At 70.2% G+C, this 111,684-nt stretch carries 108 protein-coding genes, 2 tRNA genes, 1 other RNA gene and 2 pseudogenes (1 of these 113 only partly in view); 68 read left to right on the plus strand and 45 right to left on the minus strand.

Features of this window, described 5'->3' with window-relative positions; all coding sequences use genetic code 11:
* Positions 1 to 227: 227 nt before the first annotated feature.
* A complete protein-coding gene (locus ACFQPD_RS00005; RefSeq protein WP_385897156.1) occupies positions 228 to 752 on the plus strand; it encodes a DUF3145 domain-containing protein in 525 nt (174 codons plus the stop codon).
* 15 nt (positions 753 to 767) lie between these two features.
* On the opposite strand, the gene ACFQPD_RS00010 is transcribed toward ACFQPD_RS00005, so the two are convergent.
* The 5 genes from ACFQPD_RS00010 to ACFQPD_RS00030 all read right to left on the minus strand — a co-directional run bounded on the left by ACFQPD_RS00010 (position 768) and on the right by ACFQPD_RS00030 (position 5,571).
* Complete coding sequence (locus tag ACFQPD_RS00010; RefSeq protein WP_068752096.1) at positions 768 to 2,024, minus strand: beta-ketoacyl synthase; 1,257 nt, start codon at positions 2,022 to 2,024, stop codon at positions 768 to 770.
* A 66-nt stretch (positions 2,025 to 2,090) separates the two neighbouring features.
* Positions 2,091 to 2,336 carry an acyl carrier protein gene (locus ACFQPD_RS00015; protein ID WP_068752095.1) on the minus strand — a complete coding sequence of 82 codons (246 nt, stop codon included), beginning with the start codon at positions 2,334 to 2,336 and terminating at the stop codon, positions 2,091 to 2,093.
* Positions 2,337 to 2,365: 29 nt separating this feature from the next.
* Positions 2,366 to 3,355 carry a beta-ketoacyl-ACP synthase III gene (locus ACFQPD_RS00020; protein ID WP_385897161.1) on the minus strand — a complete coding sequence of 330 codons (990 nt, stop codon included), beginning with the start codon at positions 3,353 to 3,355 and terminating at the stop codon, positions 2,366 to 2,368.
* Between the two features lie 17 nt (positions 3,356 to 3,372).
* On the minus strand, positions 3,373 to 4,287 hold the full coding sequence (locus ACFQPD_RS00025; RefSeq protein ID WP_385897164.1) for an ACP S-malonyltransferase: 915 nt from the start codon (positions 4,285 to 4,287) through the stop codon (positions 3,373 to 3,375).
* Between the two features lie 102 nt (positions 4,288 to 4,389).
* Positions 4,390 to 5,571, minus strand: a complete 1,182-nt coding sequence (locus tag ACFQPD_RS00030) for a PucR family transcriptional regulator (protein WP_385897165.1) — start codon at positions 5,569 to 5,571, stop codon at positions 4,390 to 4,392.
* 52 nt (positions 5,572 to 5,623) lie between these two features.
* Here ACFQPD_RS00030 and cobF point away from each other — a divergent pair, with 52 nt between their 5' ends.
* The 6 genes from cobF to ACFQPD_RS00060 all read left to right on the plus strand — a co-directional run bounded on the left by cobF (position 5,624) and on the right by ACFQPD_RS00060 (position 14,540).
* Positions 5,624 to 6,352 (plus strand): precorrin-6A synthase (deacetylating), encoded by a 729-nt coding sequence (cobF, locus tag ACFQPD_RS00035; protein ID WP_068752091.1) that lies wholly within the window; start codon positions 5,624 to 5,626, stop codon positions 6,350 to 6,352.
* Between the two features lie 100 nt (positions 6,353 to 6,452).
* The gene (locus ACFQPD_RS00040; protein WP_385897168.1) at positions 6,453 to 7,859 is read left to right on the plus strand and encodes an alanine/glycine:cation symporter family protein; all 1,407 of its coding nucleotides are present in this window, start codon (positions 6,453 to 6,455) and stop codon (positions 7,857 to 7,859) included.
* Complete coding sequence (locus tag ACFQPD_RS00045) at positions 7,856 to 8,872, plus strand: PHP domain-containing protein (protein ID WP_385897171.1); 1,017 nt, start codon at positions 7,856 to 7,858, stop codon at positions 8,870 to 8,872. The genes ACFQPD_RS00040 and ACFQPD_RS00045 overlap by 4 nt, the downstream gene beginning before the upstream one ends.
* Before the next feature lie 146 nt (positions 8,873 to 9,018).
* The gene (gene aceE, locus ACFQPD_RS00050) at positions 9,019 to 11,778 is read left to right on the plus strand and encodes a pyruvate dehydrogenase (acetyl-transferring), homodimeric type (protein ID WP_385897174.1); all 2,760 of its coding nucleotides are present in this window, start codon (positions 9,019 to 9,021) and stop codon (positions 11,776 to 11,778) included.
* Between the two features lie 78 nt (positions 11,779 to 11,856).
* Entirely contained in the window at positions 11,857 to 12,333 is a 477-nt protein-coding gene (locus ACFQPD_RS00055) for a DUF3052 domain-containing protein (RefSeq protein WP_385897177.1), read from the plus strand.
* Positions 12,330 to 14,540, plus strand: coding sequence for a 6-phosphofructokinase (locus tag ACFQPD_RS00060; RefSeq protein WP_385897179.1), 2,211 nt, complete (start codon positions 12,330 to 12,332; stop codon positions 14,538 to 14,540). Before ACFQPD_RS00055 ends, ACFQPD_RS00060 begins: the two co-directional genes overlap by 4 nt.
* 4 nt (positions 14,541 to 14,544) lie before the next feature.
* Here the strand turns inward: ACFQPD_RS00060 and ACFQPD_RS00065 are convergent, their stop codons facing one another.
* The 3 genes from ACFQPD_RS00065 to ACFQPD_RS00075 form a co-directional block, all read right to left on the minus strand.
* Positions 14,545 to 15,369: a hypothetical protein gene (locus ACFQPD_RS00065; RefSeq protein WP_385897182.1), complete on the minus strand. Its 825-nt coding sequence runs from the start codon at positions 15,367 to 15,369 to the stop codon at positions 14,545 to 14,547.
* Positions 15,370 to 15,390: 21 nt separating this feature from the next.
* Positions 15,391 to 15,464 (minus strand) — tRNA-Val (locus tag ACFQPD_RS00070).
* Positions 15,465 to 15,523: 59 nt separating this feature from the next.
* Positions 15,524 to 15,979: a GatB/YqeY domain-containing protein gene (locus ACFQPD_RS00075; protein ID WP_068752086.1), complete on the minus strand. Its 456-nt coding sequence runs from the start codon at positions 15,977 to 15,979 to the stop codon at positions 15,524 to 15,526.
* A gap of 81 nt (positions 15,980 to 16,060) precedes the next feature.
* Here ACFQPD_RS00075 and prfB point away from each other — a divergent pair, with 81 nt between their 5' ends.
* The 15 genes from prfB (at position 16,061) to secA (ending at position 32,436) form a co-directional block, all read left to right on the plus strand.
* Entirely contained in the window at positions 16,061 to 17,173 is a 1,113-nt protein-coding gene (gene prfB, locus ACFQPD_RS00080) for a peptide chain release factor 2 (protein WP_068752085.1), read from the plus strand.
* 97 nt (positions 17,174 to 17,270) lie between these two features.
* A complete protein-coding gene (gene ftsE / locus ACFQPD_RS00085) occupies positions 17,271 to 17,957 on the plus strand; it encodes a cell division ATP-binding protein FtsE (RefSeq protein WP_068752084.1) in 687 nt (228 codons plus the stop codon).
* Positions 17,958 to 17,974: 17 nt separating this feature from the next.
* On the plus strand, positions 17,975 to 18,877 hold the full coding sequence (ftsX, locus tag ACFQPD_RS00090; RefSeq protein ID WP_218058954.1) for a permease-like cell division protein FtsX: 903 nt from the start codon (positions 17,975 to 17,977) through the stop codon (positions 18,875 to 18,877).
* Between the two features lie 23 nt (positions 18,878 to 18,900).
* Positions 18,901 to 20,322, plus strand: coding sequence for a M23 family metallopeptidase (locus tag ACFQPD_RS00095; RefSeq protein WP_385897187.1), 1,422 nt, complete (start codon positions 18,901 to 18,903; stop codon positions 20,320 to 20,322).
* Positions 20,323 to 20,341: 19 nt separating this feature from the next.
* Positions 20,342 to 20,824, plus strand: coding sequence for an SsrA-binding protein SmpB (smpB, locus tag ACFQPD_RS00100; protein ID WP_353080630.1), 483 nt, complete (start codon positions 20,342 to 20,344; stop codon positions 20,822 to 20,824).
* A 65-nt stretch (positions 20,825 to 20,889) separates the two neighbouring features.
* Positions 20,890 to 21,483: a DUF1707 and DUF4870 domain-containing protein gene (locus tag ACFQPD_RS00105; protein WP_385897191.1), complete on the plus strand. Its 594-nt coding sequence runs from the start codon at positions 20,890 to 20,892 to the stop codon at positions 21,481 to 21,483.
* A gap of 14 nt (positions 21,484 to 21,497) precedes the next feature.
* Positions 21,498 to 21,865: a transfer-messenger RNA gene (ssrA, locus tag ACFQPD_RS00110) on the plus strand.
* Between the two features lie 212 nt (positions 21,866 to 22,077).
* Positions 22,078 to 23,262 carry a Fic family protein gene (locus ACFQPD_RS00115; RefSeq protein WP_385897193.1) on the plus strand — a complete coding sequence of 395 codons (1,185 nt, stop codon included), beginning with the start codon at positions 22,078 to 22,080 and terminating at the stop codon, positions 23,260 to 23,262.
* A gap of 292 nt (positions 23,263 to 23,554) precedes the next feature.
* Positions 23,555 to 24,115: a YqgE/AlgH family protein gene (locus ACFQPD_RS00120; protein ID WP_068752230.1), complete on the plus strand. Its 561-nt coding sequence runs from the start codon at positions 23,555 to 23,557 to the stop codon at positions 24,113 to 24,115.
* A 62-nt stretch (positions 24,116 to 24,177) separates the two neighbouring features.
* The gene (gene mtrA / locus ACFQPD_RS00125) at positions 24,178 to 24,879 is read left to right on the plus strand and encodes an MtrAB system response regulator MtrA (RefSeq protein ID WP_078919542.1); all 702 of its coding nucleotides are present in this window, start codon (positions 24,178 to 24,180) and stop codon (positions 24,877 to 24,879) included.
* Between the two features lie 64 nt (positions 24,880 to 24,943).
* Positions 24,944 to 26,422 carry an MtrAB system histidine kinase MtrB gene (gene mtrB / locus ACFQPD_RS00130; protein WP_141680110.1) on the plus strand — a complete coding sequence of 493 codons (1,479 nt, stop codon included), beginning with the start codon at positions 24,944 to 24,946 and terminating at the stop codon, positions 26,420 to 26,422.
* The gene (locus tag ACFQPD_RS00135) at positions 26,419 to 28,110 is read left to right on the plus strand and encodes a GerMN domain-containing protein (protein WP_385897198.1); all 1,692 of its coding nucleotides are present in this window, start codon (positions 26,419 to 26,421) and stop codon (positions 28,108 to 28,110) included. Before mtrB ends, ACFQPD_RS00135 begins: the two co-directional genes overlap by 4 nt.
* A 48-nt stretch (positions 28,111 to 28,158) precedes the next feature.
* Positions 28,159 to 28,785: a ComF family protein gene (locus ACFQPD_RS00140; protein ID WP_068752070.1), complete on the plus strand. Its 627-nt coding sequence runs from the start codon at positions 28,159 to 28,161 to the stop codon at positions 28,783 to 28,785.
* 167 nt (positions 28,786 to 28,952) lie between these two features.
* Positions 28,953 to 29,558, plus strand: a complete 606-nt coding sequence (gene hpf, locus ACFQPD_RS00145) for a ribosome hibernation-promoting factor, HPF/YfiA family (RefSeq protein WP_385897200.1) — start codon at positions 28,953 to 28,955, stop codon at positions 29,556 to 29,558.
* Between the two features lie 148 nt (positions 29,559 to 29,706).
* Positions 29,707 to 32,436 carry a preprotein translocase subunit SecA gene (secA, locus tag ACFQPD_RS00150; protein WP_385897203.1) on the plus strand — a complete coding sequence of 910 codons (2,730 nt, stop codon included), beginning with the start codon at positions 29,707 to 29,709 and terminating at the stop codon, positions 32,434 to 32,436.
* Here the strand turns inward: secA and ACFQPD_RS00155 are convergent.
* From ACFQPD_RS00155 to ACFQPD_RS00165, 3 genes are all read right to left on the minus strand, one after another.
* On the minus strand, positions 32,433 to 32,813 hold the full coding sequence (locus ACFQPD_RS00155; RefSeq protein ID WP_385897205.1) for an Rv3235 family protein: 381 nt from the start codon (positions 32,811 to 32,813) through the stop codon (positions 32,433 to 32,435). The two genes, secA and ACFQPD_RS00155, sit on opposite strands and share 4 nt — an antisense overlap.
* Positions 32,814 to 32,946: 133 nt before the next feature.
* Entirely contained in the window at positions 32,947 to 34,212 is a 1,266-nt protein-coding gene (locus ACFQPD_RS00160) for a hypothetical protein (protein WP_385897208.1), read from the minus strand.
* Positions 34,209 to 34,538: a hypothetical protein gene (locus tag ACFQPD_RS00165; protein WP_353083188.1), complete on the minus strand. Its 330-nt coding sequence runs from the start codon at positions 34,536 to 34,538 to the stop codon at positions 34,209 to 34,211. Before ACFQPD_RS00165 ends, ACFQPD_RS00160 begins: the two co-directional genes overlap by 4 nt.
* Before the next feature lie 52 nt (positions 34,539 to 34,590).
* Between ACFQPD_RS00165 and ACFQPD_RS00170 the strand changes: the two genes are divergently transcribed.
* Positions 34,591 to 35,073 carry a DUF6912 family protein gene (locus ACFQPD_RS00170; RefSeq protein ID WP_385897210.1) on the plus strand — a complete coding sequence of 161 codons (483 nt, stop codon included), beginning with the start codon at positions 34,591 to 34,593 and terminating at the stop codon, positions 35,071 to 35,073.
* A 1-nt stretch (position 35,074) separates the two neighbouring features.
* Positions 35,075 to 35,884 carry a Ku protein gene (locus tag ACFQPD_RS00175; protein ID WP_385897212.1) on the plus strand — a complete coding sequence of 270 codons (810 nt, stop codon included), beginning with the start codon at positions 35,075 to 35,077 and terminating at the stop codon, positions 35,882 to 35,884.
* Here ACFQPD_RS00175 and ACFQPD_RS00180 read toward each other — a convergent pair.
* Complete coding sequence (locus ACFQPD_RS00180; protein WP_385897214.1) at positions 35,881 to 36,351, minus strand: DUF2505 domain-containing protein; 471 nt, start codon at positions 36,349 to 36,351, stop codon at positions 35,881 to 35,883. The two genes, ACFQPD_RS00175 and ACFQPD_RS00180, sit on opposite strands and share 4 nt — an antisense overlap.
* 44 nt (positions 36,352 to 36,395) lie before the next feature.
* Here ACFQPD_RS00180 and ACFQPD_RS00185 point away from each other — a divergent pair, with 44 nt between their 5' ends.
* Both ACFQPD_RS00185 and trpS read left to right on the plus strand, forming a co-directional pair.
* Positions 36,396 to 37,247 (plus strand): PHP domain-containing protein, encoded by an 852-nt coding sequence (locus ACFQPD_RS00185; RefSeq protein WP_068752063.1) that lies wholly within the window; start codon positions 36,396 to 36,398, stop codon positions 37,245 to 37,247.
* A 52-nt stretch (positions 37,248 to 37,299) separates the two neighbouring features.
* Complete coding sequence (gene trpS / locus ACFQPD_RS00190) at positions 37,300 to 38,388, plus strand: tryptophan--tRNA ligase (RefSeq protein WP_068752062.1); 1,089 nt, start codon at positions 37,300 to 37,302, stop codon at positions 38,386 to 38,388.
* Here trpS and ACFQPD_RS00195 read toward each other — a convergent pair.
* The 4 genes from ACFQPD_RS00195 to ligD all read right to left on the minus strand — a co-directional run bounded on the left by ACFQPD_RS00195 (position 38,382) and on the right by ligD (position 41,934).
* The gene (locus ACFQPD_RS00195; RefSeq protein WP_385897215.1) at positions 38,382 to 39,833 is read right to left on the minus strand and encodes a DEAD/DEAH box helicase; all 1,452 of its coding nucleotides are present in this window, start codon (positions 39,831 to 39,833) and stop codon (positions 38,382 to 38,384) included. The two genes, trpS and ACFQPD_RS00195, sit on opposite strands and share 7 nt — an antisense overlap.
* Before the next feature lie 82 nt (positions 39,834 to 39,915).
* Positions 39,916 to 40,140 carry a DUF3107 domain-containing protein gene (locus ACFQPD_RS00200; RefSeq protein WP_068752060.1) on the minus strand — a complete coding sequence of 75 codons (225 nt, stop codon included), beginning with the start codon at positions 40,138 to 40,140 and terminating at the stop codon, positions 39,916 to 39,918.
* A gap of 31 nt (positions 40,141 to 40,171) precedes the next feature.
* Positions 40,172 to 40,960, minus strand: coding sequence for a PP2C family protein-serine/threonine phosphatase (locus tag ACFQPD_RS00205; RefSeq protein ID WP_385897217.1), 789 nt, complete (start codon positions 40,958 to 40,960; stop codon positions 40,172 to 40,174).
* Positions 40,961 to 40,992: 32 nt separating this feature from the next.
* Positions 40,993 to 41,934 (minus strand): non-homologous end-joining DNA ligase, encoded by a 942-nt coding sequence (gene ligD, locus ACFQPD_RS00210; protein WP_353082905.1) that lies wholly within the window; start codon positions 41,932 to 41,934, stop codon positions 40,993 to 40,995.
* A 70-nt stretch (positions 41,935 to 42,004) separates the two neighbouring features.
* Between ligD and ACFQPD_RS00215 the strand changes: the two genes are divergently transcribed.
* The 3 genes from ACFQPD_RS00215 to nudC are packed head-to-tail and all read left to right on the plus strand — an operon-like array spanning position 42,005 to position 49,097.
* Positions 42,005 to 45,094 carry a PD-(D/E)XK nuclease family protein gene (locus tag ACFQPD_RS00215; RefSeq protein ID WP_385897218.1) on the plus strand — a complete coding sequence of 1,030 codons (3,090 nt, stop codon included), beginning with the start codon at positions 42,005 to 42,007 and terminating at the stop codon, positions 45,092 to 45,094.
* Positions 45,091 to 48,270, plus strand: a complete 3,180-nt coding sequence (locus tag ACFQPD_RS00220; protein ID WP_385897219.1) for an ATP-dependent DNA helicase — start codon at positions 45,091 to 45,093, stop codon at positions 48,268 to 48,270. Before ACFQPD_RS00215 ends, ACFQPD_RS00220 begins: the two co-directional genes overlap by 4 nt.
* Positions 48,267 to 49,097, plus strand: coding sequence for an NAD(+) diphosphatase (gene nudC / locus ACFQPD_RS00225; protein WP_385897221.1), 831 nt, complete (start codon positions 48,267 to 48,269; stop codon positions 49,095 to 49,097). Before ACFQPD_RS00220 ends, nudC begins: the two co-directional genes overlap by 4 nt.
* Here nudC and ACFQPD_RS00230 read toward each other — a convergent pair.
* Positions 49,084 to 49,284, minus strand: a complete 201-nt coding sequence (locus ACFQPD_RS00230; protein ID WP_385897224.1) for a hypothetical protein — start codon at positions 49,282 to 49,284, stop codon at positions 49,084 to 49,086. The genes nudC and ACFQPD_RS00230 overlap by 14 nt on opposite strands.
* 133 nt (positions 49,285 to 49,417) lie before the next feature.
* On the opposite strand from ACFQPD_RS00230, the gene ACFQPD_RS00235 reads away from it, so the two are divergent.
* Entirely contained in the window at positions 49,418 to 51,496 is a 2,079-nt protein-coding gene (locus tag ACFQPD_RS00235; protein ID WP_385897225.1) for a type IIA DNA topoisomerase subunit B, read from the plus strand.
* Here the strand turns inward: ACFQPD_RS00235 and ACFQPD_RS00240 are convergent.
* From ACFQPD_RS00240 to ACFQPD_RS00255, 4 genes are all read right to left on the minus strand, one after another.
* The gene (locus ACFQPD_RS00240) at positions 51,493 to 52,146 is read right to left on the minus strand and encodes a lactate utilization protein C (RefSeq protein ID WP_385897228.1); all 654 of its coding nucleotides are present in this window, start codon (positions 52,144 to 52,146) and stop codon (positions 51,493 to 51,495) included. The two genes, ACFQPD_RS00235 and ACFQPD_RS00240, sit on opposite strands and share 4 nt — an antisense overlap.
* Entirely contained in the window at positions 52,143 to 53,615 is a 1,473-nt protein-coding gene (locus tag ACFQPD_RS00245) for a LutB/LldF family L-lactate oxidation iron-sulfur protein (protein ID WP_385897230.1), read from the minus strand. Before ACFQPD_RS00245 ends, ACFQPD_RS00240 begins: the two co-directional genes overlap by 4 nt.
* Positions 53,612 to 54,403, minus strand: coding sequence for a (Fe-S)-binding protein (locus ACFQPD_RS00250; RefSeq protein ID WP_385897233.1), 792 nt, complete (start codon positions 54,401 to 54,403; stop codon positions 53,612 to 53,614). Before ACFQPD_RS00250 ends, ACFQPD_RS00245 begins: the two co-directional genes overlap by 4 nt.
* Before the next feature lie 73 nt (positions 54,404 to 54,476).
* On the minus strand, positions 54,477 to 56,156 hold the full coding sequence (locus ACFQPD_RS00255; RefSeq protein ID WP_068752050.1) for an L-lactate permease: 1,680 nt from the start codon (positions 56,154 to 56,156) through the stop codon (positions 54,477 to 54,479).
* Between the two features lie 176 nt (positions 56,157 to 56,332).
* Here ACFQPD_RS00255 and ACFQPD_RS00260 point away from each other — a divergent pair, with 176 nt between their 5' ends.
* The gene (locus ACFQPD_RS00260; protein ID WP_385897236.1) at positions 56,333 to 57,055 is read left to right on the plus strand and encodes a FadR/GntR family transcriptional regulator; all 723 of its coding nucleotides are present in this window, start codon (positions 56,333 to 56,335) and stop codon (positions 57,053 to 57,055) included.
* Here the strand turns inward: ACFQPD_RS00260 and ACFQPD_RS00265 are convergent.
* The 3 genes from ACFQPD_RS00265 to ACFQPD_RS00275 are packed head-to-tail and all read right to left on the minus strand — an operon-like array spanning position 57,048 to position 61,068.
* The gene (locus ACFQPD_RS00265; RefSeq protein ID WP_068752049.1) at positions 57,048 to 57,539 is read right to left on the minus strand and encodes a carbonic anhydrase; all 492 of its coding nucleotides are present in this window, start codon (positions 57,537 to 57,539) and stop codon (positions 57,048 to 57,050) included. The two genes, ACFQPD_RS00260 and ACFQPD_RS00265, sit on opposite strands and share 8 nt — an antisense overlap.
* Positions 57,529 to 60,015 carry a DNA topoisomerase (ATP-hydrolyzing) subunit A gene (locus tag ACFQPD_RS00270; RefSeq protein ID WP_385897239.1) on the minus strand — a complete coding sequence of 829 codons (2,487 nt, stop codon included), beginning with the start codon at positions 60,013 to 60,015 and terminating at the stop codon, positions 57,529 to 57,531. Before ACFQPD_RS00270 ends, ACFQPD_RS00265 begins: the two co-directional genes overlap by 11 nt.
* Before the next feature lie 24 nt (positions 60,016 to 60,039).
* On the minus strand, positions 60,040 to 61,068 hold the full coding sequence (locus tag ACFQPD_RS00275) for an App1 family protein (protein WP_385897242.1): 1,029 nt from the start codon (positions 61,066 to 61,068) through the stop codon (positions 60,040 to 60,042).
* A gap of 36 nt (positions 61,069 to 61,104) precedes the next feature.
* Between ACFQPD_RS00275 and ACFQPD_RS00280 the strand changes: the two genes are divergently transcribed.
* The 4 genes from ACFQPD_RS00280 to ACFQPD_RS00295 are packed head-to-tail and all read left to right on the plus strand — an operon-like array spanning position 61,105 to position 64,672.
* Positions 61,105 to 61,668 carry a DUF5998 family protein gene (locus ACFQPD_RS00280; protein ID WP_228383405.1) on the plus strand — a complete coding sequence of 188 codons (564 nt, stop codon included), beginning with the start codon at positions 61,105 to 61,107 and terminating at the stop codon, positions 61,666 to 61,668.
* 4 nt (positions 61,669 to 61,672) lie between these two features.
* Positions 61,673 to 62,788, plus strand: coding sequence for an alkaline phosphatase family protein (locus ACFQPD_RS00285; RefSeq protein ID WP_385897245.1), 1,116 nt, complete (start codon positions 61,673 to 61,675; stop codon positions 62,786 to 62,788).
* Entirely contained in the window at positions 62,785 to 64,029 is a 1,245-nt protein-coding gene (locus tag ACFQPD_RS00290) for a glycosyltransferase (RefSeq protein WP_385897247.1), read from the plus strand. The genes ACFQPD_RS00285 and ACFQPD_RS00290 overlap by 4 nt, the downstream gene beginning before the upstream one ends.
* Positions 64,022 to 64,672, plus strand: a complete 651-nt coding sequence (locus ACFQPD_RS00295) for a thymidine kinase (RefSeq protein WP_385897250.1) — start codon at positions 64,022 to 64,024, stop codon at positions 64,670 to 64,672. Before ACFQPD_RS00290 ends, ACFQPD_RS00295 begins: the two co-directional genes overlap by 8 nt.
* A 10-nt stretch (positions 64,673 to 64,682) precedes the next feature.
* Here ACFQPD_RS00295 and sepH read toward each other — a convergent pair whose 3' ends face one another.
* Positions 64,683 to 65,600, minus strand: a complete 918-nt coding sequence (sepH, locus tag ACFQPD_RS00300; RefSeq protein ID WP_385897252.1) for a septation protein SepH — start codon at positions 65,598 to 65,600, stop codon at positions 64,683 to 64,685.
* Positions 65,601 to 65,747: 147 nt separating this feature from the next.
* Between sepH and ACFQPD_RS00305 the strand changes: the two genes are divergently transcribed.
* The gene (locus ACFQPD_RS00305; RefSeq protein ID WP_385897254.1) at positions 65,748 to 66,044 is read left to right on the plus strand and encodes a DUF4193 domain-containing protein; all 297 of its coding nucleotides are present in this window, start codon (positions 65,748 to 65,750) and stop codon (positions 66,042 to 66,044) included.
* 8 nt (positions 66,045 to 66,052) lie between these two features.
* Here the strand turns inward: ACFQPD_RS00305 and ACFQPD_RS00310 are convergent, their stop codons facing one another.
* Positions 66,053 to 66,346, minus strand: coding sequence for a DUF4235 domain-containing protein (locus ACFQPD_RS00310; RefSeq protein ID WP_385897257.1), 294 nt, complete (start codon positions 66,344 to 66,346; stop codon positions 66,053 to 66,055).
* 60 nt (positions 66,347 to 66,406) lie between these two features.
* Here ACFQPD_RS00310 and ACFQPD_RS00315 point away from each other — a divergent pair, with 60 nt between their 5' ends.
* From ACFQPD_RS00315 to ACFQPD_RS00330, 4 genes are read left to right on the plus strand one after another with little or no spacing between them, the layout of a single operon-like run.
* On the plus strand, positions 66,407 to 66,856 hold the full coding sequence (locus tag ACFQPD_RS00315; protein ID WP_385897259.1) for a DUF3093 domain-containing protein: 450 nt from the start codon (positions 66,407 to 66,409) through the stop codon (positions 66,854 to 66,856).
* Complete coding sequence (gene dut, locus ACFQPD_RS00320; protein WP_385897262.1) at positions 66,853 to 67,314, plus strand: dUTP diphosphatase; 462 nt, start codon at positions 66,853 to 66,855, stop codon at positions 67,312 to 67,314. Before ACFQPD_RS00315 ends, dut begins: the two co-directional genes overlap by 4 nt.
* Positions 67,311 to 68,009: a DUF3710 domain-containing protein gene (locus tag ACFQPD_RS00325; protein WP_141680103.1), complete on the plus strand. Its 699-nt coding sequence runs from the start codon at positions 67,311 to 67,313 to the stop codon at positions 68,007 to 68,009. The genes dut and ACFQPD_RS00325 overlap by 4 nt, the downstream gene beginning before the upstream one ends.
* A 3-nt stretch (positions 68,010 to 68,012) precedes the next feature.
* Positions 68,013 to 68,378: an OB-fold nucleic acid binding domain-containing protein gene (locus ACFQPD_RS00330; protein WP_068752039.1), complete on the plus strand. Its 366-nt coding sequence runs from the start codon at positions 68,013 to 68,015 to the stop codon at positions 68,376 to 68,378.
* Here the strand turns inward: ACFQPD_RS00330 and ACFQPD_RS00335 are convergent.
* Both ACFQPD_RS00335 and ACFQPD_RS00340 read right to left on the minus strand, forming a co-directional pair.
* Positions 68,366 to 69,037 carry a TrkA family potassium uptake protein gene (locus tag ACFQPD_RS00335; protein WP_068752038.1) on the minus strand — a complete coding sequence of 224 codons (672 nt, stop codon included), beginning with the start codon at positions 69,035 to 69,037 and terminating at the stop codon, positions 68,366 to 68,368. The two genes, ACFQPD_RS00330 and ACFQPD_RS00335, sit on opposite strands and share 13 nt — an antisense overlap.
* Before the next feature lie 8 nt (positions 69,038 to 69,045).
* Positions 69,046 to 69,693 carry a potassium channel family protein gene (locus ACFQPD_RS00340; RefSeq protein ID WP_385897609.1) on the minus strand — a complete coding sequence of 216 codons (648 nt, stop codon included), beginning with the start codon at positions 69,691 to 69,693 and terminating at the stop codon, positions 69,046 to 69,048.
* A 113-nt stretch (positions 69,694 to 69,806) separates the two neighbouring features.
* Here ACFQPD_RS00340 and ACFQPD_RS00345 point away from each other — a divergent pair, with 113 nt between their 5' ends.
* The 5 genes from ACFQPD_RS00345 (at position 69,807) to dxs (ending at position 78,251) form a co-directional block, all read left to right on the plus strand.
* Positions 69,807 to 71,798 (plus strand): APC family permease, encoded by a 1,992-nt coding sequence (locus tag ACFQPD_RS00345; RefSeq protein ID WP_385897266.1) that lies wholly within the window; start codon positions 69,807 to 69,809, stop codon positions 71,796 to 71,798.
* Positions 71,795 to 72,922 carry a class I SAM-dependent RNA methyltransferase gene (locus ACFQPD_RS00350; protein ID WP_385897269.1) on the plus strand — a complete coding sequence of 376 codons (1,128 nt, stop codon included), beginning with the start codon at positions 71,795 to 71,797 and terminating at the stop codon, positions 72,920 to 72,922. Before ACFQPD_RS00345 ends, ACFQPD_RS00350 begins: the two co-directional genes overlap by 4 nt.
* Before the next feature lie 84 nt (positions 72,923 to 73,006).
* Entirely contained in the window at positions 73,007 to 75,826 is a 2,820-nt protein-coding gene (locus tag ACFQPD_RS00355; RefSeq protein ID WP_385897271.1) for an aconitate hydratase, read from the plus strand.
* Between the two features lie 99 nt (positions 75,827 to 75,925).
* Positions 75,926 to 76,315: a hypothetical protein gene (locus ACFQPD_RS00360; RefSeq protein ID WP_068752034.1), complete on the plus strand. Its 390-nt coding sequence runs from the start codon at positions 75,926 to 75,928 to the stop codon at positions 76,313 to 76,315.
* Positions 76,316 to 76,337: 22 nt separating this feature from the next.
* Positions 76,338 to 78,251 (plus strand): 1-deoxy-D-xylulose-5-phosphate synthase, encoded by a 1,914-nt coding sequence (gene dxs, locus ACFQPD_RS00365; RefSeq protein WP_385897273.1) that lies wholly within the window; start codon positions 76,338 to 76,340, stop codon positions 78,249 to 78,251.
* Here the strand turns inward: dxs and ACFQPD_RS00370 are convergent.
* From ACFQPD_RS00370 to ACFQPD_RS00395, 6 genes are all read right to left on the minus strand, one after another.
* Complete coding sequence (locus ACFQPD_RS00370; RefSeq protein WP_385897276.1) at positions 78,248 to 79,453, minus strand: HRDC domain-containing protein; 1,206 nt, start codon at positions 79,451 to 79,453, stop codon at positions 78,248 to 78,250. The genes dxs and ACFQPD_RS00370 overlap by 4 nt on opposite strands.
* Positions 79,450 to 80,034: a DUF3000 domain-containing protein gene (locus tag ACFQPD_RS00375; protein ID WP_385897279.1), complete on the minus strand. Its 585-nt coding sequence runs from the start codon at positions 80,032 to 80,034 to the stop codon at positions 79,450 to 79,452. Before ACFQPD_RS00375 ends, ACFQPD_RS00370 begins: the two co-directional genes overlap by 4 nt.
* 55 nt (positions 80,035 to 80,089) lie before the next feature.
* A complete protein-coding gene (msrB, locus tag ACFQPD_RS00380; protein ID WP_068752031.1) occupies positions 80,090 to 80,506 on the minus strand; it encodes a peptide-methionine (R)-S-oxide reductase MsrB in 417 nt (138 codons plus the stop codon).
* 29 nt (positions 80,507 to 80,535) lie between these two features.
* Positions 80,536 to 81,306, minus strand: a complete 771-nt coding sequence (locus tag ACFQPD_RS00385; protein ID WP_385897280.1) for a sirohydrochlorin chelatase — start codon at positions 81,304 to 81,306, stop codon at positions 80,536 to 80,538.
* A 51-nt stretch (positions 81,307 to 81,357) separates the two neighbouring features.
* Positions 81,358 to 81,429, minus strand: a tRNA-Val gene (locus tag ACFQPD_RS00390).
* Between the two features lie 151 nt (positions 81,430 to 81,580).
* Positions 81,581 to 82,861, minus strand: coding sequence for a transposase family protein (locus ACFQPD_RS00395; protein WP_385897282.1), 1,281 nt, complete (start codon positions 82,859 to 82,861; stop codon positions 81,581 to 81,583).
* A 203-nt stretch (positions 82,862 to 83,064) separates the two neighbouring features.
* On the opposite strand from ACFQPD_RS00395, the gene tuf reads away from it, so the two are divergent.
* On the plus strand, positions 83,065 to 84,264 hold the full coding sequence (gene tuf / locus ACFQPD_RS00400; protein ID WP_385897285.1) for an elongation factor Tu: 1,200 nt from the start codon (positions 83,065 to 83,067) through the stop codon (positions 84,262 to 84,264).
* A 115-nt stretch (positions 84,265 to 84,379) separates the two neighbouring features.
* Here the strand turns inward: tuf and ACFQPD_RS00405 are convergent, their stop codons facing one another.
* Positions 84,380 to 86,062, minus strand: a complete 1,683-nt coding sequence (locus tag ACFQPD_RS00405; protein WP_385897286.1) for a glutamine--tRNA ligase/YqeY domain fusion protein — start codon at positions 86,060 to 86,062, stop codon at positions 84,380 to 84,382.
* Between the two features lie 37 nt (positions 86,063 to 86,099).
* A complete protein-coding gene (locus ACFQPD_RS00410) occupies positions 86,100 to 86,669 on the minus strand; it encodes a DUF4112 domain-containing protein (protein ID WP_385897287.1) in 570 nt (189 codons plus the stop codon).
* A gap of 111 nt (positions 86,670 to 86,780) precedes the next feature.
* Here ACFQPD_RS00410 and gltX point away from each other — a divergent pair, with 111 nt between their 5' ends.
* Together gltX and ACFQPD_RS00420 are read left to right on the plus strand one after the other, a co-directional pair.
* Complete coding sequence (gltX, locus tag ACFQPD_RS00415) at positions 86,781 to 88,160, plus strand: glutamate--tRNA ligase (RefSeq protein ID WP_385897611.1); 1,380 nt, start codon at positions 86,781 to 86,783, stop codon at positions 88,158 to 88,160.
* A gap of 186 nt (positions 88,161 to 88,346) precedes the next feature.
* Positions 88,347 to 88,790, plus strand: a complete 444-nt coding sequence (locus ACFQPD_RS00420; protein ID WP_068749494.1) for an Hsp20/alpha crystallin family protein — start codon at positions 88,347 to 88,349, stop codon at positions 88,788 to 88,790.
* Between the two features lie 72 nt (positions 88,791 to 88,862).
* Here ACFQPD_RS00420 and ACFQPD_RS00425 read toward each other — a convergent pair whose 3' ends face one another.
* From ACFQPD_RS00425 to ACFQPD_RS00450, 6 genes and pseudogenes are all read right to left on the minus strand, one after another.
* On the minus strand, positions 88,863 to 89,819 hold the full coding sequence (locus ACFQPD_RS00425) for a glutathione S-transferase family protein (protein ID WP_068749493.1): 957 nt from the start codon (positions 89,817 to 89,819) through the stop codon (positions 88,863 to 88,865).
* 32 nt (positions 89,820 to 89,851) lie between these two features.
* Positions 89,852 to 91,603: a DEAD/DEAH box helicase gene (locus ACFQPD_RS00430; RefSeq protein WP_385897290.1), complete on the minus strand. Its 1,752-nt coding sequence runs from the start codon at positions 91,601 to 91,603 to the stop codon at positions 89,852 to 89,854.
* Between the two features lie 59 nt (positions 91,604 to 91,662).
* Entirely contained in the window at positions 91,663 to 92,295 is a 633-nt protein-coding gene (locus tag ACFQPD_RS00435; RefSeq protein ID WP_385897292.1) for an FAD-binding domain-containing protein, read from the minus strand.
* Between the two features lie 32 nt (positions 92,296 to 92,327).
* Positions 92,328 to 92,792: pseudogene (locus ACFQPD_RS00440) on the minus strand (deoxyribodipyrimidine photo-lyase); the annotation flags it as partial.
* A gap of 70 nt (positions 92,793 to 92,862) precedes the next feature.
* Positions 92,863 to 93,528, minus strand: coding sequence for an exonuclease domain-containing protein (locus ACFQPD_RS00445; protein ID WP_385897295.1), 666 nt, complete (start codon positions 93,526 to 93,528; stop codon positions 92,863 to 92,865).
* Positions 93,525 to 95,348, minus strand: a complete 1,824-nt coding sequence (locus tag ACFQPD_RS00450) for a DUF294 nucleotidyltransferase-like domain-containing protein (RefSeq protein WP_385897298.1) — start codon at positions 95,346 to 95,348, stop codon at positions 93,525 to 93,527. Before ACFQPD_RS00450 ends, ACFQPD_RS00445 begins: the two co-directional genes overlap by 4 nt.
* 226 nt (positions 95,349 to 95,574) lie before the next feature.
* On the opposite strand from ACFQPD_RS00450, the gene pflB reads away from it, so the two are divergent.
* From pflB to rpsQ, 13 genes are all read left to right on the plus strand, one after another.
* On the plus strand, positions 95,575 to 97,845 hold the full coding sequence (gene pflB / locus ACFQPD_RS00455) for a formate C-acetyltransferase (protein ID WP_385897300.1): 2,271 nt from the start codon (positions 95,575 to 95,577) through the stop codon (positions 97,843 to 97,845).
* Positions 97,846 to 97,856: 11 nt separating this feature from the next.
* Positions 97,857 to 98,708 (plus strand): pyruvate formate-lyase-activating protein, encoded by an 852-nt coding sequence (gene pflA / locus ACFQPD_RS00460; protein ID WP_385897303.1) that lies wholly within the window; start codon positions 97,857 to 97,859, stop codon positions 98,706 to 98,708.
* A 427-nt stretch (positions 98,709 to 99,135) separates the two neighbouring features.
* Positions 99,136 to 99,447, plus strand: a complete 312-nt coding sequence (gene rpsJ / locus ACFQPD_RS00465) for a 30S ribosomal protein S10 (RefSeq protein WP_040284687.1) — start codon at positions 99,136 to 99,138, stop codon at positions 99,445 to 99,447.
* Between the two features lie 11 nt (positions 99,448 to 99,458).
* Positions 99,459 to 100,115, plus strand: a complete 657-nt coding sequence (gene rplC / locus ACFQPD_RS00470) for a 50S ribosomal protein L3 (RefSeq protein WP_068749488.1) — start codon at positions 99,459 to 99,461, stop codon at positions 100,113 to 100,115.
* Entirely contained in the window at positions 100,112 to 100,888 is a 777-nt protein-coding gene (gene rplD / locus ACFQPD_RS00475) for a 50S ribosomal protein L4 (RefSeq protein ID WP_068749487.1), read from the plus strand. The genes rplC and rplD overlap by 4 nt, the downstream gene beginning before the upstream one ends.
* Positions 100,885 to 101,196, plus strand: coding sequence for a 50S ribosomal protein L23 (gene rplW / locus ACFQPD_RS00480; RefSeq protein ID WP_197971753.1), 312 nt, complete (start codon positions 100,885 to 100,887; stop codon positions 101,194 to 101,196). Before rplD ends, rplW begins: the two co-directional genes overlap by 4 nt.
* Positions 101,197 to 101,229: 33 nt before the next feature.
* Positions 101,230 to 102,066 (plus strand): 50S ribosomal protein L2, encoded by an 837-nt coding sequence (gene rplB / locus ACFQPD_RS00485; protein WP_068749486.1) that lies wholly within the window; start codon positions 101,230 to 101,232, stop codon positions 102,064 to 102,066.
* 18 nt (positions 102,067 to 102,084) lie between these two features.
* On the plus strand, positions 102,085 to 102,366 hold the full coding sequence (gene rpsS, locus ACFQPD_RS00490; protein ID WP_068749485.1) for a 30S ribosomal protein S19: 282 nt from the start codon (positions 102,085 to 102,087) through the stop codon (positions 102,364 to 102,366).
* A gap of 27 nt (positions 102,367 to 102,393) precedes the next feature.
* Positions 102,394 to 102,795, plus strand: a complete 402-nt coding sequence (rplV, locus tag ACFQPD_RS00495; RefSeq protein WP_068749484.1) for a 50S ribosomal protein L22 — start codon at positions 102,394 to 102,396, stop codon at positions 102,793 to 102,795.
* Position 102,796: 1 nt separating this feature from the next.
* Complete coding sequence (gene rpsC, locus ACFQPD_RS00500) at positions 102,797 to 103,609, plus strand: 30S ribosomal protein S3 (protein ID WP_068749483.1); 813 nt, start codon at positions 102,797 to 102,799, stop codon at positions 103,607 to 103,609.
* Positions 103,610 to 103,611: 2 nt separating this feature from the next.
* Complete coding sequence (gene rplP / locus ACFQPD_RS00505; protein ID WP_068749482.1) at positions 103,612 to 104,031, plus strand: 50S ribosomal protein L16; 420 nt, start codon at positions 103,612 to 103,614, stop codon at positions 104,029 to 104,031.
* Entirely contained in the window at positions 104,031 to 104,264 is a 234-nt protein-coding gene (rpmC, locus tag ACFQPD_RS00510; protein ID WP_068749481.1) for a 50S ribosomal protein L29, read from the plus strand. The genes rplP and rpmC overlap by 1 nt, the downstream gene beginning before the upstream one ends.
* Before the next feature lie 2 nt (positions 104,265 to 104,266).
* Complete coding sequence (gene rpsQ / locus ACFQPD_RS00515) at positions 104,267 to 104,539, plus strand: 30S ribosomal protein S17 (protein ID WP_068749480.1); 273 nt, start codon at positions 104,267 to 104,269, stop codon at positions 104,537 to 104,539.
* 77 nt (positions 104,540 to 104,616) lie between these two features.
* Here rpsQ and ACFQPD_RS00520 read toward each other — a convergent pair whose 3' ends face one another.
* The 3 genes and pseudogenes from ACFQPD_RS00520 to ACFQPD_RS00530 form a co-directional block, all read right to left on the minus strand.
* Positions 104,617 to 106,608 (minus strand): hypothetical protein, encoded by a 1,992-nt coding sequence (locus ACFQPD_RS00520; protein ID WP_385897308.1) that lies wholly within the window; start codon positions 106,606 to 106,608, stop codon positions 104,617 to 104,619.
* A 118-nt stretch (positions 106,609 to 106,726) separates the two neighbouring features.
* On the minus strand, positions 106,727 to 107,113 hold the full coding sequence (locus ACFQPD_RS00525; RefSeq protein WP_385897630.1) for a hypothetical protein: 387 nt from the start codon (positions 107,111 to 107,113) through the stop codon (positions 106,727 to 106,729).
* Positions 107,114 to 107,130: 17 nt separating this feature from the next.
* Positions 107,131 to 107,706, minus strand: a pseudogene (locus ACFQPD_RS00530) (NAD-dependent epimerase/dehydratase family protein); the annotation flags it as partial.
* Here ACFQPD_RS00530 and ACFQPD_RS00535 point away from each other — a divergent pair.
* The 7 genes from ACFQPD_RS00535 to rplF all read left to right on the plus strand — a co-directional run.
* Positions 107,694 to 109,133, plus strand: coding sequence for a DEAD/DEAH box helicase (locus ACFQPD_RS00535; protein WP_385897310.1), 1,440 nt, complete (start codon positions 107,694 to 107,696; stop codon positions 109,131 to 109,133). The pseudogene ACFQPD_RS00530 and the gene ACFQPD_RS00535 overlap by 13 nt on opposite strands.
* A 195-nt stretch (positions 109,134 to 109,328) precedes the next feature.
* Positions 109,329 to 109,697: a 50S ribosomal protein L14 gene (gene rplN / locus ACFQPD_RS00540; protein ID WP_068749476.1), complete on the plus strand. Its 369-nt coding sequence runs from the start codon at positions 109,329 to 109,331 to the stop codon at positions 109,695 to 109,697.
* A 1-nt stretch (position 109,698) separates the two neighbouring features.
* The gene (rplX, locus tag ACFQPD_RS00545; RefSeq protein ID WP_068749475.1) at positions 109,699 to 110,070 is read left to right on the plus strand and encodes a 50S ribosomal protein L24; all 372 of its coding nucleotides are present in this window, start codon (positions 109,699 to 109,701) and stop codon (positions 110,068 to 110,070) included.
* Positions 110,070 to 110,699 (plus strand): 50S ribosomal protein L5, encoded by a 630-nt coding sequence (rplE, locus tag ACFQPD_RS00550; RefSeq protein WP_385897313.1) that lies wholly within the window; start codon positions 110,070 to 110,072, stop codon positions 110,697 to 110,699. Before rplX ends, rplE begins: the two co-directional genes overlap by 1 nt.
* Positions 110,700 to 110,707: 8 nt before the next feature.
* Positions 110,708 to 110,893 (plus strand): type Z 30S ribosomal protein S14, encoded by a 186-nt coding sequence (locus ACFQPD_RS00555; RefSeq protein ID WP_068749473.1) that lies wholly within the window; start codon positions 110,708 to 110,710, stop codon positions 110,891 to 110,893.
* An 82-nt stretch (positions 110,894 to 110,975) separates the two neighbouring features.
* Positions 110,976 to 111,380, plus strand: a complete 405-nt coding sequence (gene rpsH / locus ACFQPD_RS00560; protein ID WP_068749472.1) for a 30S ribosomal protein S8 — start codon at positions 110,976 to 110,978, stop codon at positions 111,378 to 111,380.
* Positions 111,381 to 111,407: 27 nt separating this feature from the next.
* Positions 111,408 to 111,684 carry the 5' portion of a 50S ribosomal protein L6 gene (rplF, locus tag ACFQPD_RS00565; RefSeq protein ID WP_385897316.1) on the plus strand. The gene runs 266 nt beyond the window's last position, so 277 of the gene's 543 nt are visible here — the first part of the coding sequence; the start codon lies at positions 111,408 to 111,410; the stop codon falls past the right edge of the window.

Raw genomic sequence — 111,684 nt, forward strand, 5'->3', positions numbered from 1 at the left:
ATCGTCAGCTCCATCCGTGATGGTGCTCACGCGGAGGTCCTCACCCGAGGCAACGACACACCTAACCGGAGGTTTCTACCCGAGGCAACGACCCCGCACAAGCGGAGGTTTCTGATGAGTCAACTCGGGGCATTGCGTGTCGCGCCCGCGTGTGGGCACAATGGGCGCACACCTGGGCGGGCCTGATCGCAGGGGAAGGCAATCCGGCCCAACCAGGAGGTACCCAGATGACTGTTCGTGTCGACACGACCAGCCGCCCCACGGCGCGGGGGATGATCTTCGTCCACTCCGCGTCGGCCGCGCTGTGCCCGCACATCGAATGGGCCGTGGGTGGAGTCCTGGGCGGCCGCACCCACCTACCCTGGACCCCGCAGCCTGCTGAACCCGGGACGCGCCGGGCAGAGGTGTCGTGGACGGGTCCCGTCGGGACCGGGGCGGCCCTCGCCAGCGCACTCTCGGCGGTGTCCCGGCTCCGGTTCGAGGTGACGGAGGAACCCACCGCGGCCAGCGACGGCCAGCGCTTCTGCTACACGCCGGGCCTCGGGGCGTTCAGCGCCGTGACCGGCGTCCACGGCGACATCCTGGTTCCGGAGGACCGGCTCAAGCATGCGGTGGCCACCGACGCGCTCGGCGGAGAGCCGGTGCTCAAGGCGCTGGAACGACTCCTGGGGGTGCCGTGGGACGAGGAGCTGGAGGTGTTCCGCCACGCCGGCGAGGACGCCCCGGTCCGCTGGTTGCACCAGGTGGTGTGACCGGGGCGCCGCCCGTCAGGCGGTGATGTTCTCGTTGGTGACGACGATCGCGACGTTGTGGCCGCCGAACCCGAACGAGTTGTTGACCGCGGCCAGGTCGCCCTGGGGGAGCGGCCGGTTGCTGGTCGCCACGTCGATGCCGAGGTCCGGCTCGATGCGGTCGACGTTGATGGTCCCCGGGACCATGCGCTCGCGCAGGGCCAGCACGGTGGCGACCGTCTCCAGCGCTCCGGCGCCACCGAGCAGGTGCCCGGTCATCGACTTGGTCGACGTGACGACGACGTGCTCGACATCGGTGCCCAGCGCCGTGCGGATCGACCCGGCCTCCGTCACGTCCCCCTGCGGCGTCGAGGTGCCGTGGGCGTTGATGTGGACGATGTCGCGGGCGGTGAGACCGGCTTCGCGCAGGCCCTTGATCATGGCTTGCGACTGGCCGTAGCCGTCGGGATCCGGCTGCACGAGGTCGTGGCTGTCGGCCGTGATGCCGGCGCCGGCCAGCGTCCCGTAGATCTTGGCCCCGCGGGCCTTGGCCGACTCGAGGGTCTCGATCACCATCAGCGCGGCACCTTCGCCGAGGACGAAGCCGTCGCGGTCGACGTCCCACGGCCGCGACGCGCGCTCGGGCTCGTCGTTGCGGCGCGACAGCGCCTGCATCTGGCCGAAGGCGCCGATGGGCAGCGGGTGGATGACCGCCTCGCCGCCGCCGACGAGCACGACGTCGGCGCGACCGAGACGGATCATGTCGAGGCCGAGCGAGATGGCCTCGTTCGAGGAGGCGCAGGCGGACACGGGGGTGTGGACGCCGGCGCGGGCATGCACCTTGAGGCCGAGGTTCGCGGCGGGAGCGTTCGCCATGAGCATGGGGATCGTGAACGGCGACACCCGCCGCACGCCCTTCTCCTTCATGACGTCCCAGTTGCTGAGCAGCGAGTGGAGGCCGCCGATGCCGGTGGCGCACACGACACCGAGGCGGTCGGGGTCGACCGGGTTGTCGGCGCCCAGGCCGAAGCCGGCGTCGGCCCACGCCGCGAGGCCGGCGACCTGCATGAGCTGCGTGGAGCGGTCGAGCTTGCGCGCCTCGACCCGGTCGATGACCTCGGTGGGCTCGACGGCGGCCTTGGCCGCGATGCGGGTGGGCAGCTCCTGGGCCCACTCCTCGGTGAGGGCCACGACGCCCGAGCGGCCGGCGAGCAGGCCGGCCCAGGTGCTCTCGACGTCGCCGCCGAGGGGGGTGGTGGCGCCGAGGCCGGTGATCACGACGGTCTGGGACATGGGTCTCCTCGTCAGCAGGCAGGAAGGTGGAAGGTGGGGACGGCCCGGCGGGCCGTCCCCGACGCGTCAGTTGGCGGCGCGCTCGATGTAGGCGACCGCGTCGCCCACGGTCTTGAGGTTCTTGGCGTCCTCGTCGGGGATGGACACGCCGAACTTGTCCTCGCAGGCGTAGATGATCTCGACCATCGACAGCGAGTCGACGCCGAGGTCGTCCACGAAGGACTTGTCGAGCTGGACGTCCTCTACGGCGACGCCGGCGATGTCGTTGACGATCTCGGCGAGGTCGGTGCGGATCTCTTCAGTGCTGGCCATGCTGGCTCCTTCTTTCTGGTGTGGTGCGATCAGGGCAGGATCAGGGTCTGGCCCGCGAACACGAGTCCCGCGCCGAAACCGATGATCAGTGCACTGTCACCGCTCTTGGCCTGCCCGGATTCGAGCAGGGCCTCCATCGCCAGCGGGATCGACGCCGCGGACGAATTGCCCATGTTGACGATGTCGCGGGCGACCACGACGTCCTCGGGCAGCTTGAGGTGGCGCAACATCGAATCCGTGATCCGGTTGTTCGCCTGGTGGGGGATGAAGCAGTCGAGCTCCTCGGGCGTCAGACCCGAGGCCGTGAGCGTCTCGACGGCCTTCTCGACGATGGCGGTGGTGGCCCACTTGAAGACCTCGCGGCCCTCCATGTGGATGAACGGCCCCGCGGCGCCGGGCTCGACATCGCGCCAGTCGTCGACCTCGATGACAGAGTGATCCTCCGGCTTGGAGCCCCACACAGTCGGGCCGATCGCCGGGGTGTCGCTGGGTCCAACGACCACGGCGCCGGCGCCGTCGGAGAACAGGAACGCCGTCGAGCGGTCCGACATGTCGGTGTACTTCGACAGGACCTCGACGCCGATCACCAGGACGTGCGTAGCCGATCCGGCGCGCACCATGGACTCGGCGAGGCCGACGCCGTAGGAGAATCCCGCGCAGGCCGCCGACAGGTCGAACGCGGCGGGTGAGTCCATGCCGAGATCCTCGGCGAGGATGGCGGCCAGCGACGGGGTCTGGCGGTAGTGGGAGATCGTGGACACGATCACGGCGTCGATGTCGGCGGGCTGCAACCCGGCCCGCTCGATGGCCTTCCGGCCGGCCTCGGCGCCGAGGGTCTCCGCGTCCTCACCCTCGGCGACCCAGCGCCGCTCCTTGATGCCGGTGCGCTGCGTGATCCACTCGTCGGAGGAGTCGATCATCGTGCACATCTCGGCATTGGTGACGACGCGGCTGCCGCGGGCGCCGCCGACCGACATGACGCGGGCGTACTGCGCGCCCGTGGAGGACTGGAGGGGCATGTGTGACCTACTCGGATCTAGGCGGACTGGCGGTGGGTGCGGCAGAACTCGGCCGCGTCCGCCAACTGGTCGGGGGTGTTGAGGCTGAACAGCTCGACGCCCTTGAGATTGCGCTTCGCGATGCCGGTGAGGGTACCCGACGGGGGCAGCTCGAGGAGGCCGGTGACGCCGAGCTCCGCCATGGTCGCCATGCAGAGGTCCCACCGGACAGGGTTGGCCACCTGGGCGATCACGCGATCCAGAGCGTCGCGCCCTGACGCGACGACCGCGCCGTCCGCGTTGCTGAGCAGCCGCGTGCCGGGGTCGCTCACCTGCACCTGGGCCGCCGCGGCCGCGAGCCGGTCGACGGCGGGCGCCATGTGCACGGTGTGGAAGGCCCCTGCCACGCTGAGCGGGATCAGCCGGGCGCGTCGCGGCGGCTCGGCGGCGAGCGCCTCGAGTTCCTCGACGGTGCCCGCGGCGACGATCTGGCCCGAGCCGTTGTTGTTCGCGGCGGTGAGACCGGCGGCGGCGATGGCCGCCAGCACCTCGTCCCGGTCGCCGCCGATGACCGCGGTCATGGAGGTGCGGCGCAGCGCCGAGGCGTCGGCCATCGCGAGGCCGCGCTCACGCACGAGCGTCAGGGCGTCGGTAGCGGTCACCACGCCCGCGAGGGCGAGGGCTGCCAGCTCTCCGACGGAGTGGCCGGCGACGACGTCGGCCTCGGCGCCGAGCCGCGCCGCGACGGCGAGACCCGCGCCGACGAGCAGGGGCTGCGCGATGGCGGTGTCGCGGATGGTCTCGGCGTCGGCCTGCGTGCCGAAGTGCGCCAGGTCCAGCCCGCAGGCCTCGGAGTAGTCCGCGATGAGCGACGCGAACTCAGGGTCGTCGAGCCATGATGAGAGGAATCCGGGGGTCTGGGCGCCCTGACCCGGCGCGACGATAGCTAGCACGTCTCCCACTGTGCCGTGGCGGGCCCCCGCGATGCGGGCGCGAGACGCACGAAATGCCCGTGGGCCGTTTGTGGGGTTCCCACAAGCCGCGACCGGTGGCGGTCAGCTGTGGAGCCGTCCGAGCGTGATCGCCATGCGCAGGACGTACGCCTCCCGCGCGTCGGTCGGGTTGTAGCCGGTGACCTCCTGGATGCGCTTGAGGCGGTACCGCACAGTGTTGGGGTGCACGAACAGCGCGCGCGCCGTCGCCTCCATCGACGATCCGCAGTCGAGGAACCCGACGCACGTCTCGAGGAGTTCCTTGTTGGCGGCCAACGCCGGGTAGATCTCCGAGGCCAACGTCCGCCGGGCGTGCCCGTCGCCGGCCAGCGCCCGCTCCGGGAGAAGGTCGACCGACAGCATGGTGCTGGGGCCCTCGGGCCACGCCTTCGCCGCCCGGTATCCGGACGCCGCGGCGCGGGCGGACCGGTGCGCCCCGGCCAGCCCGTCCACCGTGGGGCCGACGACGACGGGCCCCTCAGCGAAGAAGTCGTGGAGGCGCCCGATCCGCTCACACGTCTCGACGGGGTCGGCGACGCCGCCGCCGGCGATCACGACGAGCCGGTCGCCCTGGGGAGCGGCCAGGACGTCGAGCGTGAGCTTGGCGGCCGCCCGGCGGAGCCCGTCCAGCACCGCGGCGTCCTGCGGTGCCCCGCCGATAGCGACCACCACCTTCGAGTCCGTGCTCCAGCCCAGCGTGGAGGCCCGCGACAGCACGGACTCGTCGGTCTCCGCACGGACGACGGCGTCGACGATCGTCGCCTCGATCCGCGAGTCCCACGCGCCCCGGGCCTCGGCGGCGCGGGCGTAGATCGCGGCCGCGGCGAACGCCACCTCGCGCGAGTAGTGCACGATGCCGAGTTGGAGCGCCTGCCGGTCCCCGCGCGGCATGAGGTGCTGGATCTGTTCCTCCACGACGTCGGTGGTCGTGCGGACCAGGTCGACGGTCTGCTGCAGCGTGATCCGCCGGGCCATGGCGCGGGGAGCGGCGTCGAAGATGGACTCCGGGGCGAAGGGCTCCCCGGCGAACCACGACACGAACCCGTCGATGCCGGCGCGCGCCAGGATCCCGATCCAGGAGCGCGACTCGGCGTCCAACAGCGTGAACCACTCGTGGCGGGCGACCAGCGCGGTCAGCGTCGCGGTGTTCATCTCGGCGGTCGCCGACTGCAGGCGCTTGATCATGCCTGAGCGGACCCTGGCCGAGGAGATGAGCGCGGGAGCGGTCCCGGGGCGTACGTCCATCCCGTCAGCGTAGTGCGCCGCGACGCCCCGCCGCCGACTAGGCTGAGCGCCCATGGGACGCAAGGTGTTCGTCATCGGGATCGGCCCCGGCGGCTTCGGGCAGCTGACACTGGACGCCGTGGCGGCGATGAACGAGGTCGACGTCTTCCTCGTCGGCGACCATGCCGAGGACCAACCCGACCTCGTCTGGCGCCGCAGCGAGCTGCTCCGGCGACACGTGCAGCGCCCGCACCGCGTCATCACGGTCCTCGACCCGCAGCGAGAGCACCCGGGCGACGTGGACGCGGGCCGCCTGTCGACCTACAGCCACATCCTCGCCGGTCTCCCGCAGGACGCCACCGTCGGGTTCCTGGCGTGGGGCGATCCCGGCCTCTACGACTCGATCCTGCGCGTCGTCGACGCGCTCCGCGACACGCTGGCCGTGGACGTGACCGTCATCCCGGGCGTCAGCGCGCTGCAGGTGCTGGCGGCGGCCCACCAGATCGCCCTGAACGCCGGGGCGTCGGTGCACATCACCACGGGCGCGCGCCTGCTCAGCGAATACCGGCCGGACCTCGGCGACGTCGTCGTCATGAACGATCCCGACCTCGCCTGCCGCGGACTGGTGGCCGAGTTCCCCGATACCGAGGTCTTCTGGGGCGCCTACCTCGGCACGCCGGACCAGGTCCTGGCGAACGGGCCGCTGCGGACGGTGACCGACGACCTGGCTGCGCTACGCAGCAGGCTGGTGGACCACCACGGGTGGATCCAGGACACCTACCTGCTGCGTCCGGTGCCGTGAGCGGCGTGTTAACTCCCGGTAACACGTTCGCGGCGCCTCCGACGCCGGGCGGCCACCCCGCGCTACGTTGACCCTCGTTCACTGAGTGAAGGGGGTCGACGTGGAAGCGTTGACGACGTTGTTGGAAGAGATCGCGGGATTCGTGTGGGGACCGTTTCTCCTCATCCCGCTGTTGCTGCTGACCGGTCTGTGGCTGACCATCAAGCTGCGCGGCATCCAGTTCCGGACGTTGGGGTCCGCGCTGCGCCTCGCGCTGTGGGAGCGCAAGGACGCCGACGCCGAGGGAGGTGACATCTCCCAGTTCCAGGCGCTGACCACGGCATTGGCCGCCACGGTCGGTGTCGGCAACATCGTCGGTGTCGCCACCGCCATCTCCATGGGCGGGCCGGGAGCGCTGTTCTGGATGTGGGTCACCGGCCTGGTGGGCATGGCGTCCAAGTACTCCGAGGCCTTCCTGGCGGTCCGGTTCCGCACCGTGGACGCGAAGGGCGACGCCTCCGGTGGCCCGCAGTACTACCTGAAGAAGGCGCTGCCCGGCGGCTGGGGCGTGGCTCTCAGCATCATCTTCGCGGTCTTCGCGGTGCTGGCGAGCTTCGGCATCGGGAACATGACCCAGGCCAACTCGGTCGCGGCCAACGCCCAGAACGCCTTCGGCATCGATCCCCAGATCAGCGCCATCGTCATGGCGGTGTTCACGGGTCTGGTCATCCTCGGCGGGATCCGCGCGATCGGCACCGTCACGGCGGCCCTCGTGCCCTTCATGATCGTGTTCTACATCCTTGGTGCGCTCTACATCCTCATCGTCAACATCGTCGACGTGCCGGGCGCGCTCGCGCTGATCTTCGGCCAGGCGTTCACCGGGCCGGGCATGGCCGGCGGCGCCTTCGGCAGCTTCATGCTGGCCGTGCAGTACGGCGTCGCCCGCGGCATCTTCTCCAACGAGTCCGGCATGGGCTCGGCGGCCATCGCCGCGGCGGCCGCGCAGACCACGCACCCCGTCCGCCAGGGTCTGGTGTCCATGACCCAGACGTTCATCGACACCATCGTGGTCGTCTCCTTCACCGGTCTGGTGCTCGTCACGACGGGGGTGTGGGACGACGGGGAGAGCCCCGCGCTGCTCACGTCCATGGCCTTCAGTCACGGGCTGCCCGGGAACTGGGGCGGATACATCGTGGCGATCGGGGTCATCCTGTTCGCGTTCTCCACCATCCTCGGCTGGTCCTACTATGGCGACCGCTGCGTCGAGCGCCTGTTCGGCGCCCGCGCCACGCTGGCCTACCGCATCCTGTTCACGATCGTGGTCTACATCGGCGCCACCGTGCCGCTCGGCGTGGTCTGGGCGTTCGCCGACATCATGAACGGGCTCATGGCGCTGCCCAACCTCGTCGGTCTGCTGCTGCTGTCGGGCCTGATCGCGCGCGAGACGTCGCACTACCTCAAGAACGATCCGAAGCTACGCGCCAACCGCGCCCAGGTGGACGCGTTCATGGCCGACCAGGTGCGATGACCCTGGACCCGGTCGCGGTCCTGCGTGAGTACGCGTTCTGGCTGGAGCGCGGCCGCGCCGACACCTACCGGGTGCGCGCCTACCGGGAGGCGGCCGACGTGGCCGCCACCCTGCCCGCGGACCAGCGGCCCACCACCGTCGAGGGGTGGCGGGCCCTGCCGCGGTTCGGACCCAAGACGGCGGCGCTGGTCACCGAGGCCATGGCCGGGCGCGTCCCCGAGGCGCTCGCTCGCCGCCGGGAGGAGGGCGCCGCGTCGCTGGATCCCGCCGGCGACAAGCTGAGGGCGCTGCTGCGCGGGGACCTCCACACGCACACCACATGGTCCGACGGCGGGTCGCCCCTGCCCGAGATGGCCGAGGTCGCCGAAGCCCTCGGGCACGAGTACATCGCCATCACCGACCATTCGCCCCGGCTCACGGTGGCGCGCGGCCTGAGCCGGGAGCGCCTGCTGGAGCAGTGGGACGAGATCGACCGCGTCCAGCAGGGGCGCTCGATCCGCGTGCTGCGGGGATGCGAGGTCGACATCCTCGCCGACGGATCCCTCGACCGCGCCGAGGACCTGCTCGCCGGGCTCGACGTCGTGGTGGCCTCGGTGCACTCGGACCTCAAGGCGGACTCGGCGACGATGACCGCGCGCATGGTCCGTGCCGTGGCCCATCCCGCGACGACGGTCCTCGGCCACTGCACCGGCCGCAAGCTGCGCGGGGACGGGACGTGGCGCGGCCAGTCCACCTTCGATCCGGAGCTGGTCTTCGCGGCCTGCGCAATGTTCGGCGTCGCGGTCGAGATCAACGCGCGCCCCGAGCGCCAGGACCCCCCGCTGGACCTCATGCGCGCGGCCGCCGACGCGGGCTGCCTGTTCAGCATCGACTCGGACGCGCACGCGCCGGGCCAACTCGACTTCCTCACCTACGGCGCCGCCCGCGCTGCCGCCGCCGGCATCGACCCGGACCGCATCATCACGACGTGGCCCGTCGACCGCCTGCTCGAGCACTGCCGCCGCCACCGCTGACGCACCCGACCTGGGTCCGTTCCCACGAGCGCCGCGAGCCACTCAGTCAACCCGGGCACACCACCGCCGCGCGCGCTAGGGTAAGACATCCGGGCACCGCAGCGCGATGCCCACGCTGGACGTTTTTTTCATCGAGAGGAACTTTCGTGAGCCAGAACGAGGCCGGACCGATCCTCAACGGTCTGCCCACCAATCTGCCCGACATCGACACGGCGGAGACCGCGGAGTGGCTGGAGTCCCTCGACGGGGTCATCGACGCCGGCGGCCGCAACCGCGCCCGCTACGTCATGCTCAAACTGCTCGAGCGGGCCAGGGAACGTCACATCGGGGTGCCCTCGCTCACCGGAACGGACTACGTCAACACCATCCCCGCCTCCAGCGAGCCGGCCTTCCCCGGCGACGAGACGCTGGAGCGCGGCATCCGTCGCCTGCTGCGCTGGAACGCGGCCATCATGGTGCACCGTGCGCAGCGCCCCGGGGTGGGCGTCGGCGGGCACATCGCGTCCTATGCCTCGTCGGCCACGCTCTACGAAGTGGGCTTCAACCACTTCTTCCGCGGCAAGGACCATCCCGGCGGCGGCGACCAGATCTTCTTCCAGGGACACGCCTCGCCCGGCATGTATGCGCGCGCCTTCCTCGAGGGCCGCCTCGACGAGAACGACCTCGACGGCTTCCGCCAGGAGCACTCGCACTACGTCGACGGCGAGCTGCGGGCGCTGCCCAGCTATCCGCACCCGCGCCAGTTCGAGTCGTTCTGGGAGTTCCCGACCGTCTCGATGGGCCTCGGGCCCCTCAACGCGATCTACCAGGCGCAGTTCAACCGGTACCTGCACAATCGCGGCATCAAGGACACGTCCCAGCAGCGCGTGTGGGCGTTCCTGGGAGACGGCGAGATGGACGAGCCGGAGTCGCGCGGGGTGCTGCAGCTCGCCGCCAACGACGAGCTCGACAACCTCACGTTCGTGGTCAACTGCAACCTGCAGCGCCTCGACGGCCCGGTGCGCGGCAACGGCAAGATCATGCAGGAGCTCGAGGCGTTCTTCCGCGGCGCCGGCTGGAACGTCATCAAGGTCGTGTGGGGTCGCGGCTGGGATCCGCTGCTGGCCAACGACCACGAGGGCGCGCTCGTCAACCTCATGAACGCCACCACCGACGGCGACTTCCAGACCTTCAAGGCCAACGACGGCGCCTACGTGCGCAAGCACTTCTTCGGCCGCGACCCCCGCACCGCCGCCATGGTCAAGGACTGGAGCGACGACGAGATCTGGCGCCTCACCCGCGGCGGTCACGACTTCGCCAAGGTGTACGCGGCGTACAAGGCCGCGACGGAGTTCACCGGAGCGCCGACGGTCATCCTCGCGCACACGATCAAGGGCTACTTCCTCGGCAAGCACTTCGCGGGCCGCAACGCCACGCACCAGATGAAGAAGCTGGCCCTCGACGACCTGAAGGCGTTCCGCGACCGCGTCGACGCCCCCATCACCGACGAGCAGCTCGAGGCGGATCCCTACCGTCCGCCGTACATCCATCCCGGGCAGGACGATCCGCGGATCAAGTACCTGCAGGAGCGCCGGCGCGAGCTCGGTGGATATCTCCCCGAGCGGCGCGGCGACCAGAAGTTCATCTCGCTGCCGGCGGAGAAGGCCTACGACTCGTCGCGCAAGGGCTCGGGCAACCAGCAGGTGGCCACCACCATGGCCTTCGTCCGGCTGCTCAAGGACCTCATGCGGGACAAGGAGTTCGCGCCGCGCGTCGTGCCGATCATCCCCGACGAGGCCCGCACGTTCGGCATGGACGCGTTCTTCCCGACCATCAAGATCTACAACCCGCACGGGCAGAACTACACGCCGGTCGACAACGAGCTGTTCCTCAGCTACCGCGAGTCGAAGAACGGCCAGATCCTGCACACCGGCATCAACGAGGCCGGCTCGCTCGGCGCGTTCACCGCGGCCGGGTCGTCGTACTCGACCCACGGCGAGCCGATGGTGCCGATCTACGTCTTCTACTCGATGTTCGGCTTCCAGCGCACGGGCGACGCGATTTGGGCGGCGGCTGACCAGCTGTCGCGGGGGTTCCTCATCGGCGCGACCGCCGGCCGCACGACGCTCACCGGCGAGGGCACGCAGCACATGGACGGCCACTCGCCGATCCTGGCGTCGACCAACACGGCGGTCGTCGCCTACGACCCGGCCTGGGGCTACGAGATCGCCCACATCGTCAAGGACGGGCTGCGCCGCATGTATGGCGAGGACCCCGAGAACCTCATCTACTACCTCACGGTGTACAACGAGCCGCTGGTCCAGCCGGCGGAGCCGGAGGGCGTCGAGGTCGAGGGCATCCTGCGCGGCATGTACCTGTTCAAGGCCGGTTCGTTCGACGGGGTGGGGGAGGACGCCCGACGCGCCCAGATCCTCGCCTCCGGCGTCGCCGTCCCGTGGGCCCTCGAGGCGCAGGAACTGCTGAAGAACGACTACGGCATCGTGGCGGACGTGTGGAGCGTCACCTCGTGGGGCGAGTTGCGGCGTGAAGGACTCGAACTGGACGAGCGCAAGTTCTCTGATCCGTTCGGAAGCCACGGCGAGACCTGGGTGGAGCGCAAGCTCAAGGACACCGCCGGCCCCGTCGTCGCGGTGTCCGACTACATGCGCGCCGTCCCCGACCAGATCCGCCAGTGGGTGCCCCGGGACTACACGACGCTGGGCGCCGACGGCTTCGGGTTCTCCGACACGCGGGCCGCGGCGCGGCGCTTCTTCAAGATCGACGGTCCGTCGATCGCAGTGTCCGTCCTGCAGCGGCTGGCACTGGCGGGCGAGGTGCCGCAGGAATGGGCCACCCAGGCCGCGGAGAAGTACCGGCTCGACGACGTGACGGCCGGGTCCTCGGGCAACGCGGGCGGCGACGCCTGATCGCGTGAAGCGGACGGGACGGCGCGGGGTCGAGAGCATCGGCCCCGCGCCGTTCGTCGCCTCTGGCGGGGGTGGTTGATGCGAAGCGATGGCCCATCTGGCAGGCTTGGGCCCGTGGACAACACTGAAGGAAAGGGCCTCGCATCCGGCCATGACGGCACGAGTGGTGCGGAGCTCCTCGGCCTCGACCCAGGAATGATCGTCCAGGAGCTGGGCTGGGACGAGGACGTCGACTCCGACCTGCGCGACGACATCATGGACATCCTCGACGCGGAGATGGTGGACGAACCGTTGGAGGCGGTCGACGTCGTCGTGCTGTGGTGGCGTGACGAGGACGGCGACGTCGCGGACGGGCTGGTCGACGCGCTGACGGATCTCACGGATGCGGGCTACATCTGGCTACTCACGCCCAAGGTCGGTCGCCCTGGATTCATCGGCCCCGCCTCGGTGGCGGAAGGCGTCACGATCGCCGGACTCACGCTGACGAAGACCGCCAGCGTCGCCGAGGACTGGCAGGCGACCAAGGTCGTGCGCCCCAAGGGCTTCCGCAGATGACGGTGCGCATCGGCGTCATGACCTCGGGCGGGGACGCCCAGGGCATGAACGCGGCGGTGCGCGCGATCGTGCGGACCGGCATCCACGAGGGTGCCGAGGTCTTCGCCATCCGGGAGGGGTGGCAGGGCGCCATCCAGGGCGGCGAGCACATCGTGCGCCTCGGCTGGAGCGACGTGTCCGGCATCCTCAGCAAGGGCGGGACCGTGATCGGCACCGCCCGGTCCGCGGAGTTCCGGACCCGCGAGGGCCAGGTCACCGCGGTGGCCAACCTGATCGAGAAGGGGATCGACCGCCTCATCGTCATCGGCGGCGACGGATCCCTCACCGGCAGCAGGCATCTGTGCCTGGGCTGGCCCGAGTACGTCGCGGAGCTCGTCGAGGCCGGCCGCATCACCCCCGAGCAGGCGGCGCGGCACCCCCGGCTGCACATCGCGGGCCTCGTGGGATCCATCGACAACGACATGGTCGGCACCGACATGACCATCGGCACCGACTCGGCCCTGCACCGCATCACGGAGGCGATCGACGCGATCAGCTCCACCGCGGAGTCCCACCGCCGCACCTTCATCGTCGAGGTGATGGGCCGCCACTGCGGCTACCTCGCCCTGATGAGCGCGATCGCCGGCGGAGCCGACTACACGTTCCTGCCCGAGTCGCCGCCGCGCCCGGGATGGGAGGACCGCATGGTCGACGTCCTGGCGCGCGGCCGCGCCGCGGGTCGCCGCGACTCCATCCTCATCGTCGCCGAGGGCGCAGCCGACCGCGACGGGACCCCCATCACGGCCTCCCGCATCCAGGACGTCCTGCGCGAGCGCACCGGCGAAGAGGCGCGGATCACCATCCTCGGCCACGTCCAGCGCGGCGGGACGCCGTCGGCCTACGACCGGTGGATGGCCACCGCGTGCGGCGTCGAGGCCGTCAGGCAGGTGCTCGACGCCGAGCCGGACAGCGAGCCCGTCCTCGTCGGCGTCCATCGCGACGCCGTGCACACCACGGGGCTGCTCTCGGCCGTGGAGGCCACGCACCGGATCGGTGACTTGATCGCCTCAGCCGACTACGACGCCGCGGTGGCGGCGCGGGGCCACGGCTTCCTCACCATGATCGACATCTACCGCATGCTGCACGAAGCTAGGCCCAGCGTGTCCCCGCCGGAGACGCCGCGCCGGATCGCCGTCATGCATGCCGGTGCCCTCGCCCCCGGCATGAACCAGTTGGCGCGGGTCGCCGTCCGCGCCGGCCTCGACCTCGGGTACGAGATGATGGCCGTGATCGGGGGCGTGCCCGGCCTCATCAACGGGGACCTGCGCCAGGTCGGCTGGTCCGACGTCGAGGGCATGGCACACACGGGTGGAGCCGCGTTCGGGACGCGCCGGTACGTGCCGCAGGAGAGCGAGCTCTACCAGATGGCCCGCAGCCTCGAGGATCACGGCGTCGACGCGCTGCTCGTCATGGGCGGGTTCCACGCCTACGCCACCGTGGACCTGATGGAGCGGGAGCGCCGCAGGTATCCCGCCTTCAACATCCCGCTCGCGCTGCTGCCGGCCAGCATCGACAACAACCTCCCAGGCTGGCCCATGGCTGTGGGCGCCGACACGGCGCTCAACACCATCGTGTCCTCCATCGACATGGTGCGGATGTCCGCGTCGGCGAGCAAGCGCGCCTTCGTCGTCGAGACCATGGGCCGCACCTGCGGGTTCCTGCCCCTCCTCGGCGGCATCGCCGGCGGCGCCGAGAAGGCGTACCTGCCGGAGTCGGGCATCACGCTCGAGCAGCTGTCGGCCGACATCGAGGCGCTGGTCGACGCCTTCGAGACCGGCCGCAGCTTCTATCTCGCCGTCATGGGGGAGGAGACCAGCGAGCACTACACCGCCGACGTCCTCGCCCGACTGTTCGAGGCGGAGGGTCGCGGGCTGTACTCCGTCCGGAGGGCGCTCATCGGCCACGTGCAGCAGGGCGGCACGCCGTCGCCGTTCGACCGCATCAACGCGACCCGCCTGGCCCACCAGGCGCTGGTGAATCTCGACCGCCAGCTGCAGAGCGGCACGGACGACTACGTGGCCGCCCACAGCGGGACGCCGGGCCTCATGGCGCCGCTGCGCGACGTGACCGACCACATGGACTGGGAGCGGCAGCGCCCCCGGGAACAGTGGTGGCTGCGCCTGCGGGCGGTGTTCGACCAGCTGAGCCGGAAGCCGGGACAGGAGTGAACCGCTAGCAGGCCTGGACCGCCACGCCGAAGCTCTCGGCGGCGGCGCACTCCATCCCGGTGAGCGTCGCCAGGACGGGGGCGTCGTCCCCGGTGGCCGACGGGATGGTGTCGCGGAACACCAATGTCTGGGCGTCGCTGTCGCGGCGCAGCAACGTGAACTCCGTCTTGTTGGGGACGCCGTCGCTGACGCGTGTCCCGGTGAACGCGCACGACACCGCCGTGGCGCCGGCGCCCACCGGAACGTCGACGACCAGGGACGTGGCGACCCCCGTAAAGGCCGACCGCTGGTCGGCGACGAGGTCACGGCACGCCTGGTCGAGTTCGCCCGTGACCGTGGTGAGCGTGACGATCTGCACCCGCACGTCGGTGGCCGGGTCACGGAGGCGCACGAGGCGGCGCGCGTCCTGGACCAGTTCGTCGGCGTACACCTCCCAGCCGTCCGGCACCGTCACGACCGCGTCACCGAGATCCAGCACCCTGGGCGGGGTGGGGGAGGGGGACGCGGCCGGCGGAGAGCTCATCGACGTGGGGGAGCCGGTCGGCGCGGGTGACGGGGACGTGCTCGGTGTCGTCGTGGGCGTCGCCGACGACGTCGTGGGCGTCGCCGTGACGGCGGGGGTGGGCGACGGCGAGGCCGACGTCCGCGGCCCGAGACCGAGCTGCAGACCGATGACGGCCACCACCAGCACGGCGGCCAGGATCGCCAGTGCGAGCCATGCGCTCCGCTGCTCCCGCTCGGGATCCGGTGTCGGCGGCAGCCCGCGGCGGGCGCCGCCGCGCAGGGCGTGGCCGGGTTCTGGGGACATCGCGCGCCGAGGCGTCGTCATGCTCGTCTCCCTCCCGTGCGGTGGGCGCAGAGGGACTCGAACCCCCGACTCCCTGCTTGTAAGGCAGGTGCTCTAACCAACTGAGCTATGCGCCCGAGCGCCACCCCACACTACCCAATGCGCCCGTGGCGAGCCAGCCTCGTGCGGCGGGCGGTCACGCCAGGCGCGCCCGGACGAGGGCGGCGATGGTCCGTCCTTCGGCACGCCCCTCCGCTCGCGCGGTCACCGCCTTGACGAGGCCGCCCATGTTCTTCATCGTGGCAGGGGCGCCCAGGGCGGCGATCTCCTCATCCACGAGAGCGGCGAGCTCCACGTCGGTGAGGGGCGCCGGGAGGTAAGCGGCGATGAACTCGGCCTCGGCGGACTCCTTGTCCGCCAGGTCCTGACGACCGGCGGCCGCGTAGGTCTCGGCGGAGTCGCGGCGCTTGCGCATCTCCTTGGTCACGACGGCCAGTTCCTCGGCGTCGCTCAGCTCACGGGCGGTGTCGCCCGCCACCTCCTCCACCGTGAGCGCGGCCATCATCATCCGGATGTTGCTCTTGGCCGTCTCGTCCCGGGCGCGTAGCGCCGCCGCGAGATCTCGCTTCAACCGGTCCTTCGTCGCAGCCATGAAACTCCCCGTCCTGGTGTGTGGTCGTCCCCCATTGTGGCAGGGGGGCGCCCGGACGAACTGCCGGTAGGATGGTCGATCGTGGCTAACGATGATCTCTCCCAGCGGCTCTCCGACCTCGGGCGCTCCCTCGCCTCCATCGAGGCGGTGGCCGATGTCGAGAAACTGCGCGCCGAGATCGCGGTGCTCGAGGAGCAGGTGGCGGCGCCCGACCTCTGGGACGACCAGGAGAACGCGCAGCGCGTGACGTCGCAGCTCTCCGCCAAGCAGGGCGAGGTGGACCGGCTGGTCGGACTGCGCACCAGGCTCGACGACGCCGGTCTCATGCTCGAGATGGCGGAGGAGGAAGGGGACGCCGACGCCCGCGCCGAGGTCGTCAAGGAGCTGTCCACGCTCGGCCGCGACATCGAGGCGCTCGAGGTGCGGACGCTGCTGTCCGGCGAGTACGACCCGCGTGACGCCCTCATCACCATCCGCGCCGAGGCGGGCGGGGTGGACGCGGCCGACTTCGCCGAGATGCTCATGCGCATGTATCTGCGGTGGGCGGACCGCCACGGCTACCCGACGGAGATCTACGACACCTCCTACGCGGAGGAGGCCGGTCTGAAGTCGGTGACGTTCGCCGTGAAGGCCCCCTTCGCGTACGGGACGCTGTCGGTGGAGCAGGGCACGCACCGGCTCGTCCGCATCTCCCCGTTCGACAACCAGGGCCGGCGCCAGACGTCCTTCGCGGGCGTCGAGGTGCTGCCCGTGACGGAGGAGACCGACCACATCGACATCCCGGAGGCCGAGCTCCGCATCGACGTCTTCCGCTCCTCGGGTCCCGGCGGACAGTCGGTCAACACCACCGACTCGGCCGTCCGCATCACCCACCTGCCCACCGGCATCGTCGTCAGCTGCCAGAACGAGAAGTCGCAGCTGCAGAACAAGGCGGCGGCACTGCGCGTGCTCCAGTCCCGGCTCCTTGAACGCGCCCGGCAGGAGCGCGAGAAGGAGCTCAACGCGCTCAAGGGCGACGGCGGAAACAGCTGGGGCGCGCAGATGCGGTCCTACGTCATGAACCCGTACCAGATGGTCAAGGACCTGCGCACCGACCACGAGGTGGGCAACCCCGAGGCCGTGTTCGACGGCGACATCGACGGCTTCATCGACGCCGGCATCCGCTGGCGGAAGAAGGCGGAACTGGCCGGGTGACGCCGCGTGTCGGGCTGGAGGCCTTGACACGGTCGCGTAGACTCTCCACGACAACTGAGAGTTTCTCAGGTTCTTCCCCAACCGTCGGAGTAAGTGCGTGATCACGTTCGAGGACGTCACCAAGTTCTATCCAGGGCAGGAGCGCGCCGCGCTGCGCAACATCAACCTGGAGATCGGCCGCGGTGAGTTCGTGTTCCTCGTCGGCCAGTCCGGTTCCGGGAAGACGACGTTCATCCGCCTGATCCTGCGCGAGTACCGGCCCACGAAGGGCACCCTGTACGTCGCCGGCAAGAACCTCAGCACCATGAACCAGTGGAAGGTGCCGGCCCTGCGCCGGCAGATCGGCACCGTGTTCCAGGACTTCCGGCTGCTGCCGGGCAAGACCGTCTACGAGAACGTGGCCTTCGCCCTGCAGGTGATCGGCCGGCCCGCCCGCGAGATCCGGCGCATCGTGCCGGAGACCCTGGACCTCGTCGGACTCACGGGGAAGGCGGATCGCCCCTCGGAGGAGCTCTCCGGCGGCGAGCAGCAGCGGGTGGCGATCGCCCGCGCGTTCGTCAACCGCCCAAAGATCCTCATCGCCGACGAGCCCACCGGAAACCTGGATCCGGAGACCTCCGTCGGCATCATGAAGCTGCTCGACCGGATCAACAAGGCCGACACCACCGTGATCATGGCCACCCACGACTCGTCCATCGTCGACCAGATGCGTCGCCGGGTCCTCGAGCTCCGTCAGGGAGAACTCGTGCGGGACCAGGCGAAGGGCGTCTACGGCACGGCGTAGGACAGGAGAACCACCACATGCGTCATTCCCTCCGCGAGACCTGGTCTGGGCTCAAGCGCAACCTCGCCATGACGATCGCCGTGATCGTCACCATGGGCGTGTCGCTGTCGCTGCTCGGGGCCGGGCTCCTCACGTCCATGGAAGTCGATCTCGCCAAGCGCAGCCTCTACGACAAAATCGAGATCTCCGTGTTCCTCTGCACCGAGCAGACGCAGGGCGGTCGCTGTGAGGCGGGCAAGGGCACCACCGACGCCCAACGCGAGCAGATCCAGCAGACCCTGGAGGCGAACCCGGAGGTCAGCGAGGTGGTCTACGAGTCGAAGCAGGCCGCCTTCGAGGAGTTCCAGCGCGTGTTCAAGGACTCCCCGGTCGTGGCGTCGCGCACGGCCGAGGACATGCAGGACTCGTTCCGCGTCCGCCTCGCCAACCCTGAGAACTACGCGGGCGTCGTCAGTGAGGCGGAGGGTCTGCAGGGCGTGCAGAACGTCCAGGACCTCCACACAGTCCTGGAGCCGATGTTCACCTGGCTGGGCGCGCTCCAGTGGGCGACGATCACCATGAGCGCGCTGCTGCTGCTGGCGGCGTCGCTGCAGATCGCCAACACCATCCGGATGGCGGCGTTCACGAGGCGCCGGGAGATCGGCATCATGCGGCTCGTCGGCGCCTCCAACCTCTACATCCTCCTGCCGTTCCTCCTCGAGTCGCTCGTGGCCGGCCTGGTGGGGATCATCCTGGCGGCCGTCGCCCTCACCGCGGGCTACTGGTTCGTCATCGTCCAGAACGCGGCAACCTCAATCACAGCTTTACCGTGGATTGGCTGGGGAGACCTTGTCACTGCAATTCTTGCCATAGCGGCCGTGGGTATCGCCTTGTCGATCGTGCCCACGCTGCTGGCGACCCGTAAGTACCTGCGCATCTAGTCAACGTTGAAGGAGGCACCAGCGTGAACCGGGATCTTCCCCCCAGGCCCGTCACCAGCCGCCCACTCACAGGCCGGTTCGCCCGTGGCATCGCCGCCACCGTCGCCGCCTTGTCCATGATCACCGCCTTCGGTGTGCCCGCCGAAGCCGACGAGCTCGATGACCGCAAGTCCCAGCTGCAGCAGGAGATGGCCGCGCAGAGCGACGCCGTCGAAGACGCCAACGCGGACCTCTCGGCAGCCGTCGGGCGGCACAACGAGGCCAAGGCGAACCTGGCGGCCGCCGAGGCGAAGCTGGCGAAGGCCGAGGCCGCCGAGCGCGACGCCCAGGCGCTGGACGAACTCCGCGCGGCGGAACTCGAGGCCGCCGAGATCGCGCTCGGAAAGGCCGAGGCCGACGTAGCCGCCGCCCTCGCCGCGCTGGAATCGGTCAACCGTCGCATCAACGAGGAGGTGCTGGTCACCACGCAGCAGAGCGACGGCCTCCTCAACCTGGCGCTGCTGTTCACCGACGTCACCACCAGCAACCTCAACCAGCGGGCGCAGCTGGCCCAGACCTTGTTCGATTCCTCCGCCAAGCAGCTGGACGAGCTAGAGATGCGGCGCCTGGCGCTCGAGGACGCACAGGCGGCCGCTGACGCCGCCCGCGACACGGCCGACGCCGCACGTCAGGCCGCGGCCGAGCAGCTCCGCGCCCGGCAGGCCGCCGTCGACGAGGCGGCCGCGTTGCGGACGGAGGTCGCGCTTCTGGTGGAGGAAGCCGCAGCCGCCCAGCAGGCAGCCCAGGGACAACTGGCGGCCGAGGAGGCGCGGCAGGCCGCGCTTCAGCAGGAGGCCGCCTCCGTGGAGGCGCGCATCCAGGCGCGGATCGCCGCCGCCAAGAAGGCCGCGGCCGAGAAAGCCGCACGGGAGAAGGCCGCCCGCGAGAAGGCAGCGCGCGACGCTGCCGCCAAGGCCCCCGCGGACAAGGCAGCAGCGGCCAAGGCGGCAGCCAGCACAAGCCGATCCACCAGCACCGTCTCGCGTCCCGCCGTTGCCGCGCCCACGTCCCGGTTCCTCATGCCCGTGGGTGCCCGCATCACCTCGCGTTACGGCATGCGCCTGCACCCGGTGCTCGGCTATTGGAAGCTCCACGACGGCACCGACTTCGGCGCGTCCTGTGGCACGCCCATCCGCGCCGCCGAGGACGGTGTGGTCAGCGAGCGCTACTACAACTCCGGCTACGGCAACCGCCTCATGATCGACCACGGTCTCCTCGACGGCGACTACGTCACCACCGGCTACAACCACGCGTCGCGGTACACCGTGCGCGTGGGTCAGCGCGTGTCCCGCGGCCAGGTCATCGGCTACGTCGGGAACACCGGCTACTCCACCGGGTGCCACCTGCACCTCATGGTGTGGGAGGACGGCTCGGTCGTGAATCCGCTGGCGAAGTGGTTCGGCTGACCCGTGCCATACTGGGCGAATGCCCAGGGAGACCGGACGCAGGCTGATCGCGCAGAACAAGAAGGCCAGGCACGACTACCACATCGGTGACGTGTACGAGGCCGGGCTGGTGCTCACCGGCACCGAGGTCAAGACGCTGCGCGCCGGGCGGGCCACGCTGCTAGACGCCTACGCCACCGTCGACGACAACGGCGAGGCCTGGCTGATCAACGCACACATCCCGGAGTACGAGTTCGGCACCTGGCGCAACCACTCAGCCCGACGGACCCGCAAGCTGCTGCTGCACCGCAAGGAGATCGCGAAGATCACCCGCGAGATGGGCAGCGCCGGGACGACGCTGGTTCCGCTCTCGATCTACTTCAACGACGGCTACGCGAAGGTCGAGATCGCGGTTGCGACGGGCAAGAAGGATTGGGACAAGCGCAGGACGATCGCCGAACGCGACGCCAAGCGCGAGGCCGAGCGGGCGCTGGCGAGCCGAAACCGCTACAACCGGGGATAGAACCGGGGTCCGGTCAGGGGACCGCCGGGTGGGTCCGGGGTGCGACGCGGAGGACAATGGAGACCATGACGTCGCATCCCATGAGCCCCCTCACCCAGGTCACCGACCAGCAGCGAGACCGTGCGGTGGCTCACCTCCAGGCCTGCTACGCGCAGGGCCTGCTCGACGAGGCCCAGCTGGACCGCCGCCTGGACCAGGCGCTGGCCGCCCGGGACCGCCTCGAACTCAATCGCTCGCTCGCCGGCCTGGCGCGCATCGCGCCCGCGCCGTTCCGCCCCCCGCGGCCGGGGAAGCCCGCGCCCGCGGCCAACGTCGCGGCCGGACTCACGCACCTGTCGGCGCTGTTCACCTCCTTCGTGGGTCCCGCGGTGGTCAAGGCCGTCTCCGCTCCCGGGTCGAGGGTCTGGTGGGAGGCGGCCCGCGCGCTCAGCCTCCAGATCACCATGCTGGTCGTCGGCGCGGTCGCCACCGTGCTGGGGATCTTGCTCGGCGTGGGGGAGCTCGTCGGCCTGGCCTGGCTGGCGTGGTTCGGCTTCACGATCGCCGCGGGCGTGCGCGCGTTCAACGGCTGCTCCGGCACCGGCAGCGCTCAGCGGTTCCTGCTGGCCCGGCCACAGGCGCCGCGCGGGGAACTGGGCGGTCCGCGCTACACTGGGTAGGTACAACTCAACAGGGGGGTGACTGGTTTCGACTTGGGACGGTAGTTCCAGGGGAAGCGGGTCGAGGATCCATGCTTATCTCGTTAACGACGCATGGAAACCAATAAGTGCCGAAAACAACCGCGCACAGTTCGCTCTCGCTGCCTGATCAGCGACCGAACGGTCAGCCCGGACGTGCCTTCCGTCCGGTGACTGGCCTCATTTAGAAGGCTTGCTGAGCCGCCTGGGTTTCAGGGGCGGTTCGGGACTTTACTGAAGCTGGGCTCGTTTGCGACATGCTGACGTGAGTGCAAGAGCCGAGTAGAACGATTAGTCAGCTGCACCCGGAGAAGCCCTGGTTCACCTCTCGAGGACGCGGGTTCAATTCCCGCCACCTCCACCCCCGGGGGGCCGACAGTTCGCTGACGGCCCCTTTCTCCTTGTCAGAGCCATGTTGCGCTGTGAGGAGGCGGCCACGGAGGAACTCCTCACTCATCGGTCGACCCCTGGAGGCACCCTCAGGACGCTAGTGAGAATGGACACTGGTATTCTCTCAACAGTGGTGCTAATGAGAATAGTCGGCTGTGATTCTCTCATTAGGAGGACGTGGAGCATATGGAGAACGGGGACGTCTGGCCGGGTGTCGGATACATCGAGGCGACGTGGCACGCCGACGATCCTGCTGCCAGCAGGCGCCAGCGTGCATTGAACCGGGGCACCTTCCGGTTTGCGGTTCCTGCGGTCATCGGCGACCTCGCACCACGCGTGGATCCGGCGCTGGCGGGCGAAGCGGACCAGGTCTGTGCAGACATCCGGGCGTTCGACGCCGAATCGGCGTCCTGGGGCGTCCCGTTCGCGTCGGTCCTGCTGCGCACCGAGTCCGCCTCGAGTTCGCAGATCGAGAACCTGACCGCCGGGGCGCGGGCGATCGCCCTGGCGTCGCTGGGCGGCAGGACCGGAGCCAACGCGGTGATGATCGCGGCCAACACCGACGCGATGCGGGCAGCGATCGAGCTGGCCGACAGGATCAGCCCGAACACGATCAGGGCAATGCATGAGCGTCTCAATGGTGGGGATGACCCGGCCAATGCCGGCAGGTTCCGCGACCAGAGCGTGTGGGTCGGGGGCCGGTCCCCGGTGACCGCCACGTTCGTGGCGCCCCCGCATGACCAGGTGGAGTCCGCGATCGGCGATCTGTGTGCGTTCGCGCGCCGTACCGATCTGCAGCCCATGGTGCAGGCAGCGGTCGCGCACGCTCAGTTCGAGACCATTCATCCGTTCACCGATGGCAACGGGAGAACCGGTCGGGCTCTCGTGTCGTCGATTCTTCGGCATCGTGGGGTGTCTCCGCGGATGACGGTGCCGATCTCGTCGGGCCTCCTGGCGGACACGGGCGAGTACTTCGCGGCGCTGACCGCTTACCGGCGCGGAGACCTGGTGCCCATCGTGGAGGCCTTCGTCGAGGCCAGTCGTCGGGCTATCGAGAATGCAAACATCCTGCGTTCTGACATCAACGATCTCCGCGACCGCATTCTGGCCACGGCTGACCGACGGACTGCGAATCTGATGAAGGTCGCGGATCTGTGTTCGGCCGAGCCGGCGCTCACCGCCGAGATGGTGGCCGATCTTGGAGTACCGGTGCCCAGCGTTTACCGAATCCTTGACCGTCTGGTCGCGACCGGGGTGTTACGTGTCGAGAAGCCCATTGGTGGCGTCAGGGTCTGGACCGTCCCAGGCCTGCTCTCGGCGCTTGACCGGTTCGCCGAACGGGCAGGACGACGAACGTTCAGCAGTGGCTGACGTGTTCGAATCGTGTCAACCCGTCTAGGTTTTGGACCTTGTCAGGACCGCATTCACAAGCCGCGCTGAGTTAAGTCACTAGTGGTGTAGCCCTGGTAGAAAACAGACCAGATCCACCGTTCATCTGACAGTCCCCCGCCATCACCTGCGGCGAAGCGTGAGGCCGGGGATTATCCCGAAAGCCCACCACACAACGGGACGCAATCTCTGAGCTGGTGCGGGGGCGCCGGCAGCCCGCGCCCCGTCGAGGACGGATGCGTCGTCGTTCCGGGCGGATAGAGTGGGTCTCGTGATGCACACGGGAGCGATCGCCGCCGGGCAGTTGCTCGTGGCCACGCAGCCCGGGCGTGGCGGCTACTTCGACCAGTCCGTCATCCTGCTGCTCGAACACAACCCTCAAGGCACCATCGGGGTCTGCCTGACGCGGCTGTCGGAGCTGCCGGTCTCGGGGGTGCACGAGGCCTTCCGCGACCACATGAGTCCGCCAGTGGCGCTGTTCGAGGGCGGCCCCGTCAATCCCGACGTGGTCGTTGCGCTCGGAGAGCCGGCCACGCCGACGGCCCCGCCACCAGGGTGGCAGGCCATCGCTCCGCACATCGGCGTCGTCGACCTCAACTTCCCCCCTGAGCTCGTCGGGTCGTCGTTCAACCAGCTGCGGCTGTTCGTCGGGCTGTCCGGATGGTCACCCGGACAGCTGGAGAACGAGCTGATCCGCGGATCGTGGTTCCGGACGACCGCGCACGCCGAAGACGTCTTCGGCACCCCCGAAGGTCTCTGGCGCCGGGTCCTGCGCCGCGTCGGTGGCGCGCCGGGCAGGTGGTCGACCTGGACCGACGAACCGGCGCTCAACTAGGCATTGGCCTGTCACGGCGTCGTGGCTGGCTACCATGGACGCGAACGCAAGAGGAGATCGGTGTGAGCGACCCGAGAGGTAAGGCGCGCATCCTCGTCGTCGACGATGACGCGGCGCTGTCGGAGATGTTGCAGATCGTGTTGAGGCAGGAAGGCTTCGACACGGTCCGCTGCTCCACGGGCGACGCCGCCGTCGCCGAGTTCAGGCAGGCGCGTCCCGATCTCGTGCTCCTCGACCTCATGCTGCCCGGCCGCGACGGTGTCGCGGTCTGCCGCGACATCCGCGCCGAATCCGGCGTGCCGATCGTCATGTTGACGGCCAAGTCCGACACCGCGGACGTCGTCGCGGGCCTCGAGGCCGGCGCGGACGACTACGTGGCGAAGCCGTTCAAGGCCAAAGAGCTGGTGGCCCGGATCCGCACCCGGCTGCGTCGCTCGCAGGAGGAATCGGGCGCCGACACTCTCACCATCGGGGACCTGACCATCTCCGTGTCCTCACACGCCGTGCGGCGCGGCGGCATGCAGCTGTCGCTGACGCCGCTGGAGTTCGATCTGCTGCTCGCGCTGGCCAAGCGGCCGTCACACGTCTTCACCCGCGAGGCGCTTCTCGACGAGGTCTGGGGCTACCGCAACTCGGCGGACACGCGGCTGGTCAACGTCCACGTGCAGCGGTTGAGATCGAAGGTGGAGAAGGATCCGGAACACCCCGAGATCGTCGTCACCGTGCGGGGAATCGGGTACCGGGCCGGTGAGCCGAGGGCGTAGGACCCAGGGCGGGGTGCGCCGACTGTGGTGGCGGTCGCTGCCGCTGCGGGTGCTCATCTCCACCCTGGGCCTGTCGATGCTCCTCATGGTCCTCGCTGGCGTCGTCCTGCTCCAGCAGGCGACGGCGGGCGTCGTGGCCGCCAAGAAGAGCGCGTCGCTCAACGAAGCGGCCGGCGTGTACGCGTTCATGCAGGCCCAGCTGCGCAGCCCGGAGAACCGGGGCGTCGCCGTCCACGAGGCGCTCAACCGCCTGGCCGACCTGGCAGACGCCCAGGCCGCCCAGTACCGCGTGGTCATCGAGGGCCCCACGTCACGCCTGGTGTCCACCGGCATCCGCTCCGAGTCCGTCCCCACCGATCTCGTCGAGCGCGTGGAGTCGTCGGAGGGGATGTTCGTGACGCCGACCCAGGTCGTCTTCACCGATCCCGGGGTGGCTCCCGAGCCCGGTTGGGCGATCGGCTCCGCGCTCGTGGGGGCGACGGGGGAGCGGTATCCCGTCTACTACATCTTCCCCATGACGACGGAGACCCAGACGCTGCGCGTCCTGCAGGGCGCCGTGGCCGGGACCGGTGTGGCTCTGGCGGCGGCTCTCGCCCTCGTCGCCTACCTGGTGACGCACCAGGTGGTGCGACCGGTGCGCCGGGCCAGTCAGACGGCGCTGCGGTTGGCGTCGGGGGAGTTGGGCGAGCGGATGGCCGTGCGCGGCACCGACGACCTGGCGAGCCTGGCGAAGTCCATGAACCGCATGGCGGCCCAGCTGCAGCAGCGGATCCGCGAGCTGGAGACCCTCTCGACGCTGCAGCAGCGGTTCGTCAGCGACGTGTCCCATGAGCTGCGCACGCCCCTGACCACCATCAGGATGGCCTCTGACATGATCCACGACTCCCGCTACGCGCTGGATCCGCTCACCGCCCGCTCCGCCGAGCTGATGCACAGCGAGATCGAGCGCTTCGACGCGATGCTCGCCGACCTGCTGGAGATCTCCCGGTTCGACGCGGGCGCCGCCGTGCTCACGCTCGAGGACATGGACGTCGCGGCGCTGGTCGAGTCGGAGGTCGCGGCCGCGCGGGCGATGGCTGAGGCAGCAGGGGTCCCCCTCAGCCTGCAGCGGCGCGGCCGGGACACCACCGCGATGGTCGACTCGCGTCGGATCCGCAGGATCCTGCGCAACCTCATCACCAACGCGATCGAGCACGCGGAGGGCAGGCCGGTGGATGTGGTGGTCGCGGCCGATGAGCACGCCGTCGCCGTCACGGTCCGCGACCACGGCGTGGGCTTCGAGGCCGAGCACGCCGCACGGGTGTTCGACCGGTTCTGGCGGGCCGATCCCAGCAGAACCCGGATCGTCGGTGGCTCCGGGCTCGGGTTGGCCATCTCCATGGAGGACGCCCGGCTGCACCGAGGCTGGCTCACGGCCTGGGGGAGGCCCGGCCGCGGCGCCCAGTTCCGGCTCACCGTGCCGCGCGATCCGGAGCACGATCTGTCCGCGTCGCCCCTGCCCGTCATCCCCCTCGACGACGATCAGCTGGAGGTCGGCAGATGAGACCGCTCGGAGCTCTGATCATGCTGCTGGTGCTGCTGTCCGCCGGATGCACCGGGATCCCCACGGCCGGCCCCATCGAGGAGGTGCCGGTCTCCACCCAGCCCCGCGGCATCGACATCGCCCCGCAGCCGCCCGAGGCAGGGGTGGCGCCCGCGCGACTCGTCGAGGGTTTCCTCCAGGCCATGGCCGCGCCGGAGGGTGACTACGCCGTCGCCCGCCAGTACCTGACCCCGGCCGCCGCCGAGGAGTGGGACCCCGCGTCGGCCACCGTCGTCGACGCCACCGTCACCGGCGACGGCGAGATGGCCTCGTTGACGGGCCAGCGGCTCGGCACGCTGGACCTGCACGGGCATTACACCGCCGCCGCCGCGCCGTTCGTGCACCAGTTCACGCTCACGGAGCTCGACGGGGAGTGGCGCATCGCGGCGCCACCACCCGGGCTGCTCCTCACCCGCTACATCTTCGAGCGCTACTACCAGCGGGTCACCCTGTACTACCTGGCCCGGGCCGGCGGGCACGTGGTGCCGGATCCGATCCACCTGCCGGAGACCAGCGTCACCCCGGAGGCGATCGTCGAGGCCCTCCTCGCGGGCCCGTCGCCTACTGTCGCCCAGGCGGTGTCGAACGCGCTGCCCAACGGAGTCAGGCTGGGGGCCGCCGGAGCCAGCCTCAACTCCGACGGCGTCGTCACTGTGGACCTGGCCGGCCTGTCCGAGCGGCTCGGCGACGACGCGCGCCGCAGGCTGGGTGCCCAACTCATGTGGTCGCTCACGGCCATCCCCCGCGCCACAGGGCTGGTGGTCACCAACGACGGGGTTCCGTTCATCCTGCCGGGGAGCCGTGCCGACGGGGTGCTCGAGCTCGCCGGGCAGCAGGGCTACCAGATCCTGTCCCGGGCCGCCTCGGTCGATCTCTTCGCCGTCGACGACGGCGCCCCGGGCCGGTTGACGGGCGACGGCCAGGTCGAGCGATGGCGCAACGTCGACCTGCCGGTCGCCGATATCGCGGTGTCCCTGGACGGCGAGGCCGCCATCATCGACGATTCCCGCACCGTGCTGGCCGTCGGCGCGCCCGGGTCCGAGCTCACCCGGGTGGAGACGGGCTACACGAACCTCAGATCGCCCAGTTTCTCTCTGGGGGTCCTCTGGTTGCTCGCCGACGGACCGTCCGGCCGCCCCGTGCTGCTGACGGTGGACCGGCAGCGCTCTGTCGAGCAGGTGTCCCTCGATCTGCCCGTGGGCCTGGAGGTCCTGGAGTTCGCGGTGTCACCGGCCCGGGCCAGGATCGCCCTCCTCGTCGGGTCAGACGACACCGGCCGGCTGGGCATGGCCCAGGTGTTGCCGACGACGCCCGTCACGGTCACGGGATGGGCGCCGCTGCCCATGGTGGACACGTCCGGGCAGTCGCTCACCGACGTCTCCGCGGTGGCCTGGCAGGCGGAGACCTCCCTCGCGGTCGCGGCCACCAGCGACGGGCTGCGCTCGGTCTACTCGGTCGAGATCGACGGCTCGCTCGTCGAGGAGCTCGGGCCGTTCTCCGGCGACGTCGCCGGGCTGACCGCCAACGCCCGCCTCGGAGGCGGGGCCATCGCCACCAGGACGGCTGCGGGGACGGTCTGGCGCTACGAGGCCCGCACCCGATGGACGCGACTCGCCGAGGACATCGCCGCCATCGCCTACGCCAGCTGAGGCTGTGGACAGTGGTGACCGGGCGAGGACGCCGCCCACCATGACGCCATGCACAGATTCATCGACGCTGCCGCCGACCTCCTCCTGGGTGCGGCCTGCCCCGGGTGCCGCGCGCCGGGGTGGGGCCTCTGCCGCGACTGCCTCGAGGCGCTGGAGGGTTCAGTCCGCCACCTCGACCGCGGCCTCGAGACACCCCTGACCGCGGCCTGCGCCTACCGACCGGTGCTCAACCACGTCGTGCCGCGCTACAAGGACGACGGAGCCCTCCATCTGGCCGGAATGTTGTCGGAGTTGCTCGCCCGCGCCGTCGCCGGCCTCTCGCCGCCGCACGGGACCATCCTCACGCCCGTCCCGTCCCGGCCATCGGCGGTGCGCGCCCGAGGCGACGACCACGCGCTCAGGCTGGCCCGGGGAGCCGCCCGTCGCCTCGGCCTGCCTACGGCGACGCTGCTGGTCCGCGCGGTTTCGGGTCGGGACCAGGAGGAACTCGGCCGTGAGGCCCGCGCGGCCAACCTGGCCGGGTCGATGGCGGGCCGCCCGAGCCCGCGGCCCGTCGTGGTCGTCGACGACGTCGTCACCACGGGCGCGTCGCTGCGCGAGGCGGTCCGGGCGCTGCGCGCCGCGGGCGTCGTCGTTGTGGGAGCGGCGGTCATCGCGGACGCCGACTATGCCTGAGGATCTCGTTTCGCTCCTGACAGGGTTGTTCGATGGGGGTAGCGTTGATTCATGGAGAAGCCGCAGGCCCGTTCAACGGGGACCCTGCGGCTTGTGCCATCCGTGCCCCGGAAGGCACCGGGCACGGCCGAGATGGGCCGACAGGCCCCACGACAGACGGAGGAACGATGGACATCGTCGTCACAGGTCGGCACTGCACGATCAATCCCGAGCTGAAGGAACTGGTCACCGAGCGGCTGGCCACTATCGAGCGATTGCGGGACAGGGTGATTCGCGTCGAGGTCGAGTTCCATGCCTCCGAGGGAACCAAGGACCCCTCAGACGCCGTCGAGGTGCAGCTGACGCTCCGCAGCCGCGGACCCGTCGTGCGGGCCGAGGCCCGCTCGAACGACAAGGTCCAGGCTTTCGAGACGGCCCTCGACCGACTCAAGAGCCAGCTGCGCAAGGCGGCCGACCGGCGCAAGACCCACCGTGGGCTCCGGGCCGCGGCCGTCCCGGACGTCGTCGCGACCCCCATGGAGGACGAGGGCCTCAACGGCGACGGCGTGGAGACACACTCCGTGGCAGGCCTGGTCGTGACGGGCGACGGCCCTCTCGTCGTGCGCGAGAAGGAGTTCAGCACGGCCCCGCTGACCCTCGCCCAGGCGCTGGACGAGATGGAACTGGTCGGGCACGACTTCTTCCTCTACCAGGACGCCGACACAGGGCGCCCGTCGGTGGTCTACCGGCGCAAGGCCTACAACTACGGCGTGATCCACCTGAACGTCTCCTGAGTCCGACACCGACGAGCAACCCCGTGCCCCGGCCCCCGGCCGGGGCACGGCGGTCTCCGCCCCTTTGCCGCTGGCGTTAGGATGGCCAGCGGTATCGCCGTGGACGTCGCGGTGGACGCGGAAGGTGAGGAACCTCTTCATGGGTGTCATGGATTTTCTGAGCGGCCTTGGTTCGGGAGCACAGCTGCGCAAGCTCCAGAAGGTGGCCGATCAGGTCAACTCCATCGAAGAGGACTTCCTGGCCATGTCGGACGCGGAGCTGCGGGGGGAGACCGACACCTTCCGGGCGCGCATCGCCGACGGCGAGTCTTTGGACCGCATCATGCCGGAGGCCTTCGCCGTCGTCCGCGAAGCGTCGGTGCGTGTGCTCGGCAAGCGGCACTTCGATGTGCAGCTCATGGGTGGGGCCGCGCTGCACTGGAGCAACATCGCCGAGATGAAGACCGGTGAGGGCAAGACGCTGGTCGGCACACTGCCGGCCTACCTCAACGCGTTGACCGGTGAGGGCGTCCACATCGTCACCACCAACGACTACCTTGCGAAGTACCAGTCCGAGCAGATGGGCCGCATCCACCACTTCCTGGGGCTCGAGGTCGGGGCGATCCTCGCGTCGATGACCCCCGAGCAGCGTCGCGCCGCCTACAACGCCGACATCACCTACGGCACCAACAACGAGTTCGGCTTCGACTATCTGCGAGACAACATGGCCCTGCGCCGCGACGACCTCGTCCAGCGCGGGCACCACTACGCCATCGTCGACGAGGTCGACTCCATCCTCATCGACGAGGCCCGCACCCCGCTCATCATCTCCGGCCCAGCCGAAGACACCCACGAGTGGTACCCGGTCTTCTCGAAGCTCGCGAAGACGCTGGTCCGCGACGTCGACTACGAAGTCGACGAGAAGAAGCGCACCATCGCCGTCCTCGCCCCCGGCATCGAGAAGGTCGAGGACCGTCTCGGCATCGACAATCTCTACGAGTCCGCCAACACCCCGCTCATCTCGTACCTCAACAACGCCATCAAGGCGAAGGAGTTGTTCAAGCGGGACAAGGACTACGTCATCGCCGGCGACGAGGTGCTCATCGTCGACGAGCACACCGGCCGCACCCTGGCGGGACGACGCTACAACGAAGGCCTGCACCAAGCCCTGGAGGCCAAGGAGGGCGTGCGGATCAAGGACGAGTACCAGACGCTCGCCACCATCACCCTGCAGAACTTCTTCCGCATGTACTCGAAGCTGGCCGGCATGACGGGTACGGCGAAGACGGAGGAGTCCGAGTTCCAGAAGATCTACGGCCTGGGCGTCATCCCGATCCCGACGAACCGCCCCATGATCCGCATCGACCAGCCCGACCTCATCTACCGGACGCAGGAGGCCAAGTACGAGGCCATCGTCAAGGACGTCGTCGAGCGCCACGAGGCGGGTCAGCCCGTGCTGATCGGCACGGCGTCGGTCGCCAAGTCCGAGCTCCTGTCCGGTCTCCTCAAGCGCGCCGGCGTGCGGCACGAGGTCCTCAACGCCAAGCATCACGAGCGGGAGGCCTCCATCGTCGCGGAGGCCGGTCGCAAGGGTGCCGTCACCGTGTCCACCAACATGGCGGGACGCGGCACCGACATCATGTTGGGTGGCAACCCCGAGTTCCTGGCCGACCTGCAGCTGCGCAAGGCGGGCCTCGACCCCCACGAGACGCCCGACGAGTACGAGGCCCGGTGGGGCGAGACCCTCACCGCCCTGGAGGAGCAGGTCCGGGCCGAGCACGACGAGGTCGTCGCGCTGGGAGGGCTCTACGTCGTCGGGTCAGAGCGGCACGAGTCCCGGCGCATCGACAACCAGCTGCGCGGCCGCTCGGGCCGCCAGGGCGACCCGGGTGAGAGCCGTTTCTACCTCTCCCTCAGCGACGACCTGATGCGGCTGTTCCGCCCCGAGCTGTTGGAGCGGGCGCTGCTCATGATGAAGGTTCCCGACGACGTGCCCATCGACATGAAGTCGGTGTCGAAGTCCATCGAGAGCGCGCAGAAGCAGGTCGAGGGCCAGAACTTCGAGATGCGCAAGAACGTCCTCAAGTACGACGACGTCCTCAACCGGCAGCGGCACGCCATCTACGGCGACCGTCGCCGCGTCCTGGACGGCGCCGACGTCTCCGAGCAACTGCGCGCGAACGTGCGCCGGGTCGTGGCCGATGTCGTGCGGGCCCACACGAGCGGCCTGCCGGAGGACTGGGACCTCGAGACGATGTTCACCGAACTGAAGACCCTGTACCCGGTGAGCGTCGACCCGGCCGTCGTCGACGAAGAACTGCCCGAGCAGCACGAGATGGTGGAGCTGTTCGTCGACGACGCACTGCGTGCCTACGACGCGCGGGAGGCCGAGCTCGGCGAGGCGACCATGCGCGAACTCGAGCGCCAGGTGCTCCTCACCGTCCTCGACCGCAAGTGGCGCGAGCATCTGTACGAGATGGACTACCTGCGCGAGGGCATCGGGCTGCGGGCCATGGCACAGCGCGATCCGCTGGTCGAGTACCAGCGGGAGGGCGGGGACATGTTCACCGCCATGATGGACGCCTTCATGGAGGAGGTCGTGGGCTTCCTGTTCAACCTGCAGGTCCAGGTGCGCCCGGCCGAGCCCGCGCTCGAGGTGGGCTTGGTCCGCGACGCCGAGGGCGCGCCCGTCCAGGTCCCCGCGCCGGACGTGCCCCTGGCCAAGGGCCTGGAGCGGCACGCCGACGCCCATCTCAACTACTCGGCACCCAACGAGACCGGCCAAGTCACCACGACGGCGGACGTGGCCGGCCCCGGCACTGAGAAGGTCGGGCGCAACCAGCCCTGCCCCTGCGGCTCGGGTCGCAAGTACAAGGTCTGCCACGGTCGCGCCAGCTAAGCCGCGACGGCACCGGGCGGGGTCAGCACCGTCAGGTGCGTGCAGCGCCAGGACCCGCGATGGACGTCCAGGCGCAGCACGCACGACAGCGCCCGCCCGTCGAGGTCGAGCGTCACGCTCGCCTCGACGGCCCGTTCGGTGGGCATCTGGGAGCGAACGCGGCGGATGGCCGCCCGTCGCAGATGTGGGTCTTCGACGTAGCGCGCCAGGCTGAGGAAGGCGTGGCCGCTCAGGTGCGGTCTGAGCTGATGCAGGGGCCGACGCCCCAGGATGGTCTCGACGACGGCGCCGGCCAGGGACAACGCCTGGCGCGGCGCGCGGACCGGCTGCGCCGGCGCTGGGCGGGACACGATGCTCACGGGTCTGGGGAGGCTCATGCCGTGGACGCTAGTGACGGGCGTCCGGGCTCCCCGCGCCCCCGCGTGGCCCAGACAACACCTGCCCCCGACCTGACAACACCTCCGGCGCTCCGGACAACACCCGCGCAGCGGCGGACAACAGCTCGGCCGGTCAGCCCCCGAACATCAGCGTGAGACCGCCGACGGTGAACACCACCATCACCGCCAGCAGCGGCACGTGCACGGCCACCCGCTGCTCCCCGGAGCGCAGCGCGATGTCGTGCGTCACGAGCACCCCCGCGACGTGCCCCGTCACGATGGTGAGCACCTGGGCGACGGCGATCGCGGTGGGATACGCGAAGAGCCCCGTGGCCGGCGCCGCCTCCGCGAGACCGAACAGGTCCCAGCCCTGGCCCAGCGGGTCGCTGAATCGGAAGAGCGTGCGCTGCCCGTCGAGGTAGAGCATCGTGCCGTAGTGGGCGAGCGCGTAGCCCGCCACCAGCGGGATGAGCCCCGGTGCCAGCTGATCGGGGCCGAGTCCGCGGTAGGGCCGGGTGCCGAGATGGAACAGGGCGCCGATGAGTGTGACCGCACCGAGGAGACCGGCGGTCGCGGCCAGCCAGCCGGCCCACCCCGCGAGGTCCTGCGTGGAACGGACCCACCAGGAGGTGTTGGAGAGGGCGTCAAACAGCGTGCCACCCAGGAGCACCGCTGCGAGGACCGCGAGGTGTCGCGGCGGATGCCAGGAGGCCAGGTTGCGCAGTGGGTTCACCAGCAGGAGAACGCCTCTGCGGGTGCGGGCCCAGGGGGAGACACGTGCGATGGCGGAGGCGTAGGCCTCGAACGGATCGGCGCGTGCGATCCACGTCTGGCCCCGGACCAGGACGCCGGCCACCACCCAGGCCACCCATGCCGCTGCGAAGCCCCGCAGGACGGGCAGCGTCGCACCGTCCGGCTGCACGAGCTCCAAGTACTGGAAGCCCAGCAGCGCAGCGGCTGCGGGAAGCCGCGAGCCGCCGGGCCGGCTCCCCGGCGGAGCCGTCGCCCCCGTGAACCTGAGGAGCAGCCGGAGCGGATTGGTGCGCCGGTAGACGCCGCCGAAGAGCAGCGAGACGGGGACGAGACCCACCCAGACCAGCACGTACACGAAGCCGAAGACGGGGTTGTCGATGCGGTCCTGCCCGAAGCTCAGTGCCAACGCCGCGACCAGCCACACCAGCCCCACGGCGATCCGGAGCGGCCGCGAGAACCACGGCGAGTCGACGACGCGGGTCAGCCGCGGCAGTTCGATCCCGGCCTGATCACGGAACCGCGGGGTGCGCCACGCGAACAGGGCGACCCAGAAGGTGACCACCAACGCGCCGGCGGCACCCGCCAGGACCAACTCGAACGGCAGCGGGAGATCCCCGCGTGAGGCGATGCCGTGGAGCGGGATCACCGCACGACCAGATCGAGCCAGACTGCGTCGGTCACGTGGGACTCCACCTCGTAGGTCCCCGCCATCGACGCGTCGAAGGTCACGTCCGTGGCGACACCGGCCGGAAGGTCGGCCTCGATCTCGTAGCCGTGCACGTGCACGCGGTCGTCGGTGGGGGTGGTGATGCGCAGGGTGACGGTCGCCCCGAGCGGCACGTCGACCGTCCGCGTGGCCGCAGGCGGGTCGGTCACCGTGAGGTCCACCGTCACGGGAGCCGCGTCCGGGGAGCCGCATCCGGCCAGCAGGAGCAGCGGCGGCAGCAACAGAAGTCCGAGCGTGCGCATCATGTCGCGGTCGAACCTACTCCGATTCCCGCCCTGCTGCATCTAGGCTGGTCGGGTGGAGCGACAACTGGTGTTCATCCCGATCGCGGCCGACGACATGGGCGCGCTCGACGGGTCGACGACGCTGAGGGAGCGTCCGGCGCACACCGTCACGCCCGAACTCCTCGCCGAGCTCGGCTACTCCGAGCGGGAGGCCGAGGACGCCGAGCACGCGGCGATGGTGCTGGCGTCGGTGGCGGGCCTCGCCCGTCACGGGACCCGGCTGGTGATCGTCGCCGAGGTCGACCCGTCGACGGTGCGGCCCGGTGAGGATTCCGCGAACGGCGAGGTCGTGGTGGAGGTGTGTCCGACGCGGTCGATCACGGCGTGGTTCGCCGACGAGCCCGGCGCGGATGTTGGCGCCGCCGCGGCCGCGGCGCGGGGCCTGAGCATCGACGAGGCGTGGGAACTGCCGGAGGTGCAGGACCTGCTGCAGCGTCAGGATCTGCTGTGGAACGACGTCGTCGAGTACCGACGCGCAACCGGAGGAGGGGCGTGACATGCCACGATCGATCTGGAAGGGAGCGCTGTCCTTCGGCCTGGTGACGATCCCGGTGAAGGTCTACGGCGCCACGGAGGACAAGGACGTCTCGTTCCGGCAGGTGCACGCCGAGGACGGGGGCCGGGTCAGGCAGCAGCGGATCTGCGAGAAGTGCGGCCAGGTGGTGTCCTACTCGGATCTCGCGAAGGGGTACGAATCGGCGGACGGCAGGATGGCCATCCTCACCGACGAGGATTTCGCGAACCTGCCCCTCAGCACGCTCAAGACCGTCGACGTGGTCCAGTTCGTGGCCGAGCACGAGGTGGATCCGACGTTCTTCCAGCGCACCTACTTCCTCGAACCGGAGGCCACCGGCCAGAAGCCCTACGTGCTGCTTCGCGACGCACTGGCGAAGGAGGACAAGGTGGCGGTGGTCAAGGTGGCGCTGCGGCAGCGAGAATCGTTGGCGCTGATCCGCCCCAAGGACGACCTGCTCCTGCTGCACACCATGTACTGGCCGGACGAACTCCGCGACGGAGACTTCGCCGCGCCGTCGTCGGAGGTCAAGATCTCCGACGCGGAGCTGGAGATGGCCAAGCTCCTCATCGCGCAGCTCGAGGGGACGTTCGACCCCGAGGCGTACGCCGACTCCTACCGCGAGGCCCTGCTCGAGGTCGTCGAGGCGAAGCTCGCGGGCACCGAGGCCCCGACGCCGTCGGAGTCCTCAGCCCCCGTCGGCGATGTCGTCGACCTGATGGCCGCGCTCAAGGCCTCCGTCGAGGCTGCCAAGGCGCGGCGCGAGGCCGCCGGGCAGGCCGCGGCCAGCTAGCGGCCGAGCCACTCGGCGGCCCGACGCTCCAGGCCCGCGAACGCCTCGCGGATGAACGGCTCGATGTTGGCCTCGACCTTCTTGCCGACCAGGGGGATGCGGACGCGCAGGTCGCCGGTGTAGGAGCCGCGGGTGGTGGCGCCCTCCGGGGTGAGGAGCGCGTCGGCGTTGACGTCGATGGGGAGTCCGGGGACGTCGACGTCGACGGTGCCCCGCACGCTGCCGTCGGCCGCCGGAGCGCCGAACCGGAAGACCTGGGTCAGCGACACGGCCTGGCCGACGAAGGCGGTGAGGTTGCCGGGCACGGGCAGCTTCATCTCGAGCCGCGTGGCGTCCGGCTCGATGCTCACCTCGTGCGTGATGGCACCGGCGTGCCGAGCCACGTCGTCGATGAACTCCCTGGTGCGCAGCAAGGCCACGACCGCGGCGGGCTCGGCGGGGTACTGGTGCGTGTACGCGAAATCCATGACCGCCAGCGTAGCCGCCCCCACCGGGACCCTAGGATGACCGCATGAAGATCGACCTGCACACCCATTCCAGGGTCAGTGACGGGACCGATACCCCGACGAGCCTGGTCATGAAGGCGCACGCGGCCGGACTCGACGTCATCGCGCTGACCGACCACGACACCTTCGGCGGCGTTGCCGAAGCGCAGGAGGCCGGCAAACGCATCGGGGTCAAGGTCCTGAGCGGCATCGAGATCTCGACGGAGCAGACGGGGTCGTCGGTCCACCTGCTGGGCTATGGATGCGACCCGTTCGACCGCGACCTCAACGCCGAGCTCGTCCGGATCCGGGTCGGTCGCACCGAGCGACTCCCGGCCATGGTGGCGCGCCTCACGGCGGCCGGGATGCCGCTGACGGTGGACGAGGTGATGGCGGCCGCCAACGGTGCCCCCGCCATCGGTCGGCCCCACGTCGCCGACGCCATGGTGGCCAAGGGTTATGTGCGCGACCGCGACGAGGCCTTCGCGCTGTGGATCGCGGAGGGCAGGCCCGGCTATGTGCACCGGTACGCCTGCCAGCTCGAGCGGGCCATCGACCTCGTGCACGCCGCGAAGGGGGTCGCAGTCCTCGCACATCCCTGGGGCCGCGAGGGCAGGGCCGTGTTGACGGCGCCCTACATCGAGTCGCTCGTCCGGGACCACGGACTCGAGGGGATCGAGGTCGAGCACCCGGATCACGACGACGAGACGCGATCGCTGCTGTTCGAGATGGGCGCCCGGCTCGGGCTGATCAGGACCGGGTCGAGCGATTATCACGGGCTCGGGAAGAAGCGCAATCCGCTGGCCGTCAACCTCACCCGCGCGTCCGCCTACCGCGACCTGGTGGCGCGGATCCGGCGTCGAGGCGGCGTCGTCTAGGGCGCTAGGCTGGGCGGACCCAGTCGGATCGACCCTAGGCAGGTTTCCACCCATGTCGCACGACGACACCTTCGACCCCGAGGCCACCCTCACGCGCGCGACCGAACGCAGCCGGGAGATCGAGGCGCAGCTGCTGACGGATCCGGCGCGGTTCCGGATCCTCACGGGCGACCGGCCGACGGGGAACCTGCACATCGGCCACTACTTCGGCTCGCTGCAGAACCGGGTCCGGCTGGCCACGCTCGGCGTGGAGACCTTCGTCGTCATCGCGGACTACCAGGTCATCACGGACCGGGACGGGGTCGGCCCCATCCGTGAGCGGGTCTACTCCCTGCTCACCGACTACCTCGCCGTGGGCCTCGACCCGTCCGAGGTGACGATCTTCACCCACTCGCAGGTGCCCGCCCTGAACCAGCTGATGCTGCCGTTCCTGTCGATCGTCACGGACGCCGAGCTGCGGCGCAACCCGACGGTGAAGTCCGAGCTCGACGACACGGGCGACCGGCCGATGTCGGGCCTGATGCTGACCTATCCGGTCCATCAGGCGGCAGACATCCTGTTCTGCAAGGCGAACCTCGTCCCCGTCGGCAAGGATCAGCTGCCGCACCTCGAGCAGGCGCGTGTCATCGCCCGCCGGTTCGACGAGCGGTACGGCCGCGTCGACGACGACCGCCCCGTGTTCCCCGCCCCCCAGGCGCTGCTCAGCCGGTCCGGGACGGTGCTCGGTCTCGACGGCACCAAGATGTCCAAGTCCAAGGGCAACACCATCGAGCTGGGCATGACCGCGGACGAGACCGCCAAGCTGCTCAAGCGTGCGGTGACGGACTCGGACCGTCACATCACCTACGACCCGGTCAACCGGCCGGAGGTCTCGAACCTCGTCAACCTGGCCGCCCTCTGCCTCGACCGGGAGCCCGTCGACGTCGCCGAGGAGATCGGCGACGGGGGAGGCGGCGGCCTGAAGAAGCTGGTCACCGCCGCCGTCAACGACTACTTCGCGCCGATCCGGGCCCGCCGGGCCGAGCTCGCCGCAGACCCCGGCTACCTCGAGCAGGTCCTGGCGGACGGCAACCGTCGCGCGAACGAGGTCGCCGACGCCACCCTCGACGAGGTGCGCGGGGCCATGCGGATGGTCTACTGACCGGTCTCGGTGGCCGGGGCGCCCGGCTGGACCTCGACCCCGCCGCGGGTGCGGCGCCGCCGGCGCCGCGGCTTGCTCTCAACCTCGGGCGCCTTGTCAGCGGCGGGGTGATCCCCGGCAGGTTCGGTCGAGCGGCGCGTCCTGCGCCGCCGGCCTTCGGCCGGGGCGTGCTTGGCTTCGACGGCCTTCTCCCGCGCGGCGATCGCGCCGGGAAGACGACCCTTCGTGCCCTCGGGGATGTCGTGGTCCGCGTACAGGTGCGGTGACGACGAATAGGTCTCGGCCGGGGCAGGCATCCCGAGCTTCAACGCCTGGTCGATGAGCTTCCAGCGATGCAGATCGGACCAGTCGACGAAGGTGACGGCGACGCCGGAGTTCCCCGCACGCCCGGTGCGGCCGATGCGGTGCACGTAGGTGGCATCCGTGTCCGGGCACTCGTAGTTGATGACGTGGCTCACGCCGCTGATGTCGATGCCGCGGGCCGCGACGTCGGTCGCCACGAGCACGGAGATGGTGCCGGCGCGAAACTTCTTGAGGCTGCGCTCACGGGCCTGCTGGTTGAGGTCGCCGTGGATGGCGGCGGCGGCGAACCCGCGGTCGACCAGGTCGTCAGTGAGGCGCTGCGCGGCGCGCTTGGTCCGGCAGAACACCATGACCTTGGTGGTCTGGCGGCCCTGCAGGATGCGGGCGACCATCTCCGGCTTGTCGAGGTCGTGCGCCTGGTACACGTACTGGTCGATGTCCGGCACGGTCATCTGGGCGTCGTGGCCCTCGGCACGGATGTTGACGGGCCGGTTGAGCGTGGCGCGGGCGAGCGTGAGGATCGGGGCCGGCATCGTGGCGGAGAACAGCATGGTCTGCCGGTCCTGCGGCGTCTTGCGCAGCAGTCGTTCGATGTCGGGCAGGAACCCGAGGTCGAGCATCTCGTCGGCCTCGTCGAGGACCAGCACCTGGATCTGCGACAGGTCGAGCGCGCCGCGGTCGGCGAGGTCGAGCAGTCGCCCGGGCGTGCCGACGGCGATGTCGATGCCTGACTCGAGGGCGCCCAGCTGCTCGTCGTACCCGGTGCCGCCGTAGATGGTCAGTACGCGCATCTTCAGGTGCTTGCCGGCGACGTCGAGGTCGCGGCCGACCTGCAGGGCCAGCTCTCGGGTGGGGCACACGACCAGGGCGCGGGGGCGCCCGTGCGCGGGCTTCTCGCCGCCCGAGATGGTCACCATCCGGTGCAGGAGGCTGACGCCGAAGGCCAGCGTCTTGCCGGTGCCGGTCCGGGCCTGGCCGATGAGGTCGACGCCGGAGATGGCCAGCGGTACGGCCAGTGCCTGGATGGCGAAGGGATGGACGATGCCGACCTCCGCGAGGGCGGAGGTGATGGAGTCGTGAATGCCGAGGTCGGCGAAGGTGTCGTCGACCGGCTGCTCGTTGTCGCTCAGGGTTCTCCCCAATCTGGGACGAACTCACGGCGCGGTTGGCGCGCCGGAGGCGGGGCCATTGCTGCCCGCAGGCCACCAGCCTACCTCACGAGCGTCAGACCGCCCCGAAACCCACCGTCCGTGTGGTGGGGGAGCCGAGATCCAGGTACGCGATCCGAGCGCCGGGAATGAGGACCCGGCGGCCCTTCTCGTCGACGAGCTCGAACAGCGAGGCGTTCGCGACGGCGTCCCGCACGCGGTCGGCGATTTCGTCCGCCGGGACGGTGGTGTCGATGGTGACCTCGCGGGGCACGTCGGTGATGCCGATCTTGACTTCCATGGGAGACACTCTAGCCAGCGCGGGCAAGAGGTCAGGACACGCGGGCGAGGGCGACCGTGATGTTGTCCTTGCCGCCCTGCTCGTTGGCCCAGTCGACCAGGCTCTCGGCCAGATCGCCGGGCTCCGGGGCGGCGGTGGCGCGGTCCAGCAGGAGCCGCCCCATGTCGGCCGGGTCGCTCGCATAGTTCCACAACCCGTCGGAACACAGCAGCAGCCATCCCGGCCGGCGAACGGAGGCCGAGGTGACCGACGGGACGGTGTCGGTCGCCTGGCGGCCCAGCCACTTGGTGATCGCGTGGGCCTGCGCGGACTGCTCCGCTTCGTCGCGGGACATGCCGAGCATGATCCGCGCCTGTGCCATGGAGTCGTCGGTGCTGAGCAACGCCGCGGTGCCGTCGTCGGACACCAGGTAGGCGCGGGAGTCGCCGACGTTCCCGACGGTGACGAGACCGTCCTCGATGACGGCGACGATCAACGTGCAGGCCGCGGGATCCCCGGCTTCGGCGTGGACGGCGTCATTCGCGGCGTCGAAGGCTGCTCCGAGGGCGGCGCCCGGGTCGGTCCCCGCGCGCAGTGAGGCGATGAGCGAATCCACGGCCGTCTGCGCGGCCACGAGGGAGGCCCGGTCCGATCCGGGGGTGGTGCTCACGCCGTCGGCCACGGCGAGCACGGCCGCCTGCGGCGGGGTCTCGCGCACCGCGAGCGACAGCGCGTCCTGGTTCACGTCGTGCCGGCGCCCCGCATCGCTGCACCCCGCGATCCAGTCCGCGGGGACCCGGACGTAGTGCGAGCGTTCAGAGCGCTCGGGCGTGAGCTCCATGCATCCTCCCGGTGACGACTGCCCCCATAGTGTCAGAAGTCGGGGGACGGCAGCGACGGTGAGGCGGCCGTCGGCAGCGTCGCCGCCCACAGATCTCCCAGGCGCTGGACCCGGTCCAGCGCCTGCGTGGGACTGGTGCGCAGCACCGAATCGGGACGCAGCGCGGCCACCTCGTCCCAGGTCAGCGGCGTCGCCACCGACGGCTCATCCAGGCCGCGCACCGAATACGCCGTCACCGTGTTGCGCGCCGCGAGGTTCTGCCCGTAGTCGACGAAGACCAGGTTGGCACGGGCCTCCTTGCTCATCGTCGCGACGTACATCGAGGGGTGGCTGCGGGCCAGGTGTTGGGCGAGGGCGGTGGCGAACGCGTGCACGACGCTCGCGGGGGTGGGCTGGATGGGCACGGTCAGCTGGATGCCCTTGTTGCCCGACGTCTTGGGATGCGCCACGAGGCCCACCTCGGCCAGCACCGTCGCGGCTCTGATCGCGGCCCTGGCGGAGTCGGCGGGCGTGATCCCCGGACCCGGATCCAGGTCCACGATCAACGTGGTGGCGCGGGGCTCGTGCTCGCCGGAGAGCAGCAGCCCGTCGGGAGAGTCGGTGGCGTCGTGGATGAGCCACTGCGGGGTGTGCAGCTCGACCGCGGCGAGGTTCGCGAGCCACACGAGGTCGGCCGTGCGGTGGGCAGTCACGTAGGTGACGGTGCCGGCCGACGTGGCCACGTCCACGGTGTCGACCCAGTCGGGGGCGCCGGGGGGCACGTTCTTCTCGTAGAAGGAGGGGCCGGCCGTGCCGTCCGGGCAGCGGACCCGGGTCACGGCGCGGTCCCGGAGGTGCGGGAGCATCGCGTCGGCGACGCCGACGTAGTAGGAGATGAGTTCCCCCTTGGTGAACCCGGACGGGAAGAGGGGCTTGTCGAGATTGCTCAGGTTGAGCGTCAACCCGTCGATCCGGGTTGCGATCCGTTCACTCATGCGTCCTCCGTGCCTCAGCCTGCCATGGACCGCGCGTGAAAATGTCGGTCCGGGCTGGTTGCATGGGGGCATGAACTTCCGGGTCCTGCCGCCGCGCCGTGCCGTCGCCCCGGTTCTGACCCTCGAACAGCGGGCCGCGCTGGGCGGCGACGGCGTGCGCGTCGTGCTGGGAGGGCCCGGCACGGGCAAGTCCACGGTCGCGGCGGCGGCCGCCGCCGAACGTGTCCGGGGTGGCGCCGAGCTCGAGCGGATCATCGTGGTGTCGCATACTCGGCCGGCCGCTCAGCAGCTGCGCCGGGACATCACCCGCCGCGTCGACAGGGCCCAGACGGGCGCCATGGTCACCACGGTCCACGGGCTGTCGCTCGGCCTGCTGCGCCGCTTCCTGCCTCACGAGGACGAGGGCTGGCGGTTGCTGCGGGCCCCCGAGCAGGAGCAGCGGATCCGCGAGCTCCTGGACGGGCAGCCGGTGGAGGCGTGGCCGGAGGCGGTGCGGCCGGCGCTGCGGACGCGTGCCTTCGCCCGGCAGCTCAGGGAGGTGCTGGCCCGCGTGCGGCAGCTCTCGCTCGACCCGGAGGCCCTGGAGTCCATGGCCCGCGAGGGCGGCGATGAGCTGTTCGCCGCCGTCGCCAGGTTTCTTGAGAGCTACCTGACGGTCGGCGACTTCTCCGGCACGCTGGATTACGCGGAACTGGTGTACCGCACGCGGCTCCTGCTGACGGACTCGGCGGTGACGGACGCCGTGCGGGCCTCATTCGACGCGGTGATCGTCGACGACGCCCACGAGCTCGACCCGGCGCAGGTCGGCCTCGTCACTGACCTCGCCCGTGCGGGCCTCCCCCTCCTGGCGCTGGGGGATCCCCGGCAGCGGATCGGCGGCTACCGCGGCGCCAGCGCCACCGCCCTCACGGACCTGGGCGGGCTGCCGGGCGCGCGCACCCTCGTCCTGGCCGCGGGCCACCGTGCGCGCACGGAGGTCGCGGCGGCCCTTGGCGCGCTGCAACCGCGGATCGGCGGCCCGGTCGATCCGCCACCACCGCTCCCGGCGGGCCCCGGCGGGCGGGTGGCGGCGCGCGTCTTCGACGACGCGACCGCCGAACTGGCCCACGTCGCGGCGGAGATCAGGACGGCGGTGACCGTCGACGGACTGGACTGGAGGGACCTGGTCGTCGTGACGCGTTCCGGCCGCTCGCAGCTCAGCGGCATCGCCGCCGAGCTCATCCGCCAGGGCGTGCCGGTCGAGGTCTCCGGCGACGAGATCGCCGTGGCCGAGCAGCCCGCCGCCGCCACGCTGCTCCTCGCGCTGGACGTGGCCGCGAGGGGAGGGGCGCCGGCGGCCGACGAGGCGCGCCTGCTGCTGTCGTCGCCGCTGGCAGGCCTCGACGGCGTGGCGCAGCGGGCGCTCGGTCGCAGTCTGGTGGCCCGTCACCGCGCCCTCGGCACGTCGGCGGTCCTGACCGCCCGGTGCCTGGCCGACGCCGACCTCCTGACCGGGATCGACACGCCCGAAGCATCGGCGGCGCGCCGGCTGGGCCGACTCCTGGCGGAGGCGGCGTCGCTGCTGGAGGGCGGTGGTGAGGTGCAGGAGGCGCTGTGGCTGCTGTGGGACCGCAGCCCCTGGCCCGCGAGGCTGAGAGAGCGGGCGCTGCGCGGCTCACGGCGGGCGGATGCGGACCTAGACGCTGTGGTGGAGCTGTTCGACCTGGCTGCCCGCAGTGGCGACATGCGCGGGCAGGCCGGCGCCGTCACGTTCATCGCCGAGGTCGCGGGCCAGGAGATTCCCGCCGACACCGGCCGCGAATCCTCGGTGACGGGCCGAGGGGTCCGCGTGGTCACGGCGCACCGCACCCGCGGGTTGCAGTGGGAGCGGGTGTGGATCCTGGGCGTCCAGGAGGGGGCGTGGCCGCGGCTCACCCGCGCCGGCCTGCTGCTGGATCCGGACCGGATCGGTCCGGAGGCTCTGGCGCCGCCCGGGCAGGCGTCCCAGCTGGCGGCGGAACGGCGGTTGTTCCACGTGGCGTGCTCCCGTGCCGTGTCGGAGCTGCGGGTCAGCGCGGTCCAGGGCATCGAGGGGGAGGGCGGGCGACCGTCGCGGTTCCTGGACGAGCTGGGGGTCGCCGTCGAGCGCGTCTACGGCCGGCCCCGGGACCTCTTGTCCACGGCCTCCCTCGTCGGCGACCTCCGGCGCACCCTGGCCGACGAGACGGCCGGCCCGGGCCTGCGTCGCGCCGCGGCGCTCCGCTTGGCGCGCCTCTCCCAGGTGGAGGCGCCCGACGGCGCGCCGGGGTTCCCGGGAGCGGCGCCCGACGGCTGGTGGGGCCTGCATCCGCCGAGCCCCGGCGTCTCGCCGGACGACGGGCCCGTGCGGATCACCGGCTCGTCCCTGGAGATGCTGCTGGAGTGCCCGCGGCGCTGGTTCCTGTCCAGGCGCGCGAAGGCGGACAGCGGCCGGCAGTCCCGCGCCTCCGTCGGCGACGTCGTCCACCTCCTCGCACGGCATGCCGCCGTCGACGGGCTGGACGCGGCCGGGATGCGGGCGAAGCTGGCCGAGGTGTGGACCCGCATCCCCTTCGAGGCCGAGTGGCTGTCCACGTCCGAGCGGTCGGAGATCGAGGCGGCCATCGACCGCTTCGCCCGCTACCACGAGCACAGCCGCGACACCCTGCTGGCGGTCGAACACCCGTTTCGCGTCTCCCTCACGGTCGCCGGCCAGGAGGTGCAGCTCGACGGGACAGTCGACCGGCTGGAACGTCTGCCGGACGGTCGGCTGCGGATTGTCGACCTCAAGACGGGGCGCCGGCTGCTCAAGGAGGCCGACGTCGTCGACCACGCCCAGCTCGGCGTGTACCAGCTGGCGGCCTCACTGGGCGCGTTCGAGGATGTCGCCCCCGGCGCCAGGGCCGTGGCACCGCCCGCGCTGCTGTTCCTGCGCGGTGGCGAGGCCCTGCCGCTCGAGGTGGCCCAGCCGTCCATCGACGACAGCCCGCGGCTGCCAGCCGAGGATCCTGGGGACGGGCCCACCTGGGTGCACGACCGGATCCGCAGCGCCGTGGAGATCGTGCGCGGCGGGCGCTACGACGCCACCGAGTGCGCGAGTTGCCGCTACTGCCCGTTCGCCGCCTCCTGCCCCGCCCTGGGCCGATCCGGAGCCGCTCTATGACCATCCACCGGCTCCGTCCCGCGATGTCGCGTCCCGAGCACGTGGCCGACGCGCTGGCGATCCCGTTCTCCGAGGAGCAGCTGGCGGCCATCACCTCGCCGCTCGAGCCGACGGTGATCATCGCCGGGGCGGGCAGCGGCAAGACCACGGTCATGGCCGCCCGCGTCGTGTGGCTCGTCGGCACCGGGCAGGTTCGCCCCGAGGAGGTGCTCGGGCTCACCTTCACGAGGAAGGCGGCCGCGGAGCTGGCCTCGCGGGTGTCGGTCGCTCTGGACCGTGCGGGTGTGGGCGGCTCCGCGGAGAGCGACGGCGCCGAGCTCATCATGACCTACGACTCGTTCGCCGCCCGACTCGTGGCGGAGTTCGGGCTGCGCATCGGACTGGACAGGGATCCGGTGATGATCACCGGCGCCACCCGGTTCCGGTTGGCCACCCGGGTGGTGGCGGACGCCCCTGGGCCTTTCCACCACATCAGCCGGCTCAGCCACCACAACATCCCCGAGCGCGTACTGGCCCTGGATGCGGAACTCCAGTCGCACCTGGTGGACCCCGCCGACGTCATCGCCGCCTGCGACGCGGCTGACGAGAGATTCCGGGCGGCCCCGCTGTGGCGGGGGAAGGTGATGCGCGACGTGGAACGCGCGCTCGATGCCTCCGCCGAGCGGCGCGAGCTGCTGGATCTGGTGGTCCGATACCAGGACCTGAAGCGCCGGCTGGGCGTCGTCGAGTTCGCCGACCAGCTCCGCGAGGCCGTCCGGCTCGTCACCCAGGTGCCGGACGTGGGCGCCGAGCTGCGCCGCCGGTTCGGCGTCGTGCTCCTGGACGAGTACCAGGACACCTCCGCGGCCCAGGCACGGCTGCTCAGGAGTCTCTTCACCGGCCCGCCGTCCAGCGACGCGATGGGCTTCCCCGTCACCGCGGTGGGCGACCCCTACCAGGCCATCTACGGGTGGCGCGGCGCGGCGTCGGGCAACATCCTCGAGTTCCCGATGTCGTTTCGGAGATCGGACGGCACTCCCGCCGTCCGCCAGACGCTGAGCATCAACCGCCGCAGCGGCCGTCGCATCCTCCAGGTCGGCAACGGCCTGGCCAAGGCGTTGGCCGCGGCCCCGGGCGAGGCGGGAGTCAGTCTCGTGGCCCCGCCGTCGGCGCCGTCGGGGTCGGTGGCGGCGGCCACCTTCGACACCTTCCGCGACGAGGTGGACTGGATCGCCGAGATGGTGGCGGCGCGCCGGGAGACCGGCATCGGGTGGGCCGACCAGGCGATCCTCGTCCGCCGCAACGCACTGTTGGCCCCCATCTTCGAGGCGCTGCGGGATCGCGACATCCCGGTCGAGATCGTCGGGTTGGGAGGGCTGCTGGCACTGCCCGAGATCGCCCCCCTGGTGTCGACGCTCCGAGTCATCGACGATGTCACCGCCAACCCTGACGTTGCCGCTCTTCTCACCGGACCGCGGTGGAACATCGGCCTGGCGGACCTGGAACTGCTGGGGGAGCGGGCGCGGGCCATGGTGTCGCCGTCCCGACGCCCGACGGGCCTGGACGACGCTCTGGTTCATAGCGTGACGGGGGCGGATCCCGGCGAGATGGTGTGCCTCCTCGACGCCGTCGCGGACCCGGGCGACGCACCACTCAGCCCCGCGGCGCGGGAGCGCCTGGCGCGGTTCCACGCAGAGATCACCGGGTTGCGCCGGCACTCCTCGGAGCCGGTGGGGGACCTGGTCACCCGCGTCATCGACGTGCTCGGCCTGGAGTCGGAGCTCCTGGCCGCCGGCGCCGACACCTCCCAGATCGCGCGGTTCGCCGCCGAGGTGTCGAGCTACACGGACGTCGACGGTGACGGCAGCCTGAGCGGGCTGCTCGCCTATCTCGACGCCGAAGAGGAACACGGGGAAGGGCTGCAGCAGGCCGTGCCCTCCGAGGCGGACTCGGTCAAGCTCCTGACGGTGCACCGGGCCAAGGGCCTCGAGTGGGACACCGTCTACCTGCCCGGACTCGTCGACAAGGTGTTCCCGTCGGAGCCGCGGTCGGGCATCTGGCCGCAGCGTGCTGAGGTCCTGCCGGCGCCCCTGCGGGGCGACGCCGACGCGGTGCCGCAGCTGCGGGATCACACCAAGGACGGGCTCGCGGCCCTGCGGGACGCCGTCCGGATCGAGCACCGTCTCTCCGAGGACCGTCTCGCCTACGTCGCCGCGACGCGGGCCAAGCAGCTGCTGGTGGCCACCGCGCATGTCTGGACGCCGGGCAACGTCCGGCCGCGGGGGGAGTCACCGTACTTCGCCGTCATCCGGGAGCTGGCCGAGGCCGAGGGCTGCTACCTCGACGGGGCCACGCGGGACGCGGCGACCAACCCCGTGCCCGCCGAGCCCCTCCGCGCCGGCTGGCCCGTCCAACTCGACCTGGAGCAGGTCTCGGCCCGGCGCGCCGCCGCGGAGCTCGTGCGGGAGGCGGGCCGGCTCCTGGCCGTCCGGGAGGAGGAGCAGGCGGCCTGGGTGTGGGAATCGGGGACCCTCACCCCCGATGACGAGGCCCGCATCGCCCATTGGGACGCGGCGGCGAGCCACCTCACCGATCTGGTCCGGCGCCGCCACCTCACCGAGGTCACACTCCCCGAGGGGTTGTCGGCCACGGCGATCATGGGGCTGCGCGCCGATCCCGAGGCCTTCGCCGCATCGCTGGTGCGTCGGATGCCGCGCAGACCCTCCCCGGTGGCCCGCACCGGTTCCCGGTTCCACGCCTGGCTGCAGCAGCGCTTCGAGCTGCCCGCCATGCTCGAGGAGTTCGACGGGAGTGCGGACTGGGACGACGCTGACGAGCTGGGGGCGCTCACCGCCGCCTTCGAGGCCGGTCAGTTCGCGGCGTTGGCTCCTCTGGGTGTCGAGGTGCCCTTCCTCATGGCGCGTGCGGGGCACGTCCTGCGTGGCCGCATCGACGCCGTGTACCGCTGGGAGTCGGAGGGGCTCGAGTATCTCGTGGTGGACTGGAAGACGTCGGACCGCGCCGCCGACCCCCTCCAGCTGGCCGTGTACCGACAGGCGTGGGCCGAGGCGCGCGGCGTCGACCCGTCGGTCGTGGGCGCGGCGTTCTACCATGTGCCCACGGACCGGCTCCGGTTCGTCGACGCTCCGTCCTCGCTCATCGATGAGGCTCTGTCCTCAGGGAGGAACCCGTCATGAATCAGTGGACGACACCGTCCGGACTCGACCGGTCCGCCGCACGCCGGGCCCCGGAGCAGCTCCGGGCGGCGTGGTCCCAGGCGGTCGTGATCGAGGTCGACGGCGCCGGCAACCTCTCCGCCGACGCCGGAGCACCGCGCCCGCTCGCGGCGCCGGGCGAGCTGCGCGACGAGGACATCCTGCTGGGGTGGTATCAGGGCCGCCCGTGGCTGGCGCGCCGCGTCGCTGCCCTCGACGGGCCGACCATCGGATGGCGGGATCTCGACCCCACCATGGCCGATCCCCTCGCGGCGGCCGTGGCTCTCGCGCGGTGGCACGCCACGTCGCCCACCTGCGAAGCCTGCGGGACCCGAACCGTCCCGGACCTGCTGGGGGCGCGGCGGTCCTGCCCGGAGTGCGGGGCGTTGGCCTTCCCAAGAATCGATCCGTGCGTCATCGTCGCCATCACCGACCCGGCCGACCGGATCCTGCTGGCGCGGCAGGGACAGTGGGCCGCCCGACGGGTCTCGGTCGTGGCGGGGTTCGTGGAGGCCGGCGAGTCCGCCGAGCAGGCGTGTCACCGCGAGGCCGCCGAGGAGGTCGGCGTCCGGCTGACCGGAGTGTCCTACGTGGCCAGCCAGCCCTGGCCGATGCCGAGGTCGCTCATGCTGGGGTTCGAGGCGCGCGCCGAAGACGGCCGGATAGACGTCGACGGCGACGAGATCGCGGAGGGTGCGTACTACACCCGCGCGGATCTCGCCGCCGCCGTCGACTCCGGAGCCCTCATCCTGCCCGGTCAGGCGTCGATCGCGCGACACCTGATCGAGCGGTGGCTCAGCGCTGGTTGAGCCGGCTCGTCTCGTCGTGGATGTGGCTGGCCACCTCGGTCAGCTTCTCGCGGTGCTGCGCGGCGTGGTGGGCGCAGAACATCAGTTCGCCGCCCGACCGCAGAAAGACGCGGAGATAGGCCTGAGCACCGCAGCGGTCGCAACGGTCGATGGCGGTCAGCGTAGGGTCCATGGCAATCTCGGTCATCGCGGTCCTCCCACCGTGTGATCTGATCAACGTGATCGGAAAGTTCAACGTACCGGACGGCGCAAATGTTCCCGGCGTACCCGCCCGCGTTTCGTGCGACGGCGGCCGCGTCGGCGCCCGGTAGCCTAGGCCGGTGCAGACCCCGAAGAGCAAGCAGCCCCACTCGCGCGACTACGAGGCGAAGAACCTCCTGGTGCTCGAGGGGTTGGAGGCGGTGCGTAAGCGCCCCGCGATGTACATCGGCTCGACCGACACCCGCGGGCTCATGCACTGCCTCTGGGAGATCATCGACAACGCGGTCGACGAGGCGCTCGCCGGCTTCGGCGATCGCATCGAGGTGGTCCTGGACGGCGACGGCTCCGTCTTCGTCGCCGATCACGCCCGCGGCATCCCGGTCGACACCGAGCCCCGCACCGGCCTCAGTGGCGTCGAGGTGGTGTTCACCAAGCTGCACGCCGGCGGCAAGTTCGGCAACTCGTCGTACAACGCCACGGGTGGTCTGCACGGCGTGGGCGCCTCGGTCGTCAACGCCCTGAGCACGCGGCTCGACGTCGAGGTGGACCGCGGGGGAGCGACGTGGTCGATGAGCTTCCGCCGCGGCGTTCCGGGCGTCTTCGACGGCGACGGGCCGGACGCGGCCTTCACCCCGCAGAGCGGGCTGCGCAAGACGGGGCGCGTGGCCAAGGGCGTCACCGGCACCCGGGTCCGCTACTGGCCCGACCGGCAGATCTTCCTGGCCGATGCCGAACTGTCGCTGAGCCACCTGCACGACCGGGCGCGCCAGACGTCGTTCCTTGTGCCCGGACTCGCCCTCGATGTGGCCGACCGGCGCGGCGACGAGCCGTCGCGGGAGACGTTCGTCCACGTCGGCGGCATCACCGAGTTCGCCGACTTCCTCGCCCACGATGCCCCTCTCACCGACGTGATCCGGCTCCAGGGACACGACGCCTTCGTCGAGACGGTCCCGATGCTGGACGATTCGGGGGCCATGACGCCTACCGACGTCGAGCGGGATCTCGACGTCGACATCGCCGTGCGCTGGGGCACCGGATACGACACGACCGTCAAGTCGTTCGTGAACATCATCGCCACTCCGAAGGGCGGCACGCATGTCGCGGGCTTCGAGCGCGGCCTCACGCGCGCCTTCGTCAAGTCGCTCGACGGGACGCGGCTCCTCAAGGCCGGCGAGGAGATCATCAAGGACGACTGCATGGAAGGCCTCACCGCCGTCGTGACGGTGCGCCTGGCCGAGCCGCAGTTCGAGGGCCAGACGAAGGAGGTCCTCGGCACTCCGCCGGTCCAGAAGCTGGTGACCGGCATCGTCGAGCGCGAGTTGGCGGAGTTCCTCACGAGCACCAAGGCCGCGGTCCGCCCCGTCGCCAGGACCCTCATGGAGAAGGTGGTCAACGCCTCGCGGACCCGTGTCCAGGCTCGGGCGCACAAGGAGAACCAGCGCCGCAAGAACGCGCTGGCGTCGTCGGCGCTGCCCCCGAAGCTCAAGGACTGCCGGTCCACCGCCGTGGACGGCACCGAACTGTTCATCGTCGAGGGCGACTCGGCTCTGGGCACCGCCAACGTCGCGCGGAACTCGGAGTTCCAGGCGCTGCTGCCGATCCGCGGCAAGATCCTCAACGTCCAGAAGGCGTCCGTGGGGGACATGCTCAAGAACGCTGAGTGCGCCTCCATCATCCAGGTCGTGGGCGCCGGCTCGGGGCGGACGTTCGATCTCGACGCCGTGCGCTACGGAAAGATCATCTTCATGGCCGACGCCGACGCCGACGGCGCGCACATCCGGACGCTGCTGGCCACGCTGTTCTTCCGGTACATGCGCCCCCTGGTGGAGGCGGGGCGCATCTACTCGGCCGTCCCGCCCCTGCATCGGTTCGAGCTCATCAACCCCAAGCGGGGCTACGAGAAGTACATCTACACCTACTCGGACGCGGAGTACCAGCGCAAGGCCGCCGAGCTCACCAAGCGCGGACAGGCGTTCAAGGATCCGCAGCGCTACAAGGGCCTCGGCGAGATGGACGCCGATCAGCTGGCCGACACCACCATGAACCCGCGGCACCGCACCCTGCGGCGGCTGACGGTGGATGACGCCGCCGCCGCGGAGCGGGTGTTCGAGATGTTGATGGGCAACGACGTCGGCCCCCGCAAGGAGTTCATCGTCGAGGGGGCCTACGCCCTTGAGGCCGACCGGATCGACGCTTAGCCCTCGACCAGCACCACCGAGAGGTGACGAGGGCCGTGGACGCCCTCGACCCGGCTCAGCTCGATGTCGCTGGTGGCCGAGCCCCCGCTCAGCCAGGTGACCGGCCGGCGTTCCCGGAGAGCGGGCGCCAGGCGGGCCATGCCCTCCGGCACGTCGCTGACCACCTGGTCGGCCCGCACCACGCAGATGTGCCGGTCCGGCAGCAGGCTCAGGGCGCGACGTCCCTGCCCGGCGGAATGGTCGAGCGCGATCGTGCCCGAGTCGGCCATGGCCACGGCCGAGGTCGTCACGACCGCGTCGATGGTGTTGAGCTGGGCGTGACTGAGCGGGGGCTCGTCGCGGTAGACCTGGATGCCGGACGCGCCGATGGCCGCCGTCCACTCTCCGGGCAGCCCTCCCGGCACCACCACGCTGGTGGCCCCGAGGCGTTGCAGGGCCTGGACGATCGTGGTGCCGATACCGGACTCGGCACACCGATCGACCGTCGCCTTGTAGTCCTCGACCTTCTCGACGAAGTCGGCGAGGACGTCAACCGTGTCCAGTGGGCGTCCGTACACCCACTCGACCGGTACATCCACCTCGGGGCGGTCTTCGGTGACGTCAGCGGTGGCACGCCGGACGCGGCGCAGCACCTCCTCGCGTGCGTTCACTGCTGGTCTCCTTCGTGGTTGTCCTTCCACCACTGACGGAAGGTCTGGGCGGGTGGGGCCTCGACGTCGCGGGCCTGGAGCCAGCGCGACGCGATGGGGATCGGCAGGGGGCCGAGCCACTTGCCGCGTAGGACCTTGCCGGCCAGCTGGCTGGCCTGCTGGGCGGTCTCGAGGTGCGAGCCGTCGGCCATCAACCATCCCGCGCCCTTCATGAGGGCCTGTTCGCCGGTGGGGTGCTTGGCGGTCTTGTACTCCACGGCCTTGTGCCGCAGGTGCACCAGGATGTCGGTGAAGGGAATCCGCACCGGACACACCTCGTTGCAGGCGCCGCACAGCGTGGAGGCGAAGGGCAGTGCCCGGTCGTTCGGGTTGTCCATGCCCCGCAGCTGCGGGCCGAGGATCGCGCCGATCGGACCCGGGTAGGGGGAGCCGTAGGCGTGGCCGCCGACCCGCTCGTACACCGGGCAGATGTTGAGGCAGGCGGAGCACCGGATGCAGCGCAGGGCGGCGCGGCCGTGGGGGTCGGCCAAGGCATTGGTGCGGCCGTTGTCCAGGAGGACGACGTGCAGGTCCTGGGGGCCGTCGCCAGGGGTGACTCCGGTCCAGAAGGACGTGTACGGGTTCATCCGCTCGCCGGTCGACGACCGTGGCAGCAGCTTGAGGAAGACCTCGAGGTCCTGCAGCGTCGGCACGATCTTCTCGATGCCGACGATGGACACCATGGTCTCGGGCAGCGTCAGACACATGCGGCCGTTGCCCTCCGACTCGACGACGACGAGCGTGCCGGTCTCCGCGACGATGAAGTTTCCGCCGGAGACCCCCATCTTGGCCCGGAGGAACTTCTCGCGCAGGTGCGTGCGTGCCGCGTCGGTCAGCTCGGCGGGGTTGTCGGAGATGCCCTCCGGCGCGGGGGTGCCGTAGCGGCCCATCTCGGTGGTGAAGATCTCCCGGACCTCGGACCGGTTGCGGTGGATCGCGGGGACGAGGATGTGGCTGGGGAGGTCGTGGCCCAGCTGGACGATGAGCTCGGCCAGGTCCGTCTCCCAGGCCGCGATGCCGTTGGCCTCCAGGTGCTCGTTGAGGTCGATCTCCTGGGTGACCATGGACTTGATCTTGACGACCTCGTCGACGCCCTTGGCCTGGGCGATCTCGGTGACGATCCGGTTGGCGTCGGCCGCGTCGCGTGCCCAGTGCACCGTGATGCCGGCTGCGGTCATCGCTGCCTCCGCCTGGAGCAGGTAGTGCTCGAGGTGACGGGCGACGCGGTCTTTGATCTGTGCCCCGGCGGTCCGCAGTTCTTCCCAGTCGGGAACCTCGGCCGCCCGCGCGACGCGCTTGGCGCGGATGGTCCCGGTCGCGTGGCGCAGGTTCTTGCGCTGTTCGGCGTTCTCGAGCGCGGACTTGGCCGCCTTCGGGAAGGGAGGGATCCCCAGCCAGGAGCCGGGTTCCGGGGTTCGTCGCTCGGTCATCGCTGGTCCTCCTCGGTGCTGGCCAGGATCTCGGCCAGATGGATGGTCTTGATTCCTGCCCGCTGCCGGTGCAGGACGCCGCCGATGTTCATGAGGCAGGCGTGGTCGCCGGCCACGAGGAACTCGGCGTCGGTGGACCGCACGTGCCGCGCCTTGTCCGACGCCATCGCGACGGACACCTCGGAGTTCTTGACGGAGAAGGTGCCGCCGAATCCGCAGCACTGCTCGGCCTTCGGCAGGTCGACGAGGTCGATGCCCCGGACGGCCCGCAGCAGCTGCAGGGGCCGGTCGCCGACCTTCGCGATGCGCATCGAGTGGCAGGTGGGGTGGTAGGTCACGCGGTGCGGGAAGTAGGCGCCCACGTCGGTGACTCCCAGCACGTCGACGATGAACTCCGTCAGCTCGTACGTGCGGGACGCCACGGCGCCCGCGGCGGTCGCGAGCCCTTCGTCGCCCGCGTCCTTGGCGAGCATGACGTGCTGCTCGCGCACCGAGCCGACGCAGGACCCGGACGGGCCGACGATGTAGTCGTACTCGCCGAAGGTGTCCGCGTAGTTCCGCACGGCCGGGAGGGCTTCCTTGTAGTAGCCCGTGTTGGTCATGATCTGGCCGCAGCAGGTCTGCTTCATGGGGAACGACACGCGACAGCCGAGCCGCTCGAGCAGCTTGACGGTGGCGATGGGGACCGACGGCTTCATGGTGTCGGCGATGCAGGTCGCGAACAGGGCGACGTGCGGGGCGGCGGAACGGGCCGGGCGGGCGTCCGTGCCGGGAGCTTCGGTGGTCATGGATGTCTCCTCTGAAATGGTCACGGGATGGCCGGGGTCCGCGCCGGGTGACGACCCGGACCCCGGGGCGGGGTCAGGGCAGCATCCAGCTGAGGATGGGCGTGGACTGGAGGCCGATGAGGAGGCACAGCGCCGCCAGCATGCCGAGGCTCCACCACACGACCTTCCGCAGCAGCGCCGACTCCTGGCCGACGATCCCGACCGCCGAGCACGCGATAGCGAGGTTCTGCGGGGAGATCATCTTGCCGACGACACCACCGGAGGTGTTGGCGGCGACGAGCAGCGTCTGATCCAGGCCGGCGGCGGCGCCCGCGGTCTGCTGCAGCTTGGCGAACAGCGCGTTGGCCGACGTGTCGGATCCGGTGATGGCGGTGCCGATCCAGCCCAGGGTGGGGGAGAGGAAGGCGAACGCCGCGCCGGTGCCGGCGATCCACGTGCCCACGGCGATGGTCTGGCCGGAGAGGTTGAGCACGTAGGCGAGGGCGAGGACGGACCCGACCGTGAGGATCGACCAGCGCATCTTGACGACCGTGTTGCGCAGTTCGCCCCACGTGTCGCGGGCGGAGACGCGGTAGATCAGCGCCACGAGGATCGCCGTGATGGCGAGCAGCGTGCCGGGATTGGACAGCCAGTTGAAGTTGAACATGGTGCTGGACACCGGCTCGCCCGCGCTGTTGAGCACGTTGCCGTAGAGGCCCGGCCAGCCGAACTTGACGTCGGTGGACGTGAGAGCCTTCGTCACCGGCGGAACGAGCTTGGCGACCGAGAAGATGATGATGACCAGGACGTAGGGCAGCAGCGCCATCGCGATGTGCCGCGGCGTGAGGGGCCCGCGGTCGCGGGAGTGCTCGTCGTGCGCGCCCGTGATGTCCGCGGCGCCGGAGGCGGCCACCTCGGCCCGCATGCGCTCGAGCGCGGCGTGGCCGCCCTTCGGCTGCCAGACCTTGAGCACCAACACGCCGACGCCCAGGCCGACCAGGGAGGCGATGACGTCGGTCAGCTCGACGGAGATGTAGGTCGCCGAGATCCACTGCGTGACGGCGAAGCCGGCGCCGATGGCCATGGCCACGGGCCAGACCTCCTTGAGGCCGCGGATGCCGTCGGCGAGGAGCAGGAGCAGGAAGGGCACGAAGAACGCGAGGATGGGCGTCTGGTGGCCGACGTACGCGCCGATCTCGCGGTAGTCGATGCCGGTGAGGTTGCCGGCGGTGATGATCGGGATGGCGACGGCGCCGAAGGCGACGGGGGCGGTGTTGGCGAGCAGCACCACCATGGCGGCGCGGAAGGCGGGGAACCCGATGGCCATGAGCATGACGCCGGTGATCGCGACCGGGGCACCGAAGCCGGCGAGCGCCTCGAGCAGTCCGCCGAAGCAGAATGCGATGAGGATCGCCTGCACGCGCGGGTCGTCGGAGATCAGGTTGAACGTGTCACGCAGGTCGTTGAACCGGCCGCTGACGACGGTGATCTGGTAGAACCAGATGGCCGCGATGACGATCCAGATGATGGGGAAGAGCCCGAAGAAGAAGCCCTCCACGCCCGAGTTCACGGCCAGGCCGAACGGCATGCGGAACGCGACGACCGCGATGACGATGGCCACGGCGGTGGAGAAGAGCCCGGCCCAGTGGGCCTTCCAGCGCAGCACCGCGAGCGTCACCATCATCGTGACGATCGGGATCAGGCCGACGAGGGCCGAGAGCCATTGGGCTCCCAGTGGATTGATGTCGGGGGTGAATACCTCGAGAGGGGTCATGAGAACTCCGGTGTTCTATGTGACGGACGGGGGCGGCCCTGGCCAGACCATTGCCATTGGTCCGACCATGTTATGACCGGACATAGCGCAGCCGCAACCGTTGGTCGGACCGAAATCCCGGGTCGCACGTTCGTGCAGAGGCCGCACGCGGGGCGTGCATCGGGCATGATGGACGGGTGGTAAGACCAACCGACGGCGAGCGCCCCGACTCAGGGGGCTTCGAGACGGCGCTGACATTCATCTCGGAGGAGATCCTGGCCGGGCGCTACGTCTCCGGCAGTCGTCTGCCCGCCGAGCGTGCCCTCGCCGCTGACCTGGGAGTCAGCCGCGGCGCCGTCCGCGAGGCCATCAAGGTCCTGCAGGCGCAGGGCATCGTGAGTGCGAGTGTCGGAGCCGGTCACGGGACCCGGATCACGACGACTCAGGGGTCGGCGTTCGGCCGGATGCTGCGGCTCCACCTCGCGCTGCAGTCGACGTCCTACGACGACCTGACCGAGACGCGGGTCGTGTTGGAGCGGGCGGCGGCGCAGGCCGCGGCCGGTCACGCCGATGCCGACGGCCTGGCGGGGCTGGCCGACCTCGCGGAACAGATGGCGGAGGTGCATGACACCGCCCAGTTCAACGACCTCGACACCGCATTCCACGTGGCCATCGCCGCCATGGCCGACAACCAACTCATCCGCGATCTCACCATCGCCATCCGGCAGGCCGTCGCAGGGCGCATTCTCGAGGCTGAGGAACGCCTGGAGGACTGGGGCTCGTTGCGGCTGAGGCTCGTCGCCGAGCACGACGGGATCCGGCAGGCGCTGGGGTCCGGAGACGGTGCGGCCGCCGCGGATCTCGTCGAGACACACATCCGCAGCGCGCACCGCGCGCTGTTGCCCGCAGACGTCAGATGAGCTGCGTGAGGCGGCCGGAGTCCACGTCGTACATGAAGCCGCCCACCTCGGCATACCCCTTGACGAGGGGATGGCTCGCCACCATGTCCACGTCGGCCCGGAGCCGTTCCAGCTGATCCGGGTGCGCGCCGAACGAGATCCACGAGGTGTCGTGGCCCGTCCGCTCGGCGATGGTGCGCCGGATGTCCGCGTCGGTTCCGGCGGCCATGGCGCACCGGGTGTGGGGAACGATCATGATGCGCGTGACATTGAGCAGCTGGGCGCTGAGGACGCAGCCCGTCAGCACCGACGTCGTGACTCTGCCACCGGGGGACCGGAGAATCTTCGCGTCACCGAGCTTGAGGCCGATCATGCCCAGCGGCTCGATGCGCGAGTCCATGCAGGTGACCATGGCCACCCCGGCCTTGGCGATGCCGTCGAAGCCGCCGTCAGTGAACGAGTCGGCGTAACGCGCGTTGTTGGCGAGTAGGTCCTCAAAGCTCATGGTGGTCTCCTTCCGTCGGCGATGCTACCGGTCCGGCGCCGGTCCGGGTCCCGCGTCCGGCGACGGCGGTGACCGGCTGCGCGAGCGGCAGCCCCGAGCCGTCCCGGCGGCCCGGGGTCGAGGGCAGATCCACCGGGGAGCCGCTCGCCGCCGAGGCGACCATGGGGCGCGGCCCGATCGCGGCGATCAGCAGCGTGTCCTCGCCCTTGAGGAAGCGGTGGGCGCGGACGCCTCCCGTGGCGCGTCCCTTGGCTGGGTACTCGCTGAGCGGCGTCACCTTGGCCGCGCCGGTCTCCGTGCCCGGCAGGGAGGTGGAGGATCCGGCGACCGTCACGACGTCGTCGGTGTCCACCCGCACCGCCCCGAACCACACCGCCCGGGCGTCCGCGGCCAGCTTGATGCCGGCCATGCCGGCACCGGAGCGACCCTGCGGCCGCACGGATGAGGCGGGGAAGTGCAGCAGCTGCGCGTCCGAGCTGACGAATGCCAGGTGTGAGTGCGGGTCGTCGAGCTGGACGGCGCCGACGACCTCGTCGCCGTCGCGCAGCGCGATGACGTCCCACGAGTCCTTGCTCAACACCTCCGGGTTGACCCGCTTGACGACGCCCATGGCCGTGCCGAGCGCCAGGCCGGGTTCGTCCGGTCCCAGCGTGGTCAGGCCCAGCGGGCTCTCACCCTGCTCGAGTGGCCACATCTCGTGGGCGAGGCTGCCGCCCTGGAGGCCGGGCGCCGACGCGGTGAGGGGGACCGTGGGCAGTTCGATGGCCCGGCAGCGCAGCAGCCTGCCCCGGTTGGTGATCACGCCGAACTCGCTGTGGGCCGTGGTGGCGAGACGGGCGACGATGACGTCATGGGCCGAGCGGCCCTCCACCGGCAGCTCGTGGCGGGCGTCCGTCCGGGCGACGAGCCCGGTGCCGCTCAGGAGGACCCAGCACGGGTCGTCGGCAAGCTCGAGCGGTGCGGCCGCCGTCGCGGCGACGCCGCTCGACGCGAGCAGAACCGTCCGGCGCGGGGTGCCGAACTGCTTGGCCACCGCGCTCAGCTCATCACCCACCACGCGCCGCAGCACCTGGTCGTCGTCGATGATCTCGCGCAGGCCGGCGATCGTGTCGATCAGCTGGGCGGCCTCCTTCTCCAATTCGATCGTCGAGAAGCGGGTGAGGCGGCGCAGCTGCATGTCCAGGATGTAGGTGGCCTGGGTCTCGGTCAGGTCGAAGGCCCCGATGAGCCGGCCGCGAGCCTCCGCGGCGTCGTCGGACGAGCGGATGATCGCGATGACATCGTCGATGTCCGCGATCGCGATGATGAGGCCACGGACGAGGTGCAGCCGGTCCTCCGCCTTGCCCAGCTGGAACCGGGTGCGGCGCAGGATGACGTCGAGGCGATGCTCCAGATAGACCTCGAGCATGTCCTTGAGGCTGAGGGTCCGCGGCTGTCCCTCCACCAGCGCGACCGCGTTGATGGCGAACGTGTCCTCGAGCTTGGTGACCTTGAACAGCTGCTGCAGCAGCGCATCGGGGTTGATGCCGTTCTTGACCTCGATCACCAGGCGGGTGCCGTTCGCGAGGTCGGTGAGATCCTTGACGTCCGCGATGCCGACGAGCTTCTTGTCGTCGACGCCCTTCTTGATCTGCTCGATGATCTTCTCGGGGCCGACCATGTAGGGCAGCTCGGTCACCACGATGCCCATGCGGCGGGGCGAAACCTTCTCGATGCGCGTCGTCGCCCGCAGCTTCAGGGTTCCCCGGCCGGTGGCGTAGGCGTCCCGGAGGCCGTCAAGGCCCACGATCTTCCCGCCCGTCGGGAAGTCCGGGCCGGGGATGTGCCGCATCAACTCGTCCAGGCCGATGTCGGGGTTGCGCAGGAGCTGGCGCAGCGCGGCCACGACCTCGATGAGATTGTGGGGGGCGATGTTGGTGGCCATGCCGACGGCGATGCCGGTGGCGCCGTTGACCAGCAGGTTCGGGAAGGCGGCCGGCAGGACGCTCGGCTCGGACTCCTTGCCGTCGTAGTTGGGCTTGAAGTCGACGGTGTCCTCGTCGAGGCCTCGTGTCATGGCGAGCGCGGGCGGCGCCATCCGGCACTCCGTGTAGCGCATGGCGGCGGGACCGGCGTCGAGGGAGCCGAAGTTGCCGTGGCCGTCCACCAGCGGCAGGCGCATGGCCCAGGGCTGGGCGATGCGTACCAACGCATCGTAGATGGCGCCGTCTCCGTGCGGGTGCAGCTGGCCCATCACCTGGCCCACGACGCGGGCGCACTTGACGTGGCCGCGGTCCGGGCGGATGCCCATGTCGTCCATCGAATACAGGATGCGGCGCTGCACCGGCTTGAGTCCGTCGCGGGCGTCGGGGAGTGCACGCGAGTAGATGACCGAGTAGGCGTACTCGAGGAAGCTGGTCTCCATTTCCTCGGTGACGTCGACGTCGAGGATGTGCTCCTCTTCCGTCACCTCGTCATCGATGGTGGGCTTCGCCATCGGGGCGCCTCCTCAGGGCCGGGGTTACAGCAACTGGGCGAGCTTATCGCCCAACGCGTCGCCGTCCGGCGCACGCACCTCCGGCGCCGTGTCGGGTTCCCAGCGTTCCTCCTGTCCGGGGACTTCCATCGGCAGGCCGTGGGCCAGCGTGTGTTCTCCGGGAGTGAGCTGCCGGATGGCGCGGGCCCGGACGTGTTCCGGCTGCAGCGTGGCGAACTCGGCGTAGAGCTCGGGGTCATGCTGGCCGTCGTCGCCGACCAGCAGCCAGCGGACGTTCGGGAGGTCGCGGGCGAGTTCCCGGAGGCAGCGGCGCTTGTGGTCCTGCCCGCTGCGGAACCAGCCCGTGTTGGTGGGGCCCCAGTCCGTGAGCAGCATCGCCCCCTGGGGGATGCCGTGGCGCGCGGTGAACCGCTGGATCATCGGGTAGGTGTTCCAGGCGCCCGTGGAGATGAAGATGATGGGGGCGCCGGGATGCTCGGCCAGCAGTCGCTGGTAGAGCCGCGCCATGCCCGGCACCGCCTGGCGGGCCTGCTCCTTGACCACGAAGGAGTTCCACGCGGCGACCATGGGCCGGGGCAGCCAGGTCGACAGGATCGTGTCGTCGATGTCGCTGACGATCCCGAACTCCTCCGCGTCGTCGATGACCTGGACGCTCGCCAGCGCCGAGGACCCCGCCGACCCCTCCAGCAGGACCGAATGCCAGCCCGGGGGCAGGCCGGGGTTGCGGACCCGCACGTCGACGTAGCCGCTGCGGTCGGCGTGCACGGGGATACGGGTCTCGCCGATGACGACGGTCACCTGGGCCCCCACCTGCGCGGCGTTGATGAAGTTGCGCCAGCCGCGGCGGTACAGCAGCGCCGAGGCTGCCTGGACGATGCCGAGATCCGCCGACGGGCGCAGCACGACGCGGGCCAGGATGCGCAGTTGCTCGCCGGTTCCGTACCCGGTGAAGGGCAGGATCTTCTCCTGCCAGCCGCGGCGCCGGAGCGCGCGACTGAGCAGGGCGTTGAGCCGATCCTCGATCCTGGCTGCGATGAAGGGGCGGGAAGCCATGGCCACAACGGTAGTGCAACGTGCCAGAATGGGCGGGTGCCAGAATCCGTCGACATCATGAACTCGCTGCCGCCGGCGCTGCTGGCCGAGATCGCGGAATGCGGGTTCTATCCGAGTCTCGTCGCGGAGACGGTGGCCCTCGGACTGGGGGACCGTGAGGTGCTCGACCATCTGGTCCAGCACGAGGCGACCTTCGCCGGACACGAACTCCACCGCCACCTCACGGTGCTGATCCGCACGGCCCGCCAGCTCCTCATCTGCCACATCGACGAGGGCGAGGGCGGTCGTGCCGACGCCGTCGCCACCACCGAGATCGTCGCCCTGCGCGCCATCGACTCCGTGGTGCTGACGCGGTCGCTGGCGCAGCCGGAGCGCCGTGAGGGCCTCACGGAGGCCTGGCTGAGCATCGTGTGGGGCGCGGCGCGGCGCATCGATCTCGGTCCGGCCGGATGCGAGGACCCGGCCTGCGAGGCCGACCACGGCTACACGGGAGTGCTCCAGCCGGACGACATCACGGTCCGGATGAGCCCGCAGGCCGACGGTGACAACGCGCGGAGGCTGGTTGCGTTCGCCACCCGGCTGCAGGCCGAGATCGGCTGAGGCCGTGGAGTTCCTCGCCCCCCGCTACGAGGACCTGGCCCTGGTCAACGTCCTGCCCAGCGTCACGGCCCGGCTCGACGGCGGCGATCCCGTCATCGCGATCCCGCGCGCGTCGCAATACGTGGTGCTCCTGGTCGACGGACTGGGGTGGCATCAGCTGGTCGAGTACGCCGACCACGCCGAGACCATGGCCGGCCTGCTCCGCACCGCGCCCCGCATCACCTGCTCGGTCCCGTCGACGACGGCGACCTCCCTGACCTCGCTGGGCTGCGGCGTCCCGACGGGCGAGCACGGCGTCACCGGCTACACCTTCTACGAGCCGTCGGTGGAGCGGGTCATCAACGCCCTGACCTGGGAGGGCGGGCCCGACGACGTCGCGGGGTTCGCCCAGACGCCGACGCTCTTCCAGCGGCTCGCCTCCGGCGGCCGACCCTCCGGCGCCGTGACGCTCGGCCGCTTCGCCGATAGCGCCTTGACCCGGCTGGCGTTCACGGGAACGACGCTGTTCCCCGTCGCCGCGGAGGGGGACCCCGAGGGGTTCACCGAGCTCGTGGCCGATGCGCTGCGGGCGGCGGACGTCGTGTACTGCTACGAGCGGATGCTGGACCACATCGGGCACGGGACCGGCGTCGGATCCTGGCAGTGGCTGGAGCAGCTCGCCACCGTCGACGACCTGGTCGCCCGGCTCATCGAGACGCTTCCGCCGGACGTCGCTCTCCTCGTGACCGGTGACCACGGCATGATCAACGTGCCGGAGTCGTCGCGGGTCGTCGCGGAGGACGAGCCGCGCCTGGCGGGCTACACCCATCTGGGTGGCGAGCCGCGCTTCCGCCACATCCACGGGGAGGACCCCCGGGCGCTGGCGTGGGCCTGGGAGAGCGTGCTGGGGGAGCGCGCGCACGTCCTGCGCCGGGAGGAGGCGATCGAGGCGGGATGGTTCGGGCCCCGGGTCTCGGCGATGAGCGCGGCGCGGATCGGCGACGTCGTCGCGGCCATGACGGGCGATTTCGCCGTCATGAGCCGCCAGACCCCGGGCGAGTTCTCGCTGGTCGGCATGCACGGCTCCCTGACGGCGGCCGAGATGGAGGTCCCGCTGCTCCTGCACGGCGGTACACGGTGAGCCTGCGGATCGCCATCGTCATCGACGACTTCTACCCGGCATCCGGGGGCATCGGCCGGTCCGTCCAGACGCAGCTGGAGGAGCTCACGGCGTTGGGCCACGAGGTGACGCTCATCGCGCCAGACCGCCACCTGCAGAAGCCGCGGCTGGGCCGGATCATCGAGTGCCCCACCCTCTATGTCGAGGGCCTGCCCGCCCACCTCAGCATCCTGCACTGGTCTGACCGGCGCGCCCGGCTCATCAGCGACGTCGGTCGCTTCGACGTCATCCACACGCAGACCGAGCGCGGCGCCCTGGTGCTCGGGGCCAAGCTCGCCCGGCTCCAGGGCGTGCCCCATCTCCATACGTTCCACGCCAACATCGCGGGCACGCACCAGAGCGTACGAGGGGCCGCCTTCGGGACCCTCGGCTACGAGCTGCTCATCCTCCCGGTGCTGCGCCGGGCCTGCGGATCGGTGCCTCCCGCGTCGCGGCTGCCGTCGGCCCGGCACGAGACCGGCGGCCTTGCGGCGAGGTTCGACTGGCACGCGTTCGCCACCATCGCTCAGCTGGTGGACGGCTACACGGTGCCTTCGCCGTTCATGCGGGATCTCATCGAGGAGTCGGCCCGGGGGGAGGTGCACGGGTATGTGGTGCCCACCGGCTACAACCGCAGCCTCAAGGCGGCGATCGACCGCGCGCCGCGGGAGCGCTCCGACGCGGCCGTCCGCTTCCTCTCTGTCGGGCGGCTCGCCAAGGAGAAGCGCCTGGACGTCCTCATCAAGGCGTTCCGGCGGGCCGATCCGGCCAACGCCGAGCTCGTGCTGGTGGGCGACGGGGACCAGAGGGACCGGCTGCGCTCCTTGGCCGACGGGGATCCGCGTATCGACTTCCGGTGGCACCTGGTCTCCATCGAGGCGCTGGCGTACGAGTTCCGCAACGCCGATGTGTTGGCGCTCAGCTCCTACCGCTTCGACTCCCAGGCGCTGGTGGTCGCCGAGGCCGCGGCGGCGGGGCTGCCCGTCCTGTACTGTGACGACCGCCTCACCGTCGGGCTGTCGGAGGCGAGCGCCCTGCTCACCGGCCCGGACGTGTCCTCCATGGCGGCGGGGATCCGGGACCTGGCCGGCGACCCCGCGCGGCGGGCGCGCATGTCGGCCGCGACGGCGGGCGTCCTCCCGGAGCTGAGCCCGGAGCGGACGGCCGAAGGATATGTCGCGGCCTACCGCGACCTCATCGATCGAAAGGCGGCGCGTGGCTGAGCTCGTGTTCCACACCGGACCCATGGACTGTGGCAAGTCGACGCTGGCGCTCCAGCTGGACTACACGCAGTCGACCCACGGGCGGCGCGGCCGGGTGTTCACCTCCCAGGACCGCGCCGGCGAGGGCGTCATCGCCTCGCGGCTGGGGCTGACGGCGGCCGCCATCGAGGTCGACGAGGCGTTCGACTTCTGGCGCTACGTCATCGCGGAGCTGACCGGCGGCCACCGCGTGGACTACATCGTGTGTGACGAGGCCCAGTTCTACACGCCCGAGCACATCGACCAGCTGGCGCGCATCGTCGACGAACTCCAGCTGGACGTCTACGCGTTCGGCATCCTGTCGGACTTCAGGACGCGGCTGTTCCCAGGCTCCCAGCGGCTCATCGAGCTCGCGGACCGCGTGGAGACGCTGCCGATCGGACCGCTGTGCTGGTGCGGATCCCGAGGGACGCACAACGCCCGCACCGTCGACGGTCTGATGGTGACCGAGGGGTCGCAGGTCGTCGTGGGGGACACCACCGACGGGGGCGAGGTGCGTTACGAGGTGCTTTGCCGGGCCCATCATCGGCGCCGGATGACCGCGACGCGCGCCAAGGCGACGCTGTCGCCCGACCCGCTGCCGTTCGACCCCGACGACTTCTGAGCGTCTCAGCTCAGGTGGTGGGGCCGCCGAACATGATCTCGTCCCACGTGGGGACCTTGGCGCGCCGGCGGCGGGGGCGCGGCTTCTTCGGGGCCTCCGCGCCGTCGACGAGGGGCTCCTGCGCCGGCTCGTCCGGCGCCTCCTGGGCCTCGACTGCGGCCTCTGCGTCCGCGTCGATCTCTGACGTGACGTCGGGCTCCTCGCCCTCGTCGCGCGGGAGGGTGGCGTCGAGCTCCTCGTCCGCGGCCTCCGGGCCGGTCGGCGAGGGGTCGAGGATGCCGGTGTAGATGCGCACCGAGTCCTCGCTGATGCCGCTGAGCATGTCGTAGAGCCGGTCGAGCTGTGAGGTGTCCTCGTTACCGTCGTGCATGAGGGCCGAGGCCGGCACGTCGTCGCCCGGCACGGCCGGCCCAGGCTGCGTCACGGCCCGCACCAAGGCCATCTCGTCGGTGAAGTCGACGGTGTTCTCCTCCTCGGAGGGGGCGTCGGCCGGCGACTCCTCACCGATCATCCACCTGGCATCGGAGTTGTGGGCCACGGAGAACCGCGCCTTGGGATCGAACACGAACTCGGCCTCGCGGGCCTCGGCGTCCGCGCCCAACCTTCCGACGACCCGCCACTTCAGATCCGGCTGACGCCAGGCGTCCCACGCGATGGTGTCGGGGTCGACGCCGCGGGCCCGCAGCCGTGCCGCGATGAGATCGCCGAGCCGACGGTGGGTACCGGACTCGCCCCGGCGCCGGATGGTCGCGGTCTGCGCGGCCTGTGCGATATGGCCCCGCTCGGCGAGGACCGGCCCGGCGAACGCCTCCACCCGGTCCAGCTCCATACCCGTCTCGTCGACGACCTCGGCCACGGAGGCGCCCGAGCGGATCCGCTGCTGGATCTCGCGGGGGGTCAGAGCATTCACTGTCGATTCCTCGTTCACGTCGGTGTTTTCCTGTCCAACTTACCAGCGAGTGCCCGCCGTCCGCCCGGGACGAGCGAGGGTCCATCTCCCATCCAGCCCCGCGATGTGATACACATAGGCGCGTTCGCGGCACCAGGCGGCACAGAAAGGGACGGTTGACTGAGGATGGCCACCGACTACGATGCACCCCGCAAGACCGATGAGGAGATGTCTGAGGACTCCCTCGAGGAGCTGAAGACCCGCCGACTCGACAAGAACTCAGGGAAGGTCGACGAGGACGAGGTCGAGGCCGCCGAGTCGTTCGAGCTGCCCGGCGCCGACCTGTCGCACGAGGAACTCACCGTCCGGGTCCTGCCCAAGCAGGCCGACGAGTTCACGTGCTCGTCGTGCTTCCTGGTCAAGTCGCGTTCACAGCTGGCCGAGGAGCGCTCCGGGCTGAAGTACTGCGTCGACTGCGTCTGAGACGGGGCTCAGAAGTCCAACTTGGTGCGGAGCCGGCTCGGCCCGACGTGGGCGAAGTTCGCCATCCAACGACGCTGCATGTAGCGATTCATCACGAGCTGTGAGATGCCCACGCCCAGGCCGCTCGCCGCGGCCCAGATGATGGCGCTGGCGACGGGGGTCTCCGGGTCGTTGATGTCCGGTGCCGGGTCGCCGGTGGCGGCCTCCCACGTCTTGGTCACCAGCTTCCGGGCGATCAGGGTCGTGAGCGCACCGAGCACGCCGGCGTAGATCTTCCACATCACCTTTTCGGTGAGAGCCATGAGGGTCCTTTCGGGTCGGCCGTCGGAACCACCATAGGGTGAACCGGGTAGGGTTGACAGGTGATCTATCGCGAACGACTGCACGTGCCGTGGTGGTGGGTGCTCATCGCAGCCCTGTTCGTCCTCAGTCTCGCGGTCGCCGTCTACGCGTATGTGGACCCCCTGATCGCGACAGGGTTCACGCTGCTCGCCGCGGTCGGTGTCGGCCTGGCGCTGGTCGCCTACAGCGCGACGACCGTCGGGGTCGTCGACGGGGCCGTGGTCGCCGGACGCAACCGGGTCTCCCTCGACTGGGTGGCCGGGGCGGACGCGCTCGCGGGCGAGACGGCCCGCGCGGCGCTCGGGAGGGACGCCAACCACCGCGACTTCCTCCTCACCCGCCCCTACGTCCCCGGCCTCGTCCGCATCCGGCTGTCGGACCCCGCCGACCCACACCCCGCATGGCTGGTCAGCACGCGGCGTCCGGAGGACTTCGCCGCCGCGGTCAACGCCCCGAGGAACGCCGGATGATCATCCCCACGATTGCCGACGACGGCGCCCTCCCCACGTACGCGCACGACGGCGACGCCGGCGCCGACCTCCGGGCCGCCCACGACATCGCGCTGTCGCCGGGTGAGAGCGCGCTGGTCGGCACCGGCGTCGCCGTGGCGATCCCGGCGGGCCATGTCGGGCTCGTGACGCCGCGCTCCGGTCTGGCGGCTCGGTTCGGGCTCAGCATCGTCAATGCCCCCGGCGTCATCGATTCCGGCTACCGCGGCGAGATCCAGGTGTGCCTGATCAACCTCGACCCTGAGCGGGAGATCCGGCTCAGCGCCGGGGACCGGATCGCCCAGCTTCTCATCATGCCCGTCGTCGCCGCCCGATTCGTGTCCGTCGAGGCTCTGGACGACACCGTGCGCGGCGACGGGGGTTATGGTTCCACCGGCGGTTTCGCCGCCCCGACCACCAGTGAAGGACTCGCGCAGTGATCTTCGGACGCAGACGGCCCCAGGACATCGACGACACCGACATCGACGAGACCCCTGACCTCACCGCCGATGAGGATCAGGAGACCGACGAGGTTCCGGCGGACGACACCGCCCGCTGGGACGCGGCGTTCGCGCGGGACGAGGGCCCGTTCGACATCTCCGAGGTCGACCTCGACGCGGACGCCGACGAGGTCCGCCGCGTCGACCTCGGCACGATCATCATCACCCCGTTCCAGGGGATGACGATGCAGCTCCAGGTGAACCGGGAGACCAACGCCGTCCAGTCGATCCTCGTCGGAGACGGACAGTCCGCGCTCGAGGTCGCGGTGTTCGCGGGGCCATCGAAGTCGTCGATGACCGGTGAGATCCGGGACGAGATCATGGCCACCACGACGCGGCAGGGCGGGCGCTGCCAGGCCGTGGAGGGACCCTTCGGCACAGAGCTGCGGCGGGCCCTGCCCGTGACGGGACCCGACGGCAAGCCGGCGATGCACCTGTCGCGGACCTGGTTGGTTCAGGGCCCCGGATGGGTGCTGCGCGGCGTGCTCCTCGGCAAGGCGACCTTCGAGGTGGACAACGACGAGGCGCAGCTGGCGCTGTTCGAGTTCTTCAGCAACATCGTCGTGCGACGCGGCACGTCGCCCGCCGCTCCGGGCAGCCTACTGCCCATGCGGGTACCTGAGGCAGAGGGCTGAGCCGTGGGCAAGCGGCCGTGGGGTGAGCGGTTGCGGCGCTACTTTCTCTCCCACGAGGAACTGGAGGCCACTGAACTGCGCGAGCAGGCGGCGGTCGCGGGGGCGCAGCCGCTGGCAGCGTGCCCGGTCCGCTCCAGAGTGACGCTGCGCGGCACCATCACCTCAGTCACCTCGGACGCCGCCCACGGCTGGCTGGAGGCCGAGGTCAGCGACGGCAGCGGCACCGTGCGGCTGGTCTGGATGGGTCGCGACCATCTCGAGTGCCTGCTGCCGGGGCGCACCATCCTCGTCGAGGGCCGGCTGGCCGACGACCGCGGTCAGTGCGTCATCTACAACCCGGACTTCCGGATCGTCCCTCAGTCGTCGTAGTGGTCGGCCGCGAACACCGCGGCCAGGTCAGCCTCGGACTCCTGCGTCACGAGGAAGAGGAGTTCGTCACCGCCCTCGAAAGCCCGGTCACGCTCCGGGGTGATGGGTGCGCCGTCGCGGATGATCGCGACCAGTACCGTGTCGCCGGGCAGTTCCACGTCGCGCAGCCGCCGCCCGGCGAGGTGTGATGCCTGAGGCAGCGTCACCTCGGACAGGTGCGTCGTGGACCGGTTGAACGTCAGCAGCCGCACGAGGTCGCCCGTCGAAACCGCCTCCTCGACGAGCGCCGACATGAGGCGCGGCGTCGAGACGGACACGTCGACGCCCCACTGCGCGTCGAACAGCCACTCGTTGCCCGGATGATTCACCCGGCCGACGGTGCGCGGGACTCCGAACTCCGTCTTGGCCAGCAGTGAGTGCACCAGGTTCACCTTGTCGTCGCCGGTGGCCGCGATGGCGACGTCGCAGTTCTCCAGCTCCGCCTCCTCCAGCGACTGGAGCTCGCAGGCGTCGGCCTGGAACCAGTCCGCCCCGGGGACGGAGTCGGGCTTGATGGCGGCGGGGTCGCGCTCGATGAGCAGCACCTGATGGCCGTTGGCGATGAGTTCGCGGGCGATGGACCGGCCCACGTTGCCTGCTCCGGCGATGGCGACGCGCATGGCTCCTCCTAGTGCTTGGCGGGCGGGGTGGCGAACAGGGTCTCGAGCTCGTCGGTGCGGTCCGTGTGACACGCGACGTAGATGAGATCGCCGTCCTGGAAGATGGTCTCGCGGTCAGGGACGATGCCTCGGCCCACCCGCTGCACGAACGGGATCGGGGTACCGGCGGCGGCCTGCAGCTCGCTGATCCGTCGGCCGACCCACCCGGGGTGCACGTGGATCTGCAGCAGGCGGGCGGTCCCCGTCGGGTCCCGCCAGACCGGCTCGCTGCCCTCGGGCAGCAGGCGCCGCAGCACCTGGCTCACGGTCCATTTCACCGTGGCCACCGTGGGGATGCCCAGCCGTTCATAGACGGCCGCGCGCCCCTGGTCGTAGATGCGGGCCACGACGTTGTCGACGTGGTAGTTCTCCCTCACCACGCGGGCGGCGAGGATGTTGGAGTTGTCACCCGACGACACGGCCGCGAAAGCGTCGGCGCGGCGGATCCCCGCCGCCTCGAGGACCTCGCGGTCGAAGCCGACGCCCTTGACCGTCAGCCCCTTGTAATCCTGACCCAGCCTGCGGAAGGCGTCGACGTTGACGTCGATGACGGCGACGCTGTGGCCGCGCCTCTCGAGCCCGGTCGCGAGCATCGAGCCGACTCGGCCGCAGCCCATGATCACGATGTGCACGTGTGCCTCCTTCGGGCGACTGTGGCACCAGAACTTACACCCCGGACCCAGCCGGGGCCGACGATGACTTTGCCCGTCAACAGGTCTACCGTAGCCGCGTGAATGTCTTGTCGGCGCTCAAGCGCATGGTCGTCGGGCGGCGGCTCGCCAACGCCCAACTCGGGGAGACGCTGCTCCCGAAGCGGCTGGCGCTGCCGGTGTTCGCCTCCGACGCCCTGAGTTCGGTGGCCTACGCCCCCGACGAGATCCTCATCACGCTGTCGCTGGCCGGGATGGCCGGATTCCTCTACTCGTGGGAGATCGCTGTCGCGGTGGCGGTTGTCGTCGCGGTGGTCGTCATGTCCTACCGCCAGACCGTGCACGCGTACCCCAACGGCGGTGGTGACTACGAGGTGGCCACCGCCAACCTGGGCCGCTATGCCGGTCTCACCGTCGCGTCGTCGCTACTCGTGGACTACGTCCTCACGGTCGCGGTGTCGGTGTCCGCGGGGGTCATCAACGCCAAGGCCATGCTGCCGTTCCTGCAGGGCTACGAAGCGTGGACCGCGGTCGGTGTCATCGTGTTCCTGACCTTGATGAACCTGCGCGGTGTGCGGGAGTCCGGGTCGGCGTTCGCGATCCCCACCTATGTCTTCATGGCCTCGATGCTGTCGATGATCGCCATCGGCCTGGTGCGCATCCTGATCCTCGGCCAGCCCCTGAAGAGCGAGACCGCCGACCTCATCGTCGTCCCGCCTGAGGGGACCGGCGAGTTCGTCGGCTGGGCCATGGTGGCGATCCTGGCGCGCTCCTTCTCCTCCGGCGCCGCCGCCCTCACCGGCGTCGAGGCCATCAGCAACGGCGTGCCCGCGTTCCGGGAGCCGAAGAGCCGCAACGCCGCCACCGTCCTCGCGATGCTGGGCGGGCTGGCGATCACGATGCTGCTGGGCATCGTCGCGCTGGCCAACCTCACCAACGTGCATCTCATCGACGAGCTCACCGGCACCCACTACGTCAACGCCGCGGGCGAGACGATCCACAGCGCGGCCCACACGGTGACGGGCCAGCTGGCCCGCGTGGTGTTCATGGACTGGTTCGAGCCGGGCTTCTACATCGTCATCACCGCGACGATGCTCATCCTGTTCCTCGCCACCAACACCGCCTTCAACGGGTTCCCCTCGCTCGCGTCGATCCTGGCCAAGGACGGCTTCCTGCCGCGCCAGCTCCACTCGCGTGGCGACCGGCTGGCCTTCTCGAACGGCATCCTCATGCTGTCGGCGGCGGCCATCGTGCTGGTGCTGGCGTTCGACGCCTCCGTCACGGCCCTGATCCAGCTCTACGTGGTGGGCGTGTTCCTGTCGTTCACGGTGGGACAGCTCGGCATGATCCGACACTGGACGCGCGAACTGCGCACGCAGCGCGAGCCGAAGGTGCGGGGCCGCATCGTTCGGTCGAGGATCATCAACACCATCGGGGCCACGGCCACCGGGGCCGTGCTCATCGTCGTGCTGGTGTCGAAGTTCACTCACGGGGCCTACCTCGCGGTGGTGGCGATGGGGGTGCTCTTCGCGCTCATGCTCACCATCTCGAACCACTACCGGGCCGTCGAGCGCGAGCTCGCCCTCACGCCGGACTCGGATCGGGCGCTGCCCAGCCGCGTGCGGGGCGTCGTCCTCGTCCAGCGCGTCAACCTTCCGACGGCGCGTGCCATCGCGTTCGCCCGCGCGGCGCGCTCGACGACGCTCACCGCCGTGACGGTCGCCGTCGACGACGACGAGGTGGAGCTCATCCTGGACGAGTGGGAGGAGGAGGACTTCGGCATCCCGCTGAAGGTGATCGCCTCGCCGTACCGCGAGATCACCGGCCCGTTCATCAAGTACGTGGCCGAGCTGCGCAGCGAGAACCCGCGCGACGTCGTCATCGTCTACATCCCCGAGTACGTCGTCGGTCACTGGTGGGAGCAACTGCTGCACAACCAGACGGCGCTGCTCATCCGGACCCGCCTGCACTTCATGCCCGGGGTCATGGTCACCAGCGTGCCGTACCAGCTGAAATCGTCGGGGCGCGCGAAGGCGGCCGCGCACAAGGCCTCCCAGCCGCGGCTCCGATGACGGTCGAGGTCGCGCTCGAGCGCGTGGCGCACGGCGGTGTCATCGTCGGGCGCAGCGAGGGCAAGGTCGTCTTCGTGACCGGCGGCCTGCCCGGCGAGCGGGTCCGTGTCGAGATCACCGAGACGGGGACACGTTTCGACCGCGGCCGGGTCGTCGACGTCCTGGACGCCGCGCCGGGCAGGGTGACGCCGCCGTGCCCCATCGCGGGCCGCTGCGGCGGGTGCGACTGGCAGCACGCGGATCAGCCCACGCAGCTCGCCCTCAAGACCGCCGTCGTGGCCGAACAGCTCGGCCGCCTCGCCGGGATCGAGTGGGACGGTCGGGTGGAGCCCGTTCCGGGCGGCCTGCTCGGATGGCGGACACGGGTGCGCTACGCGGTGGACGATGACGGCACCGTGGGGTTCCGGGCCCGCCGGTCGCACGACGTCGTCGCGCTGCCGGAGGTGGGGTGTCTCATCGCCGCTCCGGGGCCGGAGGTCGCCGAACTCACGCGCGTGGCCCGCCCCGGCTCCGACCTCGAGGTCACGGTGGCCGACGACGTCACCGTCGTGATCGCGACGCCGGCGGAGGCGCGGCGTCCCGTCCACCAGCAGGTGCGCGGGCGAACCTACGCCGTGGACGCCGGGGGATTCTGGCAGGTGCATCCCGCTGCCGCCGAGGTGCTCACAGGAGCGGTGCTCGACGGACTCGCGCCGCGGCGCGGGGAGAGCGCGCTCGATCTCTACTGCGGGGTCGGGCTGTTCGCCGGTGCCCTCGTCGATGCGGGCTGTCGCGTCACGGGGGCGGAATGGGGGACCCGCTCGGTGCACCATGCACGCGCCAACGTTCCCGAGGCACGCTTCCTCTCCGGCGCCGTGGAGCGGATCCACCGCTCGCTGCCGGCCCGGGCCGACCTCGTGGTCCTCGACCCGCCGCGCAAGGGGGCGGGGTCCGTGGTCGTGGGGGCCGTCGCGGACCGTCGGCCGCGTGCGGTGGCGTATGTGGCCTGTGACCCCGCGGCCCTCGCCCGGGACCTGGCGACCTTCCGGGATCGCGGCTACCGTGCGTCGTCGATCCGTGGTTTCGACCTGTTCCCGATGACGCACCACGTCGAGTGCGTGGCGATCCTGCACCCCCTAGACTGACCGATGACCGGCGCTGCCGCCGAGGGCACCCGCATGGTATCTTGACGTCAAGAGATTTGGCGACCGCCAAGTGTTAGGAGAAGGATGAGCGTCAACAGTTTCGGGGCCAAGGCGAGCCTCGACGTCAACGGCACCTCGTACGAGTACTTCCGCATCGGTGCGGTCGCTGGCTCCGAGAAGCTGCCCTTCAGCCTCAAGGTCCTGCTCGAGAACCTGCTGCGCACCGAGGACGGCGCCAACATCACGCGTGAGGACATCGAGTTCCTCGGCGCCTGGGACCCCTCGGCTGACCCGGACCACGAGATCCAGTTCACCCCGGCCCGGGTCATCATGCAGGACTTCACCGGCGTCCCCTGCGTCGTCGACCTCGCCACCATGCGCGAGGCCGTCGCGCAGCTCGGCGGCGACGCGTCGAAGGTCAACCCGCTGTCCCCGGCGGAGATGGTCATCGACCACTCAGTCATCGCCGAGGTCTTCGGCATCGCCGGGGCGTTCGAGGCCAACACGGACATCGAGTACCAGCGCAACCGCGAGCGCTACCAGTTCCTCCGCTGGGGACAGAAGGCCTTCGACGACTTCAAGGTCGTCCCGCCCGGCACCGGCATCGTGCACCAGGTCAACATCGAGCACCTCGCCCGCGTGGTCTTCCCGCGCACCGTCGACGGCGTGCTGCAGGCCTACCCCGACACCTGCGTGGGCACCGACTCGCACACCACCATGGTCAACGGCCTGGGCGTCGTCGGATGGGGCGTCGGCGGCATCGAGGCCGAGGCGGCCATGCTGGGCCAGCCCGTCTCCATGCTCGTGCCGCGCGTCGTGGGCTTCAAGCTCACCGGCAAGCTCACCGAGGGCACGACCGCCACCGACCTGGTCCTCACCATCACGGAGATGCTCCGCGAGCACAAGGTCGTCGGCAAGTTCGTCGAGTTCTACGGCGACGGCGTCGCCCAGGTCCCGCTCGCCAACCGCGCGACCATCGGCAACATGAGCCCCGAGTACGGCTCGACGATCGCGATCTTCCCGATCGACGACAAGACGATCGACTACATGCGCCTCACGGGCCGCGACGAGCAGCAGATCGCGCTGGTGGAGTCCTACGCCAAGGCGCAGGGGCTGTGGCACGATCCGGCCGTCGAGCCCCAGTACTCCGAGTACATCGAGCTCGACCTGTCCACGGTCGTGCCGTCGATCGCCGGACCCAAGCGTCCTCAGGACCGCATCCGGCTCGACGAGTCCAAGCCCGCCTTCCGCGAAGCGGTGGCCGGCTTCGTCGGCGCCCCGCATGACGCCGACGACTACTCCGGCTACGACCGGGCGGTCGCGGCGACGATGGGTGCCTCAGACCCGACCGGCCCCGACCCGACGATCCGGGACGACTCGCCGGCGCCCGCCGACCCGACCCACCACCACATGGTCCCCCGGGTGCACGCCGCCGCCCCCGTGACCCTGGCCGACGGCACCAGCTTCGAGCTGGACCACGGCGCGGTGACGATCGCCTCCATCACGTCGTGCACCAACACGTCCAACCCGAGCGTCATGATCGGCGCGGCTCTGGTGGCGAAGAAGGCCGTCGAGCGCGGCCTGACCCGCAAGCCGTGGGTGAAGACCTCGCTGGCCCCCGGCTCGCAGGTGGTGACGGACTACTACGACCGTTCCGGCCTCACGCAGTATCTGGACGCGATCGGCTTCAACCTCGTTGGATACGGCTGCGTCACCTGCATCGGCAACTCCGGCCCGCTCATCCCGGAGGTCTCTGAGGCGGTCAACGCTCACGACCTCGCTGTGTCGGCGGTGCTCTCGGGCAACCGCAACTTCGAGGGCCGGATCAACCCCGACGTGAAGATGAACTACCTCGCCTCGCCGATGCTGGTCATCGTCTACGCGCTGGCGGGCACCATGGACATCGACCTGTTCAGCGAGCCGATCGGCCAGGACTCCGACGGGAACGACGTGTTCATGCGCGACATCTGGCCCACCGAGGCCGAGATCGACGAGGTCATCAACAGCTCGATCAACGCTGAGATGTTCGTCTCTCGCTACGCCGACGTCTTCGCCGGTGACGAGCGCTGGCGGTCGCTGCCCACTCCCGACGGCGAGACCTTCGACTGGGATCCGGACTCCACCTACGTCCGCAAGGCGCCGTATTTCGACGACATGCCGGCCGAGCCCGCGCCGGTGGCCGACGTCTCGGGCGCGCGCGTGCTGCTCAAGCTCGGCGACTCCGTGACCACGGACCACATCTCTCCGGCCGGCTCGATCAAGGCCGACTCGCCCGCGGGTCTCTACCTCACCGAGCACGGTGTGGAGCGGAAGGACTTCAACTCCTACGGGTCGCGGCGCGGGAATCACGAGGTGATGATCCGCGGCACCTTCGCCAACATCCGCCTGCGCAACCAGATCGCTCCCGGCACCGAGGGCGGCTTCACGCGTGACTTCACCGTCGACGGCGGCCCGGTGACGACGGTCTACGACGCGGCCGTCAACTACGCATCTGCGGGCGTGCCGCTCGTCGTGCTGGCGGGCAAGGAGTATGGTTCCGGGTCGTCCCGCGACTGGGCCGCCAAGGGCACGGCGCTGCTGGGCGTGCGGGTCGTCATCGCCGAGAGCTACGAGCGCATCCACCGCTCCAACCTCATCGGCATGGGCGTGTTGCCGCTGCAGTTCCCCGAGGGCCAGACGGCGGAGTCGCTGGGCCTCACGGGCGAGGAGACCTTCTCGGTCACCGGCATCACCGACCTCAACGACGGTGTGACCCCGCAGACGATGCGGGTCAGCGCCGTGAAGCCGGACGGGGCCGAGGTGACCTTCGACGCCGTCGTGCGGATCGACACGCCGGGGGAGCGGAGTTACTACCTCAACGGCGGCATCATGCAGTACGTGTTGCGGAACCTGGCCAAGGCCTGATCCGCACGCTGCGAGGGGCGGCTCCCGACAGGGGAGTCGCCCCTCGTTTCTGTGTCAGGCCGGTTGAATCTGTCGGCGGCGCGCGGTTCAATAGAACACATGTTCGATGATGAGGATCAGATCCGCGTGTACGTCCCGCCCGGCTGGCCGGCCGCGGTGCGGCCACCGGGGGCGCCGGGATGGGTGGCCACCGCGGAGGCATTCCTGCTGGACAGCTGCCCGGCCGAGTACCGGGGATACGGGGTGCTCCGGCGCCATCCGGTCGTGCTGGCACGGCTCGCGCGCGAGTTCGTGTCGTCCCAGCTGGTCGCCACCCGCAGCGGCCTGACCGGGCTCCGGCCGTCGCTGACCGGGGTGGTGGACGCGGCCACGGCGGACCAGGCGGCCGCCGTGTTGCAGCAGGAGGAGGCGCGCCTGGTGCGCGTCGCCAGGGCGGTCGAACTGGTGGATCAGGCCTTGCGGGACGTGCGGTTCGTGCCCAAGCTCTGAGCCTGGCCCTACTATGGAGCCCATGTCTGTGTTGGAGACGATCACCAGCCCGCGCGACCTTCGCGCGCTGTCTCGGCGCCAGCTCGTCCAGCTCGCGGCCGAGATCCGATCGTTCCTCATCACGAAGGTGAGCCGCACCGGTGGGCACCTGGGGCCGAACCTGGGCGTGGTCGAGCTGACCATGGCGATCCACAGGGTGTTCGACTCGCCGCGGGATCCGATCATCTTCGACACGGGGCACCAGAGCTACGTCCACAAGATCCTCACGGGCCGTGCCGCGGGCTTCGATCAGCTCCGCCAGCGCGGAGGCCTCTCCGGATACCCGGAGCCCGCGGAGTCCGAGCACGACTGGGTGGCCAACTCACATGCCTCGACCGCCCTGTCCTGGGCGGAGGGCCTGGCCAAAGGCTTCCGGCTGCGCGGCGAGGCCCGCACGGTCGTGGCGGTCGTCGGCGACGGCGCCCTGACCGGTGGCATGGCCTGGGAGGCGCTCAACAACATCGCGGCCCGGCAGGACCTCCGGCTGGTGATCGTGGTCAACGACAACGGGCGCTCGTACACGCCGACGGTGGGTGGACTCGCCAACCATCTGGCTGGCCTGCGCACCGATCGTCGCTACGAGAAGACCCTGACCCTGATCAAGCGCACGGTCACCGGCATGCCACTCGTCGGCCGTCCGGTCTATGACCTCATGCATGGCTTCAAGACCGGGGTGAAGGACGTCCTGGCGCCGCAGTCGATGTTCTCGGACCTCGGCATCAAGTACATGGGGCCCCTCGACGGGCACGACATCGCGTCGCTGACGAACCACCTCGAGCAGGCACGGCACTTCGGCGGCCCGGTGATCGTGCACTGCGTCACGCGCAAGGGTCGCGGGTTCCAGGCCGCGGAGGAGCACGAGGAGGACCAGTTCCACGCCGTGGGCCGGATCAACGAGATCACGGGCGAGCCCCTCTCGGCGTCGGTCCAGGCCACGTGGACGGACGCTTTCGCGGAGGCCATGGTGCACATCGGCCAGCGCCGGCCGGACGTCGTCGCCGTGACGGCCGCCATGCTGCACCCCACCGGGCTCGGACGGTTCGCGGCCGCGTTCCCGGACCGGATCTTCGACGTCGGCATCGCCGAACAGCACGCCATCGTGTCGGCGGCGGGGCTGGCGCGCTCGGGGCTGCACCCCGTGGTGGCCCTCTACGCCACGTTCGTCAACCGCGCGTTCGACCAGGTGCTCATGGACGCAGCGCTGCATCGCACCGGGATGACCATCGCCCTGGACCGGGCCGGGGTCACGGGCACGGACGGCCCCAGCCACAACGGCATGTGGGACATGACGCTACTGGGTCTCATCCCTGGCCTGCAGCTGGCCGCTCCGCGAGACCAGGCCAGGCTCGTTGCGGCGCTGGACCGGGCCGTCGATGTCACGGACGCCGTCACCGTCGTCAGGTACTCGAAGGAACGCCTGCCGGACGCCATCGAGGAGGTCGCGCACGTCGGCGACGGACTCTCGCGGGTCGATGTGCTGCGGCGCAGCGAGGGCTCGCGGCTGCTGATCGTCGGGTATGGCCAGTGCGCCGGGATGGCGCTGGGTGTTGCGGATCGCCTCCGGGACGAGGGCGTCCCCGCCACGGTCGTCGACCCGCTCTGGGCCCTACCTGTGAGCCCGGACCTCGTGTCGCTGGCGGCGGGCTACGACGTCGTCGTCACCCTGGAGGACAACCTCGTGGAGGGCGGCGTCGGCCAGCGTCTCCGCTCGCGGCTGGCGGAGTCCCATGCAGCGACCCGCGTGATGACGTTCGGGATCCCGCAGCGCTTCCTCGCCCACGGTTCGCGCGACGAGGTGCTCGATGAGATCGGGCTGACCGCCGCGCAGGTGTCGCTGCGAGTGCTGGGGGAGGTGCTCAGCGCGGCACCCGACCAGGAGGCGGTACGGCCGGCCTAACGGCCCAGGGCCTCACGGATCAGGGGGACGAGGAAGTCGGCCTGCCACGGACGTGCGCCCAGGGCCAGCAGGTCCTCGTGCGTGACGTCCGCGGATGCGAACAGGCTGCCCTGCACCGCCACCGGGGGAGCGACGAGGCTGGGCTGCAGGTCGCCGAGATCGCAGGCGAGTTCGTCGATCGCCGGACGTACCTTGGCCCATCGCTCAGCGGCCTCGGGGTTCACCCGGTCCCATGTCCGTGGGTGCGGCACGCCGTCCGAGCGCAGACGGGGTGGGGGGTACCCGGACGCCGGTAGCGCCCGCACCTCGTCGAGGGCGGCGAGCCAGGTGGACAGGTTTCGGCTGCCGGGCGGGGCGGCGAAGCCCTTGATCCGCAGGAGCTCCGACTTCGTGGGAACCGAGTCACGCGCCAGGCCGGCCGCCTCCAGGATGGCGGCGTCCGGGAGGATCCAGCCGGGCGGTCGATCGCGCCGTTGGGCGATGGCGTCGCGGGCGGTCCACAGGGCCCGGGCGACGGCGTACTGCCGTGGCGTGCGCAGCGTGGTGATCCCGCTGAGGCGGCGCCACGGATCCACGCGGGGCTGCGGGGGAGCGGTGTGGCGCGCCAACGTGTCCGCGAACTCCTGGTCGGCCCACTCGGCGCGCCCGACCTCCTGCAGCTCATCCTGCAGCCGCTCAGCCAGCTCGAGGAGGTAGTCGACGTCGAGCGCGGCATACGTGAGCCACGACGGCGGCAGCGGCCGCTTCGACCAGTTGTCCGCCGAGTGGGCCTTGCGGAGGTGGACGCCCAGTTCGGCCGCCAGCAGGGCTCCGAGGCTGGCGCCGGGCTTTCCGAGCAGGCGGGCCGCGAGCTCGGTATCGATGATCGACGGTGGCAGGACACTGATCTCACGCATGCACGGGAGATCCTGGCTGGCCGCGTGGATGATCCACGGCGCGTCCCCGCAGGCAGTGACGAGAGACGACAGGTCGGCGGGTCCGCCGCGTTCGAACGCCACGGGATCGACGAGCCACGTGCCGGCGCCCTCGCGGCGGATCTGCAGCAGGTACGCCTTGGGCCAGTACCGGTGGCCGTGGGCCCGCTCGGTGTCGAAGGCGACAGGTCCGGTGGCCGACGCGAGGGCCTCGAGGCAGGACTCGAGGGCGCTCGGGTCCTCGACGACGGGACGCAGCGGTTCTCTGGGGCTTTCGATGTAGGTCATCCGCGCCGCCCGGTGGGAAGGGATGAGACGCCAGGGGGGAGGGGCGGCTGGCCCGCGACGTGACCCATGAGGTCCTCCCACGCGGCGAGGTGGGCGGTCAACGGGTGCCGGACGTCCAGGGTGGGGGTCCAGGAGCACCGCAGCTCGACCTCGGCGCGGTCCGCGTCGGCCATGTCGCCGAAGCCCTTCCCGTAGGAGGCCGTGACGGTGCCGGCCAGCGCGTGGGCGGCGCAGCCGCGGTGCGCGAGAGCGTCGGTGAACCAGGACCACGCGACGTCGGGGAGCAGCGGATCGGTGACCATGTCGAGGTCGACCTCGGCCCGGACGTAGGTGACCAGGCGGAACGTGCCCGACCAGGAGTCGTTGCCCGCCGGGTCGTGGAGGAGGATCAGCCGCCCCGTCGAGAGGGCCTCGTCGCCGCCGTCGCCCAGTTCGCCCTCGATGGCGACGGAGTAGGGCGCGATGCGTTGCGGTGAGCCGATCTCGTCGGTGGTGAACCCGCGGCGCCACCGCATCGTGTCGAGTTCGCGCAGTGCGCGGGCGAAAGGCTCGGGCGTCGCGCTGGTCACGTCTGCTGGCACGACCGCCACCCTACGACGGGGCCCCTCGGTGGCCGGTGAGGCGCGCCGGAGCGGCTCAGCCGCGGCGGAGGCGGAGGCTGACCGAGTTGATGCAGTAGCGGAGATCCGTCGGGGTGTCGTATCCCTCGCCCTCGAAGACGTGCCCCAGGTGGCCGTCGCAGGCGGCACAGCGCACCTCGACCCGCGGGCGGCCGGGGATCGAGTGGTCGTCGATGTAGCGAACCCGGTCCTCCGCCAGGGGGGAGAAGAAGCTGGGCCAGCCGCAGTGGGAGTGGAACTTCTCGGTGCTGCGGAAGAGTTCGGCCCCGCAGCCGCGGCACTCGTAGATGCCCTCGTCCTCGGTGTCGGTGTACTCGCCCGTGAAGGGAGCCTCGGTGCCGGCCAGACGGAGCACCTTGAACTCGAGGGGGGACAGCTCGGCCGCCCATTCCTCGTCGGACTTGGTCACGGGAGGGCGGTACGCGTCGTTCATGCAGCGATCCTATGCGCCCCGGGCAAGCGTCAGGAGTCCTCGCCGTCCAGGTCGTCGGGGAGTCTGGTGGGGGTCCCGTCCAGCAACTCCATCGCGCCGAAGGCGTAGCGGGCGAGGATGAGTTGGCGGAGGTGGGGGCTGTCGCCGATGGGGGCCGTCACCGCGACGGCGCCCGCGCGCAGGGCGCCCTGGACGTGCATGTGGTAGCTGGGGGTGGGGGTGAGGTGCAGGCTGCCCACGGCGATGTGCCGGCGACCCTGCATCCGCAGGGAGGCGACGGCGGCCGCGGTCGCCCGCCCGTCGCCGGTCTCCACCGCCAACTGAACCGGGAGTCGGTGGTGCGCCGACCATTGCCGGGCGCGACGACCCAGCAGCGACGTCCCGCGCACGTCACCACCCGAGGGGGCGGCGAGGACGAGGCCGTCGATCTCCAGCGCGCCTCCGCGATGGAGTGCCTCGCGCACCCGCTCGTCGAGGATGTTGAGCACCTCGCCGGCGGGACCCACGGGACGGCTCACGGCGAGGTGGATGTCACCGGAGTGCTCGAACGTGTCCAGTTCGGGAGCGTGGTCCGCCGCGGAGACGAGGTCGAGCGGAACCAGGACGGCCTCGGCCACGTCGTCGGCGACCAGGTCGGCCACCACGTTCTCCAGCCTGGGTGTGCCCGCGCCGATCCGCGCGAGTGCGATGCGGAGATCCGGGCGGCTGCTCTGAAGGGACCGCGCGATGGACTTCAATGCATTGGTGACCGCCGGATCGTCGGGCCCCTCGGCCACAAGCACGATTGCCGGCGCAGTCATCGACTCTCTCTCATTGGGCCACCGGATGGTGGCGTGTCGGAGACTCTTCTGTGGGCGATGGCGGTTTCGAACCGCCGACCTCTTCGGTGTGAACGAAGCGCGCTACCACTGCGCCAATCGCCCCTAGCGAAGTTGGAGTCTAGTAGAAGAACCCGGGCCGTGTCGAACCGACGACGGTGCGCCTCGATAGAAGCGGCGCGCGCGAGGAGCCCTGTCCACCTGGTCGTGAAAGGGGTCCAGCCCCTCGTGGCGACGTGATTCCTGTTGCCTCATGTCAAGATGCCCGCTTGGTTTGAGTCGTTGACTCATCTGGGTTTGCCCGCTTCGGATCGCTGATCTTCCGGCGGGAGAGGTAGACGTGGTTGGTCTTGGCGCGGCGTTGGACGGCGCCCCGGCGGCGGGCGAGTTCGAGCAGGTTGCCTTGGATGTCGGCGATGCGGTGTTTGAGGTCTTCGACGTCTGTGTCGCGGTGGAGGGTGTCGAGGTGGCGTGCGTCGTGGTCGTCGACGAGGTCGCTGTAGTCGGTGAGTAGGCGGTGCATGGGGGTGGCTGCGGTGTCGTGGCGTTTCTGGACGCGGGCGCCGGTGCGGGTTTTGGAGATCAGGCGTTGCTGGGGCAGGAACAGGTTGGTCTGGATCGAGACCAAGGGCCAGAGTTGGTTGAGGAGGTCCAGCTCGCGGGGGGTGTCGTAGCGGTAGTAACCGACGTTGCGGCGCACGATGGACCAGTTCTTCTGTTCGACGTGGGCTTGGTCGTTGGAGTGGCTGGCCCGGCCGCGGGAGAAGCTGATCTGGTTGCTGGTGGTCCAGCGCAGTAGGTGGTGGTTGATGAACTCCGAGCCGTTGTCGGAGTGGATGCCGGCGATATGGAAGGGGAACCGGAGGCGTAGTTGTTCGAGGGCGGTGGCGACGATGCGTTCGCCCTTGGACTTGATGGTGATGGTCTCGGTCCAGCCGGTGGCGACGTCGGTGGCGTCGAGGGTGTAGTGGAAGTGGCCGTTGTTGTCGCCGCCTTCGTGGCCGACCAGGTCGATCTGGATGATCCCGGGGATGGTGTCGTTCCACTCGGCCCAGGTCTTGAGCGGGATCGAGGTCTTCAGCAGTGATCCGGGGCGGGTGTGTGACAGGCCCTTGCCTGCGACCAGTCCCTGACGGTGGGGCGCGAGGCGGCGGTCGATGGTGGCCGGTGACATGCGGAGCACGGCCTCGACCACTGCTTGCTCGGTGGGGGTGAGGCGGCCGTGGCGGGCCAGGTTGGACAGCAGGTCAGGCACGGCGGGGTGGAGGCGTTTGCCTGAGGGGCCGTCGAGGATCGCCCAGCAGCGGGCCAGGAGCGCGACGGTGGCGTCGTCGTAGGTGCGCACTGGCTCCCGCGCTGTTCGGGGACGGGTTGCCCGGTCGGGGTCGGCCAGCAGTGTCCTGATTGCCTTGCGGGCATGGTCGCGATGCCAGCCGGTGAGTTGGACCACGGCGTCCAGGATGGCTGACTTCTCGGCCCGTGATGCCTTGGGCCACTTCGCCAGCTGAGCCTGCGTGACCGCTCTACGTGTCGCCATCGTCAACTCCATCCCCGAGTCTGACCCACGCGGGCATCTTCAGATGAGTCAACGACTCCAGCTACGCGGGCATCTTCGATGAGTCAACGCGACGATTAGGCAGGTATGCACCTGGGCGGTAAGCTCAGATGCTGACCTCCGATCGAGGAAAGACAAGCCGACGCCCCGCACCGTGCGAGGCGACATCCCAAGAAGGAGCCCTCGTGGCAAAGGCCAAGTTTGAGCGGACCAAGCCGCACTGCAATATCGGCACCATCGGACACGTCGACCACGGCAAGACCACTCTGACCGCGGCGATCACGAAGGTGCTTCACGACAAGTACCCGCAGTGGAACGCCGTGTCGGCGTTCGACCAGATCGACAAGGCGCCTGAAGAGCGTCAGCGTGGTATCACGATCTCGATCGCGCACGTCGAGTACCAGACCGAGAAGCGTCACTACGCCCACGTCGACTGCCCCGGCCACGCCGACTATGTCAAGAACATGATCACCGGTGCCGCCCAGATGGACGGCGCGATCCTGGTCGTGGCCGCCACCGACGGCCCGATGGCCCAGACCCACGAGCACATCCTCCTGGCCCGCCAGGTTGGCGTGCCGGCGATCGTCGTCGCCCTCAACAAGTGCGACATGATTGACGAGGCCGACGCCGACCTCATCGACCTGGTCGAGATGGAGCTGCGTGAGATCCTGTCGGCGCAGGAGTTCGACGGCGACAACCTGCCGATCGTCCGCGTCGCGGCCTTCCCGGCGCTGAACGGCGACGAGAAGTGGTCCGAGTCGATCATGGAGCTCATGAACGCTGTGGACGAGTACATCCCGCAGCCCGAGCGTGACACCGACAAGCCCTTCCTCATGCCCGTTGAGGACGTCTTCACGATCACCGGTCGTGGCACCGTCATCACCGGCCGTATCGAGCGCGGCATCGTCAAGACCGGCGACACCGTCGAGATCATCGGCATCCGTGAGACCAAGCAGACCTCCACCGTCACCGGTGTCGAGATGTTCCGCAAGATCCTCGACGAGGGTCGTGCGGGCGAGAACGTCGGCCTGCTGCTCCGCGGCACCAAGAAGGAAGACGTCGAGCGCGGCATGGTCGTCATCAAGCCGGGTTCGACCACCCCGCACACCGACTTCGAGGCCAACGTCTACGTGCTGACCAAGGAGGAGGGTGGCCGTCACAAGCCGTTCTTCTCGAACTACTCCCCGCAGTTCTACTTCCGCACGACGGACGTGACCGGCGTGGTGCAGCTCCCGGCCGGCACCGAGATGGTCATGCCCGGCGACAACACCGAGATGACCGTGCACCTCAACAAGCCCATCGCCATGGAGGAGAACCTCAAGTTCGCCATCCGCGAGGGCGGCCGCACCGTCGGTGCGGGTAACGTCGTCAAGATCCTCAAGTGACCTGGGGGGCGTGAGCCCCTGACGAGACGCAAGGGCCGGGCAGCGATCAGCTGCCCGGCCCTTGCGTCATGTCCGGCGGTCGGTCCCGGCACGGCGTGCGCCGGGACCGACCGGGTCAGGAGCGCTTCTGGATGGCGGCCCACTCGTCGCGGAGACCGACGGTGCGGTGGAAGAGCATGGGCTCATCGAGGTCGACGGCGAAGTAGCCGAGCCGCTCGAACTGCACGACCTCACCGGGGGAGGCGTCGGCCAGGGCCGCCTCGACCCGGCAGCCCTCCAGCAGCTCCCTGGAGTGGGGATTCACGTCGTCGAGGGCCTCCCCGGTCGCCTCGCCCGGGGCCTCGGCCGTGAACAGCCGCTCGTACAGCGCGGCGGTGGCGGCGACGGCATGCAGTGCCGAGACCCAGTGCATGGTCGACTTCACCTTGCGCCCGTCCGGGGAGTTGCCGCCGCGTGAGGCGGGGTCGTACGTCGCGAGGACCTCGACCACCCGGCCGGCATCGTCCTTGACCACGTCGGTCGCCGTGACGAAGTACGCGCCGCGGAGCCGCACCTCGCGCCCGGGGGAGAGGCGGAAGTACTTGGGCGGGGGGACCTCGCGGAAGTCGTCCTCCTCGATCCACAGCTCGCCCGTGAACGGCACCAGGCGGACCCCGTCCTCGGCACGCTCCGGGTTGTTGGGCACCTCGAAGTACTCGACCACCGGGGAGCCGTCGGCGTCCACCGGCCAGTTCGTCAGGGTGAGCTTGAGCGGCCGCAGCACGGCCATCCGGCGCTGCGCCGTCTCGTTGAGGCTGCGGCGCACGTAGCTCTCCAGCGCCTCGATGGACTGGCGCGCGTTTGTGCGCGTCGTGCCGACCTCGCGGCAGAAGTCGCGGATGGCAGCCGGCGGATAGCCCCGCCGCCGCAGGCCGCGCAGCGTCGGCATGCGCGGGTCGTCCCATCCGTCGACGATGCCGTCCATCACCAGCTTGGCGAGGCGCCGCTTCGACGTGACCGTGTGAGTGAGCTCGAGGCGGGCGAACTCGTACTGGCGCGGCGGGTCGGCCACCCCCAGTTGCGTGAGGAACCAGTCGTAGAGCGGTCGGTGCGATTCGAACTCCAGCGTGCACAACGAGTGCGTCACGCCCTCGATGGCGTCGGACTGCCCGTGCGCCCAGTCGTAGGTCGGGTAGATCGCCCACTCGTCCCCGGTGCGGTGATGCTCGACGCGGCGGATCCGGTACATGATCGGGTCGCGCAGCTGCATGTTCTCGTGGTTCATGTCGATCTTCGCGCGCAGCACCCGGCTGCCGTCGGGGAACTCGCCGTCGCGCATGCGCCGGAAGAGGTCGAGGTTGTCGTCGACGGACCGGTCCCGGTACGGCGACTCGACGCCGGGACGGCCGTAGCCGCCGCGTCCCGCGGAGATGGCCTCGGAGTCCTGATCGTCGACGTACGCGAGGCCGTCGCGGATGAGCTGCTCCGCCCAGGCGTACAGCGTGCCGAAGTAGTCCGACGCATAGCGGACGTCGGCGGGCTCGTAGCCCAGCCACTCGATGTCCTCGATGATGCCCTCGACGAAGCTGGTGTCCTCGGTCTCCGGGTTCGTGTCGTCCAGGCGCAGGACGCAGATGCCGCCGAAGTCCGCCGCCACGCCGAAGTCGACGACGATGGCCTTCGCGTGACCGATGTGCAGGAAACCGTTGGGTTCGGGGGGGAACCGGGTCTGCACCCGGCCGCCCCGACGGCCGGCCGCGACGTCGGCCGACACGGCGTCGTAGATGAAGTTGGAGGGGAGGGCGGACGGCTCGGTCATGGGGGTCAAGGTAGCATGACGCCGCCCGGCCAGCCGGTCAGCCGGCCGTGCCGAGGAGCTGCCCGACTCCCGCGATGACGAGGATCGGGATGGCGACGATGACGGCCACGACGAGAGCCACCAACGCCGCCGCCGCGATCCAGTACCGCACGGACGCCTGGCGCACGAGTTCGCGGTTCTCGATCGTGCGGTTGAGGAGGCGCAGGTTCTTCTTGTTCGCCCGGAAGGCGACGTCGAAGAAGGCTCCGATGAAGGGCACCATGCCGAGCAGCCAGTCGAGCAGTGAGTTGCCCACCATGCGCGCCAGCACGGGGACGGGCGCGCGCAGGCGGATGGCGTCGAGGAGCACCACGCCGCCGAACGCGGCCCCGACCGCGGTGCCGGCCCACGGCACCAGCGACAACAGCGGATCGACACCGACCCGCACGCTCGTCCCGGGCACCTGCACGAGATCGTCCAGGAGGTAGCTGAACGCCTTCGTCAACCGCGCCGGCTCGGGCTGCGGGTTGCCGTCGGGGCGGGGGACACGGCCGGCGGCCGCCTCGGTCACAGCCTCGCGGGCACGCTGCAGCGCCTTGGCGGGGGTCGGCCCGGGTTGCGTCGTCATGTCTCCCAGCATGCCCGATAGGGTGAAGCCACTATGAGCGAATCACGCATCCCCGCCCGCACCCGCGTCGCCCCGTCCCCGACCGGCGATCCCCACGTCGGCACCGCGTTCATGGCGCTGTTCGACCTCGCGTGGGCCCGGAAGACCGGCGGGGCGTTCGTGCTGCGCATCGAGGACACCGACCAGAACCGGCTCGTCGAGGGCAGCGAACAACAGATCTACGACTCCCTCGAGTGGCTGGGGCTCAACCCTGACGAGGGACCGCACGTCGGCGGGCCGTACGCGCCCTACCGGCAATCGGAGCGACTCGACACCTACCGCCCCTACGTCGACCAGCTCATCGCCGACGGGCACGCCTACCACTGCTGGTGCAGCTCCGAGCGCCTCGCCGGTCTGCGGAAGGAGCAGGAGGCGGCCAAGCAATCGGTCACCGGGTACGACCGGCTGTGCCTCGGCAAGACCCGCGAGGAGCGGGCGGCGCTGCCCGGCTTCTCCGAGATGCCGGTAGTCCGCATGCTCATCCCGGACGATGCGCCACTCGAGTTCGACGACATCATCCGCGGCTGCGTCAAAGCGCCCCGGCCGGACGACCAGGTCATCCTCAAGGCCGACGGCTTCCCGACCTACCATCTCGCCGTCGTCGTCGACGACCACCTCATGGGCATCAACACCGTCGTGCGCGGCGAGGAGTGGATCTCATCGACCCCCAAGCACGTGTTGCTCTACGACTGGCTCGGCTGGGAGCGGCCCGCGTTCGCGCACATGCCGCTGCTGCGCAACACCGACAAATCCAAGATCTCCAAGCGGAAGAACCCGGCCGCACGGCTCATGTGGTTCAAGGAGCAGGGCTACCTGCCCGAGGCCGTGCGCAACTTCCTGCAGCTCCTCGGCTACGCGGGGGACGAGGACGCCGAGGTCAAGAGCTTCGACGAGTTCGTGGCGGACTTCTCGTGGGACAAGGTCAACACCGTCGGGCCCATCTTCGACCTCAAGAAGCTCGACTGGCTCAACGGGCACTACATCCGCGCCCTCAGCGCGGGTGAGCTGGCCGACCGCATCCTCGAGTTCGAGCAGGAGCGGTGGGCACCGACGGCGGAGCAGACAGACCTGTTGCGTCGCGCCGTCCCGATCATCCAGGAGCGCCTCGTCCTGCTCAAGGACGCGTTGCCGCAGCTGGACTACCTGTTCGTCGACGACGCCGCGCTGACCGTCGAGGAGGAGGCCGTTGCCGCCCTCCCGGACAGCGCCGGGGCGGTCCTCGATGCCGCCGTCGCCGTCGCGGAGTCGGTGCCGTTCGACGCGGCCTCCATCCAGGCCGCGTTGAAGGAGCGCATCGTCGAGGGGATGGGGATCAAGGCGAAGTTCGCGTTCGCACCGATCCGTGTCGCCGTGTCGGGGCGCAGGGTGTCGCCGCCGCTGTTCGAGTCGATGGAACTGCTGGGCCGCGACGCCACGCTGGCCCGCCTCCGGTCGCTGCGCGCCTCCCTGTAGGCCGGACCCGGCTCCGGGCCGGGCCTGGGTCGGGTGACGCCGGGTGGACGGTGGGGCCGGGCCGCCCGCGACAAGTTGAGCCTGCCTCGCTCAAGAATGCGCCGTCGGACTTGACTTCGTAGTTGAGCGGAGTATACTCAACTACGTAAGCCGTAACCAGCACCAACACAGTCGAAAGGAGCACAGATGCCTGGCTTTGACCCGTTCCGCGACTTCGACCGCCTGCTGAGCGACGTGACCCGCACGCCCGCTTCGGTGGCGATGCCGATGGATCTCTACCGCACGGGGGACGACTTCGTCGCCCACATCGACCTCCCGGGCGTGGACCCCGCAAGCATCGACATCGACATGGACGGCGCCACCGTCACCGTGCGTGCCGAGCGCAAGCTCCCCGTCGACTCCGACGTCCAGTGGCTGACCCGTGAGCGTGCCGCCGGCACGTTCGCCCGCCAGCTCACGCTCGGACGCGGGCTCGCGACCGACCGGATCAGCGCCTCGTACTCCGACGGCGTCCTGACACTGACGATCCCGGTCGCGGAGACCGCCAAGCCCCGCAAGATCGAGGTGCAGCACACCAGCCGCAGCAACGAGATCGAGGGCAGCGTCGAGGAGTCGCAGCAGGAGGGCTGATCCTCCGCGGAGACAACGGCGCGGGGCCGGGGTGACGATACGTCGCCCCGGCCCCGTCGTCGTGCCCGGCCGTCAGCCGCGGCCGTGAGGGGTGCCCCAGCCGCTCAGGTCCGGCCCCTTCGGGACGATGCTGAGCGGGTTGAGGTCGGTGTGGACGACGTAGTAGTGCTGCTTGATCTGGTCGAAGTCCACGTTGTTACCGAAGCCGGGGGTCTGGAACAGGTCCCGGGCGTAACCCCACAGGTTCGGCAGCTCCGTCAGCTTCTGCCGGTTGCACTTGAAGTGACCGTGGTAGACGGGGTCGAACCGCACGAGCGTGGTGAACAGCCGGATATCGGCCTCAGTGATCGCGTCGCCCATGAGGTAGCGACGGCTCGCCAGACGCTCCTCGAGCCAGTCCATCGCCGTCCACAACCGGTCGTAGGCCGCGTCATAGGCCTCTTGGGAGCCGGCGAAGCCGCAGCGATAGACGCCGTTGTTGACCTCGGTGTAGATGCGGCGCATGACATCGCGCATCTCGGGGCGCAGCTCGGCGGGCCACAGGTCAGGCGCATCGGGCCGGTGGTGGGCCTTCCACTGGAAGAAGAGGTCCTCCGTGATCTGCGCGAAGTCGTTCGTGACGACCTGCCCCGTCTCCACCTCGACCATGGCCGGGACCGTGATGCCGCGCGGGTAGCCCGGGAATCGCCGCTCGTACGCCTCCTTGAGCCGGTGGATCCCGAGGACCGGGTCGAGTCCGTCGGGGTCCAGGTCGAACGTCCACGAGTCGGAGTCGTGCGTGGGGCCGGGGGTGCCGAGCGAGATGACGTCCTGGAGCCCCAGGACGTCGCGGACGATGATGGAGCGGTTGGCCCACGGGCACGCATACGCGGCGACCAGCCGGTAGCGCCCGGGCTCGACGGGGTAGTCGTCCGTGCCGGCCCGCGGCTCGGCCATGATGCGCGTCTCGATGTAGCGGGAGTCGCGGGTGAACTCCTTGCCCTTGACCGAGTAGACGCCACCGGTGGAGTGCTCTTCGTTCTCGCTCATCCCCCGAGCCTACGCGGCCGGGCTGCGCGGGCTCAGCCCTTCAGCCAGGAGCGGATCGTCCGCACCCGCTGCTCGACCTCGGCCTGCGACGCCTGGGCGAGCTTCGGCCCGCCGCACTCGCGGCGCAGATCGGCGTGCACATGGCTGTGCGGCACGCCCTTGATCCCCGCGTACTGCGACACCAGCGAGTTGAGTTCCTTCCGCTTCGACGCGAGGGCCCGGTGCAGCGCCACCTCGGGCTCCGCCTTGCGGTCCTGCCGCTCACGGCGCCGCAGCTGGCGTCGTTGCCGGTCCGCGAGCAGGGCGCTCACCTGGCTGGGCTCCAGCAGGCCGGGCAGCCCCAGGTACTCCTCCTCGTCGGCCGACGTGGGCTCGGCGTGCATCCCGAAGGCCTGCGCGTCGAACAGGACGTGGTCGAACGTGGCGGACGACTCCAGGGCCTCGAACTGGCCGAGGAGGTCGTCGGAGGCCTTCTCGCCCTGGTTGGCCTGCTCGATGAGGGCCTCGGTCTCGGCCCACAGATCCGTCTCGTCGGTCTTCGGCCGGCCGAGGACGTGGTCGCGCTGCTTCTCGATGGTCGCCGCGTGCGCCAGGAGGACCGGCACGGTGGGGAGGAATACCGTCGCGACCTCGCCCCGGCGACGGCTGCGCACGAAACGGCCCACAGCCTGGGCGAAGAACAGCGGCGTCGAGGTCGCCGTCGCGTAGACCCCGACGGACAGCCGCGGCACGTCGACGCCCTCGGACACCATTCGCACCGCCACCATCCACCGTTCCTGCGAGGCGGAGAAGCCGTCGATCTTCTCCGTGGCCTTGGCGTCGTCGGACAGGACCACGCACGGCTTGGTACCCGTCAGGTCGTGCAGCACGCGTGCGTAGGCGCGGGCGGTGGTCTGGTTGGTCGCGATGACCAAACCACCCGCGTCGGGGATGTGCCGGCGGACCTCGGTCAGCCGCGTGTCCGCCGCCCGCAGGACCGCGGGGATCCACTCGCCCGTGGGCGCCAGCGCCGTCCGCCAGGCGTGCGCGGTGAGGTCCTTGGTCATGGGCACACCGAGGTCCGCGGCCAGCTCGTCGCCCGCCTTGGTGCGCCAGCGCATCTGCCCGCCGTAGTTCATGAACAGGACCGGCCGCACGACGTGGTCGGCCAGCGCCTCGCGGTACCCGTACGTGTAGTCGGCCCGCGACTGTGTCACACCGGGCGCGATCTCGTCGTAGGCGACGAAGGGGATCGGATGCTCGTCCGATCGGAACGGCGTACCGGTGAGCGCCAGCCGGCGGGTGGCGTGCGTGAACGCGAACGTGATCGCCTCGCCCCAGCTGCGCGAGTCCCCGGCGTGGTGGATCTCGTCGAAGATCACCAGCGTCTCCTTGGAGTGACACAGCGCCTCGTAGACGTAGGACCGCGCCGCGACGCCGGCGTACGTCACCGCGGACCCGTGGTACTCCTTGGCCCGGCCACGCCGCGACGACCCGCCCAGGCCGGGGTCCAGCTGAATGCCGACGCGCGCCGCCGCGTCCGCCCACTGAACCTTGAGGTGTTCGGTGGGGGTGACGACGACGATGCGCCGCACAGCGCGAGACGCCAGCAGGGTCGTCGCGACGCGTAGAGCGAAGGTTGTCTTGCCGGCACCGGGCGTGGCGACACACAGGAAGTCGCGCGGCTGGTCACGTTCGTACTGGTCGAGCGCCGCCGCCTGCCAGGCGCGCAGCGACGACGCCGTGCCCCACGCCGCGCGTTGCGGGAAGGCGGGGGAGAGGTGGTCCAGCGCGGAGGAAGACATACGGTCGGTGACTCTAGCCAACGGTCGCCGCGACGCCCAAGCCCCGACACGCCGTCGGGTCAGCCGGCGCGGAGGTCCTCGTACGCGGCCAGCGCCCGCGCCCTGCCGGCGGCCAGCTCGACGACGGGGGCGGGCCGCGGACTGTGCTCCACCCGCCAGGAGCGGGGCGCGGCGGCCGCGAACCGGCGCGCACCGTCGGCCGCAGCATCCAGCCAGGACCGGCGGTAGGCGCCGCGCGCGTCGAACTTCGCGGCCTGCGTGTCGGGGTTGAAGATGCGGAAGTAGGGCGACGCGTCGGGTCCGCAGCCGGCCACCCACTGCCAGTTCATGGCGTTGGATGCGGGGTCCCAGTCGGTGAGGGTGCGCTCGAACCACGCCAGGCCGACCCGCCAGTCGGTGAGGAGGTGCTTGGTGAGGTAGCTGGCGGTGATCATGCGGACCCGGTTGTGCATGCGCCCGGTCGCGAACAGTTCCCGCATGCCGGCGTCGACGATGTCGACCCCCGTCTCGCCGCGACGCCACAGCTCCGCGACGGGCCCGCCTCCGTCCCACGCGAACCGCTCCCACTCGGGCCGCCAGCAGCGGACGCCGAGGCCGGGCGACTCGTGCAGCAGGTCGCGGGCGAACTCGCGCCAGGCCAGCTCGGACAGGAACGTCTCCACACCGGGGGCGCCGGCTCGGTCGCGGGCCACGATCCGGGAGCCCGCAGCGCCGGGGCCGGCAGCGGGGACGCAACCGGCACCTGCCGGAGCGCCTTGAAGAACGGGGAGTAGACCTTGAAGGTCCCGCCGGCGCCGGTGCGCACCGAGCCGCGCGGCACGAGGTCCGCCGTCGGGTGCAGGTGCAGCGCCGCGCCGGCCGCGGCGACCGCCTCGGGCAGGCCGTCGTCGTCGGCGAACGGGAAGCCCACGGTGGTGTGGACCGCTGAGGCGCCGGTCTCCGCGACGACCGCGGCGAGCACGTCGCGCGGGTCCCCGCGGCGGACGGTCAGGCGGCTGCCCCGGGCCCGCAGTTCGTCGTCGAGGGGGCGCAGGCTGAGCGCCTGTCGCTCCGCGGACGCCGGATGCGCCGCGGCCTCCTCCGGGTCCAGGACGACCAGCGGGATGACGGCGCCGTCGGCGGCGGCCGCGACGAGAGCCGGATGGTCGTCCAGCCGCAGCACGCGGCGGAACCAGCAGATCGTCGTCATGCCCGCACCTTCCGGCCTGGGCGCCGTGGGCGGGAGGCCCGGCGCCGGTCCACCTGAGTCTAGGGGCGCCTCACGACAGGCGCCGCAGCTGGCCGAGGTCCCGCGGGGCCAGCTCGGCCACGAGCGCGAGGTACAGCTCGGCGCAGCCGAGGGCGTCGATCATCGCGTCGTGCCCCCGGTAACTGGGCAGCCCCGCCCGCGCCCGCAACCGCCACAGGCGCAGCGCGTCGCGGGGGAGGTCCTCGTCGAACCCGAGGGCCCGGTGGCCCAACGTCAGGGTGTCGACGGCGGGCAGGTCGATGCGCACGCCATGGACCCGCCGGACCGCCTCCGTGAGGAAGCCCACCTCGACGGCGGCATGATGTGCGAGCAGGACCCTGCCGGCCAGCCGGTCGAACAGCCGGTCCAGGGCCTCCGGTAGTGGGACGCCGGCTGCCAGGTCGTCGTCGGTGATGCGGTGGATGGTGGCGGACTGGCCGACCTCGCTGCCCGGGTCGACCACCAGGGCCGTGGCGGTCCCGAGTGGGATGCCGAGCCCGTCGACGTCGACCATGCCGACCTCCAGGATGTGGTCGGTCTCCGGCGACAGCCCCGTGGTCTCGAGGTCGACCGCCAGCAGCGGAAGCTCCCGGACCGGCGTGCCGCGGGGCGGCGGGGCGGCCGCGAGGAACCGCCTGAGGCCGCCGTCCGGGACCCGGTGGGCCAGGCGCGGGTTGGTGGGGCGCCACCAGCTCATGAGATGAACTGCGTCTGGAAGGTGACCGTCAGGGCGGTCTGGGCCTTCGCGACGATGGTGAAGGCGTCGCGCAGGTGTCGCCGCTCGAACTCCGACAGCTCGTCGGGCGCGATGAAGTTGTCCGGCTCCGCTCCCGACGCGACGAGCCGCCCCTGGTGTTGCAGCCGGGTGTAGCCGAGGAACTCGTGCGCGTCGAGGAGGTTGGCCACGTCCACCCCGTGCTGACCCACCGCCAGCAGGCGCGCCCGGGTGGAGATCTGCGGGAGGCCGCGGTGCAGGGCGTGGACGCGGGCGATGTCGACGATGGGGTTGATGCCGCCCAGTTTGATGTCGAGTCGGTCCCGGTGGCGTCCCTTCTTCTCCACGACGAACCCGCGGAGGAATCCGATGGGCACCTCGGTGTCGTTGACGTGGCGGGCCAGGTGGCCGAGGAAGCGGCTGGACGAGGGGGTGGCCGCCAGGACGCGGCGCTGGAGGGCGTCGGCGAGCGAGCGGTCGCCGTACACGGGCCGCATGTCGAAGAAGATCGACGAGTTCAGCACGGCCTCCGACGTCGGCGCCGCCAGCCAGTCGGCGAATTCGCGCAGCCACCCGGCCAGGGGGCGCCGCCAGCGCGGCGTCGTCGCCATGGCCCCACCCTTGCAGCGGGGGAAGCCGCATACGGCCAGCGCCGTCGTGACGTACTCGGCCAGCTCCGCGAAGTATGGCTCGTGGTCCGGGCGGGCGTCGTCGTGCAGGATCATCGCGTGGTCCTGGTCCGAGCCCAGCGCCTGCTCCTGCCGGGCCAGCGATCCGAGCGCGACCCAGCAGTACGGCACGGGCGGCGGACCGAGGCGACGCTCGGCGAGGTCCAGGAGGCGCTGCCACAGCGCGTCGGTGGTGCGGCTGACGATGCGCGTGATGTCTTCTGCGGTCGCGTCCTGGCGCAGGAGCCGGTCCACCAGACGCGGCACGCGGCCCATGACGTGCGCCAGCCCCGCGACATCGGACTGCCGCGCCAGGTCGCCGACGATGTACAGCGGGCTCGACCGTTCCAGCCGCATCAGGTCCCCGGAGGTGACCATGCCGACCACCCGGTCGCCGGCCATGACCGGCAGGTGGTGGATGCGGTGCTCGACGAGGCTCAGCAGCACGTCCAGGGCCAGCGCGTCATCGCCGATCGTGAACGGCTCGTGCGACATCACCTCGGTGAGCGGCGTGCTGGGCGGGACCGCCCGCGCCACCACCCTGCGCAGGTCGCGGTCGGTGAGGATGCCGGCGAGCCGGTCGCCGTCGAGGACGAGGATGGACGAGACCCTGGCGTCGTCCATGGCCTGGGCGGCCTCCCCGACGGTGGCATCGGTGCGGATGCCGATCGGGTCGCGGGTGACCATGTCGCGGACGGGGACCTGCAGGATCGGCCCGCCCTCCGGCTCGCGGCGCGTCGCGTCGGCCAGCCGCGACTCGGTGAAGTAGCGCCGCACCTCCGGGATGGCGACGAGCTCGCCCACGACGTCGCGGTCGAACGCCCACAGCAGCGTGTCCTCGACGGCGGTGAATGTGAACCGCGACGGACGCTGCTCGATGATCGACGACTGGCCGAAGCAGGCGCCCTCCTCGTCGTGGTCGACGAGCGAGCCCGCGGCGTCGACGATCTCCACGACACCGGACCGCACGACGAACATCGCGGTGGGTTGGTCTCCCGTGGAGAGGATGACGCTGCCGCGCCGGGCGTAGCGGCCGACGGCGAGGCGGGCGTAGTGCGCGACCCGGCCCGGCGGGAGCAGCGACCAGGGCTCGCGGGCCGCCAGGAACTGGGTCACCTCGGCCAACTCGGACACGGCTGATCTCCTTCGATCGGTCGGTGGTCGAGAGCCTACCGCCGCACGGGTCGGCGGTGGCGCCGGAAGGGTGGGGGTGGGTGCGCGACGGTTTCCTACAAGTAGTAGTATCAAAGCATTCGTTGGCGACATCGCGGTGGCCGGCTCCCCGAGGGAACCGTCTACCGGGGTGATCGGTCCGCGGTGCCACCCGTGCAGGTACATCAGTCCCATCACCAGGAGCACCATGACGGCCTCGGCCACCCTCGACGCCCCCACCACCCCCAGCGACCCGTGGAGCGGTTTCCGCCCCGGTCCCTGGCAGCACGCGATCGACGTCAGGGACTTCATCCTCACCAACTTCACGCCGTACACCGGTGACGCGTCGTTCCTGTCCGGGCCGACGGCCAAGACGCTGAGCGTCTGGGAGACCCTCCAGCGCGACTACCTGAGCGTCGAGCGCGCCCGCCGCGTCTACGACGTCGAGACCAGCATCCCGGGCGACATCGACGCCTTCCCCGCCGGCTACATCTGCTCCGACGACGACGTGATCGTCGGCCTGCAGACGGACACGCCCCTCAAGCGGCCCATGATGCCCGCGGGTGGCTGGCGCATGGTTGAGACGGCCATCCGTGAGGCGGGCCTCGAGCCGGACGAGCGGGTCAAGGAGATCTTCACCCGCTACCGCAAGACCCACAACGAAGCGGTCTTCGACATCTACACCCCGCGGATCCGCGCGGCCCGCAGCGCCCACCTCATCACGGGCCTGCCAGACGCCTACGGCCGTGGCCGGATCATCGGCGACTACCGCCGCGTCGCGCTCTACGGCGTCGACCGCCTCATCGAGGCCAAGCGCGCCGACATGGACGCCATCGCGGACCAGCCGTTCTCCGAGAACTGGGCCCGGTACCGCGAGGAGCACGCCGAGCAGATCAAGGCGCTGATCAAGCTCAAGAACCTCGGCGCCAGCTACGGCTTCGACCTCGCGCGCCCGGCGGCGACCTTCGTCGAGGCCGTGCAGTGGACCTACTTCGCCTACCTGGGGTCCGTCAAGAGCCAGGACGGCGCCGCCATGAGCATCGGCCGGCTGTCCGGCTTCTTCGACGTGTACGCCGAGCGCGACCTCGCCGCCGGCACCCTGACCGAGGAGGCCGCGCAGGAGGTCATCGACGCGCTCGTGACCAAGCTGCGCATCGTCCGCTTCCTCCGCACGAAGGACTACGACCAGATCTTCTCCGGCGACCCGTACTGGGCCACCTGGTCCGACGGCGGCTTCGCCGACGACGGCCGCACGCTCGTGACGAAGACGTCGTTCCGTCTGCTGCAGACGCTGCGCAACCTGGGCCCAGCGCCCGAGCCCAACATCACGATCTACTGGGACGCCGCGCTGCCGCAGGGATACAAGGACTTCTGCTCGCTGATCTCGATCGAGACCAGCGCGCTGCAGTACGAGTCGGACTCCGAGATCCGCTGCCACTGGGGCGACGACACCGCCATCGCCTGCTGCGTCTCGCCCATGGCAGTCGGCAAGCAGATGCAGTTCTTCGGCGCCCGGCTCAACGCGGCCAAGGCCCTCCTGTACGCCATCAACGGCGGCCGCGACGAGATGACCGGCAAGCAGGTCGTCGACGGCTACGCGCCGCTCGACGGCGACGGCCCGCTCGACTTCGACACCGTCTGGGCGAAGTACGACGCGATGCTGACCTGGGCCGTCGAGACCTACGTCGAGGCCCTCAATATCATCCACTACTCGCACGACAAGTACGCGTACGAGGCCATCGAGATGGCGCTGCACGACGACGAGATCATCCGCACGCTCGGCTGCGGCATCGCCGGCCTGTCGATCGTCGCCGACTCGTTGGCGGCCATCCGCTACGCCACGGTCACCCCGGTGCGCGACGAATCCGGGCTCGTGGTCGACTACATCACGGAGGGCGACTTCCCGAAGTACGGCAACGACGACGACCGCGCCGACGAGCTCGCCCAGCTGGTCGTCGCCACCGTCATGGACAAGATCCGCCGGATCAAGCTGTACCGCGACGCCGTCCCCACGCAGTCCGTGCTGACCATCACATCGAACGTCGTGTACGGCAAGGCGACCGGCGCGTTTCCCTGCGGACACCAGGCCGGGACGCCGTTCGCCCCCGGCGCGAACCCGCGCAACGGGGCCGACACGCACGGCATGCTCGCGTCCATGATGAGCGTCGGCAAGCTGTCCTACGACGACGCGCTCGACGGCATCTCGCTCACCAACACCATCACCCCGCCGGCGCTCGGCCGCACGGAGGAGGAGCGCGTGCGCAACCTGGTGGGCATCCTTGACGCCGGCATGGGGGAGGGGCTCTACCACGCCAACATCAACGTGCTGAACCGCGAGACGCTCCTCGACGCCATGGAGAACCCGGAGAACTACCCGCAGCTGACCATCCGCGTGTCGGGCTACGCGGTGAACTTCGTCCGGCTCACCCGCGAGCAGCAGCTCGACGTCCTGTCGCGGACGTTCCACGAGGCGCTCTGAGCCCGGTGTCGGTGCTGGCGACGACTGAGGCCCCGGCCGGGCAGCCGGCCGCGGGCCGTGCGTCGTCGATGCTGGGCGGTATCCCGACGGCGGAACATCTGGACCGCTCCGCGCTGCTCGCCGCGCAGCGCGCCGGCGAGGTGGGGTCGGTGCACTCCTGGGAGCTGGTGACCGCCGTCGACGGTCCGGGCACCCGGATGACCACCTTCCTCGCCGGTTGCCCGCTGCGCTGCCTCTACTGCCACAACCCGGACACCATGAGCGCCGCCCGGGGCGTCCCAGTGCTGGCCGACGACCTGCTCGCACGGATCCGGCGCTACCGGGGCGTGTTCCGCGCCACCGGCGGTGGCATCACCCTGTCGGGCGGTGAGGTGCTCCAGCAGCCTGCGTTCGCCGCGCGGATCCTGCGGGGGGCGCGGGAGTTGGGGGTGCACACCGCCATCGACACCTCGGGCTTCCTCGGCTGGCAGGCTTCGGACGAGCTGCTGGCCGACGTCGACCTCGTGCTGCTGGACATCAAGGCCGGCGACGACGACACCGCCCGCCGCGTCACCGGGCGCCACCTCGCCCCGACGCTCGAGTTCGCCCGCCGCCTGGAGACGTTGGGCATCGAGACGTGGGTGCGGTTCGTCCTGGTCCCCGGGCTGACCGACGATGACGCGACGGTGTCGCGGGTGGCGGACCACGCGGCGTCGCTGCGCCAGGTGACCCGGGTGGAGGTGCTGCCGTTCCACCAGATGGGGCGGGAGAAGTGGGACGAGATCGGGCTGCCGTACGCGCTGACCGACACCCCGCCCCCGACGCCCTCCCAGGTCGACGCCGCCCGCGACGTGTTCCGCGCCCGCGGTCTCACCGTCTTCTGAGTCAAGCCCGTCCCTGACCAGCGCCGCCTCCCGAGCCTGCCGCCTCCCGAGCCCGCCGCCCTTCCGCCGCCCACCCGGCACGACACGCCGTCGAACTGTGACCCCGACGTCGGCTGGGGACTCGGGACAGGAGTCGGGCTGCTATTCGTGCTGTCGCCCTGCGTCGGGCCACCCCCGATTTGGTCACCCGGGGCAGCCATGCCAGAATGGTCAGGTTGCTCCGCTAGGGGTGGGTGTCTTCCATGTCGCCGGCCCCGAGAGTGTGATCGAGCTCAACCCGGCTGGTCTGGGTCCGCCTCTCAGGTGGGACCCTCGGATCGGCTCGCGGGTAACAGCGCGACACTCCCGACCTCGGGGGCTGGAGTGACAAGGGGTTTCACCCCCAGGAACTTGAAATTTCCAAAGGGCTAGAGAAGAAGGAACGACTGTGGCTGGACAAAAGATCCGCATCAGGCTGCGGGCGTATGACCACGAGGTCATCGACAGCTCGGCGCGCAAGATCGTCGACACCGTGACCCGCACGGGTGCGAAGGTGGCCGGCCCGGTGCCGCTGCCGACCGAGAAGAACGTGTACTGCGTCATCCGTTCGCCCCACAAGTACAAGGACAGCCGCGAGCACTTCGAGATGCGTACGCACAAGCGGCTGATCGACATTCTGGATCCGACGCCGAAGACGGTCGACTCGCTCATGCGGCTCGATCTTCCCGCCGGTGTCGACATCGAGATCAAGCTTCCGTGAGGTCTGTAGAGATGAGTGAACGAATCGTGAAGGGCATCCTGGGCACCAAGCTCGGCATGACCCAGCTCTGGGACGAGAACAACAAGGTCGTCCCCGTGACCGTGATCCAGGCCGGCCCGTGCGTCGTGACCCAGGTCCGCACCCCCGAGACCGACGGCTACTCCGCCGTGCAGCTCGGCTTCGGCGCCGTCAAGGCGAAGAAGGTCACCAAGCCGGAGGCCGGGCACTTCGCCAAGGCCGACGTCACCCCCCGCAAGCACCTCGTCGAGCTGCGCACCGCCGACGCCGCCGAGTTCACCCTCGGGCAGGAGCTGAGCGCCGAGGTCTTCGCCGATGGCGAGATCGTCGACGTGACCGGCACCACCAAGGGCAAGGGCACCGCGGGCGTCATGAAGCGCCACGGCTTCCACGGCCTCAAGGCCTCGCACGGTGTGCACCGCAAGCACCGCGCCCCCGGTTCCATCGGCGGCTGCTCCACCCCCGGCAAGGTCTTCAAGGGCCTCCGCATGGCGGGCCGGATGGGTAACGAGAAGGTCACCGTCCAGAACCTGAAGATTCACGCCGTCGACGCGGAGCGTGGCCTGCTGCTGGTCCGTGGGGCCATCCCGGGCAACAAGGGCTCCCTCGTCGTCGTCCGAAGCGCAGCCAAGAAGGGTGTTGTCTCATGAGCGATCTGACCGTTGACGTCGTCGACGCCAAGGGCAAGAAGGCCGGCAAGGCCGATCTGCCCGCGGAACTGTTCGACGCGCAGACCAACATCCCCCTGATCCACCAGGTCGTCGTGGCGCAGCTCGCGGCCGCCCGTCAGGGCACGCACTCCACCAAGACCCGCGGCGAGGTCCGCGGCGGTGGCATCAAGCCGTGGCGCCAGAAGGGCACCGGCCGCGCCCGTCAGGGTTCGCGTCGCGCCCCGCAGTGGACCGGCGGTGGCGTCGTCCACGGCCCGACCCCGCGTGATTACTCGCAGCGCACCCCCAAGAAGATGATCGCCGCCGCTCTGCGCGGGGCGCTCTCGGACCGGGCCCGCGACGGACACGTGCACGTGATCTCCGAGCTCGTTGCCGGCGAGAAGCCGTCGACCAAGTCGGCCATCGCGGCGCTGACCGCGGTCGCGGGCGACCTGAGCAAGGTGCTCGTCGTGCTCGACCGCTTCGAGGACGTCGCGTGGCTCAGCCTGCGCAACGTTCCGACGGTGCACGCGCTCGCCGTCGACCAGCTCAACACGTACGACGTGCTGGTCAACGACAAGGTGGTCTTCACCTCCGCAGCCCTCGCGGCCTTCGTGGCCGGCCCCGGCCGCGCGTCGGCCACGGCCGTCGCCACCGAGTCTGAGGCCGCCGCCGAGGCGACCGCTACCGAGACCGTCGAGCAGACGGACGAGGCCCCCGCCAAGGCCCCCAAGGCCAAGGCCGCCAAGAAGACTGAGGAGACGGACAAGTGACGCAAGCGCTGAAGATCCGCGACCACCGCGACATCATCCTGCGCCCGGTGGTGAGCGAGAAGAGCTACAACCTTCTCGATGACGGCAAGTACACCTTCGTCGTCGCCCCGCACGCGAACAAGACCGAGATCAAGATCGCCATCGAGACGATCTTCGACGTCAAGGTCACCTCCGTGAACACCCTCAACCGTCCGGGCAAGCGTCGCCGCACCCGGTACGGCTACGGCAAGACCGTCGCCACCAAGCGCGCGATCGTGACCGTCGCAGAGGGCCAGCGCATCGACATCTTCGGAGGCCCGGTCGACTGACCGGCGAGCCGCTGAGAGAAGGAACGAACACTCATGGGTATCCGTAAGTACAAGCCGACCACGCCGGGCCGCCGCGGCTCCAGCGTGTCCGACTTCGTTGAACTCACGCGCTCGACGCCGGAGAAGTCCCTGCTCGCGCCCAAGCCGAAGACGGGTGGCCGGAACAACACCGGCCGCATCACCACCCGCCACATCGGCGGCGGTCACAAGCAGGCGTACCGCATCATCGACTTCAAGCGCTACGACAAGGACGGCGTGCCGGCCAAGGTCGCTCACATCGAGTACGACCCCAACCGCACCGCCCGCATCGCGCTGCTGCACTACTTCGACGGCGAGAAGCGCTACATCATCGCCCCCAACGGCCTGGCGCAGGGCACCGTGGTGTCCTCGGGTGAGGGCTCGGACATCAAGCCGGGCAACAACCTCGAGCTGCGTCAGATCCCCGTCGGCACCACCGTGCACGCGGTGGAGCTGCGGCCCGGTGGCGGCGCCAAGCTCGGCCGCTCGGCCGGCGCGGCGATCCAGCTCGTCGCCCGCGAGGGCAAGTACGCCACCCTGCGCATGCCCTCGGGCGAAATGCGCATGGTCGACGTGCGGTGCCGCGCGACGATCGGCACCGTCGGCAACGCCGAGCAGTCGAACATCAACTGGGGCAAGGCCGGCCGCAACCGGTGGAAGGGCATCCGCCCGACCGTCCGCGGTGTCGTGATGAACCCCGTCGACCACCCGCACGGTGGTGGCGAGGGCCGCACGTCGGGTGGTCGTCACCCCGTGTCGCCGTGGGGCAAGCCCGAGGGCCGCACCCGCGACAAGAACAAGGCGAGCAACCGCCTGATCGTCCGCCGTCGCAAGACCGGCAAGAAGCGCTGATAGGGAGCCTGAGGAACAATGCCACGCAGCCTGAAGAAGGGCCCCTTCGTCGACGACCACCTGCAGAAGAAGGTGGACGTTCAGAACGAGAAGGGCACCAAGAACGTCATCAAGACCTGGTCGCGCCGCTCGATGATCGTCCCCGACATGCTCGGGCACACGATCGCGGTGCACGACGGCCGCAAGCACGTCCCGGTGTTCGTCACCGAGGCGATGATCGGACACAAGCTGGGCGAGTTCGCTCCCACGCGCACCTTCAAGGGGCACGTGAAGGAAGACAAGAAGGCCCGTCGCCGCTGAGGCGCGAGATAAGGAATTGATTCAACTATGAGCAACGAGAACGGCAACAGCCGTCGTCGCGAGACCCTGCTCGGGGATCGTCCTGGCTCGTACGCCATCGCGCGGCACGTCCGGATGAGCCCGACCAAGGTCCGTCGCGTCGTCGACCTTGTGCGCGGAATGGGCGTCGCTGACGCCCTGGTCGCGCTGAAGTTCGCGCCGCAGGCCGCTTCGGAGCCGGTGTACAAGGTTGTGGCTTCGGCCGTGGCCAACGCCGAGAACACCGAGGCCCTCCGGTCCGACGACCTCTACATCTCCAAGGCGTTCGTCGACGAGGGTGTCACCCTCCGGCGGATCCGCCCTCGCGCCAAGGGATCGGCCAGCCGCATCCTCAAGCGCGGTGCCCACATCACCGTGGTCGTCGAACCCCGCGAGACGAAGGGAGCCTGACATGGGCCAGAAGATCAACCCGAACGGCTTCCGTCTCGGCATCACCACCGACCACAAGACCCGTTGGTACAGCGACAAGCAGTACTCGGAGCTCGTCGGTGAGGACGTCAAGATTCGTGAGTACCTCACCAAGACCCTCGAGCGCGCCGGCATCTCGTCGATCGAGATCGAGCGTCGCTCCGAGCGCGTGACCATCTTCCTGCACGCGGCGCGTCCGGGCATCGTCATCGGCCGCAACGGCGCCGAGGCGGAGCGCGTCCGCTCCGAGCTGGAGAAGCTCACCGGCAAGCAGGTCCAGCTGAACATCCTCGAGGTCAAGAACCCCGAGACCGATGCGCAGCTCGTGGCCCAGGGCATCGCCGAGCAGCTGGGCGCCCGTGTCGCCTTCCGTCGCGCCATGCGCAAGGCCCAGCAGACCGCCATGCGTGCGGGCGCCAAGGGCATCCGCATCAAGTGCTCCGGTCGTCTCGGTGGCGCCGAGATGTCGCGCTCCGAGGGCTACCGCGACGGCCGCGTGCCGCTGCACACCCTCCGCGCCGACATCGACTACGGCTTCTACGAGGCCCGCACCACGTTCGGCCGCATCGGCGTCAAGGTGTGGATCTACAAGGGTGACGTCGCCGGTACCCGTGCGGAGCGCGCGGCCCAGAAGGCCGCCCGCGCGTCGGCTCCGGGTGCTCGCCAGCGTCCCGGTCGTCGTCCCGCCCGCGGCGAGGGCCGCGGTGACCGTCCCGAGCGCGGCGGCCGCCGTCGCGCCGACGCAGCCCAGGTCGAGGCCCCGGCTGCGCCCGCAACTGAGAACGCAGGAGCCTGAGCATGCTGATTCCTCGTCGAGTGAAGTTCCGTAAGCAGCACCACCCCGGTCGGGATGGCGCGGCCAAGGGCGGCACCAAGCTGGCCTTCGGCGACTACGGCATTCAGGCGCTCGAGTCCTCGTACATGACCAACCGTCAGATCGAGGCCGCTCGTATCGCCATGACCCGTCACATCAAGCGTGGCGGCAAGGTGTGGATCAACATCTACCCCGACCGTCCGCTCACCAAGAAGCCGGCCGAAACCCGCATGGGTTCCGGTAAGGGTTCCCCCGAGTGGTGGATCGCCAACATCAAGCCCGGCCGCGTGCTGTTCGAGCTCTCCGGTGTCCCGGAGGACGTGGCTCGTGAGGCGATGCGTCTGGCCATCCACAAGCTGCCCTTCAAGGCACGCTTCATCAAGCGCGAAGCAGGTGAAAACTGATGAGTAAGACTCTCACCGCACATGACCTGCGTGGTCTGTCGCGTGACCAGCTCAACGCCAAGGTCGTTGAGCTGAAGGAGGAGCTGTTCGGTCTTCGTTTCCAGGCTGCCACCGGCCAGCTGGAGTCGAGCGCCCGGCTGCGCAACGTCCGCAAGGACATCGCGCGGATCTACACCGTGCTGCAGGAGCGTAACCTCGGCATCGTCGACGAGCCGGTTGTTGAGGAGAAGTGACCATGAGCGAAGACACCACCATCCAGCGCAGCGCCCGCAAGGTGCTGCAGGGCGTCGTCGTGTCCGACAAGATGGACAAGACGATCGTCGTCCTCGTGGAGGACCGCGTGAAGCACCCGCTGTACGGCAAGGTCATGACCAAGTCGTCGCGGCTCAAGGCGCATGACGAGAACAACGACGCCGGCATCGGCGACCGCGTTCGTGTCATGGAGACCCGCCCGCTGTCGGCGCAGAAGCGCTGGCGCCTCATCGAGATCGTCGAGCGCGCCAAGTAATCTGCGCGACCGCCGACACCTGACTGCGGCCCGTTCCCCCTGGGGAGCGGGCCGCAGTCGTTGTGTGTGGGTATCCCTCAGGCCCCGGTCGACGGCAATCCGGGCGTGGTCTGGGAGATCCGGACCGACGCCGTCGGCCGGGAGCTAGGGGCGGGTGAGACCGCGGTGGGGGTCGGGGTCGGCGCGGGCGACTGGGCAGACTCCGGAGTCGGCGTGGCCTCTCCCGACGGCGTCGGCTCGGGCGTGGGCTCGAGCGTCGGAACCGGCGACGGCGTTGGCTCGTCCGGCGGTGTCGGCTCGGGCGTCGGACTGGGCGACGGCGTGGCCTCAGGGGAGGGCGCGGCCTCGTGGGAGGGCGACGGCTCCGGTGCGTGGACCAGCACAGTCTGGGAAGGGTGGCCGGGCTCGTGGGTCAGGATCACCGGCGGGCGGCTGTCGTGGCTGATGCTGACCACCGCGTCTGCGGTGTAGCAGCCCGGGAGCGTCGTGGCCGCCGCGGCAAGCCCCTCGGCCACGAGCGCGTCGGCGGTCCGGCCCCCGGTGAGATCCAGATCGGCGTAGCGGGCCGCGACCGGCGCACGGGACCAGTCCAGCCCGTCGCACCTCGACTCCGCGGAGCCGCCGCGCGGCGCGAGGGGCCCGAGCAGCCTGCCCTGGGCGACGATCGAGAGCCGGCCCCCGTCGGGCACCTCCAGCCCTGGGACACCGGTGACACGCAGGGAGTCGGACAGCACGGCCCCCACGACGGCGGTTGTGGCACTCAGGTGCGTGCTGACCGACGGAGCCAGCGCCAGGCTCGTCTCCGCGAGTTGCGGCCACTCCGGAGGCGGCGGAGGGGCCACGAACCGGGCCTCCTCCAGGGTCTCGACCCACGTGTAGTAGCCGGGGCCCGGATAGGTGAGCTCGTCATCAGTGGACACCTCGGCGCTGCCGTGGGCGTCATACCGACCGCGGAACGCGGCACGGCCGACGACGGGGGCGTCCTCGGCAGATGCCGCGCTGAGAGCGTCGAGAGTCGCGAATGGCCCGTACAGCGTGCTGTGCCCGCGGAACTCGGCCCCCGGCCGGCCCCCGGTCACCGTGATGATGTCGACAGCCGGCTCGCCGGCGAGCGCCAGGGGATCCCGCGTCCGCGTGGTCACGGTGGGGGAGAAGCGCGGCTCGAGGGTGGCGGACACCGTCGCGCTGACCGACACAGGGGCAGGGGCGGCGAGAAGACGTTGGACCGTGGCGGGCGTGGGGACGAACACCCTCGGGCGCGCGCCCGGCAACCCGGCCGCGGTCACGGTGAGGGTCCCGGACGCCGGCGACGCGCCGGGTGCCGCCAGCGTGACCTGGACGCGCAGCGTCCCGTCGGCCTCCGTCGTGCTCCTCCGGCCCCGCACGGACATCGATCCGTCCGCCTGGACGTCTACGGTGACCTCGGGGACCCCGTGTCCCGCCGCGGATCGCACGGTCACCTCGACCTCGCCCGACGGATCCTCGAGAGTGGGCCGACGCAGCCAGGCGAGGTCGATCCGGTAGGGACCGGCGAATCGCCGGGCGTCCGCGTCGAGGGTGGCGAATGCCTGTCGCGCCGCCGGGTGCGCCGCCACGACCGCGGCCCACCGGGCCGCCTCGCGCCGTCGTTGCGGCTCGTCACCGACGGTGCGCAGGCGCACGAAGTGTTCGACGGCAACGCCGGTGTCCGCCCCGGGGGACTCGCCCGTCACGGTCAACGCCCATGCCAGTTCGGCCATGCCCCGTTCGGGAACGGGAGCGCCGCCGCGTCCATGGGGGAGTGCGGACTGGCGAGCCAAGCCCGACTGCCGGATAAGGGGCGCGCCTGAGGGGGCCTCGCGCCACGCGGTGGCCTGCCGGGGCGGTGCCGACATCAGGTCCGCGCAGTACGCCGTTCGTCCGCCCACGTGGTACGCGCCGTACCAGTCCCGGCCGGTGCCGGGCATCACGACGAGGTGGCCGGCCTGCTCCAGCGGCCCGTCCTGCGGGCGCGCCCTGGCCGGTACGGCCCCGGCGAGGACGACGATGAGCCCGGCGAGCGCCAGGGTGAGGGCGAGGAGACGACGCATGATCCAGCTTTCTCGGGTCGACGGTGGGTCTCCTCCACACTGGGCACTCGAGGCCCGCATTCACCGTCGGGATCGGGAGCTGTGGACAACCGCTCCCCGCTGGATGGCGCGCCCGCGCTCAGGAGTCCTTGGGCCAGCTGTCCGGCGTGGGCTGGTCGGTGTCCTCCTCGGCGCGCGAGTGGTCGGTCCAGGAGTCCTGGGGCCGGTAGCCGAGCTCCAGCATGGTGTTGGTGAGATCCCACCGCCGGTTCGGGTTGTCGGAGACGGCGTAGTAGAGCCCGAAGCGTGCCTCCGCCTCGATGGCACAGCGCACGACCTGGACGGTGTCGTCCTCGCTCAACCACATGGCGCGCAGCAGGTCCAGGTCCGTGTCGTGCGTGTCCTTGGTGCTCCACCCGATGCGCAGGGCGATGAAGTCGATCCCGTGCTCGTCGTGGTAGAAGCGCCCCAGGGCCTCGCCGAACACCTTCGACACGCCGTACAGGGAGTCCGGCCGCGGCAGCATGTGCGGGTAGACCGGCCACTGCTCGTCCCGGTCGTACTGCCCATCGCGTGGTTGGAGGACGCGAAGACGAAGCGACGTACCCCGGCCTCGCGGGCGGCCTCCAGCGCGTTGCGCATGCCGATGATGTTGGCGCTCAGGACGTCGTCCCAGCTCGACTCCGGCGACGCGGAGCCGGCCATGTGGACCACCGTGTCGACGCCCTGCATGAGCGCGAGCGTGTCGGCGTAATCGGTGAGGTCCGCGATGCGGATGCCGGAGGGGTCGTCCTCGTCAGGATGGCGGCCTTGGAGCACGAGGTCGTAGTCGTCGTGGAGCCGACGGGCGAGCAGCGCGCCGATGCCGCCGGTGGCCCCGGTGATGAGGATCTTTCGCCTAGTCATTGTCCCATCCTGCCAGCGGCGCCGCGCCACGATGCGGGGATCGTGGCATCGCTGCGGTAGACTGCCCAGCAGTGCTCGGCCTGTTCTGCACCGAGTCCCTCGATTTTTCATCGCCCCGATGCCATCGCGCTGCGGAGTCGGACACACCCTCCGCGCCGGGCAGAACCGCTGCATCACCCCCACCTGGGAGTTCTTTCTTCGTGACCACCACATCTTTCGGCACGCTCGGCGTGCCCGCCGACCTGTGCGCCGTTCTGGCCCAGCGCGACATCACCATCCCGACACCCATCCAGGCCGCGACGCTGCCGGACTCGCTGGCGGGCCGTGACGTGCTCGGCCGCGGGCGCACCGGCTCGGGCAAGACCTACGCGTTCCTGCTACCGCTGGTGGCCCGCCTGGCCTCCGCCGGCACGCGTCGCACCCCGAAGCGCCCCCGCGCGCTGATCCTCGCGCCGACCCGCGAGCTCGCCCTGCAGATCGACGAGGCCCTGGCTCCGCTGGCAGCTTCCGCCGGCCTGACGTCGCGCACCGTCTTCGGCGGCGTCAACCAGAAGCAGCAGGTCACCGCCCTCGCGCGCGGCGTCGACGTCGTCGTGGCCTGCCCCGGCCGCCTCGAGGATCTCATCGCCCAGGGCGCAGTGTCCATGGCCGGGGTCGAGGTCACCATCCTGGACGAGGCCGACCACATGGCCGACCTCGGCTTCCTCCCCTCGGTGCGGCGCCTCCTGTCGCAGACCCCGAAGCAGGGCCAGCGCATGCTCTTCTCGGCGACGCTCGACAAGGCGGTCGGCGTCCTCGTCGACCAGTTCATGCACGACCCGGTTGTGCACGAGGCCGACTCGCCCGAGGCGGTCGTCAGCACCATGCACCACCACGTCCTGCACGTCGCCGACGATCGGCACCTCGACGTCCTGATCGACCTCGCCGCCGCGCCGGGTCGCAGCGTCGTGTTCACCCGCACGAAGCACCGGGCCAAGAAGATCGCGCGTCAGCTCAACGCCGCCGGGATCCCGGCCGTCGAGCTGCAGGGCAACATGAGCCAGAACGCGCGGGAGCGCTCGATGGCCGCGTTCCACGCAGGCACCGCCCAGACGCTCGTCGCGACCGACGTCGCCGCCCGCGGCATCCACGTCGACGACGTGGGCCTGGTCATCCACGCCGACCCGCCGGTCGAGCACAAGGCGTACACCCACCGCTCCGGCCGCACGGCCCGCGCCGGCGCCGAGGGCACCGTCGTCACGCTCATGCTCGACGCCCAGCGCAACGACGTCCGCGACCTCACCCGCAAGGCCGGCGTCAGGCCCACCGTCACCCGCGTCGACGAGCGACACCCGGTCCTGCGCGAGATCGCCCCGGGCGAGCGGTCCTTCCCCGGCGGGATCGTCAAGGAGGAGCCGCAGCAGCCCCAGGGCGGCGGCGGTCGTCGGCGCGGGGCCGGCGGCGGTGGCCGCGACCGGTCCGCCGAGCGCGCCCAGCCCTCCCGCGGCAACGCCGCGCGCCCCGCGGCGGACGGCCGTCCCGGGCGCCCCCAGCGGCCGGCCGGAGCCCGCTCCGGAGCACGGGCCGGGGCCGGTCAGGCCTCCAGCGGTGGGGCCGCCGCGTTCTCCGCGGCCACCGGTCGAGGCCGCCGTCGGGGCTGATTTCGTCCCACACGGGCGACGGGCTAGACTTTGGAAGGTTGCCCTGGGTCTGTGCCCTTTCGAGGGGACCTTTCCCGGGTCCGTGTGGCTCCCTCTCTCTCGAGCTGGGAGTTGCCTCCTGGCAAAATCCAGGGGGTTCGTTTCTAGTTTCACAAGGCCTGTCGTGTGCGGGAACCGGTGGGACAAGGAGAAGTAATGATCCAGCAGGAGTCGCGACTGAAGGTCGCCGACAACACTGGTGCGAAGGAAATCCTCTGCATCCGTGTGCTCGGTGGCTCCAAGCGCCGCTACGCCTACCTCGGCGACACCATCGTCGCCACCGTCAAGGACGCGATCCCTGGCGGCAACGTCAAGAAGGGCGACGTGGTCAAGGCCGTCGTCGTCCGCACCGTCAAGGAGCGTCGCCGCGCCGACGGCTCCTACATCAAGTTCGACGAGAATGCCGCCGTCATCCTGAAGAACGACGGGGAGCCCCGCGGCACCCGCATCTTCGGCCCGGTGGCCCGCGAGCTGCGTGAGAAGAAGTTCATGCGCATCGTCTCGCTCGCACCGGAGGTGATCTGAAATGGCATCGCTCCACGTCAAGAAGGGTGACCGCGTCAAGGTCATCTCGGGCAAGGACAAGGGCACCGTCGCTGAGGTGATCGCCGTCGACCCCGCGAACAACCGCGTGACCGTGCAGGGCGTCAACCTCGTCAAGCGGCACCGCCGCGAGTCGCAGACCGCCAACGGCCGTCGCGTCGAGGGCGGCGTCATCACCGTCGAGGCCCCGATCCACGCCTCGAACGTGCAGCTCGTGGTCAAGGTCGACGGCAAGGACGTCCTGACCCGCGTCGGCCACAAGCGCGTCGAGGTCACCAAGCGTCGTCCCGACGGCTCCGAGTACAAGGCCGAGCGCTCCGTGCGTATCGCCCGCAAGACCGGTGAGGAGATCTGATGACCGCCACCGCCACTACCGCCACGATGCCCCGGCTCAAGGCGAAGTACCGCGAGACCATCGTCCCGGCGCTCCAGGAGGAGTTCCAGTACGACAACGTCATGCAGATCCCCGGTCTGGTCAAGATCGTGGTCAACATGGGCGTCGGCGACGCCGCGCGCGACTCGAAGATCATCGAGGGCGCCGTCAAGGACCTCACCGCCATCACCGGCCAGAAGCCGTCGGTGACCAAGGCCCGCAAGTCCATCGCGCAGTTCAAGCTGCGTGAGGGTCAGCCGATCGGCTGCCACGTCACCCTCCGCGGTGACCGCATGTGGGAGTTCGCGGACCGGCTGCTGACGCTGGCGCTGCCCCGTATCCGTGACTTCCGTGGCCTCAACGGCCGCCAGTTCGACGGCCAGGGCAACTACACCTTCGGTCTCAACGAGCAGGTCATGTTCCTCGAGATCGACCAGGACAAGATCGACCGTGTCCGTGGCATGGACATCACCTTCGTGACGTCCGCCACCAACGATGAGGAAGGCCGCGCGCTGCTCAAGCACCTGGGCTTCCCGTTCAAGGCGGTCGACGACCCGAAGAAGCAGAAGTCGAAGCGCGGTCCCGCGTTCTACGGCAAGAAGAAGAAGTGAGCTGACCCATGGCGAAGACAGCACTCAAGGTCAAGCAGGCCCGCAAGCCGAAGTTCGGTGTGCGTGCCTACACCCGCTGCCAGAAGTGCGGCCGACCGCATTCGGTCTACCGCAAGTTCGGACTCTGCCGTATCTGCCTGCGCGAGATGGCCCATGCCGGCGAACTGCCCGGCGTGACCAAGTCGTCCTGGTGACCGGCTCCAGCACACCCACGAATTTCCAGTTGCGCGAGGTCCTGGATTCCAGGAAACCGGCGCGAGAAAGAGGCAACAAGTCATGACGATGACTGATCCGATCGCAGACATGCTGACGCGTCTGCGTAACGCCAACCAGGCGTACCAGGAGTCGACGACCATGCCGTCGTCGAAGATCAAGGTGGGAATCGCCGAGATCCTCAAGGCCAACGGTTACATCGCCAACTACGAGCAGACCGAGGTCGAGGGGCAGGTGGGCAAGGTCCTCAAGGTCACCCTCAAGTACGGCGACTCGCGTGAGCGGTCCATCGCCGGCCTGCGTCGAGTGAGCAAGCCCGGTCTGCGCGTCTACGCGAAGGCCACCGAACTGCCGAAGGTGCTGGGCGGTCTGGGTATCGCCATCATCTCGACGTCGCACGGCCTGTTGACCGACCGTGAAGCCAAGGCCAAGTCCGTGGGCGGCGAAGTACTCGCCTACGTCTGGTGACCGGGCGATAGGTAAGGAGAAACAGAAATGTCGCGTATTGGCAGGCTCCCCATCGCCATCCCGTCCGGTGTCGACGTGGCCCTCGATGGCCGCAAGGTCGATGTCAAGGGCCCCAAGGGCTCACTGACGCTCACCGTGGCCGAACCCATCTCGATCGAGAAGAACGAGGCAGGCCAGCTCGAGGTCAGCCGCCCGAACGACGAGCGCGAGAGTCGCTCGCTGCACGGGCTCACCCGCACGCTGGTCAACAACATGATCGTCGGGGTGACCGAGGGCTACGTCAAGAAGCTCGAGATCGTCGGCG

This window comes from Tessaracoccus sp. O5.2 (assembly GCF_964266725.1).
Lineage (GTDB): Bacteria > Actinomycetota > Actinomycetes > Propionibacteriales > Propionibacteriaceae > Arachnia > Arachnia lapidicapta.

What these genes read in the sequence shown, in the direction of transcription:
- ACFQPD_RS00005 (WP_385897156.1), top strand. Translation starts at nt 228, where the DNA reads ATGACTGTTCGTGTCGACACGACCAGCCGCCCCACGGCGCGGGGGATG.
- ACFQPD_RS00010 (WP_068752096.1), bottom strand. Translation starts at nt 2,024, where the DNA reads ATGTCCCAGACCGTCGTGATCACCGGCCTCGGCGCCACCACCCCCCTC.
- ACFQPD_RS00015 (WP_068752095.1), bottom strand. Translation starts at nt 2,336, where the DNA reads ATGGCCAGCACTGAAGAGATCCGCACCGACCTCGCCGAGATCGTCAAC.
- ACFQPD_RS00020 (WP_385897161.1), bottom strand. Translation starts at nt 3,355, where the DNA reads ATGCCCCTCCAGTCCTCCACGGGCGCGCAGTACGCCCGCGTCATGTCG.
- ACFQPD_RS00030 (WP_385897165.1), bottom strand. Translation starts at nt 5,571, where the DNA reads ATGGACGTACGCCCCGGGACCGCTCCCGCGCTCATCTCCTCGGCCAGG.
- cobF (WP_068752091.1), top strand. Translation starts at nt 5,624, where the DNA reads ATGGGACGCAAGGTGTTCGTCATCGGGATCGGCCCCGGCGGCTTCGGG.
- ACFQPD_RS00045 (WP_385897171.1), top strand. Translation starts at nt 7,856, where the DNA reads ATGACCCTGGACCCGGTCGCGGTCCTGCGTGAGTACGCGTTCTGGCTG.
- ACFQPD_RS00055 (WP_385897177.1), top strand. Translation starts at nt 11,857, where the DNA reads ATGCGAAGCGATGGCCCATCTGGCAGGCTTGGGCCCGTGGACAACACT.
- ACFQPD_RS00060 (WP_385897179.1), top strand. Translation starts at nt 12,330, where the DNA reads ATGACGGTGCGCATCGGCGTCATGACCTCGGGCGGGGACGCCCAGGGC.
- ACFQPD_RS00065 (WP_385897182.1), bottom strand. Translation starts at nt 15,369, where the DNA reads ATGACGACGCCTCGGCGCGCGATGTCCCCAGAACCCGGCCACGCCCTG.
- ACFQPD_RS00075 (WP_068752086.1), bottom strand. Translation starts at nt 15,979, where the DNA reads ATGGCTGCGACGAAGGACCGGTTGAAGCGAGATCTCGCGGCGGCGCTA.
- ftsX (WP_218058954.1), top strand. Translation starts at nt 17,975, where the DNA reads ATGCGTCATTCCCTCCGCGAGACCTGGTCTGGGCTCAAGCGCAACCTC.
- smpB (WP_353080630.1), top strand. Translation starts at nt 20,342, where the DNA reads ATGCCCAGGGAGACCGGACGCAGGCTGATCGCGCAGAACAAGAAGGCC.
- ACFQPD_RS00105 (WP_385897191.1), top strand. Translation starts at nt 20,890, where the DNA reads ATGACGTCGCATCCCATGAGCCCCCTCACCCAGGTCACCGACCAGCAG.
- ACFQPD_RS00115 (WP_385897193.1), top strand. Translation starts at nt 22,078, where the DNA reads ATGGAGAACGGGGACGTCTGGCCGGGTGTCGGATACATCGAGGCGACG.
- ACFQPD_RS00120 (WP_068752230.1), top strand. Translation starts at nt 23,555, where the DNA reads ATGCACACGGGAGCGATCGCCGCCGGGCAGTTGCTCGTGGCCACGCAG.
- ACFQPD_RS00135 (WP_385897198.1), top strand. Translation starts at nt 26,419, where the DNA reads ATGAGACCGCTCGGAGCTCTGATCATGCTGCTGGTGCTGCTGTCCGCC.
- ACFQPD_RS00140 (WP_068752070.1), top strand. Translation starts at nt 28,159, where the DNA reads ATGCACAGATTCATCGACGCTGCCGCCGACCTCCTCCTGGGTGCGGCC.
- hpf (WP_385897200.1), top strand. Translation starts at nt 28,953, where the DNA reads ATGGACATCGTCGTCACAGGTCGGCACTGCACGATCAATCCCGAGCTG.
- secA (WP_385897203.1), top strand. Translation starts at nt 29,707, where the DNA reads ATGGATTTTCTGAGCGGCCTTGGTTCGGGAGCACAGCTGCGCAAGCTC.
- ACFQPD_RS00155 (WP_385897205.1), bottom strand. Translation starts at nt 32,813, where the DNA reads ATGAGCCTCCCCAGACCCGTGAGCATCGTGTCCCGCCCAGCGCCGGCG.
- ACFQPD_RS00165 (WP_353083188.1), bottom strand. Translation starts at nt 34,538, where the DNA reads ATGATGCGCACGCTCGGACTTCTGTTGCTGCCGCCGCTGCTCCTGCTG.
- ACFQPD_RS00175 (WP_385897212.1), top strand. Translation starts at nt 35,075, where the DNA reads ATGCCACGATCGATCTGGAAGGGAGCGCTGTCCTTCGGCCTGGTGACG.
- ACFQPD_RS00180 (WP_385897214.1), bottom strand. Translation starts at nt 36,351, where the DNA reads ATGGATTTCGCGTACACGCACCAGTACCCCGCCGAGCCCGCCGCGGTC.
- ACFQPD_RS00185 (WP_068752063.1), top strand. Translation starts at nt 36,396, where the DNA reads ATGAAGATCGACCTGCACACCCATTCCAGGGTCAGTGACGGGACCGAT.
- trpS (WP_068752062.1), top strand. Translation starts at nt 37,300, where the DNA reads ATGTCGCACGACGACACCTTCGACCCCGAGGCCACCCTCACGCGCGCG.
- ACFQPD_RS00200 (WP_068752060.1), bottom strand. Translation starts at nt 40,140, where the DNA reads ATGGAAGTCAAGATCGGCATCACCGACGTGCCCCGCGAGGTCACCATC.
- ACFQPD_RS00205 (WP_385897217.1), bottom strand. Translation starts at nt 40,960, where the DNA reads ATGGAGCTCACGCCCGAGCGCTCTGAACGCTCGCACTACGTCCGGGTC.
- ligD (WP_353082905.1), bottom strand. Translation starts at nt 41,934, where the DNA reads ATGAGTGAACGGATCGCAACCCGGATCGACGGGTTGACGCTCAACCTG.
- ACFQPD_RS00215 (WP_385897218.1), top strand. Translation starts at nt 42,005, where the DNA reads ATGAACTTCCGGGTCCTGCCGCCGCGCCGTGCCGTCGCCCCGGTTCTG.
- ACFQPD_RS00220 (WP_385897219.1), top strand. Translation starts at nt 45,091, where the DNA reads ATGACCATCCACCGGCTCCGTCCCGCGATGTCGCGTCCCGAGCACGTG.
- nudC (WP_385897221.1), top strand. Translation starts at nt 48,267, where the DNA reads ATGAATCAGTGGACGACACCGTCCGGACTCGACCGGTCCGCCGCACGC.
- ACFQPD_RS00230 (WP_385897224.1), bottom strand. Translation starts at nt 49,284, where the DNA reads ATGACCGAGATTGCCATGGACCCTACGCTGACCGCCATCGACCGTTGC.
- ACFQPD_RS00245 (WP_385897230.1), bottom strand. Translation starts at nt 53,615, where the DNA reads ATGACCGAGCGACGAACCCCGGAACCCGGCTCCTGGCTGGGGATCCCT.
- ACFQPD_RS00250 (WP_385897233.1), bottom strand. Translation starts at nt 54,403, where the DNA reads ATGACCACCGAAGCTCCCGGCACGGACGCCCGCCCGGCCCGTTCCGCC.
- ACFQPD_RS00255 (WP_068752050.1), bottom strand. Translation starts at nt 56,156, where the DNA reads ATGACCCCTCTCGAGGTATTCACCCCCGACATCAATCCACTGGGAGCC.
- ACFQPD_RS00265 (WP_068752049.1), bottom strand. Translation starts at nt 57,539, where the DNA reads ATGAGCTTTGAGGACCTACTCGCCAACAACGCGCGTTACGCCGACTCG.
- ACFQPD_RS00270 (WP_385897239.1), bottom strand. Translation starts at nt 60,015, where the DNA reads ATGGCGAAGCCCACCATCGATGACGAGGTGACGGAAGAGGAGCACATC.
- ACFQPD_RS00275 (WP_385897242.1), bottom strand. Translation starts at nt 61,068, where the DNA reads ATGGCTTCCCGCCCCTTCATCGCAGCCAGGATCGAGGATCGGCTCAAC.
- ACFQPD_RS00305 (WP_385897254.1), top strand. Translation starts at nt 65,748, where the DNA reads ATGGCCACCGACTACGATGCACCCCGCAAGACCGATGAGGAGATGTCT.
- ACFQPD_RS00310 (WP_385897257.1), bottom strand. Translation starts at nt 66,346, where the DNA reads ATGGCTCTCACCGAAAAGGTGATGTGGAAGATCTACGCCGGCGTGCTC.
- dut (WP_385897262.1), top strand. Translation starts at nt 66,853, where the DNA reads ATGATCATCCCCACGATTGCCGACGACGGCGCCCTCCCCACGTACGCG.
- ACFQPD_RS00335 (WP_068752038.1), bottom strand. Translation starts at nt 69,037, where the DNA reads ATGCGCGTCGCCATCGCCGGAGCAGGCAACGTGGGCCGGTCCATCGCC.
- ACFQPD_RS00340 (WP_385897609.1), bottom strand. Translation starts at nt 69,693, where the DNA reads ATGGGCTGCGGCCGAGTCGGCTCGATGCTCGCGACCGGGCTCGAGAGG.
- ACFQPD_RS00350 (WP_385897269.1), top strand. Translation starts at nt 71,795, where the DNA reads ATGACGGTCGAGGTCGCGCTCGAGCGCGTGGCGCACGGCGGTGTCATC.
- ACFQPD_RS00355 (WP_385897271.1), top strand. Translation starts at nt 73,007, where the DNA reads ATGAGCGTCAACAGTTTCGGGGCCAAGGCGAGCCTCGACGTCAACGGC.
- ACFQPD_RS00360 (WP_068752034.1), top strand. Translation starts at nt 75,926, where the DNA reads ATGTTCGATGATGAGGATCAGATCCGCGTGTACGTCCCGCCCGGCTGG.
- dxs (WP_385897273.1), top strand. Translation starts at nt 76,338, where the DNA reads ATGTCTGTGTTGGAGACGATCACCAGCCCGCGCGACCTTCGCGCGCTG.
- ACFQPD_RS00370 (WP_385897276.1), bottom strand. Translation starts at nt 79,453, where the DNA reads ATGACCTACATCGAAAGCCCCAGAGAACCGCTGCGTCCCGTCGTCGAG.
- msrB (WP_068752031.1), bottom strand. Translation starts at nt 80,506, where the DNA reads ATGAACGACGCGTACCGCCCTCCCGTGACCAAGTCCGACGAGGAATGG.
- ACFQPD_RS00385 (WP_385897280.1), bottom strand. Translation starts at nt 81,306, where the DNA reads ATGACTGCGCCGGCAATCGTGCTTGTGGCCGAGGGGCCCGACGATCCG.
- ACFQPD_RS00395 (WP_385897282.1), bottom strand. Translation starts at nt 82,861, where the DNA reads ATGGCGACACGTAGAGCGGTCACGCAGGCTCAGCTGGCGAAGTGGCCC.
- ACFQPD_RS00405 (WP_385897286.1), bottom strand. Translation starts at nt 86,062, where the DNA reads ATGACCGAGCCGTCCGCCCTCCCCTCCAACTTCATCTACGACGCCGTG.
- ACFQPD_RS00410 (WP_385897287.1), bottom strand. Translation starts at nt 86,669, where the DNA reads ATGACGACGCAACCCGGGCCGACCCCCGCCAAGGCGCTGCAGCGTGCC.
- gltX (WP_385897611.1), top strand. Translation starts at nt 86,781, where the DNA reads ATGGCGCTGTTCGACCTCGCGTGGGCCCGGAAGACCGGCGGGGCGTTC.
- ACFQPD_RS00420 (WP_068749494.1), top strand. Translation starts at nt 88,347, where the DNA reads ATGCCTGGCTTTGACCCGTTCCGCGACTTCGACCGCCTGCTGAGCGAC.
- ACFQPD_RS00425 (WP_068749493.1), bottom strand. Translation starts at nt 89,819, where the DNA reads ATGAGCGAGAACGAAGAGCACTCCACCGGTGGCGTCTACTCGGTCAAG.
- ACFQPD_RS00430 (WP_385897290.1), bottom strand. Translation starts at nt 91,603, where the DNA reads ATGTCTTCCTCCGCGCTGGACCACCTCTCCCCCGCCTTCCCGCAACGC.
- ACFQPD_RS00445 (WP_385897295.1), bottom strand. Translation starts at nt 93,528, where the DNA reads ATGAGCTGGTGGCGCCCCACCAACCCGCGCCTGGCCCACCGGGTCCCG.
- pflB (WP_385897300.1), top strand. Translation starts at nt 95,575, where the DNA reads ATGACGGCCTCGGCCACCCTCGACGCCCCCACCACCCCCAGCGACCCG.
- rplC (WP_068749488.1), top strand. Translation starts at nt 99,459, where the DNA reads ATGAGTGAACGAATCGTGAAGGGCATCCTGGGCACCAAGCTCGGCATG.
- rplD (WP_068749487.1), top strand. Translation starts at nt 100,112, where the DNA reads ATGAGCGATCTGACCGTTGACGTCGTCGACGCCAAGGGCAAGAAGGCC.
- rplB (WP_068749486.1), top strand. Translation starts at nt 101,230, where the DNA reads ATGGGTATCCGTAAGTACAAGCCGACCACGCCGGGCCGCCGCGGCTCC.
- rpsS (WP_068749485.1), top strand. Translation starts at nt 102,085, where the DNA reads ATGCCACGCAGCCTGAAGAAGGGCCCCTTCGTCGACGACCACCTGCAG.
- rplV (WP_068749484.1), top strand. Translation starts at nt 102,394, where the DNA reads ATGAGCAACGAGAACGGCAACAGCCGTCGTCGCGAGACCCTGCTCGGG.
- rpsC (WP_068749483.1), top strand. Translation starts at nt 102,797, where the DNA reads ATGGGCCAGAAGATCAACCCGAACGGCTTCCGTCTCGGCATCACCACC.
- rplP (WP_068749482.1), top strand. Translation starts at nt 103,612, where the DNA reads ATGCTGATTCCTCGTCGAGTGAAGTTCCGTAAGCAGCACCACCCCGGT.
- rpmC (WP_068749481.1), top strand. Translation starts at nt 104,031, where the DNA reads ATGAGTAAGACTCTCACCGCACATGACCTGCGTGGTCTGTCGCGTGAC.
- rpsQ (WP_068749480.1), top strand. Translation starts at nt 104,267, where the DNA reads ATGAGCGAAGACACCACCATCCAGCGCAGCGCCCGCAAGGTGCTGCAG.
- ACFQPD_RS00520 (WP_385897308.1), bottom strand. Translation starts at nt 106,608, where the DNA reads ATGCGTCGTCTCCTCGCCCTCACCCTGGCGCTCGCCGGGCTCATCGTC.
- ACFQPD_RS00525 (WP_385897630.1), bottom strand. Translation starts at nt 107,113, where the DNA reads ATGCTGCCGCGGCCGGACTCCCTGTACGGCGTGTCGAAGGTGTTCGGC.
- rplN (WP_068749476.1), top strand. Translation starts at nt 109,329, where the DNA reads ATGATCCAGCAGGAGTCGCGACTGAAGGTCGCCGACAACACTGGTGCG.
- rplX (WP_068749475.1), top strand. Translation starts at nt 109,699, where the DNA reads ATGGCATCGCTCCACGTCAAGAAGGGTGACCGCGTCAAGGTCATCTCG.
- rplE (WP_385897313.1), top strand. Translation starts at nt 110,070, where the DNA reads ATGACCGCCACCGCCACTACCGCCACGATGCCCCGGCTCAAGGCGAAG.
- ACFQPD_RS00555 (WP_068749473.1), top strand. Translation starts at nt 110,708, where the DNA reads ATGGCGAAGACAGCACTCAAGGTCAAGCAGGCCCGCAAGCCGAAGTTC.
- rpsH (WP_068749472.1), top strand. Translation starts at nt 110,976, where the DNA reads ATGACGATGACTGATCCGATCGCAGACATGCTGACGCGTCTGCGTAAC.